Here is an 84,524-nt window from a genome sequence, read left to right on the forward strand (position 1 = left end):
GGATGGAGCCCGGAACGGATGAGTTTCTCACAATCGACCTCCTGAGCCCAATGTTCCAAGTGAACGAGGGCTTGCCGGCCGTCAAACACATTGTAGAGGATGGCCTGAACGGCATCGCTGACTCGCGTTTGGCACTGCGGATCGACGGGCACGAGATGGTCAATCAATTGAGGCAGACCCAGTTTCTTGAATAGGGCACTTATTATATTCAAATAAGAATTGCGATAGACCGCTTCGACTTGAACATCCATGAGAGAAAAACTCCTTCACTTTCCTTGTGTGTCAAGGATTCATTCGACATCGGAACGAAAAAATCCTCCCGATTTTCGTCGGAAGGGTGCGAAATGTGAGATTTTAAATAATTATGGGCGTATAATAGATACCAAACACGCAACAAAGGGGAGGAAACGCGTGAATAAACCGGCCGTTTGTGAACAGTGCGGCCAGCCGTTGCGGCGGCTGAAACATTCACTGCTTTGCCAATGCGGGATGAAAATTGTCGTTCAAAAATAATCATATAGCTAAAAACGATTTCCTGTTTCTGTCGTATTCAACCGGCGAATGGCGCCGGTTTTTTTCTGTCCTCATTTGGGGTGGCGGCGAATATATAAAAGTAAAACCGCATTTTTCATAAGGGTTGGTGCCGCCGATGCACGACAAACAAGATTTGGGCGCCCGCTTGGCCGCTTTTTACCGAGGGATGGCGGAGTGGGTGGGGCAAAAGCAGAAGTATTTTCCTCTTCCATCCCATGAAGAGAGCCGGGATCAGCTGCTTGCTTACTTATATATGAGGGAGCATATGCCGTCGGATTTGCTTGAAGCGCTCGAAGAAAGCGGATGGCGGCTCGAGGGGCAAGAGGCTCATCTCATCGACGCGATCGAACAAGTTTTGGCATATTTGCGCATGCCGGTTGATGGCGGCTGGGCGCTTCGAAAGATGACAAGAAAGGAAGCGAAACAGTTGCTTCATAAACGGGCGGAGGCGGTGTTCGGAAGCCCAAGTTCTGTTCGGCCGACGCGCATCATGGTGACGATGGACGAGGCATGGGTGGATGAGCCGGGGCTGATCGAGCGGCTGCTTCTTTATGGCATGGACATTGCCCGCATCAACTGCGCCTACGGTTCGCCGGAAACGTGGGAGGCGCTCGTGGCCATCATTCGTCAAGCCGAGAAGCAGTTGGAGCAACAGTTGCAGGGGAGGCGATGCCGCATTTACATGGATCTGCCGGGGCCCAAAATCCGGGTCGCCCGCTTGGCGGTCAACGCGGGGCCGATCAAGCTCTCTGTGAAGAAAAATCGATATGGAGAGCCAATGGAGCCGTTAGCCGGCATCATTTCCTTCTCTTCTTCCTCGCCGCCGTCTCCGTTCCCCCGCGATGTTTCATTCTTGTGGCAGTTGACGGCTGAGGACGGAGCGACCGTCGAAGAAGGGGATGAACTGCTGTTTACCGATGTGCGCGGAAAAAAACGAAAACTGCGGGTCACTGAACAAATCGCGCCGTCTTGTTTTAAAGTTCTTCTTTCGCGGACGGCCTATGTGCAAAAAGGGATGAAACTGCGGCGCGGGTCGGCTTCTTTCACCCTTTCTTCTGTTTTGTTCATTCCAATGAAAGCGTTTGTCACCGTTGGTACACCGCTGTATATTTATTTCGATGACGCTGCGTTTGCGGAGGCGCAGAATGGCTGCGGTGTGAAAATGACGACGACGTTGGCGAAAGCGTGGCGCAACGTGCGGGCGGGAGACCGCCTTTATTTGAATGACGGCCAAATTGCAGCGCGGGTCGTCAAAGTGCACGAGCGGCATGTGGAGGCCAAAGTCGTTGCCGATGGCGGAAAGCGGAAAGCGATTAAGCAAGGAACGGGCATCCATCTTCCCGATTCGTTTCTCCATTTGACGGTTCCGCCGCTCACCGACCGCGACCTTGAATGGATTCCGTTCATCGCGAGATGGGCGGACATCGTCGGGCTGTCGTTTGTTCAGGCCCCTCATGACCTGCGAAAGCTTTATCATTTGCTTGCCGAACAAGGGGCTGGTTCTCTCCCGGTGATTGCGAAAATGGAAACGCGGACGGCGCTTCATAACTTCATTCGCATTTTGCTTGAGGGATTGAAGTTTCCGGCGTTTGGCGTGATGATTGCGCGCGGCGATTTGGCCCTGGAGATCGGATTTGAACATCTTGCGGCCGCACAGAACGACATTTTGGCGCTATGCCGGGCGGCCCACATCCCGGTCATTTGGGCGACGCAAGTGCTTGAACAAATGGCGAAAAAGGGAATTCCGTCGCGCGCGGAAATCTCGGACGTCTCGCTTGGAAGGCAGGCGCAGTGCATCATGTTGAACAAGGGAAGGCATATTGCGGAGGCGGTGCGCTTATTGGCGTTTTTGTTGGAAAAACAAGAGGGGCAGAGCGGATCGTCGGTGATGCCGAAAACGGACGGCGAACGGATGGATCCGTTCCACTTGTGGGAGGATGAAGGTTGAGCTTTGGGAAAAGCAGGGATTCCCACACGTCAGTCCTCTTACTGGAGCATTTACAAAGTCGCAAGCGGAGAAATCCCATGCAGGACGCAGCCTGTCTTTCGATATGGGATGAACCGATGGTTTATGATATCCCTCATCGATACAGCAGCTTGAATCGGATGCACAGGGCGCAAAGCGCCATCGAGGTGTTTGCCCATGAAAGTCTTGCAGAACAATGGTGAGTGCTGCACGCAGGTGTACGAGAAACCCTTTCGTACGCAAGAACCCTACGACTTTAGCCGTGGGAAGAGGCCAGCATCCTTAATAGGCTTTTCTTCAGCTGTGTCAAAAGGGGTTCCAGTTTTTTGGAGCCCCACATTTTTTTTGTTATATGTAAACCTTTATAAAAATTAAGTTGACAAATAACAGGATCATCAGGCAAAATGGAAACAAATATTGGGGAGGAGGGGAAACGTGCGCATCCGTTCCTTTATTTGGGCTGCACTGTTTGCGGCGTTGACGTCTGTTGGCGGGTGGATCAAAATTCCGGTGCCATATGTGCCGTTTACGCTGCAAATCGCCGCGGTTTACTTGGCCGGATGTCTGCTTGGACCAAAAATCGGAGCGCTTAGCCAACTTCTGTATGTCTTGATTGGGCTGGCGGGCGCGCCTGTGTTTGCGGAAGGAGGCGGGCTCGGTTATATTTGGAAGCCGACGTTTGGCTATTTGCTCGGTTTCATTGCTGGGGCGTACATCAGTGGCTGGCTCGTCCACCGCTTTCAATGGACAAGAGCGCGAGACATATTGATGGCGAATGTAGCGGCATTGTTGGTCGTGTATGTGTTTGGCTGCGCGTGGCTGTACATAGCGATGAAATGGATCGCGGAGACTCCGCTTTCCATCGGCCAAACGCTATGGTTCGGCTTTCTTCTTCCGGTGCCGGGAGATCTCGTGCTTTGCGTCGTTTGTTCTGTCATCGCGGCGCGCGTATGGCCGCGCATCCGGCCGATCATGATGGCTCGAGGGATGGGGGGATAAGAATGGGAAACGCAATTTTCATGACGGGAACAGGAACGGAAATCGGCAAAACGGTTGTGACTTCCATCGTGGCGTTGGCGCTGGAGCAGCTTGGGATGAGCGTAAGCGTGTTTAAACCGGTTCAGACTGGACTGGCCGAAGACGGGGTGTCGTTTGCCGAACAATATTGGTATGAACGAGTGGCGAAGCTTTCCGCATCAGAAGGCATGTACTATATGGAACCGGCGGTGTCGCCGCATTTAGCGGCGAAGTTGACCGGCACGTCCATCGAACCAGAGAGGGTGGCCGAACGGTTGGAATGGTTGAAGCAGCGCTATGATGTGGTGCTCGTCGAAGGAGCGGGAGGGTTGGCTGTTCCGTGGTGCGAGCGCGACGGACGATTCTATATGACGAGCGATTTTGTCCGCGACTATGAGGTGCCGGCGATTCTCGTGTCGCTCTCAAGCCTTGGTGCGATTCATCACGCGGTGACGACGGCGGCCTATGCGAATGCACAAGGCATTCGTCTGCTTGGCCTGATGTTCAATCAGTTTCAGGAGCAAGAGATCATCCACCAAAACAACGTGGAAACGATCGCTGCCTTGCTTCGGCTGCCGGTGCTGGCGGTCGTGCCACTCCTTCCCGCGGTGGCCAGGCGGGAACTTGAAGCCCTAGCTGAGCAGTGGATCGAACAAGGAAAGGCGAAACAACTGTTGGAGGTGCTTGGCGTTGGCGTATAGCTACGAGCAATTGGAACAGTGGGACAAGCAGTACGTATGGCATCCATTCACGCAAATGAAGCAGTATGCCAAAGAACGCCCCTTGATCATTGAACGCGGGCAAGGAAGTTATTTGTACGATGTTGACGGCAACCGGTACCTAGACGGTTATGCGTCGCTATGGGTCAATGTCCACGGGCATAACGATCCGGAGTTGAATGCGGCGCTTTCTGAACAGCTTGCCAAAATCGCTCATTCGACGCTGCTTGGTTCGGCGAATGTGCCGTCGATTTTGCTCGCCAAAACGCTCGTTGGCTATTGGCCGGGAATGTCCAAAGTGTTTTATTCCGATACCGGGGCGGCGGCGGTGGAAATCGCGCTAAAAATCGCCTATCAGTATTGGAAAAACATCGACCCGGTCAAATATGCGGGGAAAAACAAATTTGTTTCGCTGAAGGAAGCGTACCACGGCGATACGGTCGGGGCGGTGAGCGTCGGGGGGATGGAGACGTTTCATCGCATTTTTGCGCCGCTTTTGTTTGAGCGGATCGAAGTGCCGTCGCCGTACGTGTATCGCATGGAGGAATACGGAAGCGAGCAGGAGATCGTTCGCTATTGTTTGCGCGAGCTTGAGCGGGTGCTCGAGGAGCAGCATGACCAAATCGCCGCGGTTGTCATCGAGCCGCTTGTGCAAGGAGCGGCGGGGATCATCGTCCATCCGCGCGGGTTTTTAAAAGGAGTGGAAAGGCTTTGCCGCCGGTATGGGGTGCTCTTCATTTGCGACGAGGTCGCCGTCGGCTTTGGCCGCACCGGCACGATGTTCGCTTGTGAGCAGGAAGAGGTGAAGCCTGATCTTGTCTGCCTTGGAAAAGCGATCACCGGAGGATATTTGCCGCTCGCGGCCACACTGGTCACGGAAGAGATCTATGCGGCATTTCTCGGCGATGTGGACGAAGACAAAACGTTTTACCACGGTCATACGTATACAGGGAATCAGCTGACCTGCTCCGTCGCGCTGAAAAACATTGAACTCATCGAAAAACGCGGCCTTATTGACAGTGTTCAACGCAAGGCGCGCCGGCTGGCCGAATGGCTTGAGCGGTTGTATGAAATTCCAATTGTCGGCGACATCCGGCAAAAAGGATTGATGTGCGGCATTGAAATCGTGAAAGACCGAAGAACGAAAGAAGTGTTTCCGCGCGCGGCCATGGTGGAGCACCGGATCATCCTCGAAGCGCGCCGGAGGGGGCTTGTCATCCGTCCGCTCGGCCCGGTATTGACGTTCATTCCGGTTCTTTCCATGAGCGAAGACGAAATGGCCGAGGCGGTGCGCATTTTGTTCGATTCGATCGCCTGTTTGTACGAACAGGCGCGCGCGGAGCTTCTATAAGCAGGGGCGGCGGACAGCCGCCTGTTTTTGTTTTTGGCGCAGACTGGAAAGCGGGGCAAAAGATTTTCTTGAATGGAAAGACCTTGTAGGAAGAAGCCTTCCTTTGCATTCACGGATCGATGATTTGGGAGAAATCGCCGTTTTTCACCAGCCTTCTAGGTACTGACCTAAGCAGCGGGCGTTTTTCCTGCATACAGTGGGACTAAAGCAAGCGGAAGGGGGGAGCAAGATGAGCCATCTCCAAGTGGCGGATGAGCGCATTTGGCGGCCATGGGGCTGGTGGGTTTGGCGGCCGCGCCCATTTTTCTTCGGCGCTCCGTTTTTTGGCGCTCCGTTTTTCGGCGGCTTTTTAGGCGGCTTGCTCGGGAGCGCATTGGTTCCGCCGTTTTTCTATCCGTGGTGGTATGGCCCCATTTGGTGGTGAGAAACCGGCAAGGGTTGGGCGGACGGCCCACCCTCTTTTTTTATTCGCGCATATGAATAGAGTAAAGCATTCCATTTAAAAACGAAAGGAGAAGAAACGATGCCGTTTCCAGGATTGTTGTTTGGCGCCCCATTTGTCGGCGGCTTCTTGGGCGGACTGCTCGGCGGCGCGTTGGCTCCGCGCCCATTTTATCCGTACCCGCCGTACCCGCCGTATCCAGGTTGGTGGTATTAAAATTGACAGCGGAAAATAAGCATCCCGTTTGCGAAAGGGATGCTTATTCGCTGAGGCTAGATGGCGACGTTGGCGACGTTGGCGCCGTCAGAGGGCTGTGTTGCTCCGCCCCAGCGATGGGCATGATGCAACGGATGTCAGTCAATCGCCAAACGAAAACAGGCAGCGCTAAGAGGATGTCCGTCTGCCGTTCGGACATCCCCTCGCTTTGTCTTATTGCATTGCATTCCGTTGATAAGGGAGCTGGTTCGTATATCCTTGGAACTGCTGGTGCGTTTGCTGAAGCTTTTGCGGGTCAGCGGCTTCAAGCTTGTACCATCCTTTTTTGAACATCAAATTGTACAAGTCGCGCTGACAGTTTTGCGTTTCAGTGAAAATATTCATCATATCTTGATATAACGGTTGGTTGCTCGCTTCATGCAAAAAGACGCTGTACGACAACGTCATGTATTTTTCCGTCGCCAACATGTCATTGAGAAAATCGCGCTCGTTCATTTGCGGCGTTTTCGGCACTTGCATCTCCGGATTTTGCACTTGTTTCGTGTTCATGCGGCGCTCCTCCTTTCACATCACCGGCGGCTGCGGCGGGTTTTGCAAATGGCGCAAAATCATTTCGTAATGGCGCTGATGCATCTGTCCAGCGCGCTCGATCGCCTGCACCACTTCAGGGTCTCGGCATTGCGAGGCGAAAAAGTGCGCTTTTTTCGCCGCCAACAGGTTCCATGACATCATGTCGGAAAAATACATGGCGTCTTTTGTGGACACCATTTGCGGCGGCTCGGGCATCGCCGCCTGCGGGTTCATTTGTGGTTGCTGTTGCATCGCTGTTCGCTCCTTTCGACGGTTGTTCGCTTGTAGATTGTGCAGTGAAGGGAAAATTATACACGTATAGAACATAAAGAGCGGAGAAAAAACATATTCAATGAAGCGGAAACATGGTACAATAAGGGATGGTGAATGCGTTTCCACAACAAGGAGGCTTGCAACAGTGGAGCAGTTGATGCGCGATTTTTTCCTGTTCTTATCGAAAAATAAAACATTGACGAAATGGGCGAAACGATACGGCCTCCGCTTCGGCGCTTCACGGTTTGTCGCCGGCGAAACGATCGAGGAAGCGGTGCGCGTCATCCGCCAGCTGAACGAAAAAGGATTGGCGGTCACGGTCGACTATTTGGGTGAGTTTGTCGACAATGAGCAGGAAGCGAATGAGATGGCGCGCCATTGCTTGGAGGCGATTGAGGCGATCAGCCGGGAGAAGTTGAACTCGCAGCTGTCGCTGAAAATGACATCGATGGGGCTTGACATTTCCGATGACCTTGTCATGCGCAACATGCGCCGCATTTTGGATGCGGCAAAACAGCGCGGCGTGTTTGTGACGATCGATATGGAAGATTATTCGCGCTGCCAAAAGACGCTGGACATTTTTAAAACGTTGAAAAAAGAATACGACAACGTCGGCACGGTGCTGCAGGCGTATTTGTACCGGACGGAACAAGACATTGAAGACTTAAAGCCGTACCGCCCGAACTTGCGGCTCGTCAAAGGAGCGTACAAAGAGCCGCCCGAAGTGGCGTTTCCGGATAAAAAAGATGTCGATGAGAACTTTAAGAAGATCATTAAAATGCATTTGCTAAACGGCAACTATACGGCGGTGGCGACGCATGACGACGCCATCATCGAATATACGAAGCAGCTCGTCAAAGAATACAATATCCCCAACAGCCAGTTTGAATTCCAAATGCTGTACGGCATCCGACCGGAGCGCCAAGTGCAGCTGGCGCGCGAAGGATATACGATGCGCGTGTACGTTCCGTACGGCACGGACTGGTACGGCTACTTTATGCGCCGGCTCGCCGAGCGGCCGGCCAACGTGGCGTTTGTTCTAAAAGGCATCTTCCGCAAGTAGGGGCGCAAGACAGGCATCCAACGGCAACGGACGATCAAGCCTTTTTGAATTTCAGGTCAACGCCGTTCAGATCGTGCGCCTTCTCTTTGTTTTTTCTTAATTTGCAGACATGACATGCAGGGAGCTGACGCCATGGGCGTCAGTCCCCTTGCATGTTGTGCTTTTTGTACTGCTGGTTTTGGCTTGTCCGTTTGCCGCCGCCGTCGGCTTCGACCGTCGGGCCGGCATTTCCTTTGACGCTTGCGGCGCTGACGCCGCGTTCAGATGGATTTTTTTTCAACCGGGCCATCGGTGGCTCACCTCCTGATCGTTAGTATGAGCAACATTTCGGAGTGCGATGTCGGGAAAAATGTGCGGCAAATATGTTGCGAAAATTACCAACATACTATATATTTAGTTATAGAGAGCGGTTTCAACGATATTTTTTTCACCAAAAAATGAATGACCATTCATTCAATGGTGTGAGGGGGAACAAGAATGGCAAAACGCATTCGGCGCGCCGCGGTGCTCGGGTCCGGCGTCATGGGATCAGGCATTGCCGCCCATTTGGCGAACGTCGGCATTCCGACGCTGCTGTTGGATATTGTGCCGCGGGAATTGACGAAAGAGGAAGAAGCAAAAGGTTGGACGCTCGAGCATAAACAAGTGCGCAACCGCCTCGCCAATCAGGCGCTTGAAAGGCTGCTCAAGCAAAAGCCGGCGCCGCTCATGTCCAAAGACAACATCGCTTTGATTGAAACGGGCAACTTTGAGGACGACTTCCACCGGCTCGCGGAAGTCGATTGGATCATTGAAGCGGTTGTTGAAAAGCTGGAGGTGAAAAAAGAGGTTTTCGCTCGCGTCGACGAGGTGCGGGCGCCGGGGACGATCGTCAGCTCGAACACATCCGGCATCTCGATCGCCGCGATGGCAGAAGGGCGTTCCGATGATTTCAAAAAGCACTTTTTAGGAACGCATTTCTTCAACCCGCCGCGTTATTTGAAGCTGCTTGAGATCATCCCGACCGAGCATACGGATCCGGAAGTCGTCGCTTACATGAAGACATTCGGCGAAGACGTGCTGGGCAAAGGCGTCGTCATGGCGAAAGATACGCCGAATTTCATCGCCAACCGGATCGGCACATACGGGCTGCTCGTCACCGTCCGCGAGATGATGCAAGGCGGCTACAGCGTCGGCGAGGTCGATTCGGTGACGGGGCCGCTCATCGGCCGGCCGAAAAGCGCAACGTTCCGCACGCTTGATGTCGTCGGGCTCGATACATTCATCCACGTCGCCAACAACGTGTATGAAAACGTCGATGGGGAAGAAAAAGAAGCGTTCCGTGTGCCGGAGTTTATGAAGACGATGCTCGCAAACGGCTGGCTCGGCAGCAAATCTGGACAAGGCTTTTTCGTCAAACAAGGAAAAGACATCTTGGAGCTGAATTATGTCACGATGCAATACGAGCCCCGCAAAAAACTCGCTACTCCGGCAGTGGAAATGGCGAAACAAGCGAAAGGAACGGCCGCCAAGCTGCAAACGCTCGTGTATGCCGATGGCGACCGCGCGGGAACGCTCCTTTGGAACATCATCGCGCCGACTTTGTTGTATGCCGCCCGCCTTGTCGGGGAGATCGCCGACGACATCGTGGCGATCGATCAGGCGATGAAGTGGGGGTTCGGCTGGGAGCAAGGTCCGTTTGAACTGTGGGATGCGATCGGCCTCGAGAAGTCGGTGCGCAAAATGCAGGCGGAAGGGCGCGACATCCCGTCGTGGATCACGGACATGCTCGCCGACGGAGCCACATCGTTCTATAAAACGGAAAACGGCCGGCTGTTCTATTATGCGCCGGGCGGGTATAAAACAGTAGAAGAAAACGAAAAAGTCATCCACATCCGCCGGCTGAAAGAGGCGCGCGGGGTCATTAAGAAAAACGCAGGGGCAAGCCTCATTGACCTCGGCGACGACGTGGCGCTTCTTGAGTTCCATTCGCCGAACAACGCGATTGGCGCGGACATTGTCCAAATGATCAACGAGGCGCTTGAGGAAGTCAACCGCAATTACAAAGGGCTTGTCATCGGCAACCAAGGGAAAAACTTCTGCGTCGGCGCAAACTTAGCGATGATGCTCATGGAGGCGCAAGACGAAAACTTTTTTGAATTGGAACTTGCCGTTCGCCAGTTCCAGCAAGCGCTTCTTAAAATGAAATACAACCCGAAGCCGGTTGTCGTCGCGCCGTTTGCCATGACGTTAGGCGGCGGGGCGGAAGTGAGCTTGGCGGCTTCCCGCATCCAAGCGGCGGCCGAGACGTACATCGGGCTTGTTGAAGTCGGCGTCGGCCTCATTCCGGGAGGCGGCGGCAACAAGGAGCTGTACATCAAACAGTTAAACAGCCTGCCAAACGGTGTGGACGTCGACTACGTCAAAATCGCCGCCAAAGTGTTTGAGACGATCGCCATGGCGAAAGTGTCCACTTCAGCGGCGGAAGCGCGCGAACTCGGTTTCTTGAATCACCGCGACGGCATCACGATGAACGGCGACCATCTGCTGTATGAAGCGAAACAGGCGGTGCTCTCTATGTATGAGGAAGGGTACCGGCCGCCTGTAAGGAAAAAAGTGCCGGTTGCCGGCGAAAGCGGCTATGCCGCCATGCTGCTTGGCGCCCAATCGATGTTCCATTCCGGTTACATCAGCGAGCACGATTTGAAAATCGCGAAAAAATTGGCGTATGTTCTAGCCGGCGGCAAGGTGCCGTACGGGACGGCAGTCGACGAGCAATATTTGCTTGATCTTGAGCGCGAGGCGTTTTTAAGCTTGATCGGCGAGCCGAAGACGCAAGCGCGCATGCAGCATATGCTTGTCAAAGGAAAACCGCTCCGCAACTAAAGCGGAGGAGATCAAGGGGGGATTGGCGTGAGAGAAGCGGTCATTGTCGCGGGAGCGCGCACACCGGTCGGCAAAGCGAAAAAAGGGACGCTCGCCCATGTGCGGCCGGATGATTTAGGGGCGCTCGTCGTCAAAGAAACGTTAAAACGTGCAGGAAATTATGAGGGAAATATCGATGACCTCATTATTGGCTGCGCGATGCCCGAGGCGGAGCAAGGATTGAACATCGCCCGCAACATCGGCGCGCTCGCCGGGCTGCCGTATACCGTGCCGGCGATCACGATCAACCGGTATTGCTCGTCCGGCTTGCAGGCGATTGCCTATGCGGCGGAACGGGTGATGCTCGGCCATTCCGATACGGTCATCGCCGGCGGTGTTGAATCGATGAGCATGGTGCCAATGATGGGGCATGTCGTCCGCCCGAACGCTCGCTTGGCTGAGGAGGCGCCGGAATACTACATGTCGATGGGGCACACCGCCGAGCAAGTGGCGAAAAAATACGGCGTCAGCCGCGAGGACCAAGACGCGTTCGCTGTGCGCAGCCATCAGCGCGCCGCCAAGGCGATTGCTGAAGGAAAATTCAATGAAGAAATCGTGCCGGTGGAAGTCGTGGTGCGCAAAGTGGAAGGCAACAAACTCGTTGAAGAGAAAGTCGTCTTTGCACAAGATGAAGGCGTGCGCCCGGACACGAATATGGAAACGCTCGCGAAACTGCGCCCGGCGTTTGCGGTAAACGGCACCGTCACCGCCGGCAACGCGTCGCAAATGAGCGACGGGGCGGCGGCGGTCATGGTGATGGACCGCGAAAAAGCGGAGTCGCTCGGCTTGAAGCCGCTCGGCAAGTTCCGGTCGTTTGCGGTCGCCGGCGTGCCGCCGGAAGTGATGGGGATCGGCCCGGTTGCCGCGGTGCCGAAAGCATTGAAGCTGGCCGGCCTTGAGCTGTCCGACATCGGCTTGATCGAGCTGAACGAAGCGTTCGCCTCGCAAGCCATCCAAGTCATCCGCGAGCTTGGGCTGGATGAGGACATCGTCAACGTCAACGGCGGGGCGATTGCGCTGGGCCATCCGCTCGGCTGCACGGGCGCGAAGCTGACATTGTCTTTGCTTTACGAAATGCGGCGCCGCAACGTGCAGTTCGGCATCGTCACGATGTGCATCGGCGGCGGCATGGGAGCGGCTGGCGTGTTTGAGCTGCTGTAGTTTCGCGATTTTTCGGATGAGGAAAGCACTGCTGGGCGGCGTTGCCGCCCGGACAATCACGATCTATTTCGGGGGAGGAAATCAACGATGGCCAAAACGATGGAAGAAGCGATCAAAGGCGGCAGCTTTTTGATTGAAGACATTCCGGCGGAGCGCGTCTTTACGCCGGAAGATTTCACCGACGAACATCATATGATCGCCAAAACGACGGAAGAGTATGTCAACAACGAAGTGTTGCCGCAGCTCGAGCATTTGGAAAACCACGAGTTTGACCGTTCAGTGAAATTGCTCCGCAAAGCGGGCGAGCTCGGCTTGTTAAGCGCTGACATTCCGGAAGAATACGGCGGTTTGGGCCTAGACAAAGTCAGCTCGGCCATCATTGCGGAAAAAATGGCGCCCGCCGGCGGTTTTGCGATTTCGCACGGGGCGCACGTCGGCATTGGATCGCTGCCGATCGTGTTGTTTGGCACGGAAGAACAAAAACAAAAATATTTGCCGTATTTAGCGACCGGCGAAAAAATCGCCGCCTACGCCTTGACGGAGCCGGGATCGGGTTCTGACGCTCTTGGCGCGAAAACGACGGCGAGATTAAACGCGGAAGGCACGCATTACATTCTAAACGGGGAAAAACAATGGATCACGAACTCCGGCTTTGCCGATGTGTTTGTCGTTTATGCGAAAGTTGATGGCGAGCATTTCACCGCGTTCATCGTGGAACGCGACTTCCCGGGCGTTTCGACTGGTCCGGAAGAAAAGAAAATGGGGATTAAAAGCTCGTCGACAAGAACGCTCATTTTGCAAGATGTGCCGGTGCCGAAAGAAAATGTGCTCGGTGAAGTCGGTAAAGGCCATGTCATTGCCTTCAACATTTTGAACATCGGCCGCTACAAGCTTGGGTTAGGGGCGGTCGGCGGCGCGAAGCGGGCGTTGGAGATCACGCTCAAATACGCCAATCAGCGCCAGCAATTCAAACGGCCGATTTCCCAATTCACACTCACGCAGGAAAAATTCGCGACCATGGCATCGCGCCTGTATGCCGCCGAAAGCTCGGTTTACCGCACGGTCGGTTTGTTCGATGAACGGATGGGCCTGCTTGATGCGGAAAAAGCGAAAGATGGCAAGGAAGTGGCGAAGTCGATCGCCGAATATGCGATCGAATGCTCGTTGAACAAGTTTTTCGCTACGGAAGTGCTCGATTACATCGTTGACGAAGGCGTGCAAATCCACGGCGGGTACGGCTTTATGCAAGAGTACGAAATCGAGCGCGCCTACCGCGATTCGCGCATCAACCGCATTTTTGAAGGGACGAACGAGATCAACCGCCTGCTCGTGCCGGGCATGTATTTGAAAAAGGCGGTAAAAGGCGAGTTGCCGCTCTTCCAAAAAGCGCAGCAGCTGCAAGAAGAGCTGATGATGATGACGGCGGAAGAGCCGGGTTCGGGTGTGCTTGATCAAGAGAAATACCTTGTGCGCAACGCGAAAAAAATCGCCCTGATGGTGGCTGGCTTAGCGGCGCAAAAGTATGGCCAGCGCATTGAAGAAGAGCAAGAAGTGCTTGTCAACATCGCCGACATCGTCTCGAACATTTACGCGATGGAGTCAGCCTTGTTGCGCACGGAAAAAGCGATTCAAGCGAGCGGTGAGGAGAAAAACAAACAAAAAGTGTTGTATACGCAAATTTTCTGCCAAGAAGCGTTCAATGAAATTGAAGCCCATGCGAAAGAAACACTCGTCGCCGTCGAACAAGGCGATACGCTTCGGATGATGCTCGCAGCTCTCCGCCGGCTGACGCGCCATACGCCGATCAACGTGATCGCGAAAAAACGCGAAGCGGCCGCCGCGCTCATTGAAGCGGAACGGTATATTGTGTGATAATGAGAAGTACCAGGCATGGCCTGGTACTTCTTGTTATAAGAAGCGGGCGTTCAGTTTGGGTGAAGCGGATGTGACAGCGCTCAACTCGGCCGCGGATGATGGATCATCCAACACTGTTAAAAAGGGGGAATGGCGATGGCGCTGACGTTTTATTGGTATCCAAAATGCGGAACGTGCCGAAAGGCGAAGCGTTGGCTCGATGAACACGGCGTTGACGTGCGGACGGTGCACTTAGTCGACGAGCCGCTCACGAAAGAGGAGCTCGCCCGTTTGCACCGCCAAAGCGGGCTGCCGCTTAGGAAATTTTTTAACACGAGCGGGATGAAATACCGCGAGCTCGGGCTGAAAGATCAGCTAGATCGCGCTTCGGAAGAGGAGATGCTTGACTGGCTCGCCTCCGATGGAATGCTGGTGAAACGGCCGATTTTAACGGATGGCGAGCGGGTTGTTGTCGGATTTCGCGAACAGGAGTATGAGGCGTTTTTCGCTCAGCGGCCGCCGGCGGCGACATAAAAAATTTTTTGAGAAATAGGGCGGATTCGGTGAGTTTTTGCGGAAAATCGGTTATGATGAAAAGGAATACATTTTGTCGCAATGGAGGGATTCGATGAACACGCCGAAAGAACTTCGTTACTCGAAAGAACATGAATGGGTGCGCGTGGAAGGAGACAACGTGCGGATCGGGATCACCGATTTTGCCCAATCGGAGTTGGGCGACATCGTCTTTGTCGAACTGCCGGAAGTTGGAACGGAGCTGACGGCGAACGAGCCGTTCGGCAGCGTCGAGTCGGTGAAAACCGTTTCGGAACTGTACGCGCCGGTCAGCGGCACGGTGGTCGAAGTGAATGAGGCGCTGAACGACAATCCAGAATATGTGAACGAATCGCCGTATGACAAAGCATGGATGATCGTCGTCAAACCGAAAGATTTGAGCGAAATCGACAATTTGTTGACGGCCGAGCAATACGAGGCGATGATCAACGAAGGATAAGTTCGTGCCGCTTTCGCTTTGATTCCGGAACCCGATATACATACTAAATTTTGATGGAACAGAGGTGCTCGCGCTGACGCTGCCACCGATGTTCATCCATAGTACAGGCTGGGAGACCGGAAAGCTGACCGGCGGCTTGCTCGGCTGCTTGGGCGACGGATCAGCCCTTCTGCTTCGGGGGCGTCTGTCGAGTTGACAACCCGATATGAAAATGTTGAAAGACGCGACCGCTACCGTTGAACCGGATCAAAAGATGCAATAGATGTCGATTGTGACGGGAAAGCGGGATGATGTGAAGAAGGCAACGGTGGATGGCCGTTGCTTTTCTTTTTCAACATTTGGCCGGCGCAGGACATACAATAATAGTATCCTCTTTGAAGTTAGGTGGGTCGGACATGCGACGGACGGAAAAAGTGATCATCGTCGAAGGGAGATCAGACAAGCAAAAGGTGGCGGCGGTGCTGAACGAACCGGTCGTCATCGTCTGCACAAACGGCACGATCAGTGATGCGCGCCTTGAGGAGCTGGCTGATGAGCTGGAAGGATACGATGTATACGTGTTGGCCGATGCCGATGAGGCGGGGGAAAAATTGCGCCGGCAGTTTCGCCGTATGTTTCCAGAGGCAGAGCATATTTACATTGACCGGGCGTATCGCGAAGTGGCGACCGCCCCGCATTGGCATTTGGCGCAAGTACTGTTGCGCGCTCATTTCGACGTCCGCATCGAATCGCTCATGAGAGGAAGAGGCGAGTGAAACCGATTGACCGAAAAGAGATCAGACGGGTTGTGAGAGACGAGCCGCTCCTAGCCCTTTATTTGTATACACCGCTGTGCGGTACATGCCAGCTGGCGAAGCGAATGCTTGTTGTGGTGGAACAGTTGTTTCCGGCGCTGCCGTTTTACGAAACGGACATCAACTATATCCCTGAGCAGGCGGCTGAGTGGAAAATTGAAAGCGTTCCTTGCCTGCTTCTTTTTAGGGACGGAACGATCGCAGGCAAGTGGTATGCCTTTCATTCCGTTCCGTATTTGTACGAAGTGATTCAAGCCCGTTTGCCGCACTGACGATTTGCTTTTTTTGACGCCGTTTGACATATTTCTTGGGAAATGACAAAACTAGTGCCTTTTCGCCATCACGGTTGTCGAGATTTTTGTAAAGGATTCTTCCCCCTTTGCATGGAAATATTAAGGAGACAAGGAGAGATAGGGGGAGGATGTTCAATGGAAGTGCGTGAATTGGTCGGGCAGTTCGTGGAACGGATGCAAGTATTGCGCCATTTGTTGCCGATTGTGCCGGATGAGCAACTGTGTGTTCGGTTTGAAAGCGATGACGAAACCGCCTTGCTGTTGATCGGCAAGGAATCAGCCGCTAGAGGGATGGAAAACGATGAACGGAAAACATTGACGGTGCGCGGCTCTAAAGAAGCGCTCGCGTCCTTGCTAAACGGCGAACTGAAGTTGCAGCAGCTCGTCCGGCTGCGTGAAGTGTACGTGTCAGGAAGCTTCCGCCATATGTTGCTGCTTGAGTCGCTCCTCCATTTGGCCAAGCCGTATCGGCACGTCGGATAAAAAATATGTTGACACGATTCGACAAGCAATGATACAATCACACTCGTAATCAATTGAATAGGCGATTGTTGCGCTCTTATCAAGAGAGGTGGAGGGATGTGCCCAATGAAGCCCGGCAACCGTCAGCGCATCTGCTGAAATGGTGCCAATTCACACAAAGCGGCCTGCTTTGAGAGATAAGAGACGGAATGGTGCACAATACCTTTCTGTTCTCTGCGGGCAGAAAGGTTTTCTTTTTGCGCTCTGCCGCCTTGGGGGAAGGAAGGTGAAACGATGATTACACTCGAACAAGTGACGAAAATATATCAAGCCGCCAACGGCTCGGTCACGGCCGTCGACCACGTGTCGCTTGAGATTCGCGAAGGGGAAATTTTCGGCATCATCGGCTACAGCGGCGCGGGGAAAAGCACGCTCATCCGATTGCTCAACGGGCTCGAGAAGCCGACGAGCGGCCGAGTGATCGTCTCCGGGCGCGATATGGCGCGCATCAAAGGTCGGGAGCTGCGCAAGGCGCGCCAAGAAATCGGGATGATTTTCCAGCATTTCAACTTGCTTTGGTCGCGCACGGTCCGGGAAAACATTGCCTTTCCGCTTGAAATTGCCGGCGTCCCGAAGGAGGAGCGGAACAAGCGGGTTGATGAATTGATCGAGCTTGTCGGCCTTTCCGGGCGCGAGGATGCATACCCGTCGCAGCTAAGCGGCGGACAAAAACAGCGGGTCGGCATCGCCCGGGCGCTCGCCAACAACCCGAAAGTCTTGCTGTGCGATGAGGCGACATCGGCGTTGGACCCGCAGACGACCGATGCGATTTTAGACTTGCTTGTCGACATCAACAAGCGGCTCGGGCTCACGATTGTGATCATCACCCATGAAATGCACGTCATCCGCAAAATTTGCGACCGCGTTGCGGTGATGGAAAGCGGCAAAATCGTTGAGCAAGGAGAAGTGCTGCACGTCTTCCGCCATCCGAAGCAGCCGATTACGAAACGGTTTGTCAAGCAGCTGATCGAGCCGGAGGAGACAGAAGAAGCGATTTCCCATTTGTTTGGCCAATACCCGAGCGGGCTGATCGCGCAGCTGACGTTCGTCGGCGCGGCCGCCGGAAAGCCGCTCATCACCGAAGTGGTGCGCCAGTTTGCCGTCGATGTCAACATTTTGCAAGGAAAAATTTCGCAAACCCATCAAGGCGCCTATGGGGTGCTGTTCGTGCACTTCGACGGGGCGAAGGATGAAATCGGCCGGGCGCTTGACTATATTCAACGCCAGCAAGTGGCGGTGGAGGTGATTCACGATGCTCGCTAACCTCCTGCCGAACGTGCAATGGGAGACGATGTGGGCGGCGACGGTCGAGACGCTGTATATGACGGGAGTGGCGGTGGCGGCCACTTTCGTCCTCGGGATCATTCTCGGATTGCTTTTATTTTTGACATCAAAGGGCAACCTATGGGAGAATCGGGCGGCCAATGCGGTCATCGCCGCATTCGTCAATATTTTCCGCTCCATTCCGTTCATTATTTTAATTATTTTGCTCATTCCGTTTACGAAATGGCTCGTCGGGACGATGCTTGGCGCCAATGCGGCGCTGCCGGCGCTCGTCATTGGGGCTGCGCCGTTTTATGCCCGCATGGTCGAAATCGCTCTTCGCGAAATTGATAAAGGCGTCATCGAAGCAGCCCAAGCGATGGGCGCCTCAACGTGGACGATTATTTGGAAAGTGTTGCTGCCGGAGTCATTGCCGGCGCTTGTCTCCGGCATTACCGTCACTGCGGTGTCGCTCGTCAGCTATACAGCGATGGCTGGGGTCGTCGGCGCCGGCGGGCTTGGGAACTTGGCGTATTTGGAAGGGTTCCAGCGCAACCATAACGATGTGACGTTTATTGCGACCGTGTTGGTTCTAGTCATTGTGTTTGTCATTCAGTTGATCGGTGACTTTGTCACTTCGAAAATAGATAAACGATAAAGGAGGAACGATCGATGAAGAAATGGTTGGGTGTTTTGCTCGCTGCCATTCTTGTGCTCGCTTTGGCGGCATGCGGCGGCAACAATAACGACAACGCGGAAGGCGGCGAAGACGGCAAATTGGTGAAACTGAAAGTCGGCGCTTCGAACGTGCCGCATGCGGAAATTTTGGAAAAAGCGAAACCGATTTTGAAGAAAAAAGGCATTGACTTGGAAATCATCACATTCCAAGATTACATCTTGCCGAACAAAGCGTTGGCGGATAAAGAAATTGATGCCAACTACTTCCAGCACATTCCGTATTTAGAATCGCAAAAGAAAGAATATGGCTATGATTTCGTCAACGCCGGCGGCATTCATATCGAGCCGATCGGCTTATACTCGAAAAAATATAAAAGCATTGAAGAACTGCCGGACGGCGCGACGATCATCATGAGCAACTCGGTCGCCGACCATGGCCGCATTTTATCGATGCTGCAAGAAAAAGGGCTCATTAAATTGAAACCGGGCGTCGATAAAACGAAAGCGACGGTCAATGACATCATCGAAAATCCGAAGCATTTAAAATTTAAGGCCGATGTCGACGCCGGGCTTCTGCCGCAAATTTACAAAAACGGCGAAGGTGATGCGGTTCTGATCAACGCCAACTATGCGCTTGATGCCGGTTTGGATCCGGCGAAAGACCCGATCGCCGTTGAGTCGCCGAAAAACAATCCGTATGTAAACATTATTGCGGTGCGCAAAGGCGATGAAAACCGGAAAGAAATTAAAACGCTTGTCGAAGTGTTGCAATCGAAAGAAATCCAAGATTTCATTAAAGAAAAATACCACGGCGCCGTCATTCCAGCGGCGGAAAACAATCAATAACGGGAGCGTTTCGCTTCCGTTTCTTTTTTGTCCCCAAAAAGCCGCTCCCCTTACACGAAGAAAGCGGCAAAGTTCAAAACGGCTCTCAATGCGAGGACGCCGCCGCCGACCCGCTTTTTCCACTGCCTCATCGGCCGTTCAAGCGCGCCAGTACGGCGGCGAGCATCACGATGATGACGCAGTTTTGCAGGGCGATCACCGCCGTTAAGCTGAAGGCGCCGTCTCCTCGTTCACCGAGGGTGTTGCCGATGATGATCCACGCCAAAAACGAAGCGGCAGCGGCTGTTAAGGCAAAGACAACCCAACGAATCAATGGCATTTCCCCCTTTCCCATTATGATGGAAGTTGAACAGAACAGGCGGTTTTCATCATGACGTTCCATCTATGTTAGCGAAACGGTGATGTTTCCACATGCTTTGAATACTATTCGTTGTTTAATTTCGTTTTCCTCCATGCATACTAACAGCAGAAACGAACAAAGGAGGAAAACGGAGATGAACAACGGAACACATGCATCGGTCGAAACGGCGCTTCGCCACTACAAGGAAGGGCTTGGAGTGTTTACCCAAAAACTTCCAAACGTGGCGGAACGGTTTAACGCATTTACGGAAGCTTGTTTTGCTGAGGGAGCGCTGTCGAAAAAAGAAAAACAATTGATCGCCCTTGGCATCAGCTTGACGACGCAGGATGAATATTGCACGATTTACCATGCGAAAGGCTGCCTCGATGAAGGAGCGTCCGAACAAGAAATTTTGGAAGCGTGCGCGGTGGCGGCCGCGTTTGGCGGCGGGGCGGCGATGAGCCAGGCGGTGACGCTCGTGCAAGAATGCCTCCGCGAGCTGCGGACGACTCACTAGACTCCGGAAAAAACGGGGTCTTTTTTTTTTGCAAAAACTCGTACAAGCTTGCGGTTTTCGTGTAAAATAATAAAAGGCGCTGTTTTTTCACACGGTCATAGTGAAAACAGAGCGGGAAAGTTGCAGACAGTTTTCATTTGTTATAAAATTGTAATGAGAATAAAATGAGAATGAGCGATCGCTAGAAGACCAGCGAGCTAGGATGACTCTCAATCGGGAATTGGAGGTATGTTGCATGGCAGTCTTGACGATTCGCAATCTCCACGTCGCCGTGGAGGGAAAAGAAATTTTAAAAGGAGTTGACTTGGAAGTCAAAGGCGGGGAAATCCACGCCATCATGGGTCCGAACGGAACGGGGAAATCGACGCTGGCATCGGCCATTATGGGCCATCCGAAATATGAAGTGACAGAAGGATCGGTGACGCTTGACGGCCAAGATGTCCTCGAGATGGAAGTCGACGAGCGGGCGCGCGCCGGCCTGTTTTTGGCGATGCAATACCCGAGCGAAATCAGCGGGGTGACGAACGCTGACTTTTTGCGCGCTGCGATCAATGCCCGGCTTGGCGAGGGCAACGAAATTTCGCTCATGAAATTCATCCGCAAGCTTGATGAAAAAATGGCGTTTCTTGAAATGAATCCGGATATGGCGCACCGCTATTTGAATGAAGGGTTCTCGGGCGGGGAGAAAAAGCGGAACGAAATTTTGCAGCTGATGATGCTTGAGCCGAAAATCGCCATTTTGGACGAGATCGACTCCGGATTGGACATTGACGCGCTGAAAATTGTCGCCAAAGGCGTTAACGAAATGCGCAGCAGCGAGTTCGGCTGTTTGATCATCACCCACTACCAACGGCTGTTGAACTACATCACGCCGGATTACGTGCACGTCATGATGCAAGGGCGCATCGTCAAGTCCGGCGGTCCGGAACTGGCGCAGCGGCTTGAGGCGGAAGGGTACGACTGGATCAAAAAAGAGCTTGGCATCGAAGACGAAACGGTCGGACAAGAAGCGTAAGCGTTAGGAGGAGGATTATGGCGACAGAAACGAAAATCCCATTCGATGAAACATACATCCGCACGTTCTCAAGCGGGCGCGGCGAGCCGGATTGGCTGACGGCGCGGCGTCTTGAGGCGCTCGAGCTGACGGAGCGGCTGCCGCTTCCGAAACCGGAGAAGACGAAAATTGACAAATGGAATTTCACCGAGTTTGCCCGCCACACGGTCGACAGCGCGCCGTATGCTGCCTTAGACGATTTGCCGGAAGCGGTCAAGGCGCTCATTGAAGCGGGCGAAGGAACGAAAAACTTGTACGTGCAGCGCAACCATACGCCGGCGTATGTGTCGCTGTCCGATGAATTAAAAGAAAAAGGCGTCATCTTTACCGACATCTTCACGGCAGCGCGCGAGCATGGCGACTTGCTGAAAAACTATTTTATGACAGCGGTCAAGCCGGATGAGCACCGCCTCGTTGCGCTCCACGCGGCGCTGCTCAACGGCGGCGTGTTTGTCTATGTCCCGAAAAACGTGGAGATTGAAACGCCGCTTCAGGCGGTCTATATTCAAGACGAAGACGACATCGCCTTGTTTAACCACGTGATCATTGTCGCGGAAGACAACAGCCGCGTCGTGTTTGTCGAAAACTATATATCGGCAAGCCGAGAAGGAAAAGCGGTCGTCAATGTGGTCGCCGAGGTGTTTGCCCAAGCGAACGCAAGCGTCTTTTTCGCCGCCGTCGACCATTTGGCGAAAGGCACAACGACGTATGTCAATCGGCGCGGCATCGCTGGGCGCGACGGACGGATCGAATGGGCGCTCGGGCTGATGAATGACGGCAACACGGTCTCCGAGAACATCACCCGCCTTGTCGGCGACGGCTCGTTCGGCGATACGAAAACGGTCGCGGTCAGCCGCGGCGAGCAAGTGCAAAACTTTACGACCAGCGTCGTCCATTACGGCAAGCATACGGAAGGTTACATTTTAAAACATGGCGTCGTCCGCGACAGCGCGACCTCGATTTTCAACGGCATCGGCAAAATTGAGCACGGCGCGTCGAAGTCAAACGCCGAGCAGGAGTCGCGCGTCTTGATGCTGAGCGAAAAAGCGCGCGGCGATGCGAACCCGATTTTGCTCATTGATGAAGACGATGTCATGGCGGGCCATGCGGCGTCGGTCGGCCGCATCGACCCGATTCAATTGTATTACTTAATGAGCCGCGGCATTCCGAGACGCGACGCGGAACGGCTCATCATCCACGGCTTTTTGGCGCCGGTTGTCGAGGCGATTCCGCTTGAAGGCGTGAAAAACCAATTAATTGAAGTGATTGAAAGGAAAGTTCAATCATGAATGTCAATGAAATTCGCGCGTTGTTTCCGATTTTGCATCAGCAGGTGAACGGCCATCCGCTCGTCTATTTTGACAGCGCGGCGACATCGCAAAAGCCGCTGCCGGTGATTGAGGCGCTTGACCGCTACTACCGCGAGTACAACTCGAACGTCCACCGCGGCGTCCATACGCTCGGGACGAAGGCGACCGACGCGTACGAAGGCGCGCGCGAAAAAGTGCGGCGGTTTTTAAACGCGCAATCGGCGCAGGAAATCATCTTCACGCGCGGCACGACGGCGTCGCTCAACTTGGTCGCCTCAAGCTACGGGCGCGCCAATGTCAAAGAAGGCGACGAGATCGTCATTACGTACATGGAGCATCACAGCAACTTAATCCCATGGCAGCAGCTGGCAAAACAAACGGGCGCAACGCTGAAATACATTCCGCTGCAGGAAGACGGCACGATCGATTTGCGCGATGTCGAGGCGACCATCACCAAAGCGGCGAAGATCGTCGCCATCGCCCATGTGTCCAACGTGCTCGGGACGATCAACCCGGTGCGGGAGATCGCCCGCATCGCCCATGAGCGCGGGGCGGTCGTCGTCGTCGATGCGGCGCAAAGCGCTCCGCATATGAAGATTGACGTTCAGGCGCTCGATTGCGATTTTCTCGCCCTTTCCGGCCATAAAATGTGCGGGCCGACGGGAATCGGCGTATTATATGGCAAAAAGAAATGGCTTGAGCAGATGGAGCCGATCGAGTTCGGCGGCGAAATGATCGATTTTGTCGAGCTGTACGACTCGACGTGGAAAGAGCTGCCGTGGAAGTTTGAAGGCGGCACGCCGATCATCGCCGGGGCGATTGGCCTTGGCGCAGCGATCGATTTCCTTGAACAAGTGGGCTTGGACGCCATCGCCGCCCATGAGCATGAGCTGGCGCAATATGCGCTTGAACGAATGGCGGACATCGAAGGCGTCACCGTCTATGGCCCGAAAGAGCGGGCGGGGCTTGTCACGTTCAACATCGACGGGGTGCATCCGCACGATGTGGCGACTGTCCTTGACGCCGAAGGAATCGCCATCCGCGCCGGCCACCATTGCGCCCAGCCGCTCATGAAATGGCTCGGCGTGACGGCGACCGCCCGGGCAAGTTTTTACTTGTACAATACGAAAGAAGAAATCGATCGGTTCATTGCGGCATTACAGAAAGCGAAGGAGTACTTCAGCCATGTCTTCTAACCATCCGTTGGATCAGCTTTACCGCCAAGTCATTATGGATCATTATAAAAACCCGCGCAACCGCGGGGTGCTTGAAGGAACGAACGTCGATGTCAACATGAACAACCCGACGTGCGGCGACCGCATCCACTTGACGATGAAAGTCGAAGACGGAAAAGTCGCCGACGTCAAGTTTGAAGGGGAAGGCTGTTCGATTTCGATGTCGTCGGCGTCGATGATGACGCAGGCGATCAAAGGAAAAACGGTGGAGGAAGCGCTTCGGCTCGCCCACATTTTTTCCGACATGATCCAAGGGAAAGAGTACGACGATTCGGTCGATCTTGGCGACATCGAGGCGCTCCAAGGCGTCTCTAAATTTCCAGCCCGCATTAAATGCGCAACCTTGGCGTGGAAAGCGCTCGAAAAAGGGCTGCAACAATCATGAACATGAAGGAAGGTGAACCGAGATGGCGAAAAAAGCCCCGGAAATCGGTGAATACAAGTACGGCTTCGTCGATAAAGACGTCTCCGTCTTCCGCGCCCAACGCGGCCTGACGCGCGAAGTCGTCGAAGAAATTTCGCGGATGAAAAACGAGCCGCAATGGATGCTCGAGTTCCGCTTAAAAGCGCTCGACATCTTCTACAGCAAACCGATGCCGCAATGGGGCGGCGACTTGTCAAGCCTCGATTTCGATGAAATTACGTACTACGTCAAGCCGACGGAAAAATCGGGCCGCTCGTGGGATGAAGTGCCGGCGGAGATCAAAGCGACGTTCGATAAATTAGGGATTCCAGAGGCGGAACAAAAATATTTGGCCGGCGTCTCGGCGCAATACGAATCGGAAGTCGTCTACCACAACATGAAAGAAGATCTCGAAAAACTCGGCGTCATCTTTAAAGACACCGACTCGGCGCTGAAGGAAAACGAAGACTTGTTCCGCGAGTATTTCGCCAAAGTCGTGCCGCCGACGGACAACAAATTTGCCGCGCTCAACTCGGCCGTCTGGTCGGGCGGTTCGTTCATCTACGTCCCGAAAGGCGTCAAAGTCGATACGCCGCTTCAGGCGTACTTCCGCATCAACTCGGAAAACATGGGGCAGTTTGAACGGACGCTCATCATCGTGGACGAAGGGGCTCACGTCCATTACGTCGAAGGCTGCACAGCGCCGATTTACACGACGAACTCGCTCCATAGCGCGGTTGTGGAAATCATCGTCAAAAAAGGCGCCTACTGCCGCTACACGACGATCCAAAACTGGGCGAACAACGTCTTCAACTTGGTGACGAAGCGCGCCGTCTGCGAAGAAAATGCGACGATGGAATGGATCGACGGCAACATCGGCTCGAAATTGACGATGAAATACCCGGCCGTCATCTTAAAAGGCGAAGGGGCGCGCGGCTTGACGCTGTCGATCGCCATCGCCGGCAAAGGGCAGCATCAAGACGCCGGGGCGAAAATGATCCATTTGGCCCCGAATACGTCATCGACGATCGTCTCGAAGTCGATCTCCAAACAAGGCGGCAAGGTGACGTATCGCGGCATGGTCCATTTCGGCCGCAAAGCGTCCGGCTCGCGCTCGAACATCGAATGCGACACGTTGATTCTCGACAACCAGTCGACATCGGATACAATTCCATACAACGAAATTTTAAACGACAACATCTCGCTCGAACACGAAGCGAAAGTGTCGAAAGTGTCGGAAGAGCAGCTGTTCTACTTGATGAGCCGCGGCATTTCCGAGCAGGAAGCGACGGAAATGATCGTCATGGGCTTCATCGAGCCGTTCACAAGAGAGCTGCCGATGGAATACGCGGTCGAGATGAACCGCTTGATCAAGTTTGAGATGGAAGGAAGCATCGGATAACCTTGATAAATAAAGGGTGCAGCGCTCGCTTGTGGGCGCCGCACCCACAAAACACCCGCAATTTATTTTTCAGTGTACCGCTGATACAACTCCAGTGCCTCATCCTCCATTTTTTGAGTCACATGGAGGTGCGTGTCAGAGTGAAAAACGACTGTTGTGTGATTGTTTCCCCTGCCGATTTGGCAGGGATTTTTTTGTTAATCCTATTATAATATAACAATAGGTTTGTTATCATAAAATCCAGAAAGAAGGTGAACGACAGGGAGAGGATGAAGTGGCGGACACCATGGAGAAGCTTTGAAGTATCGCCGGTTTCGTCCTAGCGGCCATCGCCTTCCTAGAAGGACGAAACCAAAAGAAAAAGCGACGCTCCAAAAAGAAACGTCGCAAATAAGCCCAAACGGAAGCCCGACCTTCGGGAAGGGCTTCTGTATAAAAAATATTATCATCTCCCAAAATGTATGTCAAAATTAGCTTGGATCGCAAACATCTTATTGGCGTTTGTTGCCGTACGTTTTTTCGTGGCCACTGACTTTAGACATCTTGGCATATTGGACATCGTGTTATTGATCGTTATTGTTGTATGGGGGATTGCGGGGATTCGATACATTGTCTCGTACTTCCGGAACAGATGAGGAGGAAACATTGTGATGTATCACTTCACAACAAGAAAAGAGCTCGAGGACTTCATTAAAAGTGAAGTCCTCGGGGTCGCTGAAACACTGGAGATCCTGGGCGTGACATATCAACGCCTTAGCAAACTCATCGAATCAGGAAGAATAACGCCAATCAAAAGCTTCCAAAAAGACAAGTTGTTTTTCCGGACTGATGTTGAAGCCCTTGCCCGAGAGCTAAAGGAACTGCGCAAGAAATACCGGCCGTATGATATGGGAAGTATCCAGAAAGAAAAAAAGTGAAGGATGGATCGGAAATCGTTGGTGGGTTGTGAAAAAAGGGGATGAATCATAACGATGTGATTGTACTGTGGAATTATTCTTGCCATCCAGGTATTCAGACAAAATTGGAAAGAGTTCTCAATGCCATCGATGATGTAGCTGCTGTGGGATCGGATGCGTTTATTCTTTGTGAAGATGGAGAGTATGTAATCGAAATCTTTCATGATGGTGAAGTGACTATAGGTATCGCAGAGAATGAAAAGAAATAAAGCAGCAAATGGTATGATTTTAGCTCCTTGACATTTCCGTTTTTCTCGTACAGGGATGTCAAGGGGGGAGCTAAACAACTGTGTCTGGTTTGGTAAAGTATAATCGTGGAGTAAAAGAGCAGGATGAGACCCTTCAAATATTTTATTCACACCAGGATAGATGCAACGAAAACATATCCTTTAATGGGATGGGGAAAAATGATGAGAATATCTGATTTCCTTAAAAGATATCATTTACATGGGAGTTTAATTAATAATGTGGAATATGATTCCACTACAAAAAGAGTATCTCTTGAAACTGAGTTATGTAAATGGCTGCAATTTGATTATGATGAAACAAAAGATCCTGAAATGATTGAGGGATTCATTGTTTTTGAAGATGTAACATATTTTGAAACAGATTGCGTTAAAGACTTTGATGCTGATGAAATATTGGAAGTGGTGCTTGTTTCCTCAAATCAACTGTTTGAAAAAGTGAAAATAGCAACGGATGGAGTGAACATTATTATTATTGAAGCAGGTGATGTGGATTGGCATCCACTTTGAGTTCGATGCTCTAAGTACAACTCATAATGGTGGCTCTGCAGAAAGGAGCCACACCACTATTCATCGGAACATGTGTATAGCGTATACAGTTGTATCAAAGTGCAATCATGCACTCCTACACTTATGAGGGCGTATCAGAATAGTAAAGATATAAGATTATGAACAGAGTAAAATGGGTATTTGACCTGTAACGTATTTTTACCGGCATCGATAACGTATGAACGGCGCATTGACATTTCCTTAATTTTTTTCTATACTTAGAGTACAAAATAAGTTGTCTGTCTCGTCACAGACCATTTTCACACGTTGAAAAACGTGGATTCGTTTGTTTTTTGCAACAGAGAGGTCCGATTGGCCTCTCTCTTTGCATATTATCGCCAGGGAACCCATAACATAATCATAAGTTGCCTGCCGCGTCGCAGGCCATTTCACCCCTTCAATAAGGGGGATTCATGTTTTTTAGGGGGAGCGCTCTTTTTTTGAACGCTCCCCTGTCTTTCATTTCACATGCCAGGCAGCTCTGTTCAGCCGCGCTCAGTCTTCCTGTTTAGCGCTGGACTTTTTCAAGCGCCAATTTGATGCCAAACCCGATCATCACCGCGCCCGTGATTCCTTCGATCCATTTCTTCGTTTTCGGCCGCTTCATGAAATCGCTAATATAATGGATGAAGGAAATGTAAAACAAAAACCATATAGCGGTCATCGCCGTATAAGCCGCCCCCATCATGAGAAACGGAACAAAGGAGTGCGAGCCCGGTGCTACGAATTGCGGCAAAAAGGTTAAGAAAAAGGCCGCCACTTTTGGATTTAAGAAATCGGTCAGAAACCCTTGCTTGAAGCAGGCGGTATGTTGTCCTCCACCTCTGATGTCCGTTTCCACACCGGGGGCTTCGCCTTTTTTCATGACCCCATATAATGCCTTAACGCCTAAATACGTTAAGTACACAGCACCCACATACTTCAGGATCGAAAACAGCAGGGCAGATTGCATAATGACGGCTGAAATCCCTAAAGCCGCCGCAGCGGTATGGAGAAAAAGGGCGCAACAAACTCCAAAAGCGGTTTTCAATCCGCCCATTTTCCCGACCAAAATAGTGTTTTTTGTAACAATCGCCGTATCGGGCCCCGGCAGCACAATCAAAAAAATAGACAACATCATGAATGAATAGAGATGGATCAATGGCGATCGCCGCCTTTCCAGTTATGATATCGTTAGAATTTTTTGCGAATACCATTGTAGAGCAGTTTTGTATTCATTTCAATCATGGTTTTTTCTCCTTGCGCGGTTGGGCAAACTCCAAGGCCTCGCCCGCAAGTGTCGGTTGCGTGAAGGCGCCGCCGGCAGGCGTTTTGATTTCATGGCCGGGCCGCTTATGGTATAGTTAAGGTAGCTGGAAATTGAACGAATTGGTGATCGTGATGATTTACATCGGACTGACCGGCTGGGGCGATCATGACAGCCTCTATCCGCCCGGCCTTGCGGCGAAAGACAAGTTGCTGGAATACGCGGCCCATTTTCCGACGGTCGAGGTCGATTCGTACTTTTACGCCATTCAGCCGCGTTCGAACGTAGAAAAGTGGATTCGCGAGACGCCGCCGTCGTTTCAATTTATCGTGAAGGCATACCAAGGAATGACCGGGCATGAGCGCGGCCCGATTCCGTATGAAAGCAAGGAAGCGATGTTTGCCGCGTTTTTGGAATCGATCGCGCCGTTTCAAGCGGCGGGAAAATTGGCGATGGTGCTGTTTCAGTTTCCGCCGTGGTTTGACTGCCGGCGCGAGCATGTGGCGTACTTGCGCTGGACGAAAGCGCGGATGGGGGAAGTGCCGGCGGCGCTCGAATTTCGGCACCAATCATGGTTTTCGCCGCGCTTTTATGAAAAAACGCTTCGCTTTATGGAAGAGGAAGGGTGGATTCACAGCATTTGCGACGAGCCGCAGGCGGGGGAAGGGTCGGTGCCGACCGTTTTGCATCCGACCGATCGGGAAAAGACGCTCATCCGCCTGCACGGACGGAATGTCCACGGGTGGAACAAGGCGACGGCCGGCGAGAACTGGCGCGCCGTCCGCTACTTGTATCGATACAACGAGCGCGAGCTGCGCGAGTGGGCGAGCCATATAGAGGCATTAAAGAAAAAAACGAAACAAATTTACGTGCTGTTTAACAACAACTCCGGCGGCGATGCCGCCGACAACGCCAAACAATTGATCGATTTGCTTGGCATTGAGTACACGGGCCTTGCGCCGCGGCAGCTTGGTTTGTTTTGAAGCGGGGAAGAGGGGGATGGAGGATGGCGTATGCGTTGCTTGTCTTGATCGGCTTTATCGCGGGGACGGTCGGCAGTTTGGCCGGCCTTGGCGGCGGGGTGATCATCGTGCCGTCGTTGTTGTTTTTCGGCGCGCTCGGCTGGCTCTCGGCGGTGACGCCGCAAGTGGCGGTCGGCACGTCGCTTGTCGTCATTATTTTTAATGGATTATCGTCCACATTGTCGTATATGAAAGACAAAATGGTCGACTATCAAAGCGGTCTGCTGTTTTGCATCGGCAGCGTTCCCGGGGCGGTCATCGGCGCTTGGGTGAACAATACGCTGAGCGCCGCTCATTTTTCGTTGTATTTTGGGCTGTTTTTAATCGCCATGTCGCTGTTTTTGTCGCTGAGCCGGAAGAAAACGAAGCGCTCGGCTGACGAGACGGCGGCGGCGACGGAGAATGAACGGGAGTCATCCCGATCCGAGACGAAAGCGGAAACCCGCTTGAAACCGGCATCGTGGTGGGCGCGGAAAGTCATGCGCACGTACACGGAGCGGAACGGGGAGACGTTCGTGTACGGCTATTATCCGCTCGCCGCGATCGCCATCGCGTTTGTGGTCGGCTTTTTCGGCGGGTTGTTTGGCATTGGCGGCGGCTCGCTCATGGTGCCGGCGATGATCGTGCTGTTTCGCTTTCCGCCCCATGTGGCGGTCGCCACGTCGATGTTGATGATTTTTTTGTCCTCGCTCGTCGGCTCTCTCACCCATGTCGCGATGGGAAATGTGCAATGGTCGTTTGCCCTTGCCCTCATTCCCGGCGTATGGATCGGCGCGAAAACCGGGGCGTGGATCAATAAGCGGATGCCAAGCCGGACACTTGTTGTCGTGCTTCGGATTGTGCTCGTTTTGCTTGGCCTTCGGCTTGTGATCGAAAGTTTTTCGTAACCAAGGAGGCTTGCGCATTGAAGCAAACCGTCTATATTTATCATACGAACGACGTGCACAGCCATTTTGAACATTGGCCGCAAATCGCCCGCTTTTTGTCGGAACGGCGGCAAGAGCATCGTGCGCGCAACGAGGCGATGCTTTTGTTTGATGTCGGCGATTTTCTCGACCGCGTGCACCCGATTACCGAGGCGACGCGCGGAAAAGCGAATGTGGACTTATTGAACGATCTTCACTATGATGCGGTGACCATTGGCAACAACGAAGGGATCACCCTTGATCATGATGAATTGGATACGCTGTACGAACAGGCTCGGTTTCCGGTCGTTGTCGCCAATTTGTTTCGCCGCGACGGCGTGCGGCCGCATTGGGCGTTGCCGTATGTCGTCATCCCGGCGACGGAGACGTTTCGCATTGGGGTGGTTGGCGCCACCGCTCCGTTTTCTCACTTTTACGAGTTGCTCGGATGGACGATCGCGCCGCCGTTGGAAATGTTGCAAGCGGCGGTGGAGGAAGTGAAGCAAAAGGCCGATTGCGTCGTTGTTCTGTCCCATCTTGGGGTGAATGAAGATGAAAAACTAGCCGCTGAGATTCCGGGGATCGATTTGATTTTAGGCGGCCATACTCATCATCTGTTTCCGGAAGGGAAGCAAGTGAACGGTGCGCTTCTTTGCGCGGCTGGGAAATACGGACAATATGTCGGCGTCGTTAAGCTGGAAGTGGAAGGGCGGCGTCTTATGCGAGCGTCTGCGAAAGTGGTCGATGCCGGCACGTTGCCGTTTTCGGAAGAGGTGGCGCACCATCTTCGCTCCCTCGAGCAGGAAAGTTTGGCGCGGCTTGAAGCGGAACAAGTCGCCGTGCTCCATGATGACTTGCCGCTTGACTGGTTCGCCCCGTCGCCGCTCGCGAATTTGCTTGCTTCCGCTTTGCGTGAGTGGTGCCAAGCGGACATCGGCATGGTCAACGCCGGCGTGCTGCTTGCGCCGCTTGCGAAAGGGCCGGTGACGAAAAAAGATTTGCATCGCATTTGCCCGCATCCGCTCAACCCGTGCAAGGTGAAGCTGCGCGGCGCGGAGCTCAAAGAGATTATCCTTGAGGCCAACACGGAACGGATGAAGCATTTGCAGTTTAAAGGGTTTGGCTTCCGCGGCGAAGTGATGGGGGAAATGGTGTACGACGGCGTGGACATCGAGGCCGGGCTCGAGGAGGACGGTCAATGGCATATCCGCCGCATTATGATCAACGGCGAGCCGCTCGATCCCGAGCGCACGTATGAGGTGGCGACGACCGATATGTTTGCGATCGGCCACTTTTATCCGCAAATTCAGCGGGCGGCGGAAAAAACGTATTACATGCCGGAGTTTTTGCGCGATCTTCTCGCTTGGAAATTGGCCCAATAGGCAGGCACCTCTTTTTTCATGCTTCATACATTGGAGTATGGAAAGGAGAGTGACTGCGGCGATGGTCGAAGTGAAGCCGATCATCATTGACGGACATCCGTTTATCGCTGTGTCCGTCCAGCTGCCGAAAACGAACTTGTTGGCGGTGGCAAGCGAGAAAGGATACATTATGTGCGGGGCGCTCGATGTGGCGCTGTTGAATGAGAAATTGCGCGATCGCGGCATTATCGCCGGGCGGGCGGTCGGGGTGCGCACGATTGAACAGCTGCTCGAAGCGCCGCTGGAATCGGTGACAGTCGCCGCTTTGGAGCTCGGCATTGAAAAGGGAATGAAAGGAAGAGAGGCTCTGTTGAAAATGCGGTGAAATTCTCCCTCCTTGCAAGCATACATATAGCTTGTAAAGGAGGGATTTTCATTTTGTTGCGCCCCCGATTGGTGCGGAGAGGGCCGCTCCCGTTCCGCTATGTGTTTTTATTGACGTTCGTTTTTTTTATGTTCTCGACGGCGGCAAGCCTTTGGATTGTCAATAAAGGCATTAAGCCGGTGCTGATGGAAATCGCCGAAACGGAAACGAAGCGGATTGCCAACTTGGTGATCAATAACGCCATTGAGCAGCAGTTTCAAAAAGACAACCCTGAATTTCGCCAGCTGGTCACGGTTCAAAAGGACGAAAGCGGCAAAATTGTGTCGGTCGATTTTGACACCGCGGTGATCAACCGCATCTTATCGGAGACGGACGATCATGTGATGGAAAGCTTAAAGGCGGCGACAGAAGGACGGCTTGAACGAATGGTGCTTCCCGAGGTCGAGTCCGGCACTGGAAACAGCCGCGGCATCATTTATTACATTCCGCTCGGGCAAGTGACGAACAATGCGCTTTTAGCCAATCTTGGCCCGCGCATTCCGGTGCAGTTTCAGATCGTTGGCAATGTTGACTCGGAAGTGACAAAAGAAATTAGAGCCTATGATATTAACAGTTTTTTTATTGAAATTGACATTCATGTATCGGTCGACATCCAAGTCGTCATTCCTTTTGCATCGAAAATTTCCAATGTGACAACGGATATTCCAGTTGTGATGCGCTTCATTCCGGGAGAAGTGCCGCAATTTTACAACAAAAACGGCGGTCAAGTTGGCCCGTCCATCCAGCTCCCGAAGCGGTAGCGGGAAAGGCTCTCAATGCGCGCCTCTAAAAGGCCGGCGACCGTCATCTTCCTAAATCGATCGTTCTCGATTAGAGAGAAGAGTGGAGTTTATAAGGGTTCTCAAGTTGAGCCTCATTTTTCATACAATCACCGATTCTCTAGAGCAGAGCTTATTTTGCGGCCGGCGTTCGCCCGCTAGTTCCGTTAGGTTAACGGATGCCCGCGTTAGCCGTCGGGAATGGTTTTGACAGAAACATGGAAATGTTATGCAAAAAAAGTGTTCTTCCCGGCGAAGGGGCTTTGGCTGTTTCTCTGGCGTTTGTCAAGAGGAAACAGCTTTTTTTGTTTTTCAAATAGAAAACAACTAGACGAGTTGGTTCGAATTTTGTAATATTATATTAAATTGAAAATAGTTTTATTATTTACATAGCGGTTTGAGAGGGGGAATGAACGGCCGGCATCGGAAGGCATGCATCAGTTTGCGGCGCCATCCGGCGCGGCGGACGAGCGCACAAGGCAGACGGACTCTATCGATATAGTATGCAGAGAAAGGCGTGCGCTCTGGTGACAGAACATTTTGAACAATGGGGGGAACAAGAAATGAAGAAAAAAAGAGCAGCAGGTGTCTTTTTCTCATTGATGCTGACGGCGGGTCTTTTGGCCGGTTGCGGCGGCAACCAGCAAGGCGGCAGTTCTTCAGGCGGAAACGGCGGCGGAGGCGGGGGCGGCGATGTGATTAAAATCGGCGCCAACCTCGAGCTGTCCGGCGGGGTCGCTTCGTACGGCCAGTCGATTGCGGAAGGGCTGGACTTGGCGTTAGAGGAAATCAACAAAGAAGGAATCAACGGCAAAAAGCTGGAGTTGGTGAAAGTCGACAACAAATCGGAAGCGGCGGAGGCGACCAACGGCGCGATCAAGTTGATCAGCCAAGACAAAGTCGTCGCCATCATCGGCTCGGCGACGAGCACGAACACGCTCGCCCAAGTGCAAGTCGCCAACGACAATAAAGTGCCACTCATTACGCCGACGGGCACGAACCCGACGATCACAAACAAAGACGGCAAAGTGAACGAGTTCGTCTTCCGGACGTGCTTTATCGACCCGTTCCAAGGAACGGTGGCGGCGAAATTCGCGCTAAACGACTTGAAAGTGAAAAACGCGGCGGTGTTGATTGACAGCTCAAGCGATTATTCGAAAGGGCTGGCCGCTTCGTTTAAAGAGGCGTTCACCCAAGGCGGCGGCAAAATCGTCGCTGAAGAGGCGTACGTTGCGAAAGACACCGACTTCCGCGCTACATTGACGCGCATCAAATCGGCCAATCCGGAATTTTTGTTCTTGCCGGGCTATTATGAAGAAGTCGGCCTCATCGTCAAACAAGCGCGCGAGCTTGGCTTGAACGTGCCGATCATGGGCGGCGACGGCTGGGATTCGCCGAAGCTTGTTGAAATTGCGGGCAAAGACGCGTTGAACAACACGTACATCACAAACCATTATTCGTCGGGCGATCCGGACCCGAAAATTCAAGAGTTTGTCAAAGCATTTAAAGCGAAATACAACAAAGCGCCAGATGCCTTCAACGCTCTTGGCTATGATACGGCATACTTCCTGGCCGACGCCATTAAGCGGGCCGGCAGCGCCGATCCGGTGAAAATTAAAGACGCGCTGGCGCAAACGAAAGATTTGCAGCTCGTCTCGGGGACGCTGACGCTCAATGAAAACCATGACCCGGTCAAATCGGCGGCCATTTTGGAATACAAAGACGGGCAGCAACAGTTCAAAACAAAAGTGAATCCGTAATGAAAGGCTGGATGGATGCATGGACGGGGGAGGCCCCTAAGGGGGCGCCCTCCTGTCCGGCATTTCTTTTGGTCAACGACGAGTTTTCGTTAAGGAGCGTGCAATCATGGAACTCATTCAACAGCTGGTCAACGGCATTTCGCTAGGCAGCATTTATGCGCTCATCGCTCTTGGCTATACGATGGTGTACGGCATCGTTCGGCTCATTAACTTCGCCCATGGCGACGTCTTTATGGTCGGTTCATTCGTCGGTTTTTACGCCGTAACGATGCTTGGTGTCGGCTTTTTCCCGGCGCTTTTGTTGGCGATGGCATCTTGCGCCGTGCTTGGGATGATCATCGAGCGGATTGCCTACAAGCCGTTGCGCAATGCGGCGCGCATTGCGGTGCTCATTACGGCGATCGGCGTCTCGCTGCTTATTGAGTATGTGACGATCTATTTGCGCGGGGCCCAGCCGGAAGCGTATCCGAGCACGCTGTTGCCAGACCGGAATTTGGAGCTGTTTGGGGTTGTCATCAGCAGCCAGTCGCTGTTCATCCTCGGCACGTCCCTCGTTTTGATGGTCCTTCTTCAATTCATCGTTCACCGGACAAAAATCGGGAAGGCGATGCGCGCTGTTTCCCATGATGCGGAAGCGGCCCGGTTGATGGGGATTAACGTCGACAATACGATTTCGGCGACGTTCGCCATTGGTTCGGCGCTCGCTGGGGCGGCAGGCGTCATTTTCGGCATTTATTATACGAAAATCGAACCGCTGATGGGCATTCTTCCCGGCTTGAAAGCGTTTGTCGCCGCCGTGTTGGGCGGAATCGGCATCATTCCGGGGGCGATGGTCGGGGGGCTTTTGCTTGGCGTCATCGAATCGCTCGTCAGCGGGCTCGGCTACTCGCTTTGGCGCGACGGAGTGGCGTTTGTCATTTTAATTCTCATCCTCATTTTCCGGCCGGCCGGATTGTTTGGCAAGAACGTACGAGAAAAAGTGTAAAGGATGGTAGGGGACAATGGCAACTTGGAAGCGGACGCGTGGATTTTGGGTTTCCGTCATACTGGCCTTCGCCTTTTTCGCTGTTGTCGAGTGGCTGATTGCAAGCGGGACGCTCAATGTGTTTTACGTCAACACGCTCTTTTTCATGGCGATCAACGTCATGCTGGCTGCGAGCCTTCACTTGATCATCGGCATCACCGGACAGTTTTCGATTGGACACGCTGGCTTTTTTGCCGTCGGTGCTTACGCTTCAGCCGTCATGACAATGAAGCTGCAGCTACCGTTTGCGGTCGGCGTATTGACCGCCGGGATCGCGGCGATGCTCGCCGGCCTCATCATCGGCGTGCCGAGCTTGCGTTTAAAAGGCGATTACTTGGCGATCGCCACGCTTGGGTTTGGCGAAATTGTCCGCATCGCGCTATTGAACATCGATTACGTCGGCGGGGCGAGCGGCATGACGGTGACGCATATGACGACATGGCCGTGGGTGTTCGCCTGCCTGTTTGTAACGATTCTTGTGATCGCCAACTTCACGAACTCGACGCACGGACGGGCGTGCATTTCGATTCGCGAGGATGAAATCGCCGCCGATGCCATGGGGATCAATACGACGTATTACAAAGTGGCGGCGTTTGCGATTGGTTCGTTTTTCGCCGGCATCGCCGGGGCGCTGTACGCCCATCACTTTTACATCATTCAGCCGTCGAACTTCGGCTTTTTAAAATCGTTTGACATTTTGATTTTCGTCGTGCTCGGCGGGCTCGGCAGCTTGTCCGGCGCGGTGGTGGCGGCGGTGCTGCTGACGATCGTTTCGACGTTCTTGCAAAACTATCCGGAAACGCGGATGATCATTTACAGCATCGTCTTGATTTTGGTGATGCTGTACCGTCCAACCGGGCTGATGGGGACGAAAGAACTATCTTCGCTCTTCAAATGGCGGAAGGCAGCGCAGGGAGGAATGAATCATGGCGGCAAAAACACCGTTGCTTAAGGCAGAAAATGTCGGCATCCAGTTTGGCGGGCTGAAGGCGCTCTCCGGTGTGACGATGGAGCTGTATCAAGGGGAGCTTGTCGGGCTCATCGGCCCGAACGGCGCGGGGAAAACGACGCTGTTTAACTTATTGACGGGCGTGTATGTGCCGACTGACGGGCGGATTATGCTTGACGGTGAGACGTTGAACGGCCTGCCGCCGTATAAAATTACGCGCAAAGGGATCAGCCGGACGTTTCAAAACATTCGCCTGTTCGGCGAGCTGTCGGTGCTCGACAACGTGAAAGTCGCCTACCATGCGCACGCCCGCCATTCGATGCTGAGCTCCATTCTCCGCCTCCCGTCCCATTTCCGCGGTGAAAAGGAAATGGAAGAAAAGGCGATCGAGTTTTTGAAAATTTTTCAGCTTGACGGCGTCATGCACGAGAAGGCGAAAAACTTGCCGTACGGCCAGCAGCGCCGGCTTGAGATCGCTCGGGCGCTGGCGGCGCAGCCAAAAGTGCTTTTGCTTGACGAGCCGGCCGCCGGCATGAACCCGCAAGAAACGAAAGAATTGATGAAGTTGATTGCGTTCATTCGCGAACGGTTTGCCTTGACGATTTTGTTGATTGAGCATGACATGTCGCTTGTGATGGGCATATGCGAGCGCATTTACGTGTTGGATCACGGCCAGCTGATCGCCGAAGGCACGCCGGAACAAGTGCGCAGCAACCCGAAAGTGATCGAGGCTTACCTTGGCGAGGAGGTGTCGTGAACGATGCTGAAAGTCGATCAAATTGACGTGTTTTACGGCAATATTCATGCGTTAAAAGGCGTATCGCTTGAAGTAAACAGCGGCGAAATCGTTACCTTGATCGGCGCGAACGGCGCGGGGAAAACGACGCTTCTGAAAACCATTTCCGGGCTGCTTAGGCCGAAAAACGGCGACATTGTGTATGAGGGGGCCTCGATCGCCGGCAAGGCGGCGCAGACGATCGTCAAGCAAGGCATTTCCCACGTGCCGGAAGGGCGGCGCGTCTTCGCCAATATGACGGTGGAGGAAAACTTGGAGCTCGGCGCGTTTTTGCGCAAAGACAAAGAAGGCATTCAACAAGACTTTGCCAAAGTCTTTCAGCTGTTCCCGCGCCTTGAAGAGCGGCGCAAGCAGCTGGCTGGAACGCTTTCGGGCGGCGAGCAGCAAATGCTCGCCATCGGCCGCGCGCTCATGGCCCGTCCAAAGCTGCTCTTGCTTGACGAACCGTCAATGGGGCTCGCGCCGCTTTTGGTCAAAACGATTTTCCGCATCATTCAGGAAATCAACGAGTCGGGGACGACGATTTTGCTTGTCGAACAAAACGCCCATATGGCGCTCTCCATCGCCCATCGCGCCTATGTCCTTGAATCGGGGCGCGTCGTCTTGTCGGGAACGGCGAGCGAGCTGCAGGCGAGCGAGCAGGTGAAGCAGGCGTATTTGGGCGGGCATTGAGAAGCGATAGGCGGAAGAACGTCAGCGGAAAGCCCCGTTTCGGACGGTTGTGCCGCCGTGGAAAAAAGAGGGTGTCCCAACAGGATCGGGACACCCTTTCTTATTGCTGTATACAGGTATAAAACAATCATTCAGAAACAATATGCTGTGTTTGGTTTAAAGGAAATGGCCTTTTTGAGCGAGCCCTTTTCCCTGCTTGCCCCGTTTTGGCCGGCGAACGCCGGCTGGGATGGACGGACGGGAAACATCGGCGTCCGGGACGTCTCTGCTCTTGAAAAAACATGTCGCTTATTTGGGCGTCTGGCGTTGGCGGAGAGAACCCCGTCGCGCCAGCCTCCGCGCGGCTAGCGGCGCCGTTGTTGCCGCTCGGCCCGCTCCCACGCTTTTAGGTGCGGGTACGGGTCAAACGCCCATTCGGTATAGCCGTTGTCTTTGTACATGCCGTAGTGAAGATGGGGAGGAAATTTCCCCGCCGTGCCGGGCGGACCGTAGCCAGAGCTGCCGACCGAGCCGATGATCGTCCCTGGCTCGACGATTTGCCCCTCTCGAAGATCGGCGGCGAAGCCGTTCAAATGGGCAAAGTAATGGTACGTGTTGTTAATGTCGCGGATGCCGACGCGCCAGCCGCCGTATTTGTTCCACCCTTTCAGCTCGACGATGCCGTAGCACGTCGAGCGCACCGGAACGCCGTAGCCGGCGAAAATATCGGTTCCTTCGTGGATGCGGCGTCCGCCCCAGCCGCGCGCATCGCCCCATGTATCGCGGTAGCTGTAATTGGCCCCTAGCGGAAGCGGAAACACGTGGTTGTCCAATTTCAACGTCTGATACTTTTTATAAATTCTCGCCTTTCCTAAAATCAAGTCGACGGTTTTGGCGCGTTGGTAATAGTTCCAAAGCGCGATTTTGATATGGCGGTGATCGATGCCGTACGTCTGCAAATAGCGGGCCATGGCCATGATCACATCGTCATCGTCATCCGCCCGCGCATAGCCGTCGCCGTCACCGTCCACGCCAAGGCCGCTAAACTGGGAGATGGTGAACGGGTCTGTATCGTGCGGGTTTTTGTTCAGCGGCCCGGCCCATATTTCCGGCTTCATATAAATGCCGAGAACGCCGGCTGGCTTGGGCAGGTCGCGGCGCACTTGCCGGACGTTTCGCTCATACTGGTCAATGGCCGCAAAGTAATACCACGGGATCAAGGAAACGGCTTCAGCCTTTTTGTACAGCTCCATTCGCTTTTCATACACCGCTTCTTCCTGTTCCGCCGCGGAAGCCGCGCCGGCGGCGATCCACAGCATCGCTGCCGCCGATATGGCGGCAAGCCATCGATGCACGCGTATTCCCCCTTTCCGCCCGTTTCATATGTTTAGTTTGGGGAGAAACGGGAATTTCATAAATGTTAAAAGGAGGAAAATCGCTTGATGGGCGATTTCTTTTTGTTTTTCCGCGCTTTTCATTTATAATGAAAAATGAACAATCCTCGACAAGTGGAGTGAGAACGATGGCGACAAAGGAAGAACATGTCCGCAAGCCGGACTGGTTGAAAATTAAGCTGAACACGAATGAGCATTATGTCGGGTTGAAGAAGCTCATGCGGGAAAACCGTTTACATACCGTGTGCGAAGAGGCGAAATGCCCGAATATTCACGAGTGTTGGGCGGTTCGGCGGACGGCGACGTTTATGATTTTAGGCAGCGTTTGCACGCGCGCGTGCCGCTTTTGCGCCGTGAAAACCGGGTTGCCGACCGAGCTCGATTGGCAGGAGCCCGAACGCGTCGCGGAATCGGTGCGCATTATGAACTTGAAACACGTCGTCGTCACCGCCGTCGCCCGCGATGACTTGAAAGACGGCGGGGCGGCGGTATTCGCCGAAACGGTGCGCGCCATCCGCCGGAAAAACCCGTTTACGACGATCGAGGTGCTGCCATCGGATATGGGCGGGGTGTATGAAAACTTAAAAATTTTGATGGATGCCCGCCCTGACATTTTAAACCATAACATCGAAACGGTGCGCCGCTTGACTCCAAGGGTGCGCGCCCGCGCGACGTACGAACGTTCGCTTGAGTTTTTGCGGCGCGCGAAAGAATTGCAGCCGGACATTCCGACGAAATCGAGCATCATGGTCGGGCTTGGGGAAACGAAAGAGGAAATCATCGAAGCGATGGATGACTTGCGCGCCAACCATGTTGATATTTTGACGATCGGCCAGTATTTGCAGCCGACGAAAAAACATTTGAAGGTCGTAAAATATTACCATCCGGACGAGTTTCAAGAGCTGAAAGAAATCGCGCTGAGCAAAGGGTTCAGCCATTGTGAAGCGGGCCCGCTCGTCCGCTCGTCGTACCATGCCGATGAGCAGGTGAGCGAGGCGGCGAAAGCGCGGCAGTTGAAAGCGTAACATCCAACGAACGGCGCGAAAGCAAGCAAGCGTTGTTTCAGCGGCTGAAAGCATCATCCCGGCCGGATGAACGCGAAGAAACGGTCATGCCTTTCATAAAGAAGGCAGACCGTTTCTTTGCCCTTAGCGTTCCGCTTTCGTCGCCCGCGGCGTGCCGTCGCGGAAATCGCGGTCTAATTCATCGTTTGTTTCGTTGATCATTTCGCCGTTTTCATTTTCCCCGTCGCTCAGTTTTTTTCCTTGTGGATATTTCAACATCCGCTGAATCGTCGCATCGAGAATTTGGTCGATGTTGCGCGTGTTCGAATCAAGGCGTCCGAAGCGCTCGATGTCCTTCATCAGCTGCGGATTGTCGGCGACATACACATGGTAGTAGCGGGGAACGACGGAAAGCGCCGTTTTTTTCACTTGATCGGCCGTTTGCTGCCGGTTGTTCGTGTCCGCGTCATACACGACGAGCACCTCTTCATCGGTGACGAGCGTGGCGACGTCTTTGACGCCCGGCAGCTGGGTGCACAATTTGCTGATTAAATCAGCCGCTTTCTCGCGGTTGAAGGACGGCATGTCGTTATAGCCGTTTGCATCGCCGAGGATCGGGCTTTTTTGATGGCGGACGTAGCCGAAGTTGTTCATCGGCGTGTCATCGCCGTTGGGCACCCCGTTTTCATTGTACAGCTCGTTGCGGTCGGTGACATTGATCGTGTTGCCGCTCCGCTTGTAAATGTCGGTGTTTTCGTCCTCGGCCGTCTGCGCGCAGCCGGCTAGGGCGACGGCCGCTCCGAACGCAACGGCCAACCATGGTCGTCTCATCGTCAGCACCCCCTTCGCTTTTAGAGTGGCACACGGATGATGGTTTGATGACAGTAATTGATTGGGGGCGATGCATCGTTTATGATGGAAGTGGAAAGGCGAGGTGAGAACAGTGATTTGCATTAACAATCATTGTTACGAACTGGTGGAAAATGTGAAAAACGCCTTTAATGAAGAAGCCTTTCGCGCCCGATATGCGGACATTTTGGCGAAGTACGACTACATTGTCGGGGATTGGGGATACAACCAGCTCCGGTTGCGCGGGTTTTTTGACGACCATAACCAAAAAGCGACGTACGATACGAAAATCAGCACGTTGTCCGAATATTTGTATGAATATTGCAACTTCGGCTGCGCGTATTTTGTGCTGCGCAAGGTGAAACGGTAAGCACGGCAGCCGCCCGCTTGCCGCGAGCGGCTGCCTCGTCATTCGCCTTCGTTGTACGGAAACTGTTCGCTCTGATGCGGATCGTCGTGCGGCGGGTGGGCGGCTGGGTCGCGCCTTGGAATGTTTTGGTGGAACGATTTAAACTCGTAGTTGAAGGCGCTGTAATGCCGCTGGCCTTCCTTCCAAGGCGTGCTTTTGTTTTCGACCGGCGCGTCGTCGCGGCGCGGCGAGCCGTACGGCCCTTCTGGGAACTCTTCAGCGGTCAAGAAATTGCGCTGTTTCTCGACGACGGAAAAATCGGCGTATGTTTCCCGTTCCGCCATTCGTCTCACCTTCCTTCGTTCGTGGGCTGTTTCATAAGATGCCCGAAACCGAGGAAGGTTATGAGAGATACTCCTCCAAAAAGGCGCGCAAATCGTTGGCATCTTGTTCATGAAGCTGGTAAGCGTGCTCGATATAGCCTGGCTCCTCCAAATCGTCGCGCCCGAGAATGGCAAAGCGGTTGCTTTGCAAGTCGAGCACGAGCCACTTCCCGTAAAAACGATCCGTTTCGATGAGCGCCAAATCAAACCGCTGCCGCTCGCCGACAAAGCTGACGAAGCGGACGGCCGCTTCGACGGTGTCGTCGTATAAATAAAACCGTTCGCCCATAATTTGAGCCCCTCCTGTTTTTTCGTCTATGTCCATCATAGCAGACAGGCGGCGAAAACGGGAGACAGCAAATCGCACAAAGGAACGAGGAGGGATGACGGATGTATTTTGTCGATCGCAAAAAACTGGAAGAAACGCTCAGCTACATGGAACAAATGCTGGACCGTTACAAGGCCGAGGAGCGATGGGACGAGCCGCTTCGGCAATTGGCGCTCGAACGGATCGCTCATATCGTCATCGAGGCGGTGTTGGACGTCGGCAACGCCATGATCGACGGGTTTATTATGCGCGACCCGGGCAGCTATAACGACATCATCGACATTTTGGCTGACGAACAGGTGATCTCGCCGGCGGATGCCGACCGATTGAAAGCGTTCATTGCCCATCGGAAAATGCTTGTGCACGAATATGCGCGCGTCGATCACGCGAAATTGCTCGCCGATCTGAACGAACATTTGCCGGCGCTTGAGGCGTATCCGAAGGCGGTGCGCGCTTACCTTGAAAACGAGCTCGGCCCGGTGTCGGCGTTTCGCAATTGATGGCGGGAAAGGAGAGCGAATGCATTGAAACGATACAACGGCTACCTCATCGATTTGGACGGGACGATGTACCGCGGCACCGAATGCATCGCTGAGGCGCGTACGTTTGTCAACGAGCTGCACCGCCGCGGCATTCCGTATTTGTTTGTCACGAACAATTCGTCGCGCACACCGGCGCAAGTGGCGGAAAAATTGCGTTCGTTCGGCGTGCCGGCCGAGGAGAAGCATGTGTTTACGACAAGCCAGGCGACGGCGAATTACATTTTTGAAAAAAAACCGGATGCTTCCGTGTATGTGATCGGTGAAGAAGGGCTCCAAACCGCCTTGGCGGACAAAGGATTCCGTTTGGCCGGCGAAGATGCGGATGTCGTCGTCATCGGGATTGACCGGCAAATTACATACGAAAAGTTCGCTGTCGCTTGTCTCGCTGTCCGAAATGGAGCGATGTTCATCTCAACCAACGGCGACATCGCCTTGCCGACGGAGCGGGGGCTGCTTCCGGGCAACGGGGCGCTGACGTCGGTCGTCGCCGTATCGACGCAGGTGAAGCCGACATTTATCGGCAAGCCGGAAAAAATCATTATGGAGCAGGCGCTCAAAGTGCTCGGCGTCCCGAAGGAGGACGTGCTGATGATCGGCGACTATTATGAAACCGACATTTTAGCCGGCATGAACGCTGGCATCGATACGCTTTTAGTCCATACGGGCGTTACGACAAAAGAAATGCTCGCCCGCTACGAACGGATGCCGACGTATACGGCCGATTCGCTTTTGGAATGGCTTGACCGCTTGTAAACAACGCCGCTTTGCCAAAAAAGGCAAGGCGGCGTTTCATGTTGCTCGGCGCGGATGGAGGGCGCGCATGGGCGGCGCCGGCGTTACTCCGCATTGGCGGCCCGATGCGCCAGGCGGCTTGACGCCGCCGCGGCGATGGCGCCGACAATGTCGTCCAAAAACGTGTTGCATTTGCCGGTCGATTTATCATTTAAATATTGCAAAATGCCCGGTTTTTGCTTATCGATATATCCGTAGTTCGTAAACCCGATCGATCCGTACACATTGACGATTGACAGCGCCAAAATTTCGTCGACGCCATACAGCCCTTCATCGCGGCGGATGATCGACTGCAGCGGTTCATCGAGCCGACCGTCTTCGGCGAGTTTATCCAATTGGATGCCGGTTAGAATCGCATTTTGCACTTCGCGTTTCGAAATGACGCGGTTGACGTTTTCGATGCACTCCTCCATCGTTAAATCGGGATGATATTTTGATTGCAAGTAATAAACGAGCTCCGCAATTTTTTCCACGGTCACCCCCCGTTCCTCAAGCCAGCGCCGAGCCGTTTGTTCCAGATTGTTCATAATGAATTCGCTCATGAACTTCACCTGTTTCTTTTAGAAAGTCGTTTTCTATATATATGTATCATGTCATAAATAAGTCCGTCATATAAAGAAAAATGCTCATCGGCTTTTTTGGCGCCCGCTGTCATATATAAAAAGTAGCCCTCTTTTTCCGCGGCCATGCGCTGGCTGATCAGCATAGGCGCGTGAATGGGGCCGTTTCATGCTGGAGCGGAGGCGGAATCGGCTCATCGATGGGGCGGCGATGAGATGAAGGTGTGGAACGAGCGGAATGACTGGTTTCGGCAAAAAGGAAAAAGGAGGCGCGGCGATGGAAGAATGGGTGCGTGAACAGTACAGCATGCGCATCGAACGCTTGGAACGAAGAGGGATGCATACCGCGTTTTGGCATAAACAGGAGCGTTTCCTCATCATTCCCGCTGATGGGCGGAGCGAAGCGGAGATGGAAGAGCGCCAGCAAATGAGCCGCTATTTGCGGGCAAAAGGAGTGGACGGCGTCGGAGAACTGGTCAAAACGACGTCCGGAACGTATATCGCTTCCTATAACGGACAGCCGTTGGCGCTCGTTCGCGCTCCGCTTCCGGCGGCTCGCTTTCGTTCGCTCGGAAGGGAATTGGCGGTGATGCATGAATGCGGGAGAACATGTCCATGGCCGATTGTCGCATGCCGGCGCATCGGCCAATGGCGGGAGCTGTGGGCGAAGCGGATCGATCAAATGGAGGCGTTTTGGTCGAGCAAGCTCGCTTCCGGGCCGTCGTCGCTGTTTGATCGTCTGTTTATCGAATCGTTCCCGTATTATTTAGGCTTGGCGGAAAACGCGGTGCAATACGTGGCGGACACGGAGATTGACGAAGAACCAGGGCGCATCGATTACGCGGCATTTTGCCATGAGCGTCTCCCCGAGGCGAAGTGGGTTGGGGGGATCGAAGCGAAGCTGCCGACCGACTGGGTGTATGACCATTGCGCCCGCGATTTGGCGGAATGGGTGCGCCATTTGTATCAGCGGCACGGGATGCGATGCCGACGGGCGGTCCGCCAATTTTTCCAAGATTACGGCCATTTGACGGCGCTTTCGCCGTTTGCCTGGCGGCTCATTTACGCGCGCCTTTTGTTTCCTCTTCCGTATTTTGAATGCGTGGAAGCGTATTATACCGCTTCGGATGAGAACGAACAAGCGAGGCATGAGGACGCGTTGCGGCGCTTGCTCGATCGATCGCACGAGTACGAGCGGTTTTTGGCTTCGTTTGCCAAGATCGCCGGCATCTCGAACCGCATCCGCCTGCCGGCGGTCGAGTGGCTGCCGCCGGCGTAACGCAGGGAAGACAGCTTCCCGCTTTTTTTTGGCCCAAACGAAAAAACGACCGCTTCCCTGCCGTTAAACCCTAAGGACAACTTCCTGTTTTTTTTTCGGCCAAAGTTGTGATAAGATTTAGAAAAAACGATGCGGGAGGCTGCACCATGACGAAGCCGTATGTATTCATTACGCGAAAATTGCCCGAGGACGTGGTCGCGCCGCTTTTGGCCATCGCTGAAGTAGAGATGTGGCCCCATGAAGATATGGCCGTGCCGCGCGATGTGCTCGTGGAAAAGGCGAAACGGGCGACGGCCATCTTGCCGATGGTGTCTGATCCGATCGATGAAGACGTCTTGTCCGCCGGTTCGGCGCTCCGAGTCGTCGCCAATATGGGCGTCGGCTACGATAACATTGATGTAGCGGCGGCGACCCATCGCGGCATTCTCGTTTGCAATACACCCGATGTATTGACCGATACGACGGCCGATTTGACGTTTGCGCTTTTATTGGCCACCGCCCGCCGCCTTGTCGAAGCGGCTATGTTTTTGAAAGAAGGGAAATGGAAAAGCTGGAGCCCGTTTTTGCTTGCGGGCGCCGATGTCCATCATAAAACGATCGGCATCGTCGGCATGGGGAACATCGGCCAGGCGGTGGCGAAACGGGCGAAGGGGTTTGACATGAACATTCTGTATTACAACCGCTCCCGCCGTCCGGAGGCGGAAGAGAAGCTTGGCGCCGTCTACCGTCCGTTCGCCGACTTGCTGGCGGAGAGCGATTTTGTCGTCTGCTTGACGCCGCTCACCTCCGAGACGCGCCATTTGTTCAACCGCGAGGCGTTCCGGCAAATGAAGAAGTCCGCGATTTTCATTAACGCGGCGCGCGGAGCGGTCGCCGATGAACAGGCGCTGTATGAGGCGCTGGTCGGCGGGGAGATCGCCGCGGCGGGATTGGATGTATTTGAACACGAGCCGGTCGCGGCCGATCATCCGCTCGTTTCGCTTCCGAACGTCGTCGCCTTGCCGCATATCGGCAGCGCCACGTACGAAACGCGGCGCGCCATGATGACATTGGCGCGCGACAACATCATCGCCGTGCTCGAAGGACGGCCGCCGCTGACGCCGGTGAACCGGATCTCGTAAAAATTTTCATTGCTAAATGGCCGATCGTCTTTTATAATGTCTACTATAAAAATACAAATGTCTACTGTACGTAAACAGAAGGGGCGGGAATCATGGAAAAACCAATTTTGGTCGGATTGTTAGGATTAGGAACGGTCGGGAGCGGCGTGGTCAAAATTATTGAAAACCACCAAGAAAAATTGATGCATCAGGTTGGTTGCCCGGTGAAGGTGAAAAAAATCCTTGTCCGGGATGTACAGAAACCGCGTGATGTCGCCGTTGACCCGTCGCTCCTTACGACGAGTGCGGCTGAGGTGATTGACGATCCGGACATTGATGTCATCATCGAAGTGATGGGCGGCATTGAGGAGACAAAAGAGCTGCTATTGCGGGCGCTGCGCCAAGGGAAGCATGTCGTGACCGCCAATAAAGACTTAATGGCCGTCTACGGGTCGGAGCTGCTTCGGGTGGCGGCGGAATACCGCTGCGATTTGTTTTATGAAGCGAGCGTCGCCGGCGGCATTCCGATTTTGCGCAGCTTGGTTGACGGCTTGGCGTCGGACCGGATTACGAAGCTCATGGGCATTGTGAACGGGACGACGAACTACATTTTGACGAAAATGTCGCAAAACGGCGCTTCCTATGAGGACGTGCTCGCCGAAGCGCAGGCGCTCGGGTTTGCGGAAGCCGATCCGACGTCAGACGTCGAAGGGCTGGATGCGGCGCGGAAAATGGCGATTTTGGCCCGCCTTGGCTTTTCAATGGACATCGACTTGGACGATGTGCAAGTGAAAGGCATCACCCAAGTGACGGAGGAAGACTTGAACTACGGGAAGCGGCTCGGCTACACGATGAAATTGATCGGCATCGCCCAGCGCGACGGGCAGAAGGTCGAGGTGAGCGTCCAGCCGACGTTTTTGCCGGATTCGCATCCGTTGGCGTCCGTGCACAACGAATACAATGCGGTGTACGTATACGGCGAAGCGGTCGGAGAGACGATGTTTTACGGGCCGGGGGCCGGGAGCTTGCCGACGGCGACGGCGGTTGTCTCCGACTTGGTCGCGGTGATGAAAAATATGCGCCTTGGCGTCAACGGCCGCTATGCCGTCGCGCCGCAATATGAAAAGCAGTTGAAGACGCCGGCGGAAATTTTCTCGAAATACTTTTTGCGCATTCACGTCAAAGACCAGGTCGGCGCGTTTGCCAAAATTACGACGCTGTTTTCGCAGCGCGGGGTGAGCTTTGAGAAAATTTTGCAATTGCCGCTGAAAGAGGATGGCCTAGCGGAAATCGTCATCGTCACGCATGACGCCTCTCAGCAAGACTACGAAGACATTTTGCAGCAGCTCGGCGATTTGGAAATTGTTGAGCGGGTGCAAAGTTCATATCGAGTGGAAGGAGAGAAACGGTCATGACATGGAAAGGGCTGCTTGACGCCTACGGCGATTTTTTGCCGCTCTCTGCGGCGACGCCGAGGCTGTCGCTTTGCGAAGGGAATACGCCGCTCATCCCGCTGCCGCGCTTGTCGGAGGAGCTCGGCATTGCGCTCTATGTCAAGGTCGAAGGGGCGAACCCGACCGGTTCGTTTAAAGACCGCGGCATGGTGATGGCGGTGGCCAAGGCGAAAGAGGAAGGAAGCCATACGATCATCTGCGCCTCAACCGGCAATACATCGGCTTCAGCGGCCGCCTACGCGGCGCGCGCCGGCATGCGCTGCCTCGTCGTCGTTCCGAACGGCAAGATCGCCCTCGGCAAGTTGGCGCAAGCCGCCATGTACGGCGCGGAAATTTTTGCGATTGACGGCAACTTTGACGAGGCGCTCAAAATGGTGCGCCGGTTGAGCGAAACGGCGCCGATTACGCTCGTCAACTCGGTCAATCCGTACCGGATCGAAGGGCAAAAAACGGCGGCGTTTGAAGTGTGCGACCAGCTTGGGCGCGCCCCGGACGTGCTCGCCATTCCAGTCGGCAACGCCGGCAACATCACCGCCTATTGGAAAGGGTTTAAGGAGTACCATGAAGCGAAAGGAACGGGCTTGCCGCAAATGCGCGGCTTTGAAGCGGAAGGAGCGGCGGCGATCGTCCGCAACCGGGTGATTGAACAGCCGGAGACGGTGGCGACCGCGATCCGCATCGGCAATCCGGCGAGCTGGGACAAAGCGGTCGAGGCGGCGAGCGAGTCGCGCGGGAAAATTGATGAGGTGAGCGACGCAGAAATTTTGGCCGCCTACAAGCGGCTCGCCCGGACGGAAGGCATTTTTGCCGAACCGGCGTCATGCGCGGCGATCGCCGGGGTGATCAAGCAGCTCGAACGGAACGAAATCGAACGCGGCAGCCTCGTCGTCGCGGTTCTCACTGGCAACGGTCTGAAAGATCCGGCCATCGCCTTGGAGACTGCGGCGATCGAGCCGATCGTGCTGCCGAACGATGAACAAGTTGTCTTGGAGCATTTGCAAGGGGTTGTCCGTACATGAAGGAAGACGAGATGTTGAAGATCGTCGTTCCGGGAAGCACGGCGAACCTAGGGCCCGGATTTGACTCGGTCGGGCTCGCGGTCAATCGCTATTTGACGCTTGACGTCCGCTTGGCGGATGCGTGGTCGTTTGCGCCAAAGACGGCGGAAGTGAGCGGCATTCCGCGTGGGACGGACAATTTGGTGTACCGAGTGGCGGCGGAGACGGCGGACGTTTACGGCCACCGGCTGCCGAGCTGTGCGGTCGATGTGTACAGCGACATTCCGTTTACGCGCGGGCTCGGGAGCAGCGCGGCGGCGGTCGTCGCCGGCATTGAGCTCGCTGACGCGCTGCTTGGGCTTCAGTTGCCGCGCGAGCAAAAGATGGAGTTGGCGACCCGATACGAAGGACATCCGGACAATGTCGGCGCCTCGTTGTACGGGGGGCTTGTCATCGGCTGCTGCCGCGAGGCGGGCGTGGATGTCGTCCATATTCCGCAATTGGATGTAGAGCTTGTCGCCATTATTCCGGAGTACGAATTGGAAACGAAAAAAGCGCGCGGACAGCTGCCGGAGCAATGGACGAGAGAGCGGGCGGTCGAGGCGAGCGCCGTCAGCAACGTTCTCGTCGCCGCGTTGCTCACGAAAAACTGGAAGCTTGCCGGCCGGATGATGGCCGCCGATTTGTTCCATCAGCCGTATCGGAGACAGCTCGTTCCGGAACTCGAGCGGGCGGAGGCGCTCGCTCTTGAATACGAAGCGATCGGTGCGGCGCTGAGCGGAGCGGGGCCGACGGTGCTCGTCTTTGCCGAACCGGGCCAAGGAGAGCGGCTCGCGCGGCGGCTGCGCCCGCATTTTCCAGCGTGCGAAATCGCGCGTCTTTCCGTCGAGCCGCGCGGCAGCCGCGTCTACAAGCTGGCGCTTGAGGCGTAAAAAAATCCGAACAGCGGCCGCTGTTCGGATTTTTTATATTAAAACACTTGTTCCACTTCGACGACGCCCGGCACTTCTTCAAACAACGCGCGCTCAATTCCGGCTTTGAGCGTGATCGTCGAGCTCGGGCAGCTGCCGCATGCGCCGAGGAGGCGAAGTTTCACGACGCCGTCTTCCACATCGACGAGTTCGCAGTCGCCGCCGTCGCGAAGCAGAAACGGGCGGAGTTTATCTAAAACTTCTTGCACTTGTTCTTTAATTTCTTGATCCGTCATTTCCATCGACTCCTTTCTTTACTTTTTATTATAATCATGGTGAGGAAAAAAATCTAATGATAAATTTTGCTTTCCTAAAGGGTGACACAGATGACATTCAAACCGATCGAAATTTGTGTATATGGGGCTGACATCATTTGCCCGTCGTGCGTGCAGCTCCCGTCGTCGAAAGAGACGTACGAATGGCTCGAGGCCGCGTTGCGCCGCAAATATCCCGATCAGCCGTTTGTGATGACGTACGTCGATATTTTCGCGCCGCCGGCCGATGATGAGGCGAAGCGGAAGCTTGCGCAGACGATCGTCGAAGAAGACTGGGTGTATCCGGTTGTTGTGGTGGAAGGGAACGTCGTCGCTGAAGGGAACCCGCGGCTGAAGGTGATTTATGCAGAAATGGAAAAATTCGGGTACCGGCCATCGGCGCATGAAGGGAAAAAGGCGGAATAAGCTCCGCCTTTTATGCGCTCAATGTCTGCCTTTCCGCAAACGTCGATCGATCGAAAAGGCTGAGGCTGTGTTGCGCTGTCTTGATTCAGTACCCGTGGTGGTGCTTGTACATCCACAAAATGCCCGATTTCAGCAAACGCGGCACCCGGCCGGTGAGCGGGCGGTCGGCGAGCAGGCCGAAGCCGTGTTTTTTGCCGAGCGAGCCGAGAATGCCTTTTAATTTGATCGGCGGGAATTCGCTCGGCGGTTCTTCGCCGTTCCATCGCTTTTGCAGCACTTGGACGATTTGCTCGGCTTGCGCTTCAGCGAGCTGGGCGCTCGGGGAATGCGGCAGGCTCGCACAGTCGCCGACGACGTAGGCGTTTTCATAGCCGGGGATGTGGTGCCGTTTCGTCAGGACGATACGTCCTTGCTTATCTTTTTCGACCTTCAGCTCGCGGACGACGCGGTTGGGCTGAATGCCGGCCGTCCAGACGATGACGTCGCATTCCACCGGCTCGTCGTGGTTGTACAAGACGCCAGGTTCGACTTTCGTGACGTTGGAGTTGCGGACGATTTCCACCTTGTGTTCAACGAACCATCCTTCCACATAATCGCTCAACCGTTTCGGAAACATCGGCAAAATGCGCTCACCGCGGTCAAACAGCTTGATGTGCAAGTCCGGACGGCTCTCCGCCAGTTCGCTGGCCAGCTCGACGCCGCTCAATCCCGCGCCGACGATGCCGACCGTCGCTTTCGGCGGCAAATTGTTCAGCGCTTCATAGGCGGCGCGCGCCTTATCGATCGACTGGATGCTGTACGTATGCGCCTCGGCGCCCGGCACCCCGTGGTATTTGTCTTCGCAGCCCAATCCGATCACGACATCATCGTAGCGGACGCTGCTCCCATCCTTTAAATGGACGAGTTGCTGGTCGAGATCAATCGAGACGACTTCGCCGAATTGGTACACAAGCTGCGGATGTTCCGGAAACGGGACGCGAATATGATGGTCGCTGACCGTCCCCGCGGCCAAGGCGTAATATTCCGTTTTTAAACAATGGTACGGAACGCGGTCGATGAGGATAATATGAATGTCGTTTGGCAATCCGTCCGGAAGGAGGCGCTGCAAAATGCGCATATTGCCGTATCCTCCGCCAAGCAATACAAGTTGTCTCATCGTGAAAAATCCCCTTTTGTCGAGTTTCTAAAGCCGACAATGCCATAGAAAAGTATAACGAAATTGTGACAAAAGAACAATAATTTTTCCGCTTCCTCGATCGAACGAGCATGTTCATTGACGCCGCGCCGGAAAACCGCTACGATGGGAAGCAGGAAGGTGAACATGCGCATGATGCTGCCAATCATCGAATTTTGCATCAGCAACTTAGCCAGCGGGTCGTACAAAGCAATGGAAATGTTGGAAAAGGATCCGAACTTGGACATCATTGAATACAGCTGCTTAAGCTATTGCACACGCTGCGCGGAAACGCTGTTTGCGCTCGTCAACGGCGAGTTTGTCAGCGGCGAAACGCCCGAGCAGCTCGTGGAAAATATTTATCGGCATCTCGAGGAAAACCCAATGTTTTAACGAAAAAAGGAGGATGCCTGCGATGCGGCATCCTCTTCAATGTATAATGAAAAAACGGGGGATATTCCCATTGTGCCCAGGAGATGCCGCCATTATACATGCGAAGCGCAAAAAATGTTCAGGAGGGAGTCATGTGCGTTCTTTTTCGTTTACGAAAATGCATGGATTGGGTAATAGCTACATATACGTTGATCTGTTCCGGGAAACATTGCCCGAGGAGGAGCTGCCGGCGATCGCCCGCAGCGTCGCCGATGTCCACACAGGCATCGGCTCCGATGGCTTGATTCTCATTTGTCCATCGGAGAAAGCGCCAGTCAAAATGCGCATTTTTAACAGCGACGGCTCGGAAGGGAAAAACTGCGGCAACGGCTTGCGCTGCGTGGCGAAATACGCGTACGAGCACGGCATCGTCCGCGACCGCACCTTTTTGATTGAAACGCTCTCCGGGCTTGTCGAAGCCCGTGTGGCAGTGGCAGATGGCGAAGTGACAAGCGTGACGGTCGATATGGGCGAGCCGCGCCTTAAGCGGAGCGCCATTCCGATGGTTGGACCAAAAGCGGAGCGAGTCGTCGCCGAGCCGTTTGCCATCGCTGGGGGCGAATATGAAATTACGGCGGTGTCCATGGGCAACCCGCATGTGATCTTTTACGTCGATGACATCCAAAAAGCGCCGGTGACGACGCTTGGCCCGCTCGTGGAAAAGGACCCGCGCTTTCCGGAAGGGGTGAACGTCGAGTTTGTCGAGGTGGTGAACGAGCGTGAGCTTCATTTCCGCGTCTGGGAGCGCGGCTCCGGTGTGACGCAGGCGTGCGGGACCGGAGCGTGCGCGGCGGTCGTCGCTTCGGTGTTAAACGGCAAAACGGCGCGCGGGGAGGAAACGGTCGTCCATTTGGCCGGCGGCGATTTAACAATCGTATGGGGGCATGACGGGCGCGTGCGCATGACCGGTCCGGCGGAGACCGTGTGCACCGGCGTTTATTACTACCGAGGCGGGCGGAACGGTTGAGCATCGAAAGGCGAAGGCGGTATACTATTAAGTAAGATGGGAACCATTCAAGGGGATTCGCCCCATCCGAGCCGTCGGGTGAAAGCGGGCGAACCTGTCGAAAAACGGCCAAGTTGTTTGGCCAGTGTCAACCGTTAAAGGAGGGATGATGGATGGCAGAGGCAGTCATTACGCTGACAGAAGCGGCAGCGTTTCAAATCAAAGATATGATGAAAGAGCAGGAAGAAGAGGGCGCGTACTTGCGCGTCGGCGTCCATGGCGGCGGCTGCAGCGGGTTGTCGTACGGCATGGGCTTTGACCATGAGCGGCGTGATGATGACATCGAATTTGAGCAACACGGCATCAAAATTTTGGTGGACCGCGACAGCGCGCCGATTTTGCGCGGAACGGTCATCGATTATAAACAGTCGCTGCTTGGCGGCGGGTTTACGATCAACAATCCGAACGCCATTGCGACATGCGGCTGCGGCTCCTCGTTCCGCACAGCGACCAATGCCGGCACGCCGGAGCAATGCTAAGCGGACGGACAGGTTGACCTCCATCCGCCCGGCAGAGGCAAACGGCCTGCCTTGCCGTGATCGTCGGGCTCTTGAGAAGGCCGGTTTTCGCCGCACGGCCGGTTGAAAACGCGGGCGTGTACCGACTGGCGAAATGTTGGAAGGGTGGTCTTTCCCTCACGAAATTGGGGAAAACGGCCGCGCTCCAACATCGGCCTTTTCGGGAGCGCCAAAGGAGGAGAAACGATGAAAGGACAAATCAATGTCATCTTGGCGCTTGTCTTGGCGCTCATTGTTGCGCTGCTGGCGGTGGCGAATGTCGAGCAGGTGACGATCCATTATTTAGTCGGCGAAACCCGCTTGCCGCTCATTATCGTCATTTTAGGTTCGGCCGTCCTTGGCGGCCTTGTCGTCGGCATGCTCGGATGGGTGCGTTTGTTCAGCTTGCGCCGGCAGGTGAAAGCGCTGCAGAAGGAGCAGGAAGCATGGACGGCGGCCAAGGGGATGAACGATCAAAGCACAGCGGTTTCACAAGAGCGCGATGCATGAAAAAAGAAGAGTCTGTCTCAAAAGGCCGTCTTTCTTCATGAAAGATGCAATATATCGTTTCGCAAAAGCGCTTCGTGCATGTAGATGGCGATGAAGAAAGGGTGTCCCGCTGCTTTTGGGACACCCGCTTTGTTGCAAGAGGATGTTTGATTGACGCCCGAAAGGAAAAGGCGATGGCGTGAATTACACGCCGCCTACGCTTTGCTGAGAGGTGGGGGCTTCAAGCGACTTGTGCGTGTTCGCTGAACGGTAAGCCACACACCAAACCCCTTTACGCTTCCCTTCGTTCCGAAGGGGTCCGTTCTCACCATACATTATCATATTGGTTGGCTATCGCCAACCGAAATTCATCTCCCACTTTCACTTCGTTTCGAAGTGGGAGACTTCTTTCGAAACTATGTTAAAACAGCGATGTCGAGTGCGCCGGCTGCATCCGCGCCGTCGGGTCGATGTACGTTTTGGCGCTGCTGATGGCGATCGGCGCTTCGCCAAAGCCGCAGGCGATCAGCTTAATTTTCCCGTCGTACGTGCAAATGTCGCCCGCCGCATACACGCCGGGGATGTTCGTTTCCATCCGCGAGTTGACTTTGATCGCATTTTTTTCGATGTCAAGCCCCCAGTTTTTGATGGGGCCAAGCGAAGAAATAAAGCCGTAGTTGACAATGACGGCGTCGACATCGATCGTTTCTTTCGTTCCTTCTTTCACATGCTCAAGGATGACTTGGCGGATGGCGTGTTCATCACCGACGAGTTCAACGGGGACAAACGGCGTTTTCACTTGCACGCTCGACTTCTTGAGCTGCTCGACGCTATGTTCATGGGCGCGGAATTTGTCGCGGCGATGCACAATCGTGACGCTCGCGGCGATCGGTTCGAGCATGAGCGACCAGTCAACGGCCGAGTCGCCGCCGCCGCAGACGAGCACGCGCTTTCCGGAAAACTGCCCCAAGTCGTTGATGAAGTAATGCAAGTTTTTTCCTTCATAGCGGGAAGCGCTTTCGATTTCGAGCCGACGCGGCTGAAAGGCGCCGTTTCCGGCGGTGATGATGACCGTTTTCGAATAATGGATTTGTTGATTGGTGACGAGTTTAAACGTTCCGTCCTCCTGCTTTTCGAGCGTGTCGACCGACTCGTTCAGGCAGACGGTCGGCGAAAATAGGTCCATCTGCTCTTTCAGCTGGTTGACAAGCTCTTGGGCGCGCACTTTCGGAAATCCGGCGACATCATATATGTATTTTTCCGGATATAACGCAGCCAGCTGCCCTCCAAGCTGCGGAAGGCTTTCGATAATTTTGACTTTCATTTGCCGCAAGCCGCCGTAAAACGCGGCAAACATCCCGGTCGGCCCGCCGCCGATAATGGTGACATCATAGATGTTGCGGTCTTCTTTCACCGATATACCTCCCCGTGCTAAACTTATGGCATTACAAGTTTATCTTACCATAAACGGGTGCAGTTATAACGGGGAATTTTCTATTAGGAATCAGCGAAAAAAAGCTTGAAATGGGAAAGAAAAAGGGCTAATATGGTGGATGGAGAGATTGTTAATTTTTTGTGACAATCCCTCGACATTTTTTTGGCGGTTAACGTGAATTGTTTCACAAACTTCGCTCAATAAAAACGGGGACCGCAGCAAAAGCTATAACAAATGAATGAGAAAAAATGAAAAAGGGTGGAAGTGATTCAGGTGAGAAAACCAAACGTTGTCATTTTAGGCGCTGGCTATGGCGGGCTCATGACGACCGTTCGCCTGCAAAAGCTCATCGGCGTGAACGAAGCGAACATTACGCTTGTAAACAAGCACGATTACCATTATGAGACGACATGGCTTCATGAGGCATCGGCTGGGACGCTGCACCATGACCGCGTCCGCTATCCGATCAGCGATGTCATCGACCGGAACAAAGTGAAGTTCATCCAAGATACGGTGACGAAAATCGTTCCGAGCGAAAAGAAAGTGTTGCTTGAAAATGGCGAGCTGACGTACGATTACCTTGTCATCGCCCTCGGGTTTGAGTCGGAGACGTTCGGCATCAAAGGCTTGAAAGAATACGCGTTTTCGATCGCGAACGTCGACGCCGCACGGCAAATCCGCGAACATATCGAATACCAGTTTGCGACGTACAACGCGGAAGAGGAAAAGAAAGAGGAGCGATTGACGATCGTCGTCGGCGGGGCGGGATTTACTGGCATTGAATTTTTAGGCGAGCTCGCCAACCGGATGCCGGAGCTGTGCCGCGAGTATGACATCGACCCGCACAAAGTGCGCATCATTTGCGTGGAGGCGGCGCCCACGGCGTTGCCGGGCTTCGATCCGGAGCTCGTCGAGTACGCGGTCAGCCTGCTTGAGCGCAAAGGAGTCGAGTTTCGAATCGGCACGGCGATTAAGGAATGCACGCCGGATGGCATCATTGTCGCCAAAGGTGATGATGTGGAGGAAATTAAAGCCGGCACAGTCATTTGGGCGGCTGGCGTGCGCGGCAGCCGCGTCATCGAGGAATCTGGATTTGAAGCGGCGCGGGCGCGCATTAAAGTGGACCCGTACTTGCGTGTCCCGGGGCATGAAGACATTTTCGTCGTCGGCGACTGTTCGCTCGTGATTGATGAAGAAACGAACCGCCCGTATCCGCCGACGGCGCAAATCGCCATGCAAGAAGGCCAGCTGTGCGCGAAAAACTTGGCGGTGCTCATCCGTGGACAAGGGGAGCTGGAGCCGTTTAAGCCGGATATTAAAGGGACGGTTTGCTCGCTCGGCCATGATGATGCCATCGGCGTCGTGTTCGGCAAAAAGCTGTGGGGCGCCAAAGCGAGCTTCATGAAAAAAGTGATCGACAACCGCGCCTTGTATTTGATCGGCGGTTCGTCGCTTGTGATGAAAAAAGGCAAATTCAAATTTTTCTAATGGAAGCAGGCGCCCGAAACGCAATGGGGCGCCTTTTCTTGTCGGCAAGCGGGGTGGCGGCCGAGGATGAGGCATCCTCTTATCGTCTTGGCGCTTCGGTCAGTCAAGCTGTTCGGCGATATCGCTTTTCCCTTTCCGCCAAACAGGGATCGGCCGCTCGATTGTCGAAATACAAACGGTGCATAACGATAGGGAGAAAAGGATGAGGACGATGGACAACAAACGAGGAAACGTTTGGATTGCGGCGGCCGGACTGGTCATAAACGAGAATGGGGAATGGCTCGTTGTCAAGAAAAAATACAGCGGGCTAAAGGGCAAATGGTCGCTGCCGGCCGGGTTCGTCCAGCCGGGGGAAATGCTCGATGAAGCGGCCGTTCGGGAAGTGAAGGAGGAAACGGGGATCGATGCCGAACCGGTCGCGCTTCTTGGCTTGCGCACCGGCGTCATCGCTGGGGAGATCAGCGACAATATGGCGATTTTTCTTTTGCGCCCGCTCTCGCGCGAGATCGTCGTGCAGACGGATGAGCTGTATGCCGCCGCGTTTTTAAGCAAAACGGCGCTCCAGAATGATCCGAACACATCAGGCTTGCTTCGCTATTTGTTGGCGCTCGAGCCGCCTGTCTCCCTTTCTCTGCATGACGGACTCAATCCCGGCGACCCGTTCGGCTACACGAAATACCGCCTTTACTTTGAATCATCGAAATGAAAAGAATAGTCGAGAAAATCAAAGCAAGTCGTCGATGTATTCGCTTACATGAACGAAAATAGGGAAGAATCGCTGTTTGTTTTTACAGAAAATTTTGATATATTAACAAAAAAAGAAACGGAGGGGAACATCGATGACAAAAACATTGACAATGAACGACTGCCCGTACTGCGAGGGGCACGGATACGTTCAGCTGCTCTTGGGCGGATCGGAAACGTGCTACGGCTGCCAAGGAACGGGAAGCGATCACGAAGAGGATGACGACCATTGACGTTCGTCTGAGGACATGAAACATCGTTTGGAACCAATCAGGCGATCATGAAAGAAGAGAACGAACATTGACGGTCATCCGCCCGATCCAGTACACTGAAAACGGGTGTACGGGAGGTGAAGGGCGGATGCAAATGAGTTTGCCGGTTGTTTTGATTTCGATGGTTTTATTTTTTGTGTTGTTTTTTGGCATTGCGTTTTTGGTGAATATGTTGTTGCGTATGACATGGATTACGGCGATCTGCTTTCCATTGATTGCGGTTTTCATTATTGATGATGTGCCGTTAACGCGCTATTTCACCGCACCGTCCGAGGCGTTCGCCGCGCTCGGCCGGAAAATCACTTCGCTGGCGGCGGCGGATCTGTTGATTTTGTCAAGCGGCTTTGCCGGCGCTCTTTGCGCCGGATGGGCGATCCGCACGCTGCGGGCCAAAGGATATCAAATGTTTTAGAGCGTCTCTGCCTTGGGCAGAGGCGTTTTTTTTTGTGAACAGCGCTGATGAGCGCCCGAGCGGATCACAACGTCGGTTCGCGGATGTTTTTGGCAAAACGCACAAGCTTTACGCTCGGTTTTCACAATGAGGCCGTTCATGGACGGTTTTGAGCCAACGGTTTTTTCGTTTTTTTGTCTCATTCGCAATGAATATTTCGATTTTGGATGGAGATAAATAGAGGTGTGAGAGGAGTTGAGAGCATTGAATGGGTTTAGGCAGTTCGTGCGCCGAACCGCGATGACGCTGCTGTTTTTGGCGGCGCTCTTTGCGACATTCGAGTCCGTTTCCGGGGTTGACGCGAAGACGGTTCTCCATCCCTTTCCCAGCGCTTTATCGATGGATCATCAGCCCATTTGGGGAATGAAAGAGCTCGCGAAAAACGGGGGCCGCTCCGTTCCGCGGCTTGAGGATCATTTTGACTGGTCAAAATATCCATCCGTTGAAGTGGTCGCCACCGGCTATACGGCCGGCATTGAATCGACTGGAAAAACGCCCGATCACCCTGAGTATGGCATCACGTACTCCGGCGTCCGCGTCAAACGCGATCTTTATTCGACGATTGCGGCGGATTTAACCGTGTTTCCGATCGGCACGATTTTGTTCATCCCCGGATACGGGTTCGGCGTCGTCGCCGACAAAGGCGGGGCGATCAAAGGCCATCGCATTGACTTATACTATGAAACCGTCGAAGATGTATATAAATATTGGGGAAAACGAAAAGTCAACGTCTATATCGTGCAAAAAGGCGATGGCACGCTGTCAGAGGAAGAGTTGAAGCGGCTGAACGAAGATGAAACGATGCAAGTGTTTCGTCAACAATATTTGGAATCGAAAAGTTGAAAGAGGGCTCCCGCCCGTCAGCCACAAAGGAGCGGATCGCTGTCGTCAGCGGGAGGGAACAGAGCCGGATGCAAAAGCGGCGCCAATTTTTTTAATCCGACCAAGAGGCGCGGAGACGGACGGCAATAGAGCGATTCTTCTAAAATGTGGATGTTCCCGGTGCGGACCGCCTCGGCCTGTTGGGCGTGCGGGCGCGCCGTGACGGCTTTCGGGCTCATTTTTTTTGTCTGCACGCCGACCCAAACGAGCAAGATGTGCGACGGATTGCGGGCGAGAACGTCGTCCCATTCCGTTTGAACGCTCGCTTGCGGGACGTCGGAGAAAATGTTGCGCCCGCCGGCGAGCTCACTTAGTTCGCTCAGCCAGTTGGCGCCGCCCGGTGTGAAGATCGGCCGCGGCCACCATTCCCAATAAAGGCGGGCCGGTTCAGCCGATGCGGCCCGCTCGCGATGCCAATCAAGCACGTCATGATAGCGGCGGACAAGTTCAGCCGCTTTTTTCGTTTCGCCAAGCGCCTCGCCAAGCTGAAGAAGGTCGTTGGCAATGTCATCGAGCGAATGGGGCGCCAGCACGAGATGCGGGAGCCCGCGCCGTTTGAGCTCCTCGACGTTGCGCTCCATGCCGGGCACGCTTAGGGATGCGACGACGAGATCCGGTTTGAGCGCCTCGACTTGATCCATATCAATGCGCAGATCCGGCCCGACTTTCGGCAGCCGCTTCACTTCCGGCGGCCAGTCGGACGAATCGTCGACGGCGACGACATCGTCAAGGCGGCCGAGATAGGCGAGCAGTTCGGTGTTGCTTGGACAAAGGGAAACGATTCTCATCAGCGTCGGTCCTTTCTAAATCATCGTGATGATTACGGATTCGCCTTGCCCCGCGTGATTTCCTGTCTGATTCGGCTGATTTTTTTGAGTGAACGCAAGGAGAGAAAGTTAGATAGTCGAAAGAATGGCTTTGCTTCGCTATAATGAAGGTGGGAATGAATCACCATGGAAAGGGATGAGACGATGTTTACGGTAAAACCTTTGCCGTCGGTGGAGGAACGGGATGAAGCGCTTGTCATCGGTTTGTTTGAAGGGGCGAATTCATGGAGCGGCCTTGCCGGCGAATACGATGCCCGTCTTGGCGGACGGCTGTCGGAACTGCAGAAAGAAGGCGATATTTCCGCGAAGCGGGGGCGCATCGCCAGCGTTCATCCATTTTTGCCGACGGGGGCGAAGCGGCTCTACTTCGTCGGCCTTGGCAAAAAAGAAGAGTTGACGTTTGAGCGGCTGCGCGAGGTGTTCGGCAAGCTGTTTCGCACGTTGAAGCAGGCGAAGCGGACGAAAGCGGCGGTCGCGCTGGACACGTTTACGACCGAGGCCGTCGATGGAAACGAAGCGGCGCACGCCTTGGCGGAAGCGTATCATTTGGCGACGTATGAATTCCCTGGGTATAAGCAGAAAAAGTCAGAACCGGATTACCAGCTCGAATCGCTCATCGTCTACACGGCGGCCGAAGCGGCGGAAATTGAGGCGAGCTTGTTTGTCGGCTCGGTATACGGGAAGGCGACGAATTCGGCGCGCACGCTCGTCAATACGCCGGGGAATTTGCTGACGGCGTCGGATTTGGCTGATTATGCCGTGAAGCTCGCGAACCGGTACGATTTTGACTATGAAATTTTGGAGAAAGAAGATATGGAGCGGCTCGGCATGGGAGCGCTTTTGGCCGTCAACCAAGGATCGAAACAGCCGCCCAAACTGATCGTCTTAAAATATCAAGGAAAAGAGCAATGGGAAAACGTGATCGCTCTCGTCGGCAAAGGGGTGACGTTTGATACGGGCGGCTATTGTTTGAAGCCGCGCGACAGCATGGTTGACATGAAAACCGATATGGCCGGCGCGGCAGCGGTGCTCGGGGCGATGGAAGCCATCGGCGAACTGCGGCCGGAACAAAACGTGCTCGCCGTCATTCCGGCGACCGACAATATGATCAGCGGCGAGGCGTTCAAGCCGGACGATGTCATTACGTCGCTGTCCGGAAAAACGATTGAAGTGAAAAACACTGATGCGGAAGGACGGCTCATTTTGGCCGATGCGGTAACCTATGCGAAACAGCACGGCGCCAGCTATATCATCGATGTCGCTACGTTAACGGGCGGAGTGATCGTCGCCTTGGGCACGGACAAAACGGGCGCGATGACGAACAATGAGGAGCTGTTTGAGCAATTGCTTGAAGCGTCGATGGAAACCGGGGAGTTCATTTGGCGGCTGCCAATTACAGAAAACGACCGCGAGCGAGTGCGAAGCAGCAAAATCGCCGACTTGAACAATTCTCCGGGGCGGGAAGGACACGCCATTATGGGTGGGGCGTTCATTGGCGAATTTGCGGAAGATACACCGTAGGTGCATTTGGATATCGCCGGCACGGCCGCCACAAAGAAAGACGGCGACCTCGGTCCGGCTGGGGCGACGGGCGTGATGGTGCGCACGCTCACCGCGTTTGTCGAACGGTTTGAATAAAACGAACGCCGGCAGGCCGATCGACAGGCGCTGCCTTGGCGCAGAGGCGCCCAGTGTGAAGGCGGTATGCCGGCAGCGAACGAGCCGAAGCGAACGTGCATAGCTTTGGCTTTCTTTTGGCACGCTACATAGTACATAACAGGAAAAGCGAACAAAATGTAAAGTTAGTGTAAATCTATTGTAAATTTTCTCTTTTTGTATTGTAAATGGATTTTAAATTGTTACAATAAGTAGCGGTGATTTTGATTCCGCAAATGGAGGGTGTCCGATATGATTTTTTCGCCGAAAAAAGACGTTTTTTTTGATATGCTGTTCACCATTTCGGAAAACGTCAAAGAAGCGGCACAATATTTTGTCGAGTATAAAATTCAAAGCGTCAGCGACTTAAAAGAATTTGCCCGCGTAATGAAAGAGTATGAACGAAAGGGCGATTCATTCATCCATGAACTGGTCGTCCAATTGAACAAAACGTTCATTACGCCGATCGAGCGGGAAGACATCCACCAGTTGGCGATGAAAATGGACGATGTGCTTGATGGGTTTGAGCAATGTTCGGCGCGGTTTGAAATGTTTTCGTTCACGGCCATCGATGAACATATGGTGAAATTTTTTGACTATATTTATCAAAGCACGATCGAAATTGTTCACGCCCTCGAGCTGCTTGCGAACAAAAAATTGCTCGATATGCGCCAGCATGCCATTAAAATCAAGGACTATGAAACGAAGTGCGACGAAATTTTGCGCGCGTCGATCAAAAACTTGTTTGTGACGCAAAAAGACCCGATTAAAATCATTCAATACAAAGAGCTTTACGAAATGTTGGAAGAGATTGCCGACAGTTGTGAAGATGTCGCCAATACGTTAGAGACGATTATCATGCGCAACGCATAAAAAGGGGACGTTATTTTTATGGATACGATCCTGATTTTAACGATCTGCATCGTCATTTTCGCATTGGCGTTTGACTTTATCAACGGCTTCCACGATACGGCCAACGCCATTGCCACATCGGTGTCGACAAGGGCGCTTACGCCGCGTCAAGCCATTATTTTGGCTGCGACGATGAACTTTATCGGTGCGCTCACCTTTACCGGCGTCGCGAAAACGATTACGAAAGACATTGTCGATCCGTTTGCGCTAGAAAATGGACCGCTCATTATTTTAGCAGCGTTGACATCAGCAATTGCCTGGAACTTGATCACGTGGTATTACGGCATTCCGAGCAGCTCTTCGCACGCGATCATCGGTTCGGTCGCCGGGGCGGCGATTTCCGCGGCTGGGGTTGGGATTTTGAATTATGGCGGGTTTTTGAAAATTTTACAATCGCTGATTCTTTCCCCGTTTTTGGCGTTAGGGGTCGGCTTTATCATTATGAGCATTTTTCGCTTTATCTTTAAAAACGCCAACTTATACAGCACGACGAGGGGCTTTCGGATGTTTCAAATTGTGACGGCGGCGTTTCAGGCGTATACGCACGGAACAAACGACGCTCAAAAAGCGATGGGGATCATTACGATGGCGTTAATCGCCGGCGGATACCACGCGACGACCGACATTCCTGAATGGGTGCGCATCTCTGCCGCTTTGGCCATGGGGTTGGGAACGGCTGTCGGCGGGTGGAAGATCATTAAAACGGTGGGTGGAAAAATTATGAAAATCCGCCCGATCAACGGGGCGGCGGCCGATTTGTCGTCCGCACTCGTCATTCTTTCGGCGACGATGTTCCACTTGCCGGTCAGCACGACGCACGTCATTTCCTCCGCCATCATGGGGGTTGGCGCCGCCCAACGGGTGAAAGGCGTCAAATGGGGCGTCGCTCGCCGCATTGTGCTGACATGGATCATCACCTTGCCAGTGTCAGCGTTGATTGCTGGGTTTGTGTACCAGATCCTTCGTTTATTCTTCTAATCCATGATCCAGGGTTTCCAAACAAAAAGCGCGCCTGTTTTTGGCAACAGGCGCGCTTTTCGCGTTTAGGCGGCCGGGCGGCCGGCAGCTGAGGAGCGTTGAATCGCCCGGCAAATCCTTGGGGCGATCAAGCCGGCGACGATCGATAAGAGGATGTCTTTGGGCAGCGGGGCAAGCATCCAGCCCCACACCATACCGTACGAAAGTCCTTCCGGCGCCTCTGCCCATAGTTTGTACGCCATGTACATCCAGTTCGTGCCGATGACATAGTTGATGACCATGCCGACCAAGGCGGCGGTGACGAAACGAGCCTTGGACGCCGGCTGCGGGCCGCGGTTGATGACCCATCCGGTCGCATAAGCGGCAACGATAAAGGAAAGAATGAAGCCAAATGTCGGTTGGAAAATCATCGACAGTCCGCCTTCGAATTTGGCAAACACCGGCACGCCGGCGAGGCCGACGAGCATATACACAATCATGGCCACCGCACCGAGCCGCCGCCCTAACACCGCGCCGGCAAGGACGCAGAAAAACGTTTGCAGCGTAATGGGAACACCGCCGACGACAAGAAACGGCGCCCACGACGTAATGTTCGCCCCGATTGCCATTAAGGCGACGAACATGGCGGCGAGCGTCATGTCAATCGGTCGAAGCGAAGTCCGTCGTCCCATATGTAAACCTCCTTTTTTTGTTCGTTAACAAAATCGTACCGAACAACCGCTAGGCTGTCAATCCTCTTTTTTCGGCGGATGATAAAGCGGCTTGGGGGGATGATAAGAAAAACGACTCCTCGAGCGCTTCATGCGGACAACGCGGCGAGGAGCGTGAAAGGAGGTCTTGTCAATGGATCGATTCGTGCCGGATGAGGAGCTGAAGCGGACAAGCAAAATGGGAGCGAACGAAGACATCATCCACACAAGCAAACACGACGAAGGCTACGATTTGCGCACCCCGGCGGAAATCGGCAAGCGGCAGCCGACGGATGAAAACGGCAATGCGTAAAAGAAGGGGCGCGGATGGATGGGAAAGAAAAACGTCTTGGACCGCTCCGCGCCTCGAAAAAGCCGGAGGATCGAGCGAAAAAAGATGGCCGCCTCCCAATCGTGTTCCCTTAGAGTGGTCTTGTCGTTCTGATAAAATGCTGGGGGCTCGAATGTGTTACTCATTTTTCAGTGGTTTTTTCGGCATGAAAGGAATAGAAGGAAACGAATTGATTGATTTTTATGAATAAATGCCTATTTTTGATATGATAATAAAGTTCCTTTTTTTTTTTTTATTTACAGTAAAATTTTAATTGTAAATATATAGTTGTTTTACCATAACATGTTCTTGTTAAACGATTGAGAATGAGGGGGTGGTGAAAAAAGGTGGTAAACTAAATTATTTTAGAATCAAAAAGTACTGGATTTGGTTTCTTTTTTATTAAATCACCAGCCTCCTAGAAAGACGGTGATATGATACAAAAGAAAGTCAAAAACGGGTTCTTCTTCATGGAATTGATTAAGGAGAATCTTTATGACAGTTTATACTGTTCACCTTGTTCTTTTCTCCGTCATTATTTCTGATTAACTATTATCAAAGCATAAACATGAAAAAGGACGAATATCCGGATTATATCTTTTGGACTCTCTATTTGTTGGTCGTCGTTTGCTTGACGGTCATCTGCTGATCGGTTCGACAAATCCTCTTTAGTGTTGTTTGCATGTCTGCCGTTTCTGTTGGCCTTGGATATTGGCTGATTGCGAAAAATGAAAGCATTCGATATTTTTACAACCTTGGGATTCCCACAACGTTTATTGGCCTTTCACTGCTTGTTCACGTCATTCCGCTATTCGTCTGTTTGTTCCGTTCTCTATATACATGCACTTTAAAGTAATGACTTCTGTATGAACACCTTTTTTCATGGCTATATGGATGCATTATAGTCAAGAAACATTAGTTAATCATTGGGGGAATGATTGATGAGGAAAATACTTTATTTGATCATTGCTATGAGTTTATTTTTTATACCATTTAAAGTTTCAATAGCAGGCGCTGAAACACAATCAGATCAGGAGGGAAAAGAGGAAGCATTAACAACAGTGGAAGATATATATAGAACTTCGTATAAAGGAGTTGAAATTATTATTAATTCCTCTAACAGTATGATTACACCTGAAAAAATGATCATTGCGAAGAAAGTGATTGATTCAGAATTATTGAATACATCACATGCTTTTATTTTAAACAGCAACCAAGTGAAGCCTCAAGTGATCCCTAACCCAGGAGATGGAACGGTTATCGGAACTAGATATTATTCTTTTGATAACGATACCGCTAAATTTGTAAGCAGTGTATTAAAAACAGGATTAACTGCTATCGCTACATTAGCTGGATATACGTTTGGCCCTGGAGCGGCAACAACCATTGCTTCGATTTGTACATTGGCAGGGGAATATATTAATCTAAAACCATACTGGACAACAGTGAAAATCATACGATATTACAGTGATTATTATGATCAGTATATATATGACGCGTATCACTTTGTCTATAGCGACAGCAAGCGCACCAATCTGAAAAAAGTATTTATTTCCGACGATATGATCAAAACGACGGGCAATGTATTGGATACATTCTGATAGAAGGAGAATCTATTGTCCATGAATCGAAAAAAAAGATTTGTCTTAGCTCTCGCCGTGCTGATGGTCATATTCTTTTTCGTCTACATGTTTGAAGAACAAGTGCTGCGCTTTTTAGACTATAAGGTGGTCAAGCTGACGATGTTGATTTCGTTGATCACCATCATTGTCGGAGATCTCATCTATCGACGCACGTAATCGGATGCGCAATGTGAACGAAAGATGACGCCGGGCGTTGGGTGCCCGGCAAGTTTGTTTAGGCGCCAGACGGCGATGGGACGGTTGCCGTCATTTTGGGGCCGGATTCACAACCGTGTTGATGTGGCTGCTTTGCTTGGCGCGGCCAGGCGCTAACAGCAACGCCGCCTCCAGCGCCGGGCATGGTCTGGAAGCGGCGCTGCCGCGTCGGGCGCGACCGTCTTGAACGGATGTTGGCAGCCGCCAAAGCGGCGAATGCGAAGAGAGAAGGCTGCTTGCCGCCGTTTTTCCCCTTTCGCCCGCCGCCGCGATGGCGAAGGCTATCCGTGAAAAGGCGGAAACATGTTCCAGCGCAAGCCGATGACGAGCTGGCAGCACGGAAACGCGCTTGGCGGCGGCGACAACGTCAGGCGGATGCCGTCGGGATTGAAATACACATCGGTTTTCGAGCGGATGCCAAGCGAGCGGATCAGGCGCTTCACTTCATCCGTTTTTCCTTCTTGGGCGGCCGACATGACCGAGGTCGCAAACGAACGGGATTCGGCCAGTTTTTTCAAAACGGCGGCGGCATCGTTCATCAGCGTCTGCGCCGTGGCGGCGGACTGGGAAAAGAGAGTTGGGTCGATCGGGGGATACGGGCCGGCCGGCATCCGCGGGAAATGAGCGAACATGGCCGCTTGCGCCTCCTTTCCAAAAATGGAATCGATATTACGATATGTGCAAACATCAAAAAAGGAGCGAAACCGAAATGGCGATTTCGCTCCTTCCTTCATTAGTATGAGCGGCGATGTTCGACTAAGTCAATGACCCCTAAAACGAGATGGGCAAGGCCAAAGCCCACAACCGCTCCTGATCATGACGAGTCAATCCGGCGCGCTTGCCGCATGGCGATGCCCGTTGCGGTAACGGCCGCCCCTAACACAGTTGGAATGGCTTCTTCTTTCTTTCGCCTTCATCCACCTATCCTTTTCGGCAAGCAGTCAATTGTTCGCTTGCATCAAAACATGGCAGAAACCATTCCGTTTGTTACAAATAGCGCAACCATAAATAGGCATGTGACAGGAGCAAGGCAATGAGCGTGAGCGGCGCGCCGATTTTCAAAAAATCAACGTACGTAAAGCCATGTCCTTCGCGCGAAGCGATGCCGGCGACAATCACATTCGCCGAGGCGCCGATGAGCGTCCCGTTTCCGCCCAGGCAGGCGCCAAGAGACAAGGCCCACCAAAGCACGTCAATCTGCGGGGCGTCCGGGGATAAGCCCATGCCGACCGCCATATCTTTAATGAGCGGGATCATCGTGGCGACGAACGGGATGTTGTCGATCGTCGCCGAAGCGATGCCGGACAGCCAAAGGATTAAATAGGCAGCCGCGGAAATATCGCCGCCGGTGACGTCGAGCGCTTTTTCGGCCAACGATTGAATCAGGCCGATGTCGACCAGCCCGCCGACCAAGACAAACAATCCGGCGAAAAAGAAGATCGTGACCCATTCGATCGAGTGAAAGACATCTTCTATCTCATGCTCCGGCACGGCGATGAGCATGAGCACGACCGCTCCGGTCATGGCGATGACGGCCGCATCGACATGAATGACAGAATGAAGAATAAAGCCAAGGATGGTCAGCCCGAGCACGGCGACCGATTTGCGCATCAGCTTCGCATCTTGAATGTAGTCGGCATCGCGAAGCTCCATCAGCTTTTGAATCAACTTTGGATCGGTTTGCAGCTGCTTTCGGTAAATCAACGCGAGCAACGCGACAGTCACGATGGCGATCATCGCGACGATCGGTGTTAGGTTGAACAAAAAGGCGTTGAAATCTAAATGCTTGTTCGCCGAGCCGATCATAATGTTCGGCGGGTCGCCGATCAACGTCGCCGTGCCGCCGATGTTGGATAAAAGCACTTCCGAAATGAAATACGGCACCGGGTTGACCTGAAGCATGCGCGTAATTGAAAACGTCACCGGCACGATAAGCAGGACGGTGGTCACGTTGTCCAAAAACGCTGACAGCAGCCCGGCCAACAGTGAAAGCATGACTAAAATGCGGACCGGTCGGCCTTTCGCAAGCTTCGCTGCTTTAATGGCCATATATTGAAAAAAACCGGATTTGCTCGTGATGCCGACTAAAATCATCATCCCGATCAGCAGCGTGATCGTTCCCCATTCAATATGGTGGGTGAACGCTTTCTCCGCATCGACAATGCCGAAAATGATCATGAAAGCGGCGCCGAGCAGCGCGATGACGGCGCGGTTGATTTTTTCGGAAATGATGATCGCGTATGTAATCAGAAAAACCGCAATGGCGAAATCGTACTGAAGGTTGGAAACGCCCACCGCGGAATGATCCATTATTTCTCCTCCTTTTTCCAGTTAGGATTTCGATTCATGAAAATGATTCCCACACGCCGGGCACGTCCAATCACTGTGCTCGCTGGTGGCTTCACGAACATAAAATGTAAATGAACAATGCGGACAAGCGATTTCGCGCACCCGATCCATCAACATCCGCCGCCTCGGTTCGGCTGGAGCATTGGTGTCAATGATCTCGACATGAATGTCTTCGCGCGATTCATCTTCGGCGATCACTTTCCCCTCGGCCTCTTCTTTTGTACGCCACCCGCGGCCGAGCAAGTGCTGCTCGAGCTGGCTGTGTGAGGAATGTTCAAGCATTTCTTCAGCCAGTTTCATGTACTGGCGGTCCGTCAGCCCGCTGAACGGAAGGTTCTTCTTCTGTTTTTTCCAATACGCCCGCAGTTGGTCTTCGGTGAAAATCCATGTGACAATCTGATGAATCACGACATTTTTCATCCCATCCACCCTCCTTTTTCTTGATCATATCATAGAAGGCTGGTGATTTAACAGGAAATGCGGCTCAACAATAGCATTTCTTAAATGGATCAACCTTATAAATGTTACTCTTCTCTTCACTCACGAACCATCGGTTTAGGGGAAATGATTGTTTTTCGCCGATCTTATAGAGGATGGGGGAGAAAAAACGATTGGCTTGAATGGGAAGCGTCCATCCGCCCTTCTTCTTTTTCGCCAAGGCTTTCGTTGATTCCTACGGCATCCGCCTCTTTTTCGCCATTTTCTGAAAAAAGAAATAAACAATCGCTTCTGCGTGATATAATAATAGTAAGACGGACGGCAACAGCGTGCCGGAAAGGGGGGAAGCGACGATGGACAGCCCGCAATATTTGTTTCTCGATTTTGAGTTTACGATGCCCGAGACGAAAACGAGCCCGGACGGGTTTTGCCCGGAAATCATTGAAGTCGGCCTTGTCGCGGTTGTTGACGAGCAAATCGTGAGCCAATTTTCCTCCTATGTGAGGCCGCTCCGCTTTCCGCAGCTCACCGAACGGTGCAAGTCGTTTCTCAATATCACCCAAGAACAAATTGACCGCGGAATGAGTTTTTATGAGTTGGTTTCCTTGCTTCGGCAATATGACCGCGAACGCCCCACGACGGTGATTACGTGGGGGAGCATGGATATGAAAGTGCTCCGGGAAAACTGCCAATCGGCGCAAGCGGAATTCCCATTCACTGGCGAGCACCGTGATTTAGCCATGGAGTATAAGCGGTTTTTCGGCAACAAAAATCAAACCGGATTGCGCAAGGCGGTGCAAGAGTACGGCAATGAGGCGGTTGGAAAAGCCCATTGCGCGCTCGATGATGCGTTCACCGCGTATACGATTTTCCGGCTGGTGGAAAACGACAAAAAATATTTGGCGAAGACAAAGCCGCCGACGATTGGAGAACGGATTGATTTGACCCAGCTGCGAAAAAAATTCGCTTTATAGCCGGCTGCGTTGGCGGCGGCTTTTTTGTGCTATAATGGGAATGGACAATTTTGCGGCAGAAAGGTTGTTTTCGCTATGTGGCCATCGGTGCTGAATTTATTTTTGTACTTTCCGGAGGACAAACGCGAATATATTCCCGCAGCCTTTTCGTTTGCTGTCTTCTTCTTGATGGCGGTGTTCACGATGCGGCTCATCATCGTTATCTCCCGGCGGCAGGAGAAGGAAGCGAAACGGCTCGAAGAACAGTTGCTTGAAAAAAGGGACGAGTCTGGGCAACCGCCGGGGGTATAAACCAGCCTTCCTCCGGCAATACTGGTGGATAACACATGTTATGCTGGAGGGAGTTCAGTGTTGCGGGGAACATATGGGATCCTTTTCGCTGCGGCGCTCGTGTTGTCCGGCTGCGGCCAAGAGAATGGAACGAGCCGGACGGTGGAGATGATCAATGTGGACGGCGACTCGATCGGCACGATCGCGCTGACGGAGCAAGCGGAAGGGGTTCGGCTGAAGCTTGATTTGGAAGGCCTCCCGCCGGGAGAGCACGCCATTCACATCCATGAAAACGGAAGCTGTCAGCCGCCCGATTTTCAGTCGGCCGGCGGTCATTACAATCCGGACGGGAAAAAGCACGGCCTTCTCCACCCGGAAGGAGCGCATGCCGGCGATTTGCCGAACATTATTGTGAAAGATGACGGCACGGTCAACGTCGAGTTGACGGCGCCCAATGTGACGCTGAAAGAAGGAGAGAAAGGCTCGCTGCTTACAAAAGACGGAACGTCGATCGTCATTCACGCCAAGAAAGACGACGGCATGACCCAGCCGGCGGGAGACGCCGGCGGACGGATCGCCTGTGGGGAAATCAAGTCGTCGTGAAACAGGGGCTCGCGCGCGGGCCCCTGTTTCACGTTGCCGGGGCAACGCTTCGCATGGCAAATGCGAGAAAGTGACGGTTGCACGGCTTCTGCTGCACATGGTTGGCGGAACGGAGCAACGGGTCCGGCGCTGCTTCTTTTCCCTTTCGCCATCCGCTTGGCCGCTCTTCTTTGGCGCAGAGCTAGCGCAGCGCCGTTGCCAGCCGCCGCAGCCCTTCCTCCAGCGTCGGGCGCGGGCAGGCGATATTTAGGCGGATGAAGCCGACACCTTCCTGGCCGAATTTGCTGCCGAACTCGACGGCGAGTTTTCCTTTTTCCAAAAGACGCTTCTTCAGCTCCGCCTCGGAAAGGCCAAGGCCGCGGCAGTCGATCCAGACGAGATACGTCGCCTGCGGCCGGATCGGGCGGAGCTGCGGCAAGTGTTCCGCCAAATAGGCAACCGTCATGTCGATGTTTTGCCGCAAGTAATCAAGCAAGGCGTCAAGCCACGGCCCGCCATGGCGGTAGGCCGCTTCCGCTCCGACGATGGCGAACGCATTCAGCGTAAAAAAGCCGTGCCGCTGCTGGACGCGGCGGAACGCCCGGCGCCGCGATTCGTCGGGAAGGATGACTTCCGCCGCCTGCAAACCGGCGAGGTTGAACGTTTTCGTCGGCGCGCGGAACGTGGCGCTTTGCGCGGCCAGCTCCGGGTGGAGGGAGGCAAACGGCGTGTGTTTGGCTGGCGGGAGCGTCAAATCGGCGTGGATTTCATCGGAAAGGACGAAGACGCCGTGCTTGAGGCAAAGTTCTCCCAGCCGTTCGAGTTCTTCTTTTGTCCATGATTTGCCTCCCGGGTTGTGCGGATGGCAAAGGATGAGAAGCTTGGCATCGGGCAGCTTTCGCTCCAAGTCGTCCCAGTCGATCGCATAGTTGTCTTCCTCAAGGCGCAGCGGACTGAACAGAAGCGTGCGGTCATGGCGGCGGACGAGATCAAACAGCGGCCGGTAGACCGGGGAAAAAACGATGATGCGATCCCCTGGTTCGGAAAACGCTTCGATGGCGGCGGCGACCGCCGGCACGACGCCGTGGGCAAACACGAGCCAAGACGGATCGATCGTCCAGTCATGACGGCGTTCAAGCCATTGGCATACCGCTTCTTTGAGTGAATCGGGAATGACGGTGTAGCCGAACACGCCGTGCTCCACCCGTTGCCGCAGCGCTTCTTGCACCTCTTTTGGCGCGGGAAAATCCATATCGGCGACCCACATCGGCCATACGTCTTCGTGGCCGAACACTCGATGAACGTCATCCCATTTCACCGACAGCGTGCCCCGGCGGTCGATGACGCGGTCGAACGGAAACATGGTCGCGCCTTCTCCTTTCTCAGCACGCGAACGATGCGGTCCTTTCCCCTCATCGAATGGAAACATTGTTGCATCTTCTCCCTTCTTTTTTTCGAATCAATGGCTTATAATGGGTTATATCATAGCATCAAGAAAGAAGGTGGATGACGGCGGCATGGACGGACAACAGTTGAATCGGCTTCTTCTTGAATGGATCGGCGCCTGGGACCCGTTTGGCCTTGGAAAAGACGCCTACGACGTCGAGGCGGCCAGCGTGCTCCAGGCGGTGTATGAGACGGAAGACGCCCGCACGTTGGCCGCCCGCATTCAGTCCATATATGAATTCGCCTTTGACGAGCCGATTCCTTTTCCCCACTGCCTAAAACTCGCCCGCCGGCTGCTTGAATTAAAGCAAGCGGCGTCCTGTCCGCTCCCGTGATGACGACAGGCGGCCGGTTTGGCGAAACCGACCGATGAAATGGAGGGATGCTGCGTGAAATTGAGCGAAAAAGAGCTGGAAATTATCGAAATATTAGAAAAAGACGCACGAACGCCGATCGATGTGCTGGCGAAGATGGTCGATTTGCCGGTCGAGGAAACGGAAGCGCTCGTCAAAAAGTTAGAAGAGGCGAAAGTGATCGTCCAATATACGGCGCTCATTGACTGGCGGAAGGCGGACGGCCGCGAAGGGGTGACGGCGATGATCGACGTCAAGGTGACTCCGAAGCGCGGCGTCGGCTTTGACGAAGTGGCGGAACGCATTTACCGGTTCCCGGAAGTGAAATCGGTCTATTTAATGTCCGGCGCTTATGATTTGTCGGTCGTCATTGAAGGGCGTTCGATGGCGGAAATCGCCCAATTTGTTTCCGAGAAGCTGTCGACGCTCGATTCCGTCATTTCGACGACCACTCATTTCATTTTGAAAAAATACAAACATGACGGCATCGTCTTTGACCAAGGAGATCAAGATCGCCGCATCGTGGTGTCGCCATGAAGCCGCAAACGAGAAAAACGTACGTGTCCAAGACGGTTGCGGGCTTGAAGCCATCCGGCATCCGCCGCTTTTTTGACCTTGCTTCCAGCATGGACGGCGTCATTTCGCTCGGCGTCGGCGAGCCGGATTTTGTCACGTCCTGGAGCATTCGCGAAGCGAGCATTTTGTCGCTCGAGCAAGGCTATACGTCGTATACGGCCAACGCCGGGCTCTTGGAGCTCCGCCAAGAAATCGCCGCTTATTTGCGCCGCAAGTTTCATGTCGACTACTGTCCGGAAACGGAAATTTTAGTGACGGTCGGGGCGAGCCAGGCCATCGACTTGGCGCTTAGGGCGATCATCAACCCGGGCGATGAAGTGATCATCGTCGAACCGAGTTTTGTCGCCTACGAGCCGCTTGTCGTGCTCGCGGGCGGGAAGCCGGTGGCCGTTCACACGTCTGGCGAAGACAAGTTTCAGCTCAATCCGGTGCACCTTGAGCGGGCGATCACCGAGCGGACGAAGGCGGTCATCATTTGTTCACCGAACAATCCAACCGGAACGGTGCAGAGCCGCACGGAGCTTGAAGCGATCGCCCGTCTGGCTGAGGCGTACGACTTGCTCGTCATTGCCGATGAAATTTATGCCGAGCTGACGTATGAAGGAGAGTATACGAGCATGGCCGCTGCTCCTGGCATGCGCGAGCGGACGATTTTGATTTCCGGTTTTTCGAAAGGGTTTGCGATGACCGGATGGCGGCTCGGGTTTGCGGCAGCGCCTGACGAGATTTTGCAGGCGATGTTGAAAATCCATCAGTATGCCATGATGTGCGCGCCGACGATGGCGCAATATGGGGCGCTTGAGGCGCTTCGCAACGGAGAGCGCGATGTCGTCGACATGCGCAACAGCTACCGGCGGCGGCGCAACTATTTTGTTGCCTCGCTCAATGAAATTGGGCTGCCGTGCCATTTGCCGGGCGGAGCGTTTTACGCCTTCCCGTCCATCAAGCCGACCGGTTTGACGTCGGAGCAGTTTGCTGAGCGGCTGCTCATCGAAGAAAAAGTGGCTGTCGTCCCCGGCAACGTCTTCGGCCAAAGCGGGGAAGGCTATATCCGCTGTTCATACGCTTCGTCGCTCGAACAGCTGCAAGAAGCCATTAAGCGAATGAAACGGTTTTTGGCGCGCCTGTAACTGGGGATGTTCCGCCGTCGGCGGGACATCTTTTTTTGGGGTTTGCTGTCGGTCTATGTTATAATACAAAAACATAGACGAAATTCATCAATAGGAGTGTTTCGCTTGTCAACGATCAAACGAGGAGCGATCGTGAAAGGGAAGGTGACGGGCATTCAGCCGTATGGCGCGTTCGTCCAGCTTGAGGACGGCATGCAAGGGCTGATCCATATTTCGGAAATTTCCCATCAATTTGTGAAAGATGTGCGCGATTACGTCCATGTCGGGGATGAAGTGACGGTCAAGGTGTTGGATGTCGACCGAAAGACGAGGCGGGCGAGCTTGTCCCTAAAGGCGCTCGAACCCGTCATGGAAAAGGAAAAGCGCCATTTGCGCATGAAGATGCCGATTGAGTCCGGCTTTCGCCCATTGAAGGAAAAGCTGCGTGAATGGATTGAGCAGTCCAAGAAAGAAAATTGGCCGAAACAATAAGCCTGCGCCCCCAAACGGTGAGAGTCCATGACGCTTTTGGGCTGGGAGAGGCGCAAAAATAAGACACCCACCGTCAGGCGGTGAGTGTCCCAATGGTTTTCCGTCATGTGCGCGATGTTTTCGGTTCAGTGCGCCCGAGCTCTGCCGCTGGTTTGAACAGCAGCGCCAAGTTGATCAAGCCGGCGATGCCGACCAAGCTGTAAATGATGCGCGACCAAACGGAGTCTTGGCCGCCGAAAATGGCGGCGACTAAGTCAAATTGGAAAAAGCCGATCAGTCCCCAGTTAATGGCGCCGATAATGGTCAACAATAGCGCAATGCGCTGCAATGCTCCCATCTTGTTTGCCTCCTTTGGAAAATTTCTTTTCAACTTATAGGATGAATCGCAGTCGTGAAAAATATGCATCGTTTGCCGTCAAAGCAGTTGGCTTTACAACCGGTGGCAGGCGCTGCCATAATAGATTCAGGAAAAGGAGGGCATCCATATGCAAGAGTTTATTTTCCGCAACCCGACGAAACTTATTTTCGGAAAAGGGCAGCTCGAACGGCTCAAAGAAGAAGTGCCGCGCTACGGCAAGAAAGTGCTGCTTGTGTATGGCGGCGGCAGCATCAAACGAAACGGACTGTATGATGAAGTCATGAAGATGTTGGGGGAGATTGGCGCTGAAGTCGCCGAACTGCCGGGGGTGGAGCCGAACCCGCGCGTCTCGACCGTAAGAAAAGGGGTGGACATTTGCAAGAGGGAAGGCATCGAGTTTTTGCTTGCCGTCGGCGGCGGCAGCGTCATCGACTGCACGAAAGCGATCGCCGCTGGAGCGAAATTTGACGGCGATCCGTGGGAGTTTATCACGAAAAAAGCGCCAGTCACCGGCGCCCTGCCGTTTGGAACCGTATTGACGCTGGCGGCGACCGGGTCAGAGATGAATTCCGGCTCGGTGATTACAAACTGGGAGACGAAAGAAAAATACGGCTGGGGCAGCCCGTTTACGTTCCCGCAATTTTCGATTTTGGATCCGACGTATACGATGACCGTTCCGAAAGACCATACGGTTTACGGCATCGTTGATATGATGTCCCATGTGTTTGAGCAATATTTCCACCATACGCCGAACACGCCATTGCAAGACCGGATGTGCGAAGCGGTGTTGAAAACCGTGATTGAAACGGCGCCCAAACTGATCAACGATTTGGAAAACTACGAGCTGCGCGAGACGATCATGTACTCGGGCACGATCGCCTTAAACGGCTTTTTGCAAATGGGCGTCCGAGGCGATTGGGCGACGCACAATATTGAGCACGCCGTTTCTGCCGTGTATGACATTCCGCATGCCGGGGGATTGGCGATTTTGTTCCCGAACTGGATGAAGCATGTGCTCGATGAAAACGTCAGCCGTTTCGCCCAGCTCGCGGTGCGCGTGTTCGATGTCGATCCGGCGGGCAAATCGGAGCGCGATGTGGCGCTTGAAGGCATCGAGCGGCTGCGCGAGTTCTGGTCGAGCCTCGGGGCGCCGTCGCGGCTTGCGGACTATGGCATCGGCGAGGAAAACTTGGAGCTGATGGCCGATAAAGCGATGGCGTTTGGCGAGTTCGGCCGTTTCAAAACGTTGAACCGCGATGATGTGCTCGCCATTTTGCGCGCTTCCCTTTAATGAGGCGAAGCGGCGGTTTCGCGAATCGATCGATGATGGCGCCGGCTCGGCGGCGGGATCTGCTTGAGCTGGCGCTTTTCCTATTTTCTTGGTTTGCCTGGGCGCGCTCCCGATCCCACAGGATGGCGGAAAGTGAGGAGGGCGCGAAAAACAGCCGTCTCGCCCGAATCCATGGTTCTCGAATGAGGAAAAAGCACAACGTTGATCACGTTTCTTGAGGCGAGCAGCCTTTTGATTCCATCACGAGCCCCTAGAAGGCTGGTGAAAAACGAGTTTTGTGCGCAAATCGGCGGCGTTTCATCAGAAAAGAGAGCCGATTTGGCAAAGTTTCTCTAATTGAAAAATGGTTAGGATAAAGCTGTCTTTTTCACTAAATCACCATCCCTCCAGGCGTCACGCAAGGAAATCGGCGCGGCGAACATGGCGAAAAATGAATCCGTTTCCAAAAAGGTGGGCTGCTTGATTTCCCTTGTTTATTCCGCTAAAGTGAAAGAAGGCAATGATTCTTGAAGGGGAGGCGGAAATCGATGACCCACATTCGCTTTGACTATTCCAAAGCGCTCGCCTTTTTTGGCGAACATGAGCTTACATACTTGCGCGATGCCGTGAAAGTCGCGCATCATTCGCTTCATGAAAAAACCGGTGTTGGAAGCGACTTTTTAGGCTGGCTTGACTGGCCGGTCGACTATGACAAAGAAGAATTCGCGCGCATCAAGGAGGCGGCGAAAAAAATCCAATCGGATTCTGATGTTCTTGTCGTCATCGGCATCGGCGGCTCGTACCTTGGCGCGCGGGCGGCGATCGAGATGCTGCACCATTCGTTTTACAACGCCTTGCCAAAAGAAAAGCGGAAAACGCCGCAAATCATTTTTGTCGGCAACAACATCAGCTCGACGTATATGAAAGACGTCATCGATTTCTTGGAAGGGAAAGACTTCTCGATCAACGTCATTTCCAAATCGGGGACGACGACCGAGCCGGCGATCGCCTTCCGCCTTTTCCGCAAGCTGCTTGAGGAGAAATACGGCAAAGAGGAAGCGCGCCGCCGCATTTACGCGACGACGGACAGCAAGCGCGGCGCCTTGCGGACGCTCGCCAATGAGGAAGGGTATGAAACGTTTGTCATTCCGGATGACATCGGCGGCCGCTACTCGGTGCTGACGGCGGTCGGGCTATTGCCGATTGCCGCAAGCGGCTCGGACATCGACGCCATGATGGAAGGAGCGGCCAAAGCGCGCGACGATTTCAGCTCCTCGGAGCTTGAGGAAAACGCCGCTTACCAATACGCCGCCATCCGCAACATTTTGTACAACAAAGGAAAAACGATCGAGCTGCTCGTCAACTACGAACCAGCGCTGCACTATTTCGCCGAATGGTGGAAGCAGCTGTTCGGCGAAAGCGAAGGGAAGGATCAAAAAGGCATTTATCCAGCTTCCGCTGATTTCTCGACCGATTTGCATTCGCTCGGCCAATACATTCAAGAAGGGCGCCGCGATTTGTTTGAAACAGTGTTGAAGCTGGAAGAACCGCGTCATGAGCTGATCATTGAAGCCGAAGAAAACGACCTTGACGGACTGAACTATTTGGCGGGAAAAACGGTTGATTTCGTCAACACAAAAGCGTTCGAAGGGACGCTGCTCGCCCATACGGACGGCGGCGTGCCGAACTTGGTCATCACTTTGCCGAAGCTCGATGAATATACGTTCGGCTACCTCGTCTACTTCTTTGAAAAAGCATGCGCCATGAGCGGCTACTTGCTCGGGGTGAATCCATTTGACCAACCGGGAGTGGAAGCATACAAAAAGAACATGTTCGCCCTCCTCGGCAAACCAGGCTATGAGCAGCTGAAGGAAGAACTGGAGAAACGGTTGAAATAACAACGTGTTCCATCGCCAAGCCGCTGTTTTCTCGGAGGAGATGACTCGCGGCTCGACCCGAGTCGCGCCCAAAACGGCGGACGGAACGACGGAAAAAGCGCCTCTTCCCTTTTGCGGGGGAAGAGGCGTTTTGTTATGCATGAGCCGATTGTTGGTCCATCGTTCGGCCGCACAACGCCCGGACGAGGCTTTATCGCTCCCTGTCGTTTTTCGCCAAGCGTCTGAAGCTGCCGTGGGCAAATAATCCCCGTCAAACGGGAAACGATAAAAGAAAGGAGGGATTGTGCATGATTGAAATTCCATCGCGTTTGGAAGGGAAACAATTTCAGCTGTACCATTTGGAAGAGCAATTAAAACCAATGGGATATACGATCGGCGGCGGGTGGGACTACGATCACGGCTATTTCGACTACAAAATCGCCGATGACGTGGGCTACCAGTTTTTGCGCGTGCCGTTTCGGGCGGTCGACGGGCAGCTTGATTCGCACGGAACGACGGTGGAGCTTGGGCGGCCGTTTTTGCTTGCGCATAAATACCAACGGGGCATCGATGATTTCGCCGATGTCGGCAACATCAGCGCCTCATTCAATCAGTTTGCCGAGCCGCAAGACCCGGACGCGACCGTACCCGAGCGATATATTTCCGTCGGAAAGGCGCTTGTCCAAGAACTGGAGCGCCGCCTGCTCGATTAAGGGGCAAGCACGAACAGGCGGTCGCTTTGTTGAATCGGGCGGTCCGGTGCAACGGAAATCGCTCCGTGATCTCCGTGGATGACGCCAAGCAGCGTCACGTTTTGCTTGAGCAGCTGCTGTTGAACGGCGGCGAATGGCTGGCCGATTTGCTGTTCGTCTGGCTCGAGAAGGCAGAGCGTCTGTCCGTCCAGGCGGTAAAGCGCCGTCTCCCACACGCTGGCGGCGCCCGGCGAGCGAAGGCTGGCGGCCATGGCGAAACTGGAAAGCAAGTTCGTTTGAATCACCTCATCCGCCCCGGCGCGGAAGGCGTTCTGGACGTTTCGGCCCGTTAGGATTTCCACGATGGCATACACCGACGGGTTGAGGCTTTTGGCGGCAAGCAGCGTCACAATTGTATCTTTATCGGCTTCCGCTTCCGCTTTATGCGGATCGGCGGTGATGAGCAAAAACCGCGCTTCTTGAATATTGGCCTTCTCCAGCACCGCATCGTCGCTTGCCGTTCCTTTAATGAAATGAACCGGCGCGTTCGGAAGCGGGTGGGATGGAATGGTGGCGTCGATGAGGACGAAGCGCATGGAGGCGTCGTGCCGCGCGAGGCGGAGCAGCACCTCGCGCGCCCGCTCGTTCCAGCCGACGATCACCGCATGGCCGCGCTCTGTATATCGGAGCTGTCCGCTTGTAAAGGCGGTTTCCCGGGCGGCGGCCGCGGCGGAGACGGAAGCGAAATAAGCGGTGAGGATGCCGGTGCCAAGGATGATAAGCCCAATGGCCGCGAGTTTTCCAGCGACCGTTTTCGGGACGATGTCGCCGTAGCCGATTGTCGCCGACGTCACGATCGCCCACCACACGCCGTCGAACACCGTGCGGAACGTCTCTGGTTCAATGAAGCGCATGAGCGCGCCAAACAGCACGATCAACGCGCTCGCCGAGACAAATAGGCGAAGCACGGGCGGCCAGCGCCAATACGATAACAGCACGTTCCTTGTTTTCATCGTCCACCCCTCTTTTGCTTTTGTCTTTTTTTAGTGTGAGCCGTTTTTGCATAAACATTCCTGTTTCTTCCCATACTAGGAAACGGAACATGAGAGAAAGGGGACAGTGGTCATGGATATGAACCGTGTCAAACAAATCGTTTCTTCCCCTGCCGATATTCCGGTGTATTACAACGGCGTGTCGGTATGGATTGACGGGTATGATGAGGAAAAGCAGACGGCGACCGTCCATTTGCGCGACGGCCGGCTTCATGAGCGCCGGGATGTGCCGGTTTCGGAATTGACGGAAGAGCGGGATTAAAAAAGGGCTTGCCAGCCGCCAGCGGCTCGGGCAGCCCTTTCGATTTTGCGGCTTGCGGTGGGGCGGATAGGCAGCTTTCCGACATGAGGCGCTGATCGAATGGTTCCGTGTGATCAACAAGAAAACAGCTGTTGTTCGACATCTGTTTAGAAGGCTGGCGAAAAACAACGGATTCGCTCGACTGGGGAGAAATCCATCGCCAAGTACACCGTCCCTTTTTCCTGCGCTGACAATCCGTATTGATCTGTCAAGATGCCGGGCAAAAACACGAGAAAATTATACAGCGAGTAGCATTGAAGAAATCCAAGCAAAACGATTGACAACCCAGCGCGGTGGCGGAGCACCGCCGCAAAATCCGCGAGGCGGAACGGGGCGAAGTCCGCTGCTTCTTTCGGTTTCGTTTCCTTCAAAAACAGAAAGTTGCCGATGCCGCCAAGCAGCACCGTCCTCCGTCCTTTCCGGTCGGTGAGCGGTCCGTAAACGATTTGCATCATCGCCAGGAAAAAGGTGAAAATCGAAATCGTGAAGTTGATGAGAAACGAAGAAGTCGCAAACGCCTCTCGCACTTCTGGTAAAATAGGAGTGTAAATCGTTTGCGTAAACGGGCCGAGAAACGCGGCGAGCGACACAAGATACACGACAAGCTGGCGTTTCATCTCTTTCCCCTTTCTTTGTTTGTACATAATGTATCATTATACTCTCGCTTTTTTTACTGATGGAAATAAAATTCCTGTTTGCAAAAGGGGAGATGGAAAGATGGAATCATTTTTGATCCGCGATGCGGCCACGGCGGATTTGCCGCACATCGTCCGCATTTATAATGAAACGATCCCAAGCCGGATGGTGACGGCGGACTTGGAGCCGGTGTCGGTCGAAAGCCGGCGGGCGTGGTTTGAGGCCCATGACCCGCACAATCGTCCGCTTTGGGTCGTCGAGGACGACGGCGCGGTTTGCGCCTGGCTCAGCTTTCAGTCGTTTTACGGCCGCCCGGCGTACCGCCATACGGCGGAAGTGAGCATTTACATCGCGGAGACGCACCGCGGCCGGGGGCTTGGGACGAAGCTGCTCGAGCGGGCGGTCGAACGGGCGCCCGAACTTGGGATCAAGACGCTGCTCGGCTTTATTTTTGCCCATAATGAACCAAGTTTGCGGCTTTTCTCCCGCTTCGGATTTGAACGATGGGGATATTTTCCGCGCGTGGCGGAATTGGACGGCGTGGAACGCGATTTGGTCATTGTCGGCAAACGGCTTGTATAGAATGGGGGGAGGCGGGGAAGTCATAAGTAATGAGGATGAACGGAAAGAGGGAAGGATATGAACGTCATGCCGATTCGGCTGTTTACAGACCCGCAAGCGAGAAAGGGGGCTGACTCTTCACCAAAGATTGTACTTGATTTTTTCTGAACATCCCCTATTTGCATTTGTATAGAAAAATCAGTAAATCAATGATTTTTGCACATCTTTGTACAGGAAAACGTATTGCTTGTCAAGTATATGTTGTGGTGATGAACCAAAATTCTTAACTTGATGGGTATGATGGAGGTGTCCCCCTCCTTTGTAGTAAGGAAGAAACGTCTCCATAGGGATGCGTTCGCCGATCTCATGAACCGCGTTGTTATGCCGCGGAATGAGATCGGCGATGTTGATTGGCAAAGAGAGGTTATCCATGGTATACTCTTTAAAGGAAATATGATCATGTTTCATAAAAGAATCGCCCTTCTTTCGGTGGTAGTGGTTTCGATGACTCCATTCTACCAGAAAAAAGGCGATTCTTCTATATTTGGGGCGAAAAAGTGGAGACTGATCCCAACACGCATTCGCGTTTTGGGTCAGCCCCATGAAAGCGAGCCGTTTTCTTATATCGAATGATTCTGAAAAAACTGAAATCCTGTAATTGTCGCAAGGAGGTGAATCCATGCCCACGATCACGCTAAGGCTGGAACTGCACAACCCAACGAAAGTCAAACAGGACATGTACGAACGGATGACAGAAGTGAATACAGCGTTTGCGAATTGGCTGTTGAATCATCCCGAGCTGAATCAAGCGACGAGCAAAATTTTTAAAGAGTTTTCGTCGCAGCGGTTTCCTTCCGCCGTCGTGAATCAGACGATTCGAGAAGTGAAGTCCCGAAAGAAAAATCAGAAAACAAGGAAGTTTCGAACATTATGGTGTTGCTTTAACAATCAAAACGTAAAGGTGGAAAAGAAAGGAGAGTTCTACACGGTTTCATTCCCCACGCTGGAGAAGCGAATTGGCGTGCCTGTCGTCACGCGCCCCTGTCAAGAAGCATGGCTGAATCGGCTGCTTCATGGAACCGCCAAACAAGGGGCAGCCAAGCTCTACAAAAAGAGAAAGAAATGGTACTTGGCTATCGCGATCACCTTTGAAGTGGAGCCGCGACACGAAACAAAGGTGATGGGGGTTGACCTTGGGCTTCGCTATATCGCCGTTGCCAGCGTGGGAACGAAATCGTTGTTTTTCAAGGGCAGCCAATGYGCTTTTGTGCGCCGACGATATGCGGCTTTGCGGCGAACGTTGGGCAAAGCCAAGAAGCTCCATATGATTCGCAAAATCGGCCGTAAAGAGTCCCGCTGGATGAAGGATCGAAACCACAAAATCAGCCGTCAAATCGTYCGTTTTGCCCTCGCCAACGGTGTTGGCGTGATTCGRATGGAAGAGTTGACGGGGATTCGMAAGCGGGCARCATCGGCCAAAGAAGCGGGRCGAAGCCTTCACTCTTGGGCGTTTCATCAACTGCAAATGATGATTGCCTATAAAGCCGAAATGGCGGGCATTCGGGTCGAGTGGGTGAAGCCGACCTACACGAGCCAAACGTGTAAATGTGGACATCGGGAAAAGGGAAATCGCAATGGCATCCACTTTCAGTGTAAAAAATGCGGATACACCCTCCACGCCGACTTAAATGGCGCCATCAACATCGCCAAAGCGATTTCGGGCTTCGCCGCCTAACCTAGCGCACTGGTCACAGGTGCGCCGCCCATYGGGGTACATCTTAACCCGATGGGACGGGGTGATGGCACACCCCTGAACTTGGGCGTTGTCCGAACCAGAAATGGATGAGGACGCGAACGACCCAAGAATCCCACGCCCTTTAGGCGTGTGGAGTGTCCATATTGGGTGAAATAACTAACGAGTGCGATGATAGATAATCCAGCAACCATCCAGTCTGATATGGACGCATTTCAAAGCTAAGATTCTGCTTAAGCGGTGTG

The 84,524-nt window shown here is 53.6% G+C and carries 99 protein-coding genes, 2 pseudogenes and 1 riboswitch; of the genes and pseudogenes, 77 read left to right on the forward strand and 24 right to left on the reverse strand.

Going from position 1 to position 84,524, the window contains the following annotated elements; genetic code table 11:
* Positions 1 to 251: DUF4277 domain-containing protein (locus tag B1A75_RS07460; RefSeq protein ID WP_139761716.1), on the reverse strand; the 251-nt coding region annotated here is incomplete at its 3' end.
* A 398-nt stretch (positions 252 to 649) separates the two neighbouring features.
* Here B1A75_RS07460 and B1A75_RS07470 point away from each other — a divergent pair.
* From B1A75_RS07470 to B1A75_RS20530, 6 genes are all read left to right on the forward strand, one after another.
* Positions 650 to 2,482 carry a pyruvate kinase gene (locus B1A75_RS07470; protein ID WP_079936004.1) on the forward strand — a complete coding sequence of 611 codons (1,833 nt, stop codon included), beginning with the start codon at positions 650 to 652 and terminating at the stop codon, positions 2,480 to 2,482.
* Positions 2,483 to 2,935: 453 nt separating this feature from the next.
* Positions 2,936 to 3,499, forward strand: a complete 564-nt coding sequence (locus B1A75_RS07475; RefSeq protein ID WP_079936005.1) for a biotin transporter BioY — start codon at positions 2,936 to 2,938, stop codon at positions 3,497 to 3,499.
* 2 nt (positions 3,500 to 3,501) lie between these two features.
* Complete coding sequence (bioD, locus tag B1A75_RS07480) at positions 3,502 to 4,218, forward strand: dethiobiotin synthase (protein WP_079936006.1); 717 nt, start codon at positions 3,502 to 3,504, stop codon at positions 4,216 to 4,218.
* Positions 4,208 to 5,587 carry an adenosylmethionine--8-amino-7-oxononanoate transaminase gene (gene bioA, locus B1A75_RS07485; RefSeq protein ID WP_079936007.1) on the forward strand — a complete coding sequence of 460 codons (1,380 nt, stop codon included), beginning with the start codon at positions 4,208 to 4,210 and terminating at the stop codon, positions 5,585 to 5,587. The genes bioD and bioA overlap by 11 nt, the downstream gene beginning before the upstream one ends.
* A 229-nt stretch (positions 5,588 to 5,816) precedes the next feature.
* Positions 5,817 to 6,011 (forward strand): hypothetical protein, encoded by a 195-nt coding sequence (locus tag B1A75_RS07490; protein ID WP_079936008.1) that lies wholly within the window; start codon positions 5,817 to 5,819, stop codon positions 6,009 to 6,011.
* Positions 6,012 to 6,110: 99 nt separating this feature from the next.
* The gene (locus B1A75_RS20530; RefSeq protein ID WP_255358742.1) at positions 6,111 to 6,245 is read left to right on the forward strand and encodes a hypothetical protein; all 135 of its coding nucleotides are present in this window, start codon (positions 6,111 to 6,113) and stop codon (positions 6,243 to 6,245) included.
* Positions 6,246 to 6,458: 213 nt separating this feature from the next.
* On the opposite strand, the gene B1A75_RS07495 is transcribed toward B1A75_RS20530, so the two are convergent.
* Together B1A75_RS07495 and B1A75_RS07500 are read right to left on the reverse strand one after the other, a co-directional pair.
* On the reverse strand, positions 6,459 to 6,794 hold the full coding sequence (locus tag B1A75_RS07495) for a spore coat protein (protein ID WP_079936009.1): 336 nt from the start codon (positions 6,792 to 6,794) through the stop codon (positions 6,459 to 6,461).
* 15 nt (positions 6,795 to 6,809) lie between these two features.
* Complete coding sequence (locus B1A75_RS07500) at positions 6,810 to 7,067, reverse strand: hypothetical protein (RefSeq protein ID WP_079936010.1); 258 nt, start codon at positions 7,065 to 7,067, stop codon at positions 6,810 to 6,812.
* Positions 7,068 to 7,233: 166 nt separating this feature from the next.
* On the opposite strand from B1A75_RS07500, the gene B1A75_RS07505 reads away from it, so the two are divergent.
* Positions 7,234 to 8,151, forward strand: a complete 918-nt coding sequence (locus tag B1A75_RS07505; RefSeq protein WP_079936011.1) for a proline dehydrogenase family protein — start codon at positions 7,234 to 7,236, stop codon at positions 8,149 to 8,151.
* Positions 8,152 to 8,290: 139 nt separating this feature from the next.
* On the opposite strand, the gene B1A75_RS07510 is transcribed toward B1A75_RS07505, so the two are convergent.
* Positions 8,291 to 8,440 carry a YuzL family protein gene (locus B1A75_RS07510; protein WP_011232479.1) on the reverse strand — a complete coding sequence of 50 codons (150 nt, stop codon included), beginning with the start codon at positions 8,438 to 8,440 and terminating at the stop codon, positions 8,291 to 8,293.
* Between the two features lie 188 nt (positions 8,441 to 8,628).
* Between B1A75_RS07510 and B1A75_RS07515 the strand changes: the two genes are divergently transcribed.
* From B1A75_RS07515 to B1A75_RS07565, 11 genes are all read left to right on the forward strand, one after another.
* On the forward strand, positions 8,629 to 11,016 hold the full coding sequence (locus B1A75_RS07515) for a 3-hydroxyacyl-CoA dehydrogenase/enoyl-CoA hydratase family protein (protein WP_079936012.1): 2,388 nt from the start codon (positions 8,629 to 8,631) through the stop codon (positions 11,014 to 11,016).
* 27 nt (positions 11,017 to 11,043) lie between these two features.
* Positions 11,044 to 12,216, forward strand: a complete 1,173-nt coding sequence (locus B1A75_RS07520; RefSeq protein ID WP_079936013.1) for an acetyl-CoA C-acetyltransferase — start codon at positions 11,044 to 11,046, stop codon at positions 12,214 to 12,216.
* 87 nt (positions 12,217 to 12,303) lie between these two features.
* Positions 12,304 to 14,088: an acyl-CoA dehydrogenase family protein gene (locus B1A75_RS07525; protein ID WP_079936014.1), complete on the forward strand. Its 1,785-nt coding sequence runs from the start codon at positions 12,304 to 12,306 to the stop codon at positions 14,086 to 14,088.
* Between the two features lie 138 nt (positions 14,089 to 14,226).
* Complete coding sequence (locus B1A75_RS07530) at positions 14,227 to 14,604, forward strand: arsenate reductase family protein (RefSeq protein ID WP_079936015.1); 378 nt, start codon at positions 14,227 to 14,229, stop codon at positions 14,602 to 14,604.
* A gap of 94 nt (positions 14,605 to 14,698) precedes the next feature.
* Positions 14,699 to 15,082: a glycine cleavage system protein GcvH gene (gene gcvH / locus B1A75_RS07535; RefSeq protein WP_079936039.1), complete on the forward strand. Its 384-nt coding sequence runs from the start codon at positions 14,699 to 14,701 to the stop codon at positions 15,080 to 15,082.
* Positions 15,083 to 15,477: 395 nt separating this feature from the next.
* On the forward strand, positions 15,478 to 15,837 hold the full coding sequence (locus B1A75_RS07540) for a toprim domain-containing protein (protein ID WP_079936016.1): 360 nt from the start codon (positions 15,478 to 15,480) through the stop codon (positions 15,835 to 15,837).
* Positions 15,834 to 16,148: a thioredoxin family protein gene (locus B1A75_RS07545; protein WP_079936017.1), complete on the forward strand. Its 315-nt coding sequence runs from the start codon at positions 15,834 to 15,836 to the stop codon at positions 16,146 to 16,148. Before B1A75_RS07540 ends, B1A75_RS07545 begins: the two co-directional genes overlap by 4 nt.
* A 156-nt stretch (positions 16,149 to 16,304) precedes the next feature.
* Positions 16,305 to 16,652: a sterol-binding protein gene (locus B1A75_RS07550; protein ID WP_079936018.1), complete on the forward strand. Its 348-nt coding sequence runs from the start codon at positions 16,305 to 16,307 to the stop codon at positions 16,650 to 16,652.
* A 73-nt stretch (positions 16,653 to 16,725) separates the two neighbouring features.
* Positions 16,726 to 16,835, forward strand: a riboswitch (SAM riboswitch).
* A 90-nt stretch (positions 16,836 to 16,925) separates the two neighbouring features.
* On the forward strand, positions 16,926 to 17,954 hold the full coding sequence (locus tag B1A75_RS07555; protein ID WP_079936019.1) for a methionine ABC transporter ATP-binding protein: 1,029 nt from the start codon (positions 16,926 to 16,928) through the stop codon (positions 17,952 to 17,954).
* Entirely contained in the window at positions 17,944 to 18,612 is a 669-nt protein-coding gene (locus B1A75_RS07560) for a methionine ABC transporter permease (RefSeq protein ID WP_079936020.1), read from the forward strand. The genes B1A75_RS07555 and B1A75_RS07560 overlap by 11 nt, the downstream gene beginning before the upstream one ends.
* Before the next feature lie 14 nt (positions 18,613 to 18,626).
* A complete protein-coding gene (locus B1A75_RS07565; RefSeq protein ID WP_079936021.1) occupies positions 18,627 to 19,478 on the forward strand; it encodes a MetQ/NlpA family ABC transporter substrate-binding protein in 852 nt (283 codons plus the stop codon).
* Between the two features lie 127 nt (positions 19,479 to 19,605).
* On the opposite strand, the gene B1A75_RS07570 is transcribed toward B1A75_RS07565, so the two are convergent.
* Positions 19,606 to 19,797 carry a hypothetical protein gene (locus tag B1A75_RS07570; RefSeq protein ID WP_079936022.1) on the reverse strand — a complete coding sequence of 64 codons (192 nt, stop codon included), beginning with the start codon at positions 19,795 to 19,797 and terminating at the stop codon, positions 19,606 to 19,608.
* Positions 19,798 to 19,972: 175 nt separating this feature from the next.
* Here B1A75_RS07570 and B1A75_RS07575 point away from each other — a divergent pair, with 175 nt between their 5' ends.
* The 9 genes from B1A75_RS07575 (at position 19,973) to B1A75_RS20215 (ending at position 27,450) form a co-directional block, all read left to right on the forward strand.
* Positions 19,973 to 20,335: a carboxymuconolactone decarboxylase family protein gene (locus B1A75_RS07575; RefSeq protein ID WP_079936023.1), complete on the forward strand. Its 363-nt coding sequence runs from the start codon at positions 19,973 to 19,975 to the stop codon at positions 20,333 to 20,335.
* A 235-nt stretch (positions 20,336 to 20,570) separates the two neighbouring features.
* Entirely contained in the window at positions 20,571 to 21,350 is a 780-nt protein-coding gene (sufC, locus tag B1A75_RS07580; RefSeq protein ID WP_011232465.1) for a Fe-S cluster assembly ATPase SufC, read from the forward strand.
* Between the two features lie 17 nt (positions 21,351 to 21,367).
* Positions 21,368 to 22,678 carry a Fe-S cluster assembly protein SufD gene (gene sufD / locus B1A75_RS07585; protein WP_074044765.1) on the forward strand — a complete coding sequence of 437 codons (1,311 nt, stop codon included), beginning with the start codon at positions 21,368 to 21,370 and terminating at the stop codon, positions 22,676 to 22,678.
* On the forward strand, positions 22,675 to 23,895 hold the full coding sequence (locus B1A75_RS07590) for a cysteine desulfurase (RefSeq protein ID WP_079936024.1): 1,221 nt from the start codon (positions 22,675 to 22,677) through the stop codon (positions 23,893 to 23,895). Before sufD ends, B1A75_RS07590 begins: the two co-directional genes overlap by 4 nt.
* The gene (gene sufU, locus B1A75_RS07595; protein ID WP_074044763.1) at positions 23,885 to 24,319 is read left to right on the forward strand and encodes a Fe-S cluster assembly sulfur transfer protein SufU; all 435 of its coding nucleotides are present in this window, start codon (positions 23,885 to 23,887) and stop codon (positions 24,317 to 24,319) included. Before B1A75_RS07590 ends, sufU begins: the two co-directional genes overlap by 11 nt.
* A gap of 22 nt (positions 24,320 to 24,341) precedes the next feature.
* Positions 24,342 to 25,739: a Fe-S cluster assembly protein SufB gene (gene sufB / locus B1A75_RS07600; protein WP_015375743.1), complete on the forward strand. Its 1,398-nt coding sequence runs from the start codon at positions 24,342 to 24,344 to the stop codon at positions 25,737 to 25,739.
* A gap of 650 nt (positions 25,740 to 26,389) precedes the next feature.
* Positions 26,390 to 26,656 carry a DNA-binding protein gene (locus B1A75_RS07605; protein ID WP_307899030.1) on the forward strand — a complete coding sequence of 89 codons (267 nt, stop codon included), beginning with the start codon at positions 26,390 to 26,392 and terminating at the stop codon, positions 26,654 to 26,656.
* 41 nt (positions 26,657 to 26,697) lie between these two features.
* Positions 26,698 to 26,904, forward strand: coding sequence for a CDI toxin immunity protein (locus tag B1A75_RS19825; protein ID WP_079936025.1), 207 nt, complete (start codon positions 26,698 to 26,700; stop codon positions 26,902 to 26,904).
* A gap of 201 nt (positions 26,905 to 27,105) precedes the next feature.
* Positions 27,106 to 27,450, forward strand: a complete 345-nt coding sequence (locus B1A75_RS20215) for a hypothetical protein (protein ID WP_254866608.1) — start codon at positions 27,106 to 27,108, stop codon at positions 27,448 to 27,450.
* A 547-nt stretch (positions 27,451 to 27,997) separates the two neighbouring features.
* Here the strand turns inward: B1A75_RS20215 and B1A75_RS07620 are convergent.
* Positions 27,998 to 28,609 (reverse strand): LysE family translocator, encoded by a 612-nt coding sequence (locus B1A75_RS07620; RefSeq protein ID WP_371878463.1) that lies wholly within the window; start codon positions 28,607 to 28,609, stop codon positions 27,998 to 28,000.
* A gap of 260 nt (positions 28,610 to 28,869) precedes the next feature.
* On the opposite strand from B1A75_RS07620, the gene B1A75_RS07625 reads away from it, so the two are divergent.
* From B1A75_RS07625 to B1A75_RS07675, 11 genes are all read left to right on the forward strand, one after another.
* Complete coding sequence (locus B1A75_RS07625; RefSeq protein WP_074044254.1) at positions 28,870 to 29,718, forward strand: DUF72 domain-containing protein; 849 nt, start codon at positions 28,870 to 28,872, stop codon at positions 29,716 to 29,718.
* Positions 29,719 to 29,741: 23 nt separating this feature from the next.
* Positions 29,742 to 30,644, forward strand: coding sequence for a sulfite exporter TauE/SafE family protein (locus B1A75_RS07630; protein WP_074044248.1), 903 nt, complete (start codon positions 29,742 to 29,744; stop codon positions 30,642 to 30,644).
* Positions 30,645 to 30,661: 17 nt separating this feature from the next.
* Complete coding sequence (locus B1A75_RS07635; RefSeq protein WP_074044247.1) at positions 30,662 to 32,044, forward strand: bifunctional metallophosphatase/5'-nucleotidase; 1,383 nt, start codon at positions 30,662 to 30,664, stop codon at positions 32,042 to 32,044.
* 61 nt (positions 32,045 to 32,105) lie between these two features.
* On the forward strand, positions 32,106 to 32,408 hold the full coding sequence (locus tag B1A75_RS07640) for a YunC family protein (protein WP_074044246.1): 303 nt from the start codon (positions 32,106 to 32,108) through the stop codon (positions 32,406 to 32,408).
* Positions 32,409 to 32,461: 53 nt separating this feature from the next.
* Positions 32,462 to 33,208: a sporulation protein YunB gene (gene yunB, locus B1A75_RS07645; protein ID WP_074044245.1), complete on the forward strand. Its 747-nt coding sequence runs from the start codon at positions 32,462 to 32,464 to the stop codon at positions 33,206 to 33,208.
* 581 nt (positions 33,209 to 33,789) lie between these two features.
* Positions 33,790 to 34,986 (forward strand): ABC transporter substrate-binding protein, encoded by a 1,197-nt coding sequence (locus B1A75_RS07650; protein ID WP_074044253.1) that lies wholly within the window; start codon positions 33,790 to 33,792, stop codon positions 34,984 to 34,986.
* A gap of 106 nt (positions 34,987 to 35,092) precedes the next feature.
* Complete coding sequence (locus B1A75_RS07655) at positions 35,093 to 35,971, forward strand: branched-chain amino acid ABC transporter permease (RefSeq protein ID WP_074044244.1); 879 nt, start codon at positions 35,093 to 35,095, stop codon at positions 35,969 to 35,971.
* A 16-nt stretch (positions 35,972 to 35,987) separates the two neighbouring features.
* Entirely contained in the window at positions 35,988 to 36,962 is a 975-nt protein-coding gene (locus tag B1A75_RS07660; protein ID WP_074044243.1) for a branched-chain amino acid ABC transporter permease, read from the forward strand.
* A complete protein-coding gene (locus tag B1A75_RS07665; RefSeq protein WP_074044242.1) occupies positions 36,937 to 37,716 on the forward strand; it encodes an ABC transporter ATP-binding protein in 780 nt (259 codons plus the stop codon). Before B1A75_RS07660 ends, B1A75_RS07665 begins: the two co-directional genes overlap by 26 nt.
* Before the next feature lie 3 nt (positions 37,717 to 37,719).
* Entirely contained in the window at positions 37,720 to 38,427 is a 708-nt protein-coding gene (locus B1A75_RS07670; RefSeq protein ID WP_074044241.1) for an ABC transporter ATP-binding protein, read from the forward strand.
* A 174-nt stretch (positions 38,428 to 38,601) separates the two neighbouring features.
* The gene (locus B1A75_RS07675; protein ID WP_254866609.1) at positions 38,602 to 38,775 is read left to right on the forward strand and encodes a hypothetical protein; all 174 of its coding nucleotides are present in this window, start codon (positions 38,602 to 38,604) and stop codon (positions 38,773 to 38,775) included.
* Here the strand turns inward: B1A75_RS07675 and B1A75_RS07680 are convergent.
* Positions 38,772 to 39,761, reverse strand: coding sequence for a M23 family metallopeptidase (locus B1A75_RS07680; protein WP_079936026.1), 990 nt, complete (start codon positions 39,759 to 39,761; stop codon positions 38,772 to 38,774). The two genes, B1A75_RS07675 and B1A75_RS07680, sit on opposite strands and share 4 nt — an antisense overlap.
* Positions 39,762 to 39,928: 167 nt before the next feature.
* On the opposite strand from B1A75_RS07680, the gene lipA reads away from it, so the two are divergent.
* A complete protein-coding gene (gene lipA / locus B1A75_RS07685) occupies positions 39,929 to 40,825 on the forward strand; it encodes a lipoyl synthase (RefSeq protein WP_074044239.1) in 897 nt (298 codons plus the stop codon).
* A 123-nt stretch (positions 40,826 to 40,948) separates the two neighbouring features.
* Here lipA and B1A75_RS07690 read toward each other — a convergent pair whose 3' ends face one another.
* Positions 40,949 to 41,635: a YhcN/YlaJ family sporulation lipoprotein gene (locus B1A75_RS07690; RefSeq protein ID WP_074044238.1), complete on the reverse strand. Its 687-nt coding sequence runs from the start codon at positions 41,633 to 41,635 to the stop codon at positions 40,949 to 40,951.
* Between the two features lie 112 nt (positions 41,636 to 41,747).
* On the opposite strand from B1A75_RS07690, the gene B1A75_RS07695 reads away from it, so the two are divergent.
* Complete coding sequence (locus B1A75_RS07695; RefSeq protein WP_013144326.1) at positions 41,748 to 42,023, forward strand: YutD family protein; 276 nt, start codon at positions 41,748 to 41,750, stop codon at positions 42,021 to 42,023.
* 38 nt (positions 42,024 to 42,061) lie between these two features.
* Here the strand turns inward: B1A75_RS07695 and B1A75_RS07700 are convergent, their stop codons facing one another.
* Positions 42,062 to 42,346 (reverse strand): hypothetical protein, encoded by a 285-nt coding sequence (locus B1A75_RS07700; protein ID WP_013144327.1) that lies wholly within the window; start codon positions 42,344 to 42,346, stop codon positions 42,062 to 42,064.
* 58 nt (positions 42,347 to 42,404) lie between these two features.
* Positions 42,405 to 42,674, reverse strand: coding sequence for a DUF3055 domain-containing protein (locus tag B1A75_RS07705; protein WP_021321783.1), 270 nt, complete (start codon positions 42,672 to 42,674; stop codon positions 42,405 to 42,407).
* Between the two features lie 101 nt (positions 42,675 to 42,775).
* Between B1A75_RS07705 and hepT the strand changes: the two genes are divergently transcribed.
* Both hepT and B1A75_RS07715 read left to right on the forward strand, forming a co-directional pair.
* Entirely contained in the window at positions 42,776 to 43,213 is a 438-nt protein-coding gene (gene hepT / locus B1A75_RS07710; RefSeq protein ID WP_011232439.1) for a type VII toxin-antitoxin system HepT family RNase toxin, read from the forward strand.
* Between the two features lie 24 nt (positions 43,214 to 43,237).
* A complete protein-coding gene (locus B1A75_RS07715) occupies positions 43,238 to 44,008 on the forward strand; it encodes a TIGR01457 family HAD-type hydrolase (RefSeq protein ID WP_011232438.1) in 771 nt (256 codons plus the stop codon).
* An 83-nt stretch (positions 44,009 to 44,091) separates the two neighbouring features.
* On the opposite strand, the gene B1A75_RS07720 is transcribed toward B1A75_RS07715, so the two are convergent.
* On the reverse strand, positions 44,092 to 44,589 hold the full coding sequence (locus tag B1A75_RS07720) for a phosphatidylglycerophosphatase A family protein (protein ID WP_011232437.1): 498 nt from the start codon (positions 44,587 to 44,589) through the stop codon (positions 44,092 to 44,094).
* Between the two features lie 295 nt (positions 44,590 to 44,884).
* On the opposite strand from B1A75_RS07720, the gene yutH reads away from it, so the two are divergent.
* The 5 genes from yutH (at position 44,885) to thrB (ending at position 50,370) form a co-directional block, all read left to right on the forward strand.
* Positions 44,885 to 45,886 carry a spore coat putative kinase YutH gene (gene yutH / locus B1A75_RS07725; RefSeq protein WP_079936040.1) on the forward strand — a complete coding sequence of 334 codons (1,002 nt, stop codon included), beginning with the start codon at positions 44,885 to 44,887 and terminating at the stop codon, positions 45,884 to 45,886.
* A 146-nt stretch (positions 45,887 to 46,032) separates the two neighbouring features.
* The gene (locus B1A75_RS07730; RefSeq protein WP_079936027.1) at positions 46,033 to 47,007 is read left to right on the forward strand and encodes a 2-hydroxyacid dehydrogenase; all 975 of its coding nucleotides are present in this window, start codon (positions 46,033 to 46,035) and stop codon (positions 47,005 to 47,007) included.
* A 92-nt stretch (positions 47,008 to 47,099) separates the two neighbouring features.
* The gene (locus tag B1A75_RS07735) at positions 47,100 to 48,401 is read left to right on the forward strand and encodes a homoserine dehydrogenase (protein WP_079936028.1); all 1,302 of its coding nucleotides are present in this window, start codon (positions 47,100 to 47,102) and stop codon (positions 48,399 to 48,401) included.
* Positions 48,398 to 49,459 carry a threonine synthase gene (thrC, locus tag B1A75_RS07740; protein ID WP_079936029.1) on the forward strand — a complete coding sequence of 354 codons (1,062 nt, stop codon included), beginning with the start codon at positions 48,398 to 48,400 and terminating at the stop codon, positions 49,457 to 49,459. Before B1A75_RS07735 ends, thrC begins: the two co-directional genes overlap by 4 nt.
* On the forward strand, positions 49,456 to 50,370 hold the full coding sequence (gene thrB, locus B1A75_RS07745) for a homoserine kinase (protein WP_074044230.1): 915 nt from the start codon (positions 49,456 to 49,458) through the stop codon (positions 50,368 to 50,370). Before thrC ends, thrB begins: the two co-directional genes overlap by 4 nt.
* Before the next feature lie 38 nt (positions 50,371 to 50,408).
* On the opposite strand, the gene B1A75_RS07750 is transcribed toward thrB, so the two are convergent.
* Positions 50,409 to 50,651, reverse strand: a complete 243-nt coding sequence (locus B1A75_RS07750; RefSeq protein WP_011232431.1) for a NifU family protein — start codon at positions 50,649 to 50,651, stop codon at positions 50,409 to 50,411.
* Positions 50,652 to 50,735: 84 nt separating this feature from the next.
* On the opposite strand from B1A75_RS07750, the gene B1A75_RS07755 reads away from it, so the two are divergent.
* Entirely contained in the window at positions 50,736 to 51,089 is a 354-nt protein-coding gene (locus B1A75_RS07755) for a YuzD family protein (protein WP_074044229.1), read from the forward strand.
* Between the two features lie 85 nt (positions 51,090 to 51,174).
* Here B1A75_RS07755 and B1A75_RS07760 read toward each other — a convergent pair whose 3' ends face one another.
* Complete coding sequence (locus B1A75_RS07760; RefSeq protein ID WP_074044228.1) at positions 51,175 to 52,245, reverse strand: NAD(P)/FAD-dependent oxidoreductase; 1,071 nt, start codon at positions 52,243 to 52,245, stop codon at positions 51,175 to 51,177.
* 171 nt (positions 52,246 to 52,416) lie between these two features.
* Between B1A75_RS07760 and B1A75_RS07765 the strand changes: the two genes are divergently transcribed.
* The 4 genes from B1A75_RS07765 to B1A75_RS07780 all read left to right on the forward strand — a co-directional run bounded on the left by B1A75_RS07765 (position 52,417) and on the right by B1A75_RS07780 (position 54,708).
* Positions 52,417 to 52,656: a YuzB family protein gene (locus B1A75_RS07765; protein WP_011232428.1), complete on the forward strand. Its 240-nt coding sequence runs from the start codon at positions 52,417 to 52,419 to the stop codon at positions 52,654 to 52,656.
* A gap of 133 nt (positions 52,657 to 52,789) precedes the next feature.
* Positions 52,790 to 53,662 carry a diaminopimelate epimerase gene (gene dapF / locus B1A75_RS07770; protein WP_079936030.1) on the forward strand — a complete coding sequence of 291 codons (873 nt, stop codon included), beginning with the start codon at positions 52,790 to 52,792 and terminating at the stop codon, positions 53,660 to 53,662.
* 152 nt (positions 53,663 to 53,814) lie between these two features.
* Complete coding sequence (locus B1A75_RS07775; protein ID WP_013144338.1) at positions 53,815 to 54,180, forward strand: HesB/IscA family protein; 366 nt, start codon at positions 53,815 to 53,817, stop codon at positions 54,178 to 54,180.
* A 225-nt stretch (positions 54,181 to 54,405) separates the two neighbouring features.
* Positions 54,406 to 54,708, forward strand: coding sequence for a LapA family protein (locus B1A75_RS07780; protein ID WP_079936031.1), 303 nt, complete (start codon positions 54,406 to 54,408; stop codon positions 54,706 to 54,708).
* A 400-nt stretch (positions 54,709 to 55,108) separates the two neighbouring features.
* Here B1A75_RS07780 and B1A75_RS07785 read toward each other — a convergent pair whose 3' ends face one another.
* Complete coding sequence (locus B1A75_RS07785) at positions 55,109 to 56,107, reverse strand: NAD(P)/FAD-dependent oxidoreductase (RefSeq protein WP_176202394.1); 999 nt, start codon at positions 56,105 to 56,107, stop codon at positions 55,109 to 55,111.
* A 279-nt stretch (positions 56,108 to 56,386) separates the two neighbouring features.
* Between B1A75_RS07785 and B1A75_RS07790 the strand changes: the two genes are divergently transcribed.
* The 5 genes from B1A75_RS07790 to B1A75_RS07810 all read left to right on the forward strand — a co-directional run bounded on the left by B1A75_RS07790 (position 56,387) and on the right by B1A75_RS07810 (position 59,920).
* Positions 56,387 to 57,610, forward strand: coding sequence for an NAD(P)/FAD-dependent oxidoreductase (locus tag B1A75_RS07790; protein ID WP_074044252.1), 1,224 nt, complete (start codon positions 56,387 to 56,389; stop codon positions 57,608 to 57,610).
* 211 nt (positions 57,611 to 57,821) lie between these two features.
* On the forward strand, positions 57,822 to 58,316 hold the full coding sequence (locus tag B1A75_RS07795) for an NUDIX domain-containing protein (protein WP_074044251.1): 495 nt from the start codon (positions 57,822 to 57,824) through the stop codon (positions 58,314 to 58,316).
* Positions 58,317 to 58,449: 133 nt separating this feature from the next.
* Positions 58,450 to 58,587: a YuiA family protein gene (locus B1A75_RS19830; protein WP_161496655.1), complete on the forward strand. Its 138-nt coding sequence runs from the start codon at positions 58,450 to 58,452 to the stop codon at positions 58,585 to 58,587.
* 127 nt (positions 58,588 to 58,714) lie between these two features.
* Positions 58,715 to 59,038, forward strand: a complete 324-nt coding sequence (locus tag B1A75_RS07800; RefSeq protein ID WP_074044225.1) for a YuiB family protein — start codon at positions 58,715 to 58,717, stop codon at positions 59,036 to 59,038.
* Between the two features lie 243 nt (positions 59,039 to 59,281).
* Positions 59,282 to 59,920 carry a 3D domain-containing protein gene (locus B1A75_RS07810; protein WP_079936032.1) on the forward strand — a complete coding sequence of 213 codons (639 nt, stop codon included), beginning with the start codon at positions 59,282 to 59,284 and terminating at the stop codon, positions 59,918 to 59,920.
* Between the two features lie 17 nt (positions 59,921 to 59,937).
* On the opposite strand, the gene B1A75_RS07815 is transcribed toward B1A75_RS07810, so the two are convergent.
* A complete protein-coding gene (locus B1A75_RS07815; RefSeq protein ID WP_079936033.1) occupies positions 59,938 to 60,747 on the reverse strand; it encodes a cobalamin-binding protein in 810 nt (269 codons plus the stop codon).
* A gap of 183 nt (positions 60,748 to 60,930) precedes the next feature.
* Here B1A75_RS07815 and B1A75_RS07820 point away from each other — a divergent pair.
* From B1A75_RS07820 to B1A75_RS07830, 3 genes and pseudogenes are all read left to right on the forward strand, one after another.
* A pseudogene (locus B1A75_RS07820) lies at positions 60,931 to 62,424 on the forward strand (leucyl aminopeptidase).
* Between the two features lie 270 nt (positions 62,425 to 62,694).
* Positions 62,695 to 63,315 carry a DUF47 domain-containing protein gene (locus tag B1A75_RS07825; RefSeq protein WP_074044222.1) on the forward strand — a complete coding sequence of 207 codons (621 nt, stop codon included), beginning with the start codon at positions 62,695 to 62,697 and terminating at the stop codon, positions 63,313 to 63,315.
* A gap of 18 nt (positions 63,316 to 63,333) precedes the next feature.
* Positions 63,334 to 64,332: an inorganic phosphate transporter gene (locus B1A75_RS07830; RefSeq protein ID WP_033010693.1), complete on the forward strand. Its 999-nt coding sequence runs from the start codon at positions 63,334 to 63,336 to the stop codon at positions 64,330 to 64,332.
* Positions 64,333 to 64,397: 65 nt separating this feature from the next.
* On the opposite strand, the gene B1A75_RS07835 is transcribed toward B1A75_RS07830, so the two are convergent.
* Positions 64,398 to 65,003 (reverse strand): biotin transporter BioY, encoded by a 606-nt coding sequence (locus B1A75_RS07835; RefSeq protein WP_074044220.1) that lies wholly within the window; start codon positions 65,001 to 65,003, stop codon positions 64,398 to 64,400.
* 172 nt (positions 65,004 to 65,175) lie between these two features.
* Between B1A75_RS07835 and B1A75_RS19835 the strand changes: the two genes are divergently transcribed.
* From B1A75_RS19835 to B1A75_RS19840, 3 genes are all read left to right on the forward strand, one after another.
* Positions 65,176 to 65,334, forward strand: coding sequence for a hypothetical protein (locus tag B1A75_RS19835; RefSeq protein ID WP_167367380.1), 159 nt, complete (start codon positions 65,176 to 65,178; stop codon positions 65,332 to 65,334).
* 959 nt (positions 65,335 to 66,293) lie between these two features.
* A complete protein-coding gene (locus tag B1A75_RS07845) occupies positions 66,294 to 66,953 on the forward strand; it encodes a hypothetical protein (RefSeq protein WP_176202391.1) in 660 nt (219 codons plus the stop codon).
* A gap of 21 nt (positions 66,954 to 66,974) precedes the next feature.
* Positions 66,975 to 67,151 carry a hypothetical protein gene (locus B1A75_RS19840; RefSeq protein ID WP_167337615.1) on the forward strand — a complete coding sequence of 59 codons (177 nt, stop codon included), beginning with the start codon at positions 66,975 to 66,977 and terminating at the stop codon, positions 67,149 to 67,151.
* 320 nt (positions 67,152 to 67,471) lie between these two features.
* Here the strand turns inward: B1A75_RS19840 and B1A75_RS07850 are convergent, their stop codons facing one another.
* From B1A75_RS07850 to B1A75_RS07865, 4 genes and pseudogenes are all read right to left on the reverse strand, one after another.
* Positions 67,472 to 67,822, reverse strand: a complete 351-nt coding sequence (locus B1A75_RS07850) for a YuzC family spore coat inner layer protein (protein ID WP_079936041.1) — start codon at positions 67,820 to 67,822, stop codon at positions 67,472 to 67,474.
* A gap of 101 nt (positions 67,823 to 67,923) precedes the next feature.
* Positions 67,924 to 68,082: pseudogene (locus B1A75_RS20220) on the reverse strand (asparagine synthase).
* A 95-nt stretch (positions 68,083 to 68,177) separates the two neighbouring features.
* Positions 68,178 to 69,500: an ArsB/NhaD family transporter gene (locus B1A75_RS07860; protein WP_074044649.1), complete on the reverse strand. Its 1,323-nt coding sequence runs from the start codon at positions 69,498 to 69,500 to the stop codon at positions 68,178 to 68,180.
* Between the two features lie 21 nt (positions 69,501 to 69,521).
* Entirely contained in the window at positions 69,522 to 69,959 is a 438-nt protein-coding gene (locus tag B1A75_RS07865) for a hypothetical protein (RefSeq protein WP_074044648.1), read from the reverse strand.
* A gap of 371 nt (positions 69,960 to 70,330) precedes the next feature.
* On the opposite strand from B1A75_RS07865, the gene kapD reads away from it, so the two are divergent.
* From kapD to B1A75_RS07880, 3 genes are all read left to right on the forward strand, one after another.
* Complete coding sequence (kapD, locus tag B1A75_RS07870; RefSeq protein ID WP_074044647.1) at positions 70,331 to 70,951, forward strand: 3'-5' exonuclease KapD; 621 nt, start codon at positions 70,331 to 70,333, stop codon at positions 70,949 to 70,951.
* Between the two features lie 75 nt (positions 70,952 to 71,026).
* The gene (locus B1A75_RS07875; protein ID WP_079936034.1) at positions 71,027 to 71,242 is read left to right on the forward strand and encodes a hypothetical protein; all 216 of its coding nucleotides are present in this window, start codon (positions 71,027 to 71,029) and stop codon (positions 71,240 to 71,242) included.
* A 57-nt stretch (positions 71,243 to 71,299) separates the two neighbouring features.
* A complete protein-coding gene (locus tag B1A75_RS07880; protein WP_074044645.1) occupies positions 71,300 to 71,824 on the forward strand; it encodes a superoxide dismutase family protein in 525 nt (174 codons plus the stop codon).
* A gap of 181 nt (positions 71,825 to 72,005) precedes the next feature.
* Here B1A75_RS07880 and B1A75_RS07885 read toward each other — a convergent pair whose 3' ends face one another.
* Positions 72,006 to 73,166 (reverse strand): MalY/PatB family protein, encoded by a 1,161-nt coding sequence (locus B1A75_RS07885; RefSeq protein WP_176202392.1) that lies wholly within the window; start codon positions 73,164 to 73,166, stop codon positions 72,006 to 72,008.
* Positions 73,167 to 73,320: 154 nt separating this feature from the next.
* On the opposite strand from B1A75_RS07885, the gene B1A75_RS07890 reads away from it, so the two are divergent.
* The 4 genes from B1A75_RS07890 to yugI all read left to right on the forward strand — a co-directional run bounded on the left by B1A75_RS07890 (position 73,321) and on the right by yugI (position 75,779).
* Positions 73,321 to 73,584: a YugE family protein gene (locus B1A75_RS07890; protein WP_013524508.1), complete on the forward strand. Its 264-nt coding sequence runs from the start codon at positions 73,321 to 73,323 to the stop codon at positions 73,582 to 73,584.
* 54 nt (positions 73,585 to 73,638) lie between these two features.
* Entirely contained in the window at positions 73,639 to 74,139 is a 501-nt protein-coding gene (locus tag B1A75_RS07895; RefSeq protein ID WP_025949995.1) for an Lrp/AsnC family transcriptional regulator, read from the forward strand.
* The gene (locus tag B1A75_RS07900) at positions 74,136 to 75,308 is read left to right on the forward strand and encodes an aminotransferase (protein WP_074044644.1); all 1,173 of its coding nucleotides are present in this window, start codon (positions 74,136 to 74,138) and stop codon (positions 75,306 to 75,308) included. The genes B1A75_RS07895 and B1A75_RS07900 overlap by 4 nt, the downstream gene beginning before the upstream one ends.
* A gap of 105 nt (positions 75,309 to 75,413) precedes the next feature.
* A complete protein-coding gene (gene yugI / locus B1A75_RS07905; RefSeq protein ID WP_074044643.1) occupies positions 75,414 to 75,779 on the forward strand; it encodes a S1 domain-containing post-transcriptional regulator GSP13 in 366 nt (121 codons plus the stop codon).
* Positions 75,780 to 75,882: 103 nt separating this feature from the next.
* Here the strand turns inward: yugI and B1A75_RS07910 are convergent, their stop codons facing one another.
* Positions 75,883 to 76,116: a DUF378 domain-containing protein gene (locus B1A75_RS07910; RefSeq protein WP_074044642.1), complete on the reverse strand. Its 234-nt coding sequence runs from the start codon at positions 76,114 to 76,116 to the stop codon at positions 75,883 to 75,885.
* A 148-nt stretch (positions 76,117 to 76,264) separates the two neighbouring features.
* Here B1A75_RS07910 and B1A75_RS07915 point away from each other — a divergent pair, with 148 nt between their 5' ends.
* From B1A75_RS07915 to B1A75_RS07930, 3 genes are all read left to right on the forward strand, one after another.
* Positions 76,265 to 77,428 carry an iron-containing alcohol dehydrogenase gene (locus tag B1A75_RS07915; RefSeq protein ID WP_074044641.1) on the forward strand — a complete coding sequence of 388 codons (1,164 nt, stop codon included), beginning with the start codon at positions 76,265 to 76,267 and terminating at the stop codon, positions 77,426 to 77,428.
* Between the two features lie 527 nt (positions 77,429 to 77,955).
* Positions 77,956 to 79,305 (forward strand): glucose-6-phosphate isomerase, encoded by a 1,350-nt coding sequence (locus B1A75_RS07920; protein WP_074044640.1) that lies wholly within the window; start codon positions 77,956 to 77,958, stop codon positions 79,303 to 79,305.
* Positions 79,306 to 79,592: 287 nt separating this feature from the next.
* Positions 79,593 to 79,997, forward strand: coding sequence for a YugN-like family protein (locus B1A75_RS07930; RefSeq protein ID WP_074044638.1), 405 nt, complete (start codon positions 79,593 to 79,595; stop codon positions 79,995 to 79,997).
* Here the strand turns inward: B1A75_RS07930 and B1A75_RS07935 are convergent.
* Positions 79,994 to 80,989 (reverse strand): potassium channel family protein, encoded by a 996-nt coding sequence (locus tag B1A75_RS07935; RefSeq protein WP_079936036.1) that lies wholly within the window; start codon positions 80,987 to 80,989, stop codon positions 79,994 to 79,996. The two genes, B1A75_RS07930 and B1A75_RS07935, sit on opposite strands and share 4 nt — an antisense overlap.
* 112 nt (positions 80,990 to 81,101) lie before the next feature.
* Here B1A75_RS07935 and B1A75_RS07940 point away from each other — a divergent pair, with 112 nt between their 5' ends.
* Complete coding sequence (locus B1A75_RS07940) at positions 81,102 to 81,290, forward strand: H-type small acid-soluble spore protein (RefSeq protein WP_074044636.1); 189 nt, start codon at positions 81,102 to 81,104, stop codon at positions 81,288 to 81,290.
* 146 nt (positions 81,291 to 81,436) lie between these two features.
* Here B1A75_RS07940 and B1A75_RS07945 read toward each other — a convergent pair whose 3' ends face one another.
* Positions 81,437 to 81,946 (reverse strand): MFS transporter, encoded by a 510-nt coding sequence (locus tag B1A75_RS07945; protein WP_254866610.1) that lies wholly within the window; start codon positions 81,944 to 81,946, stop codon positions 81,437 to 81,439.
* A 100-nt stretch (positions 81,947 to 82,046) separates the two neighbouring features.
* Between B1A75_RS07945 and B1A75_RS07950 the strand changes: the two genes are divergently transcribed.
* The 3 genes from B1A75_RS07950 to B1A75_RS07960 all read left to right on the forward strand — a co-directional run bounded on the left by B1A75_RS07950 (position 82,047) and on the right by B1A75_RS07960 (position 84,261).
* Complete coding sequence (locus B1A75_RS07950; protein ID WP_079936037.1) at positions 82,047 to 82,547, forward strand: GNAT family N-acetyltransferase; 501 nt, start codon at positions 82,047 to 82,049, stop codon at positions 82,545 to 82,547.
* Between the two features lie 345 nt (positions 82,548 to 82,892).
* Entirely contained in the window at positions 82,893 to 83,159 is a 267-nt protein-coding gene (locus B1A75_RS19845; RefSeq protein WP_176202393.1) for a hypothetical protein, read from the forward strand.
* A gap of 46 nt (positions 83,160 to 83,205) precedes the next feature.
* Complete coding sequence (locus B1A75_RS07960) at positions 83,206 to 84,261, forward strand: RNA-guided endonuclease TnpB family protein (protein WP_079936038.1); 1,056 nt, start codon at positions 83,206 to 83,208, stop codon at positions 84,259 to 84,261.
* The last annotated feature ends 263 nt before the right edge of the window (positions 84,262 to 84,524 follow it).

The organism is Geobacillus sp. LEMMY01, assembly GCF_002042905.1.
Classification (GTDB): domain Bacteria; phylum Bacillota; class Bacilli; order Bacillales; family Anoxybacillaceae; genus Geobacillus; species Geobacillus proteiniphilus.

What these genes read in the sequence shown, in the direction of transcription:
- B1A75_RS07470 (WP_079936004.1), top strand. Translation starts at nt 650, where the DNA reads ATGCACGACAAACAAGATTTGGGCGCCCGCTTGGCCGCTTTTTACCGA.
- bioD (WP_079936006.1), top strand. Translation starts at nt 3,502, where the DNA reads ATGGGAAACGCAATTTTCATGACGGGAACAGGAACGGAAATCGGCAAA.
- B1A75_RS07490 (WP_079936008.1), top strand. Translation starts at nt 5,817, where the DNA reads ATGAGCCATCTCCAAGTGGCGGATGAGCGCATTTGGCGGCCATGGGGC.
- B1A75_RS20530 (WP_255358742.1), top strand. Translation starts at nt 6,111, where the DNA reads ATGCCGTTTCCAGGATTGTTGTTTGGCGCCCCATTTGTCGGCGGCTTC.
- B1A75_RS07495 (WP_079936009.1), bottom strand. Translation starts at nt 6,794, where the DNA reads ATGAACACGAAACAAGTGCAAAATCCGGAGATGCAAGTGCCGAAAACG.
- B1A75_RS07500 (WP_079936010.1), bottom strand. Translation starts at nt 7,067, where the DNA reads ATGCAACAGCAACCACAAATGAACCCGCAGGCGGCGATGCCCGAGCCG.
- B1A75_RS07510 (WP_011232479.1), bottom strand. Translation starts at nt 8,440, where the DNA reads ATGGCCCGGTTGAAAAAAAATCCATCTGAACGCGGCGTCAGCGCCGCA.
- B1A75_RS07515 (WP_079936012.1), top strand. Translation starts at nt 8,629, where the DNA reads ATGGCAAAACGCATTCGGCGCGCCGCGGTGCTCGGGTCCGGCGTCATG.
- B1A75_RS07525 (WP_079936014.1), top strand. Translation starts at nt 12,304, where the DNA reads ATGGCCAAAACGATGGAAGAAGCGATCAAAGGCGGCAGCTTTTTGATT.
- B1A75_RS07530 (WP_079936015.1), top strand. Translation starts at nt 14,227, where the DNA reads ATGGCGCTGACGTTTTATTGGTATCCAAAATGCGGAACGTGCCGAAAG.
- gcvH (WP_079936039.1), top strand. Translation starts at nt 14,699, where the DNA reads ATGAACACGCCGAAAGAACTTCGTTACTCGAAAGAACATGAATGGGTG.
- B1A75_RS07540 (WP_079936016.1), top strand. Translation starts at nt 15,478, where the DNA reads ATGCGACGGACGGAAAAAGTGATCATCGTCGAAGGGAGATCAGACAAG.
- B1A75_RS07550 (WP_079936018.1), top strand. Translation starts at nt 16,305, where the DNA reads ATGGAAGTGCGTGAATTGGTCGGGCAGTTCGTGGAACGGATGCAAGTA.
- B1A75_RS07555 (WP_079936019.1), top strand. Translation starts at nt 16,926, where the DNA reads ATGATTACACTCGAACAAGTGACGAAAATATATCAAGCCGCCAACGGC.
- B1A75_RS07560 (WP_079936020.1), top strand. Translation starts at nt 17,944, where the DNA reads ATGCTCGCTAACCTCCTGCCGAACGTGCAATGGGAGACGATGTGGGCG.
- B1A75_RS07565 (WP_079936021.1), top strand. Translation starts at nt 18,627, where the DNA reads ATGAAGAAATGGTTGGGTGTTTTGCTCGCTGCCATTCTTGTGCTCGCT.
- B1A75_RS07570 (WP_079936022.1), bottom strand. Translation starts at nt 19,797, where the DNA reads ATGCCATTGATTCGTTGGGTTGTCTTTGCCTTAACAGCCGCTGCCGCT.
- B1A75_RS07575 (WP_079936023.1), top strand. Translation starts at nt 19,973, where the DNA reads ATGAACAACGGAACACATGCATCGGTCGAAACGGCGCTTCGCCACTAC.
- sufC (WP_011232465.1), top strand. Translation starts at nt 20,571, where the DNA reads ATGGCAGTCTTGACGATTCGCAATCTCCACGTCGCCGTGGAGGGAAAA.
- sufD (WP_074044765.1), top strand. Translation starts at nt 21,368, where the DNA reads ATGGCGACAGAAACGAAAATCCCATTCGATGAAACATACATCCGCACG.
- B1A75_RS07590 (WP_079936024.1), top strand. Translation starts at nt 22,675, where the DNA reads ATGAATGTCAATGAAATTCGCGCGTTGTTTCCGATTTTGCATCAGCAG.
- sufU (WP_074044763.1), top strand. Translation starts at nt 23,885, where the DNA reads ATGTCTTCTAACCATCCGTTGGATCAGCTTTACCGCCAAGTCATTATG.
- sufB (WP_015375743.1), top strand. Translation starts at nt 24,342, where the DNA reads ATGGCGAAAAAAGCCCCGGAAATCGGTGAATACAAGTACGGCTTCGTC.
- B1A75_RS07605 (WP_307899030.1), top strand. Translation starts at nt 26,390, where the DNA reads ATGTATCACTTCACAACAAGAAAAGAGCTCGAGGACTTCATTAAAAGT.
- B1A75_RS19825 (WP_079936025.1), top strand. Translation starts at nt 26,698, where the DNA reads ATGAATCATAACGATGTGATTGTACTGTGGAATTATTCTTGCCATCCA.
- B1A75_RS20215 (WP_254866608.1), top strand. Translation starts at nt 27,106, where the DNA reads ATGAGAATATCTGATTTCCTTAAAAGATATCATTTACATGGGAGTTTA.
- B1A75_RS07620 (WP_371878463.1), bottom strand. Translation starts at nt 28,609, where the DNA reads ATGATGTTGTCTATTTTTTTGATTGTGCTGCCGGGGCCCGATACGGCG.
- B1A75_RS07625 (WP_074044254.1), top strand. Translation starts at nt 28,870, where the DNA reads ATGATTTACATCGGACTGACCGGCTGGGGCGATCATGACAGCCTCTAT.
- B1A75_RS07630 (WP_074044248.1), top strand. Translation starts at nt 29,742, where the DNA reads ATGGCGTATGCGTTGCTTGTCTTGATCGGCTTTATCGCGGGGACGGTC.
- B1A75_RS07640 (WP_074044246.1), top strand. Translation starts at nt 32,106, where the DNA reads ATGGTCGAAGTGAAGCCGATCATCATTGACGGACATCCGTTTATCGCT.
- B1A75_RS07650 (WP_074044253.1), top strand. Translation starts at nt 33,790, where the DNA reads ATGAAGAAAAAAAGAGCAGCAGGTGTCTTTTTCTCATTGATGCTGACG.
- B1A75_RS07655 (WP_074044244.1), top strand. Translation starts at nt 35,093, where the DNA reads ATGGAACTCATTCAACAGCTGGTCAACGGCATTTCGCTAGGCAGCATT.
- B1A75_RS07660 (WP_074044243.1), top strand. Translation starts at nt 35,988, where the DNA reads ATGGCAACTTGGAAGCGGACGCGTGGATTTTGGGTTTCCGTCATACTG.
- B1A75_RS07665 (WP_074044242.1), top strand. Translation starts at nt 36,937, where the DNA reads ATGGCGGCAAAAACACCGTTGCTTAAGGCAGAAAATGTCGGCATCCAG.
- B1A75_RS07670 (WP_074044241.1), top strand. Translation starts at nt 37,720, where the DNA reads ATGCTGAAAGTCGATCAAATTGACGTGTTTTACGGCAATATTCATGCG.
- lipA (WP_074044239.1), top strand. Translation starts at nt 39,929, where the DNA reads ATGGCGACAAAGGAAGAACATGTCCGCAAGCCGGACTGGTTGAAAATT.
- B1A75_RS07690 (WP_074044238.1), bottom strand. Translation starts at nt 41,635, where the DNA reads ATGAGACGACCATGGTTGGCCGTTGCGTTCGGAGCGGCCGTCGCCCTA.
- B1A75_RS07700 (WP_013144327.1), bottom strand. Translation starts at nt 42,346, where the DNA reads ATGGCGGAACGGGAAACATACGCCGATTTTTCCGTCGTCGAGAAACAG.
- B1A75_RS07705 (WP_021321783.1), bottom strand. Translation starts at nt 42,674, where the DNA reads ATGGGCGAACGGTTTTATTTATACGACGACACCGTCGAAGCGGCCGTC.
- hepT (WP_011232439.1), top strand. Translation starts at nt 42,776, where the DNA reads ATGTATTTTGTCGATCGCAAAAAACTGGAAGAAACGCTCAGCTACATG.
- B1A75_RS07720 (WP_011232437.1), bottom strand. Translation starts at nt 44,589, where the DNA reads ATGAGCGAATTCATTATGAACAATCTGGAACAAACGGCTCGGCGCTGG.
- yutH (WP_079936040.1), top strand. Translation starts at nt 44,885, where the DNA reads ATGGAAGAATGGGTGCGTGAACAGTACAGCATGCGCATCGAACGCTTG.
- B1A75_RS07730 (WP_079936027.1), top strand. Translation starts at nt 46,033, where the DNA reads ATGACGAAGCCGTATGTATTCATTACGCGAAAATTGCCCGAGGACGTG.
- B1A75_RS07735 (WP_079936028.1), top strand. Translation starts at nt 47,100, where the DNA reads ATGGAAAAACCAATTTTGGTCGGATTGTTAGGATTAGGAACGGTCGGG.
- thrC (WP_079936029.1), top strand. Translation starts at nt 48,398, where the DNA reads ATGACATGGAAAGGGCTGCTTGACGCCTACGGCGATTTTTTGCCGCTC.
- thrB (WP_074044230.1), top strand. Translation starts at nt 49,456, where the DNA reads ATGAAGGAAGACGAGATGTTGAAGATCGTCGTTCCGGGAAGCACGGCG.
- B1A75_RS07750 (WP_011232431.1), bottom strand. Translation starts at nt 50,651, where the DNA reads ATGGAAATGACGGATCAAGAAATTAAAGAACAAGTGCAAGAAGTTTTA.
- B1A75_RS07755 (WP_074044229.1), top strand. Translation starts at nt 50,736, where the DNA reads ATGACATTCAAACCGATCGAAATTTGTGTATATGGGGCTGACATCATT.
- B1A75_RS07760 (WP_074044228.1), bottom strand. Translation starts at nt 52,245, where the DNA reads ATGAGACAACTTGTATTGCTTGGCGGAGGATACGGCAATATGCGCATT.
- B1A75_RS07765 (WP_011232428.1), top strand. Translation starts at nt 52,417, where the DNA reads ATGATGCTGCCAATCATCGAATTTTGCATCAGCAACTTAGCCAGCGGG.
- B1A75_RS07775 (WP_013144338.1), top strand. Translation starts at nt 53,815, where the DNA reads ATGGCAGAGGCAGTCATTACGCTGACAGAAGCGGCAGCGTTTCAAATC.
- B1A75_RS07780 (WP_079936031.1), top strand. Translation starts at nt 54,406, where the DNA reads ATGAAAGGACAAATCAATGTCATCTTGGCGCTTGTCTTGGCGCTCATT.
- B1A75_RS07795 (WP_074044251.1), top strand. Translation starts at nt 57,822, where the DNA reads ATGGACAACAAACGAGGAAACGTTTGGATTGCGGCGGCCGGACTGGTC.
- B1A75_RS19830 (WP_161496655.1), top strand. Translation starts at nt 58,450, where the DNA reads ATGACAAAAACATTGACAATGAACGACTGCCCGTACTGCGAGGGGCAC.
- B1A75_RS07800 (WP_074044225.1), top strand. Translation starts at nt 58,715, where the DNA reads ATGCAAATGAGTTTGCCGGTTGTTTTGATTTCGATGGTTTTATTTTTT.
- B1A75_RS07815 (WP_079936033.1), bottom strand. Translation starts at nt 60,747, where the DNA reads ATGAGAATCGTTTCCCTTTGTCCAAGCAACACCGAACTGCTCGCCTAT.
- B1A75_RS07825 (WP_074044222.1), top strand. Translation starts at nt 62,695, where the DNA reads ATGATTTTTTCGCCGAAAAAAGACGTTTTTTTTGATATGCTGTTCACC.
- B1A75_RS07830 (WP_033010693.1), top strand. Translation starts at nt 63,334, where the DNA reads ATGGATACGATCCTGATTTTAACGATCTGCATCGTCATTTTCGCATTG.
- B1A75_RS07835 (WP_074044220.1), bottom strand. Translation starts at nt 65,003, where the DNA reads ATGGGACGACGGACTTCGCTTCGACCGATTGACATGACGCTCGCCGCC.
- B1A75_RS19835 (WP_167367380.1), top strand. Translation starts at nt 65,176, where the DNA reads ATGGATCGATTCGTGCCGGATGAGGAGCTGAAGCGGACAAGCAAAATG.
- B1A75_RS07845 (WP_176202391.1), top strand. Translation starts at nt 66,294, where the DNA reads ATGAGGAAAATACTTTATTTGATCATTGCTATGAGTTTATTTTTTATA.
- B1A75_RS19840 (WP_167337615.1), top strand. Translation starts at nt 66,975, where the DNA reads ATGAATCGAAAAAAAAGATTTGTCTTAGCTCTCGCCGTGCTGATGGTC.
- B1A75_RS07850 (WP_079936041.1), bottom strand. Translation starts at nt 67,822, where the DNA reads ATGTTCGCTCATTTCCCGCGGATGCCGGCCGGCCCGTATCCCCCGATC.
- B1A75_RS07860 (WP_074044649.1), bottom strand. Translation starts at nt 69,500, where the DNA reads ATGGATCATTCCGCGGTGGGCGTTTCCAACCTTCAGTACGATTTCGCC.
- B1A75_RS07865 (WP_074044648.1), bottom strand. Translation starts at nt 69,959, where the DNA reads ATGAAAAATGTCGTGATTCATCAGATTGTCACATGGATTTTCACCGAA.
- kapD (WP_074044647.1), top strand. Translation starts at nt 70,331, where the DNA reads ATGGACAGCCCGCAATATTTGTTTCTCGATTTTGAGTTTACGATGCCC.
- B1A75_RS07875 (WP_079936034.1), top strand. Translation starts at nt 71,027, where the DNA reads ATGTGGCCATCGGTGCTGAATTTATTTTTGTACTTTCCGGAGGACAAA.
- B1A75_RS07885 (WP_176202392.1), bottom strand. Translation starts at nt 73,166, where the DNA reads ATGTTTCCGTTCGACCGCGTCATCGACCGCCGGGGCACGCTGTCGGTG.
- B1A75_RS07890 (WP_013524508.1), top strand. Translation starts at nt 73,321, where the DNA reads ATGGACGGACAACAGTTGAATCGGCTTCTTCTTGAATGGATCGGCGCC.
- B1A75_RS07900 (WP_074044644.1), top strand. Translation starts at nt 74,136, where the DNA reads ATGAAGCCGCAAACGAGAAAAACGTACGTGTCCAAGACGGTTGCGGGC.
- B1A75_RS07910 (WP_074044642.1), bottom strand. Translation starts at nt 76,116, where the DNA reads ATGGGAGCATTGCAGCGCATTGCGCTATTGTTGACCATTATCGGCGCC.
- B1A75_RS07915 (WP_074044641.1), top strand. Translation starts at nt 76,265, where the DNA reads ATGCAAGAGTTTATTTTCCGCAACCCGACGAAACTTATTTTCGGAAAA.
- B1A75_RS07920 (WP_074044640.1), top strand. Translation starts at nt 77,956, where the DNA reads ATGACCCACATTCGCTTTGACTATTCCAAAGCGCTCGCCTTTTTTGGC.
- B1A75_RS07930 (WP_074044638.1), top strand. Translation starts at nt 79,593, where the DNA reads ATGATTGAAATTCCATCGCGTTTGGAAGGGAAACAATTTCAGCTGTAC.
- B1A75_RS07935 (WP_079936036.1), bottom strand. Translation starts at nt 80,989, where the DNA reads ATGAAAACAAGGAACGTGCTGTTATCGTATTGGCGCTGGCCGCCCGTG.
- B1A75_RS07940 (WP_074044636.1), top strand. Translation starts at nt 81,102, where the DNA reads ATGGATATGAACCGTGTCAAACAAATCGTTTCTTCCCCTGCCGATATT.
- B1A75_RS07945 (WP_254866610.1), bottom strand. Translation starts at nt 81,946, where the DNA reads ATGAAACGCCAGCTTGTCGTGTATCTTGTGTCGCTCGCCGCGTTTCTC.
- B1A75_RS07950 (WP_079936037.1), top strand. Translation starts at nt 82,047, where the DNA reads ATGGAATCATTTTTGATCCGCGATGCGGCCACGGCGGATTTGCCGCAC.
- B1A75_RS19845 (WP_176202393.1), top strand. Translation starts at nt 82,893, where the DNA reads ATGAACCGCGTTGTTATGCCGCGGAATGAGATCGGCGATGTTGATTGG.